The sequence below is a fragment of the Falsiphaeobacter marinintestinus genome, assembly GCF_007923355.1.
Classification (GTDB): Bacteria; Pseudomonadota; Alphaproteobacteria; order Rhodobacterales; family Rhodobacteraceae; genus Phaeobacter_A; species Phaeobacter_A marinintestinus.
Genome location: NZ_VOGO01000005.1, coordinates 220998 through 335781, shown reverse-complemented (window position 1 = coordinate 335781; position 114784 = coordinate 220998). Strand labels below are relative to the sequence as shown.

Sequence of the window (114784 nt, the reverse complement as noted above, 5' to 3'; positions counted from 1 at the left end):
AAATCGAGGTCGAGCTGGTGGAAGAACGATATTGGGAGCAGGATCCCGATTTCCTGCGTCGCAACCCTGCCGCCAAGGTTCCTGTGATCAAACTGGACGGCCGGATGATGGCCGAAAGCGCGGCGATTTGTGAATACATCGAAGAAACCCGGCCCAACCCGCCGCTGATCCCGTCCGATCCGGATGGGCGGTACGAGGTGCGGCGGCTGGTGTGCTGGTTCGATGACAAGTTCCACAACGAAGTCACATCCAAGCTGCTGTATGAGCGGGTGAACAAGAAGATCACTGGTGCCGGGTATCCCGACAGCCGCAACGTCAAGGCCGGGGCGAAAGCGATCAAGTATCATCTGGATTACATGCACTGGCTGCTGGATCACCGCCGGTGGCTGGCAGGCGACGCGATGACACTGGCCGATTTCGCCGCTGCCGCGCATCTGTCGTCGCTGGATTATATCTCGGACGTGGATTGGAACCGGTCGCAGATCGTCAAGGACTGGTATGCCAAGATCAAATCGCGCCCGGCCTTCCGGTCGATTCTGGCGGATCAGGTGTCGGGGTTTCGCCCGCCCGAGCATTACGCCGATCTGGATTTCTGATACGGATGGGGTCTGGGGGCGCTGCCCAAGTGCATGCGCAGCATGTGCGTAGGCGATAGAGTGAAAGCTAAGCTTTCGCGGATTCGCCCGCTCCCCCGGGGTATTGGGAAACAAGAAAGAAGCATGAGTGTCGAATTGAAACAGCGTGTCGTGGCGCGGGCCCTTGAAGAGGGGTTCGTGGCGGCGCGGGTGTGTCGGCCCTGGGATGTGCCCGAGGCGGCGGCGCGATTGCAGGCATTTGTCGATGCCGGGTATCACGGGCAGATGGGGTGGATGGCCGACCGGATGCACTGGCGCGGCGATCCGGCGGCTTTGTGGCCCGAGGCGCGGTCGGTGATCATGCTGGCCGAAAGCTATACGCCCCGGCACGATCCGATGGCTGTGGTTGGCAAGCCGGACCGGGGCGCGATTTCGGTCTATGCGCAGAACAAGGATTACCACGATCTGGTCAAGAAACGGCTGAAAAGGCTGGGGCGCTGGCTGATCGAGGCGGCGGGGGGCGATATCAAGGTGTTCGTCGACACCGCCCCGGTGCCCGAAAAGGCGCTGGCGCAGGCCGCCGGGCTGGGCTGGCAGGGCAAACATACCAATCTGGTCAGTCGTGACTTTGGCAACTGGGCGTTTCTGGGCAGTGTGTTCACCACGCTGGATTTGCCGGTTGATCCGGCCGAGGGCGATCATTGCGGGTCATGCACGTCCTGTCTGGACGTTTGCCCCACGGATGCGTTTCCCGTGCCCTATCAGCTGGATGCGCGGCGCTGCATTTCCTATCTGACGATCGAGCATAAGGGACCGGTGGACGTGGATCTGCGGCCCGGTCTTGGCAATCACATCTATGGCTGTGACGATTGTCTGGCGGCCTGTCCGTGGAACAAGTTCGCCGTGGCGGCCAGCGATATGCGCTACGCGGCGCGGGATGATCTGATCGCGCCCCTGTTGGCGGATCTGGCGGGCTTGGATGATGCCGGGTTCAGGGCAAAGTTCTCGGGCTCGCCCATAAAGCGGATCGGGCGGGATCGGTTTGTGCGCAATGTGCTCTATGCGATTGGAAATTCCGGCGACTTGGCCTTGCGCCCGACCGCGCAGGCGCTGGCAGATGATCCCGATCCGGCCGTGGCAGATGCGGCGCGTTGGGCTCTGGACCGGCTGCCAGCCTAGACGTGTTGGCTGTGCACCGCCAAGCGTGGAGCGGTGGGCGCGGCATTTGCCGCGCGGCGTTTTCCCGCCTCCTTGTGGGGCGGGGAAACGCCCCCCTTACTCGGCGGCGCTGCGTTTGGGCAGGACCCAGTCGGGGCGCAGGAAATGGCAGGTGTACCCGTTGGGGATCCGTTGCAGATAGTCTTGATGTTCGGGCTCGGCGGTCCAGAAATCGCCAACCGGCTCAACTTCGGTCACCACTTTGCCGGGCCACAGGCCGCTTGCGTCGACGTCGGCAATCGTTTCCAGCGCGACCTGCTTTTGCGCGTCGTTCACGTAATAGATCGCCGACCGATAGCTGAGTCCGACATCATTGCCCTGACGGTTCAGCGTGGTCGGGTCGTGGATCTGAAAGAACACTTCCAAAATCTGGCGATAGGAAATCCGGTCAGGTTCGAACAGGATCTCGATCCCTTCGGCATGGGTGCCATGATTGCGGTAGGTGGCGTTGGGCACGTCGCCTCCGGTATATCCGACGCGGGTGTTTTCGACGCCGGGCAGCTTGCGGATCAGATCCTGCATGCCCCAGAAACAGCCTCCGGCCAGTACTGCGCGTTCGGTCATGCGATGTCCTCCACCTGGTCAAGATAATCGGCGTAGCCTTCGGCCTCCATATCGTCGCGGTGGACAAAACGGAGCGAGGCCGAGTTGATGCAATACCGCATGCCGCCGCGATCCCGCGGGCCGTCGGGAAAGACATGGCCAAGGTGGCTGTCGCCATGGGCCGAGCGGACTTCGACGCGGATCATACCCAGCGTGCGGTCTTCGATTTCGGTGACGTTGGCCGGTACGATCGCTTTGGTGAAGCTCGGCCAGCCGCAGCCGGATTCGTATTTGTCAGCCGAGGCAAACAGCGGTTCACCCGAGACGATATCGACATAAATCCCCGGGTCCTTGTTGTTCAGAAGCTTGCCGGTTCCGGGGCGTTCCGTGCCACTTTCCTGCGTGACATAGAACTCTTCCGGCGACAGGCGGGCAATGGCGTCGGGGTCTTTGGTATAGCGCGTCATGCAATCCTCATAAGCCTTGTTCTGCGGCAGTAGATGGGGTGTCGTGGGTAAAAGCAAAGGAATATTTCAGGTGCCTCGCAGGGATGTGGGAGTGATCCATACGCGGGGCTGTGTCGTAATCTGCACATCATCGGGAGGGAAGACAATGGTTCGCATTTTGCTTTTGATCGCCTTGATCGTGGCCGGGCACATGGCCCGGGCCGGGGGATTGACGGGCACGTTCGCATCGATTGACGGTGGCACGCTGTCGGTTGAAGATTGGCGCGGGCAACCGGTTCTGATCGTCAACACGGCGTCGCAATGCGGGTTCACACCGCAATATGAAGGGCTGCAAGAGGTCTGGGACACCTACCGCGATCAGGGGCTGGTCGTGCTGGCCGTGCCGTCTGATGATTTCAACCAGGAGCTTTCGAGTGCTGCCAAGGTCAAGGAATTCTGCGAATTGACCTATGGCCTGGACTTTCCAATGACGGATATCACGCATGTGAAAGGCCGTAAGGCGCATCCGTTCTTTCAACAGGTGAAGGCCGAGACCGGATTTGAACCTGCCTGGAACTTCAACAAGATTCTGGTCGGACGGGATGGCGCGGTCGTGGCGACATTCGGGTCGGTGGCCCGGCCCAATTCGCAAAAGGTGCTGAGTGCGATTGAAACCGCTTTGAACTAGTCCGCCTTTGCTCGCTTGGGCTGGCGCGACAGTTGCACGGCCAGAATGCCAGCCGTCACGATCAGCACACCGACCACATCCAGCGGACCCAACCGTTCGCCCAGCAAAACGGCAGCAACCGCGACGCCGAAAACCGGGTTCAGAAAGTGGAAGGTCGCGGCGCGGATCGGGCCGATACGATCCAGCAGCAGGAACCAGATGTAGGTGGCCATGAGACCGGGCACGAGGGTGGTGTACAGGAAGGCGGCCAAAAGCTGCCAGCTGGGCTCAACCCGCAGGGTTTCGGTGAAGGGCGCGACGATGAACAGCACGGCCGAGCCGACCAGCATCTGCAAACCCACGATCATCATGAAGTTGCCGCCCGATGTGGCGCCGCGCACGGCCATCGTGGCAAAGGCAAGCGCAAGCACGCCGATCAAGCACAGCGTGATGCCATAAAGATCAACGCCGTCGCTGATGCGCGAACCCATGATCAGGGCAACGCCAGCAAACCCGGCGAACAGGCCCAGAATGCCCAACGGTTTCAGCTTTTCCTTGAAGATCAGCCAACTGGCCAGCGCCACCAGCAGCGGCATGACCGAGGCGATGATGGCGGCCAAACCAGCCTCGACCGTTTGCATGGCGACGAAATTCAGGCCCAGATACAGCGCGTTCTGGCAGACCCCGAACAGGATCGTGGCGTACCATTGCTTGGGTGTCAGCCGCCAGCTTTGCCCCATGGCGCGGGCGATGGCGACGCCGATCAGACCCGACAGCAGAAACCGTGCGGCGAGCGAATAAAGCGGCGAGGCGTCGGCGACGATGATCCGGGCCGAGGTAAAGGCCGAAGACCACATGAAGGCAAAGGCCAGCCCCATGAGGATTGCGCGGATATCCATGCTGTGCCCTTTGATCTGCCGCCCGTGACAGGCGGACCATCTGCAATCGGCGGGCAGAGTGCAAGGCCTGCCGGGCCACCTTCTGCCCCTGAGGGCCTTCACAGATTTGGGTGGGGGCATTCAGGGTTGGCGATCTGGTCAGCGCGAAGGTTTCTGTGCAGGGGTCGTTGGTCACGACCGTCCGATGACAACTCTGAGTTCATCGAAGCCCGGTGAAACTGCGCGAGGAGCCATGAGGATTATTCTTTGGGGAAGCCAAGTGCGATCACTGTTTCCAGCGGACCTTCGCTGGCTTTGAAAAACCTTTCAATCCATGGCGATGATTCCAGCGGTTCATGATCACCGGAGCTGACAAATATGGCGGGTCATCCCCACCTTTTATAGTGGTGTCCAGCCGTAGAACTCAGGCGGCTGTTTTCAGTTTCATTGTGGGTGTGATGCCGCCGATGCCCCTGTTGGGGTGCGCGTTGTTGCAAGTCCAGAGCCATTCAGTTGCCTGGTCTTGTTCCTCTTGGATGGTTGCAAATATGGATTGGCCCAGCCATTCGCCACGAACCGTGCGATTGTATGGCTAGACATAGGCGCTCTTGTTGGGGCTTGCCGGGCTGGATGTATTCAAGCCCATTATCGGCACGTATCGCTTGCGGCCGTCCACGCCATTCAATGATCTGGTTCAGACTGCGCACCCCTCGGCTCTGCAGGCAGCGAGACGTCTGCTTCGATGCACAGACCCTCACGATTGAAGATTGAAGGCATCCAGCACGTTCAACGTCCTGATCGACCGACCATCGGCAAGTTGAACCGCCACGAAATCCATCGACCACGTCTCATTCGGCCTGTTGGACACCGCCAACGGCTCAGGCATATCTCGCTTCTTGGGTTTGATCCGCAGGTTCAGCTCAAGTTCACAAACAATCCGGTAGATCTGTTTGTGGTTCCAAGCATAGCCCTGCACATTGCGCAGATACAAAACGCGTATACCAAAGCCTTAGTTCTGCATGCTCATCTCAGCATACATGCGTTTCAGGCGAGGGTTCTCATCTGACATCGACTTCATCTTGGAAATCAGGGACGCATCCATCACGGCGATCAAAGTGACGATATGATCTTACCCGGCGTTGGAAATGATGTTGGTCAGTCGCCCCCATCGTCTGCCATGCTTTTTTGAGAAAACGCTACTCCAGCGTTTGCTCAGAGGTGACGAGCGCTGCTCAGGTGCCAAAAAGACGGAACACTCAAGACTCACGGGGGCTTTTGTCACAGCCTGCGGGTTCTCGTATTGCTTTGTCAGGGAATTTGACATGCCAGACGTCTACGCCGGTGGCTCCGTTCGCTCGTCTTATTCAGTGGCCTCGATCCGCGCGGCGGCTTCGGCGATTTTCGATCTCAGCCATGTATGTGGCGCCGAGACATGGGTCCGGGCCGTCCAATACAGGTCGATCGGGAATTTGGCGGGAAACGGGCAGGGCATCGATGTCACCGACCCTTCGAACAGCCGTCCGATCCGGGATGGCACCGTGGCAATCATGTCGGTGCCCAGAACCATTTCGGGTAGGTTGGCGGGGCTTGGCACCTCCATCACGGTGTTGGGATAATGTCCTTCGGCCTCCATCACGACCAGAAATCGAGACCGGAAACTGCCGCCGTAATTGACCATGATCTGGGGCGCTTTGACATAGCTGTCCAGATCCATCGGACCCTTCGCCAGCGGATTTCCCGGGTCCATGATGCAGACATACTGATCCTGCAACAGGGCGCGCCGATAATACCCGGCATCCTCGATCCGGATCGGCCCGATCAGCATATCGCTTTCCGACCGGGTCAGCTGTTCACGTCCCCGCACGGCCGATGAAATGATGTTCAGCTTGATCCCCGGCGCGTCCCGCCGCAGCACCCGCGCCACTTCGGGGATAATCGTGACGCGTTCATAATAATTGCAGCTGATGGTAATCGCGACCGAGGCTACGGCCGGATCGAAACTGCGCGGCGCGGCCATGGCTTCGAACCGTTCGATCAGTTCGCCGGCCTTTTCCACAATGTCATCGCAGCGTTCGGTCGGAACGATGCCAGCCCCCTGACGCACGAACAGCGGGTCGCTGAACGCCGCGCGCAGGCGCGCCATCGTATAGCTGACCGTCGATTGCGTGACCTGCAGGCTTTCCGCCGCTTTGGAGAAACTGCCATGGGCATGCACCGTGCGAAGCGTCCGCAAAGCTGCAAAATCAACACTGAAAGGATCAAAGGTCACCGTAAGACTCCATCGAGTTTGTCGATGACATATATCAAATCCATCGGATTGCCCAATGGTCATGCGCTGACTACGATCTTCAGACACTTGCCTGGGGGGAACGCAACATGACCACGACTGCCGTGACCGACATACCCGTCGATGACAGCATCAGCATCGCTGAGCTGACTGCAAACCCTTACAATATATACAAAAGGTTGCGCGCCGAAGCCCCCGTGATACGGGTGCCCAGCATCAACCGGATCCTGCTGACCAAGGCCGCAGACACCAAGCGCGTTAAGGAAGACTGGGAACTGTTCAGTTCAGACGATCCGCGCACGCCGATGCAGCGTGCGTTTCAGGCCCAGACGCTGATGCGCAAGGATGGCGAGGCGCACAAACGCGAACGCAACGCGATGGCCCCGGCCTTTGCACCGCGCAACATCAAGGGCTGCTGGCACGAGATCTATACCAAGGTCGCCGAAGAATATGTCGGTCGCCTGCCACGTGGCGAAACGGTTGATCTGTTTTCCGACCTTGCCGCGCCTTATGCCGCGCGCTGCCTGACCTATCTGCTGGGTATTCCCGAAGCGTCGGATGCCGATATGATCCGCTGGTCGCAAACCCTGATCGATGGCGCCGGGAACTTTGGCAACGTGCCCGAATTGTTCGAACGCTCTGACGCGGCCAACATCGAAATGGATGCGCTGTTTGACCAATGCGTCGAACGCGTCCGCGCCGACCCCGATCAGTCAGCCCTGTCTGCCATGGTCAATGTCGATGACCCGATCGAAACCAAACAGATCTATTCCAACGTCAAGATCGCCATCGGCGGCGGCATCAACGAACCGCGCGATGCGCTGGTGACCATCCTTTACGGCCTCTACACGAACCCCGATCAGCTTGAGGCCTGCAGGGCCGACGCATTGTGGGACGCGGCGTTTGAGGAAGGCGTGCGGTGGGTTGCGCCCATTCAGGTCAGCTCGCGTCTGGTCAAGCAAGACACCGAGATCGGCGGGTATGTCATCCCGAAGGGCGAGGTCGTGATGACCTCGCAAGCCTCGGCCTGCCATGACGAAGCCCTGTATGACGCGCCCGAGGCGTACAACATGTTCCGGCCAAGAACCCCGCATCAGGCGTTTGGGAACGGTCCGCATTTCTGTCAGGGCACACATATTGCCCGCCGGATGCTGGCGCAGATCGTCCTGCCGATGCTGTTTGACCGGTTCCCCAACATGACCCTGCCCGACCCGGACGCGGTCAAATTCTGGGGTTTCGGATTCCGCGGGCCGCTGAGCCTGCCAATGACACTGAACTAAACCAAGACTGCATGACGACATGGGAGGACCATCAATGATCCGTCGCACCACCCTCAAGACACTGGCTGCCCTTGTGCTGGCCTCGGCCATCACGCCCGGCATTGCGGCGGCGCAGGACGTCACGTTACGCCTGCATCAGTTCCTGCCACCCCCTGCAACAGTTCCGAAACACATTCTCAAGCCCTGGGCACAGCGCGTCGAAGAGGCTGCTGGTGGCAAGCTCAAGATCGAACATTACGATGCGATGGCGCTGGGCGGGCGGCCTCCGGCGCTGATGGATCAGGCCATTGATGGTGTGGCGGACATTATCATGACCGTGGTCGGCTATACGCCCGGTCGCTTCCTGAAAACCGAAGTGTTTGAACTGCCCTTCATGATGACCAGCCCCGTTGCCACGTCGATGGCGTTTCAGGACATGGTTGAAACCGATCTGCAGGACGGCGAATACAAAGACGTCAAGGTTCTGGGCGCATGGGTGCATGGGCCCGGCCTGATCCACACCAACCGCCCTGTGGACTCTGTCGATGACATGGCGGGCCTCAAACTGCGCGGACCGACCCGCGTGATCAACGACATGCTGAAAGAACTGGGTGCAACCCCGGTCGGCATGCCACTGCCGGCCATCCCCGAGGCCCTGTCCAAAGGCGTGGTCGATGGCACCGTCATCCCGTGGGAAGTCACCCCCGCGATCAAACTGTCCGAACTGGTCGACAACCACACCGAATTCACCGGTGACGAGGCCCTGTACACCGCCACAATCGTGCTGGTGATGAACAAGGCCAAGTATGACAGCCTGCCCGACGATGTGCGCGCTGCCATCGATGCGGAATCCGGTCTGAAACTGTCACAATTCGCATCGCAGGTGATGTGGGACAATGACGCGCCGGGCCGTCTTATTGCCGAAGATGCAGGCAACAACATCATCCAGCTGACGCCCGAGCAGGTCGCGGGCTTCAAGGACAAGGCACAGCCGGTCATTGATCGCTGGGTTGCCGAGATGGACGCCAACGGCGTCGATGGCCGCGCCCTGATTGAACAGGCGAAGGCCTTGATCAAGAAGCACGGCGGATAAAAACGGCAGGGCCGGGGGCAGAACATCCCCCGGCCCTTCGCGCTAAACTCTGATACAGTCGTCAGCCGACCTTGTAATAAGCGATTTCCACCGCTGACGCCCGTCGCACACCGGCACAGACAAACAGCATGTGATTGACCCACCCGTACCTCTCATCCCCGGTTTCAAGCCGGGCAGCGGTGCGCATGTAATAGCTGGCCGGATCAACATCTTCGCCAGCCGCCAGCCGGGCGATCACATCGGGCGGGCCATGACGCGACCCGACATTCACGATCTCGATCAAAGCGCCATCGTCGGTCTGCACGGCATATCGCGTGTCCAAATGCGCAGCGCCATCGGCATAAATCGTCTGCCAGTCCGCCCCAAGGTTCAGCACATCCCCGGTGATCTCAGGCCCCAGCGCCTTGCCGCCGATGATCGGGATGATTCGCCGTGTCCCGGCGCGCCCCATCCCCATTTCCATCGGCTGTCCCAGATCGACCCTCAGGGTGAAACTGTGGCTCAGCGCCGGGACCGGGATCATTCCATCAGCCCCAGCAAACGCGCGGCGTTGTTCTTGATGATGTCTTCGCGCAGGTGATCCTTGATCGCGATCTTTTCAAAATCGCTCAACCAACGTTCCGGCGTGATCATTGGCCAGTCTGACCCAAACAGAACCTTTTTCTTCAGCATCGTATTGCAGTACCGCACAAGGATGTCGGGGAAGTACTTTGGCGACCATCCGGACAGGTCGATGTAAACGTTCGGTTTGTGCTGCGCGACCGACAGCGCCTCTTCCTGCCAGGGGAAAGACGGGTGGGCCAGCACGATTTTCAGATCGGGAAAGTCGACTGCAACATCGTCCATATACATCGGGTTTGAATACTTCAGCCGCATCCCGTTGCCGCCGGGCATGCCCGATCCGACACCGGTCTGACCGGTGTGGAACAGCGCCACACAGCCCTCTTCCTGCAGCACCTCATAGAACGGATACGCCATGCGATCATTGGCATAAAAGCCCTGCATGGTGGGGTGAAACTTGAACCCTTTGACCTTGTACTCCTGAATCAGTCGCCGCGCTTCGCGCACCGCCATCTTGCCTTTCCACGGGTCAATCGATGCGAACTGGATCAGCACATCCGAATTCTCGGCCACCTGCTCGGCGACCTCATCGTTGGAATAGCGCCGATAGCCCGTTTCACGCTCGGCATCGACCGGGAAGATCACGGCGGCAATGTTCTGTTCGCGGTAATGCGCGGCAGTTTCGGCGATGGTGGGCGGATGCTGCCACGGCGCGCCGAAATAGTTGGCCATCGTGGATTGCAGATCGTCATACCCGTCGTCCGAATGACACCCGCAGGGTTCTTCGGCATGTGTATGAATATCGAGCGCACGTATTTTCGTAATGTCGACCATGGGTCTGCTCCTTACGATCAGCTGTTTTGTGAATTTCGAACCGACGACAGCACCTTCAGCAGCGTGTCCCGGGTTGATGTGTCCAGCCCGGCAAAAATCCGGGCCTCGTGGTCTGTACAGGCGGCGACCGCCTTTTCGCAAAGTCGCCGACCCGTCAGGGTCGCCTTCAGCGCATAAGCCCGCCGGTCATTGGGCACGCGGTCGCGTATGATCAACTCGCGCCCTTCCAGTTCATCGATGATAACCACCAGATTGGACCGTTCGATATCCATCGCCGCCGCCAGTTGCGACTGGCTGAGGCCCGGATTATCCACGATCAGGATCAGCGCGGTATGAGTCAGCATCCGCAGCCCGAACGGTTTCAGCGTCGCCGTCAGGTCATCCTGAATAACGTTGAAAGCCCGCTTGATGTGATAGCCGACAAAGCCGCGCAACGTGTCATCATTGATCTCGACCGGGGCAGGGGGCGTTCGTTCCGGGTGGGTCATGACATCACCGGAACTTCGGCGCGCGCTTTTCAAGGAACGCCCGCAGACCTTCCTCGGCATCCGGCGTCGTTTGCGACAAGGCAGCGGCCAGCGATTCCGTGAACAGCCCGTCGGCCTGCGACATGTCACTGATCCGGGCAATCGACTGGATCATCAGGTAATTCGACATCGGGGCGTTCCGGGCGATCTTTCCGGCCAGTTGCTGCGCCAGCGCCATCGCCTCGCCTTCGCCGACCGAATAATGCGTCAACCCAAGGGCCAGACCTTCGTCGGCGTTGTACTTGCGCCCGGTCAGCATCATCTCGGTCATCCGGTCCGCGCCCAGCAGGCGGCTGACCCGCGCTGTTGCACCACCGCCAACAAAGATCCCGCGCCGGCCTTCGGGCAGCTGAAAGATCGTTGACGGTTCCGCAATCCGCACATGGGTCGACGCGGCCAGTTCAAGCCCCCCGCCGATCACGGCCCCGAACATCGCCGACACCACGGCCAGCCCGCCGAACTGGATCTTTTCCATCACCGCGTGCCATTTGCGCGAATGATACAGGTTTTCTTCTGCCGATCGGTGCACATGCTCTGACAGGTCCAGACCCGAACAGAAATGGCCTGCAGTCCCGGTTAAAATCACCACCCGCACGCCCTCGGGCGGGGCCGAGAAAAACGCATCCAACGCCAGAAGCAGCTCTTCGCACATGGCGTTGCGTTTGCCGGGCCGGGTCATGGTGATGGTGGCGATACTGTCGGTCACCTCGATGTTGATGGTGTCTGACTGCATGTGGAGGCTCCTCGGGGTGCTAAAAGCGGGGTTTCCATTATTGTTATATATCATAACGAAATGATCAACCCCGTTTATCCCGTGCGATGTTAGGGCGGACCGCGCGGATCTTGATGACGACCCGCCAAAACCCTTTCCGCCCCAAATCGCAGAATCTGATTGACTGTAATTAGTAAGTACAGTTACTAATAATCAGCAAGCCCCGCGCCACAGAGTCAAGGACACACCATGCAATATCACCTGAACGGTTTTGTGCCCGGCAATCCAGATGAGTTTGAACCGGCACAGACCCCGGCGCGGGTCAACGGCCCGCATGGACTCCCTGAACAGGTCGACGTGCTGATCGCCGGATGTGGGCCTGCTGGGCTGTGCCTTGCGGCGCAACTGGCCGCCTATCCTGACATTTCTACGATGATCGTCGAACCCAAAGACGGACCGATGGAAAAGGGGCAGGCCGACGGCATCAACGTCCGCTCGATGGAGATGTTTCAGGCCTTCGGGTTTGCCGACAAGATGATGCGCGAGGCGAACTGGATTAACGAAACCACGTTCTGGACATCCGACCCCCAAAACCCCGATCACATCAAACGCGTCGGTCGGGTGCAGGACGTCGAAGACGGGCTGTCCGAGATGCCGCACGTCCTGAACAATCAGGCGCGGGTGCATGACATGTTCCTCGACATCATGCGCAATTCCCCGTCCCGGCTTGAACCCGATTACACTCTGAAGGTCACGGACCTCAGCATCGACCCTGATGCCACAGACCACCCTGTTACCGTCACGCTGGAACACACCGCCCCCGACCGTGCAGGCCAGACCGAAACCCTGGGCGCCAATTACGTCGTTGGTTGTGACGGCGCCCGCAGCAACGTCCGCCGGGCCATTGGCGGTAAACTGCACGGTGACGCCGCTCATCAGGCCTGGGGCGTGATCGACGTTCTGGCCGTGACCGATTTTCCCGATTTCCGGATGAAATCCATCATTCAGTCCGCCAGTGACGGCACCATTCTGGTTCTCCCGCGCGAAGGCGGGTACATCGTTCGCCTGTATGTCGAGCTCGACAAACTGGACGAAACCGAACGGGTTGGTGACCGGGGTCTGTCGGCTGACGACATCATCGCCAAGGCCAAACGTATCCTGAACCCGCACAGCTTTGATGTGAAACAGGTCGTCTGGTCGTCGATCTATGAAATCGGCCACCGGCTCAGCGACACGTTCGATGATGTTCCGGTCGGTCAATCCACCACCCGGGCCCCCCGCGTGTTCACCGCTGGCGATGCCTGTCACACCCACAGCCCCAAGGCGGGGCAGGGCATGAACGTGTCGATGGGTGACACGTTCAACCTGGGCTGGAAACTGATATCGGTGCTGACCGGTCGCGCCGCCCCTGACCTGCTGCACAGCTATTCCACCGAACGCCGCGCCGCTGCGCAAGGGTTGGTTGAATACGATCACCAATGGTCGCGCGTGGTCAGTGACACGGCGGGTGAGTCTTCGGATCAGGACATGCCAGTCGTGCAGCGCAAGTTCATTGAGGGTGGTCGCTTTACCGCTGGCCTGACCGTGCAGTATGACGCCTCGGCGCTGACCGGCCATGATCGCCACAGCGATCTGGCCAAGGGCTTCGAAATCGGCGCGCGCTTTCATTCGGCTCCGGTGATCCGGCTGGCAGATGCCAAGCCGATGCATCTGGGCCACGTGATCGAAACCGGCGTCCGTTGGACGGTGTTCGCCTTTTCACCCAAAGACGACGCACCGATCCGCGCCTTATGTGACTATCTGCAAAACGACGCGGCCTCTCCGCTGCGGGTTCACACGCGCGCCGGTGATGACATCGACGCCATCATCGATCTGCGCGCCATCTTCCAGCAAGGCTTCCGCGATCTTGAAATCGCCGCCATGCCGCCTCTCCTGCAACCCGTCAAAGGCCGTTTTGGGTTGACCGATTACGAAAAAGCCTTTTGCGCCGATCTGAAGGGCGGACAGGACATCTTCGACATGCGCGGCATCGACCGGGACGCAGGCTGTATGGTCATCGTGCGCCCGGATCAGCACGTCGCCAACATCCTGCCGCTTGACGCGCATGACGATCTGGCGGCCTTTTTCCGGGGGATCCTGCTGCCCGCAGCCTGACGACAAAAGGCGCAAACCCTCATCGGATTGGACCCAACGCCACCGAAAACTGACATACCAATAGCTTTTGGGTCTCATTTGTGCGAGCAAAAGCCAGATCGACGCCGATCCTCAGTGTCCGGGGGGAACCAAAAGGTGGCTTTGGTGACGACGACGCATACCACACCGAACACAAAGGGCGGCGCGCAGGATGCGCCGTTCGAACCCTTGTCTGACGTCGGCGCACAGCTGGGCGAAAGTCCGGTCTGGTCATCCCATGATCAGGCGATCTGGTGGGTCGATATTCTGGGCTGCAAACTGCTGCGCACCCGGCTTTCGGGACGCACCGATTGCTGGGGCACGCCCGAAATGCCCGGCTTTGTCGAGTGTCTGGGCCCGCAGATAATCGTCGGGATGCAAACCGGGATATTCCAGTTCGATCCGGACACAGCGACATTCGACAGGATCGTCGCGCTCGACACGCCGGGCCAACGGTTCAACGATGCCTGTCAGGATGCCCGGGGCCGGATCTGGGCCGGAACCATGGACATCGAAAATCGGCGCGATACCGGCGTTCTGTATCTCTTTGACCCCGTGCGCCGCACGTTGTCCGCGAAACTCAGCGGGTTTCACACCGTGAACGGCCTTGCCTGGGATGACACACGGACCCGGCTGTTCGTGTCCGATTCCCACCCGTCGGTTCAGATGGTCTGGACCTTTCAGGTCGATCCTGACGATACCCTGCAAGACAAAGCGGTCTTTGCCCCCTTCTTCGATCTCAAGGGCCGCCCCGACGGGGCGATGCTGGATGGGGAGGGCAACTATTGGATCGCGGGTGTCTCGGGCGGCACGCTGTACCGCTTCTCACCGGAAGGCGACTGGCTGACCCGCTATCCGGTGCCGGTGAAATCGCCGACCAAACCCGCCCTGATCGGCGCGCGCAACCCGGTCATGGTGCTGACGTCGTTCGAAGATGATCACAACAAGGGGCGCCTGTCGATCTGGCGCGCGCCTCTGCCTGACCGGCACGCCGACCCCTGAAGAAACCGACCGCGACCTCTGCTTAACCTTGACGCCCGCCGCCAAGGCATGCTGGTTGAGGGCGCAGAATTCGACCGCACAGCCAACGTTCCCGACACCAATCAGAGATTATCAGACATGGCCGATTACGTCCTTTCCGATCAGACCCGCGACCGGCTGAAACGCGTCTCGACCGCGTCTATTGCCACGCAGCTTTACAAACGCGGGCTGCGCAATCAGTTCGTTCAGGGCGTGACCCCGGTGTCGCCCAAGGCCGACAACATGGTCGGGCAGGCGTTCACCCTGCGCTATATCCCGGCCCGCGAAGATCGCAATACGCTGGATGTGTTCCGTGACCCCAACCACCCGCAGCGCGTGGCGGTTGAAACCTGCCCACCCGGTCACATCCTGATCATGGATGCCCGCAAAGACGCGCGCGCGGCCACCGCAGGGTCGATCCTTGTCACCCGGCTGGCGGTACGCGGCTGCGCGGGCGTGGTGTCAGATGGCGGCCTGCGGGACGCGCATGGCATTGGCGAACTCGACATGCCCGCCTATTGCGCCAACGCTTCGGCACCCACCAATCTGACCCTGCACGAAGCGCTGGATATCAACGTCCCGATTTCCTGCGGCGACGCACCGGTGTTTCCCGGCGACGTGCTGGTCGGAGACCGCGACGGCGTCATGGTGATCCCCGCGCATCTGGCAGATGAGATTGCCGAAGCCTGCGCCGGAATGGAAAGCTTTGAAGATTTCGTTCTGGAAGAGGTCCTGAACGGCGCCGCCATCATCGGGCTCTATCCCTGCACCAAAGACGAAAACCAGAAGAAATTCGACGCGTGGCGGGCCAAAAACGGGCGCGACTGATCCCGCTTACCCTTCGAACAACCGCATCAAGGCAGCGGTATCCAGCGCCCTGCACATCCCCTGCGCAGGGCGCGCCAGCGGTACATCCGTCGCGGCGCACAAGGCATTCAGAACCGCCTCGTCCACCGCCTCAACCGCCGCCATGTACACCGGATCCAGCAGGTCATCATTCAGCATCGTCATCTGCCGCCACGGTCCGGACAGTTGCGGCAACGGCATCTCATTCGCCGTCGAAAACGCCAGAAAGATATCGCCTGAACTGTTGCCGCCCGGCGTCCCCGACCGCCCGATCCCGATCGAGGCCCGCCGCGCCAAACGCTCCAGCTGACTTGGGGACAGCGGCAAATCGGTGGCCAGCACAACAATGATCGATCCGCGCTCCACATCCATGTCCGGCAACTGATCTTCGGTCATAAGCGGACCCACCGGTTTGCCCGCAACCGTGAACCACGGACGGCGCCCAAAGTTGGCTTGCACCAATGCACCAACGCGAAAGGCTTGACCGTCAACTTCAAGCACCCGCGACGCCGTGCCGGTCCCGCCCTTGAATTCGTAACAGATCATCCCGGCCCCACCGCCGGTATTGCCCTCGGCCACGGGTCCCGGGGCCGCCGCATCAATCGCCGCCCGCCCGTGCGCTTCGGTAATATGTAACCCATTGATATCGTTCAGCACGCCATCATACGTCTCGGCCACGACCGGCATCGCCCAAAGGTGATTATTCTCCCACACGTCGCCATAGGTCTCGATCATCCAGCGTACCGCCGCCGAATGCACCGGCCCCACCGAGTGCGTGTTGGTGATCATGATCGGCCCGCACAGCCACCCGCCATCGCGAATCCAGTGACTGCCGGTCATCTCGCCATTGCCATTCAGGCTGAACTGCCCGGCCCAGACCGGTTTCGGCTCGGCGGCCCGCCCCCGTGGCAAGATCGCCGTGACCCCGGTCTGCACCTGAATGCCCCGTGTCGCCAACGCAGGATCACGCGACGACAGCAGTTCAGTGGTCCCAACCTCGACCCCTGGCACATCCGTGATGGCATTCAGCGGGCCGGGATCACCCGGCAAAGGCAGGCCCAGATCACGGGCGCGGGGTTTTGTCATGGCGTCGCTCTCATCCGCTGTGGCCGATCTTCCTGACCCGACCTTTGATCACAAGCATGGCATGGGACGTAGCGAATGTCTTGACCTGTCAAACGTCCCGGGTACCGTCGCCCGGCAAAACAAAGGACAGCCCATGATTGGATACGTCACCCTAGGTGTGAATGACCTGGAAAAAGCCAAAGCCTTCTACTGCGACCTGTTCGCCGACCGGGGCGCACAGGTTCTGATCGATGCCGGACGCATCGCCTTTATCGGCGCCACGCCGAAAGAGCCGATGATCGCCGTCTGCGAACCCTACGACAAAAACGACCCTGCCCCCGGCAACGGCGTGATGGTCTCAATCGCGGCCACATCGAAAGAAGAGGCCGAGGCGCTCTATCACAAGGCCATCGAACTGGGCGGCTCTTGCGAAGGCGAACCCGGCCAACGCATCCCCGACCGCTTCTACGGCGCCTACGCCCGCGACCCCGACGGCAACAAACTGTGCTTTTACGTGTTTGGGTAAAGACCCCCAACACGCTCAAGGCCCCTGCAACCCGCAGGGGCCTGTCAACAGACCGTTGGCGCGGCAGCCTGACCATGCACTGTGCATCGACGCGAAAACCGCTGAGGATGGCGCAGCATTGAAGCCTCATGAGTTGGAGATACCCCATTGCCTTTCACCAAAAACGCACTTCTTTCACTTTTTCTGATCTGTTCGGCGTTCCTTTTTTCGGCTGAGCCTGCCAAGGCTCAAAGCCCGGCCTCGAACCAGCCCATCTTCGTGATGGTGCACGGCACTTTTCAATGGGCAGGCCAATGGGAGCCGCTGAGCACAATTCTGGAGGATGCCGGGTACGAGGTGATCGAAGCATCGCTGACGGGCCTTGGCGAAAAAGAGCATCTGCTGTCGAAAGAGACGGGGTTGCTAACCCACATTCAGGACGTGTCAAACATGCTCAGCTGGCGTGATCTGAACAACGTCATTCTTGTTTCACACAGCTATGGCGGACCGGTCATTTCCGGCGTGGCCGCCCACCAGCCTGATCGCGTCAAGCATCTGGTGTTTATCGACACAGTGCCGCTGGACCACGGGGAAAACCTGATAGATGGCTTTGGGCCTGACGTCTACGAAACGGCCAAGACCGCCGTCGACGAAGCCGGAGATGGTTGGCTTATTCCTTCGGATGCGCTGCGCGAAGCCCAGCCAACCATGCGCCCCCATCCATGGAAATCCTACGTCGAACGTATCGATATTGCCGAAGGCACACCTGCCTTTGACGGAACGATCATCGTGGCGACCGAAGGGGATGTTTTTGACCATATGCGCAAAGTGCAGGCCCCGGCGCGTGCTGAAAAACGTGGCTGGTCTCTGGTGACTGTCGAGGGTCCGCATCAGTTGATGGAAGTAAGCCCATCCAAGGAAGTCGTCGCCGAAATCTTGTTGAGTATAGCTGGAAACTGAACGCGCGGCGTCTGGCTGACCCCAGAGTTTTGCAAAGGTCCAAGGCGAAGAACCGTGGATCGACGCGACTTATGGCGATGGGACGGGTCGCCGCTCACTAAAAAAGCCCCGGCATGTGCCGGGGCTTTGAATTGTTCAATGTGAAAAATCACTCAGACCTTAGTCGTCTGATGTTTCTTTCTTTTCTTCAACGGCTTCTTCGCCGGTTTCCTGATCGACAACTTTCATCGACAGTCGCACCTTGCCGCGGTCGTCAAAGCCCAGCAGTTTGACCCAGACTTCCTGACCTTCCTTCAACACATCCGACGGATGGTTCAGGCGGCGGTTTTCGATCTGGGACACGTGCACCAGACCATCGCGCTTGCCAAAGAAATTCACGAAGGCGCCGAAATCGACGATCTTCACGACCTTGCCTTTATAGACTTTGCCTTCTTCCGGCTCGGCCACGATCGAATAGATCATGTCGTATGCCTTCTTGATGGCCTCGCCGTTGGGCGATGCGATCTTGATGATGCCATCGTCGTTGATGTCGACCTTGGCACCCGACACTTCGACGATCTCGCGGATCACCTTGCCACCCGATCCGATGACTTCACGGATCTTGTCGGTGGGAACCTGCATGGTTTCGATGCGCGGTGCGTGGACCGAGAAATCAGCAGCGCCGGACAGAGATTTGTTCATCTCTTCCAGGATGTGCATGCGACCGTCCTTGGCTTGCGCCAGGGCTTTTTCCATGATTTCCGGCGTGATGCCTGCAACCTTGATGTCCATCTGCAGCGACGTGATACCGTTTTCGGTACCGGCCACTTTGAAGTCCATGTCGCCCAGGTGGTCTTCGTCACCCAGAATGTCGGTCAGGATCGCGTATGATCCGTCATCTTCCAGGATCAGGCCCATGGCCACACCGGCAACAGCGGACTTCAGCGGAACGCCGGCATCCATCATCGACAGCGACCCACCGCAGACCGACGCCATCGACGACGAGCCGTTGGATTCGGTGATCTCCGACACGATACGGATCGTGTAGGGGAAGTCGGTCGGGGCCGGAAGAACCGCCTGCAGGGCGCGCCATGCCAGCTTGCCGTGACCGATTTCGCGACGGCCGGGGCCACCCACGCGGCCAACTTCGCCAACCGAATAGGGTGGGAAGTTATAGTGCAGCAGGAAGTTCGATTTGAAGTTGCCGTGCAGCGCGTCGATGAACTGTTCATCGTCACCGGTGCCCAGCGTGGCAACCGCCAGCGCCTGCGTTTCACCACGGGTGAACAGGGCCGACCCATGGGTCCGCGGCAGCATGCCGGTTTCGGCCACGATCGGGCGCACGGTGGTGGTATCACGACCATCGATCCGCTTGCCGGTCTTGACGACGTCGCCGCGCAGAATGCCGGCTTCCAGCTTTTTCAATGCCGAACCAAGGTTCGCATCGTCCAGCTGCTCTTCGCTCAGCGCGGCCTTGATCACATCACGGGCCGCCGAAACAGCAGCGGTACGCTCTTGCTTGTCGGTGATCGCGAATGCGGCGCGCATCTGCTCTTCGCCAGCGGCCTTCACGGCCTCATAGAGCTCAGAGTAATCCGCAGGCTGGAAATCGAACGGCTCTTTGGCGGCGTCTTCGGCCAGAGCGATGATCAGGTCCAGAACCGGCTGCATCTGCTCGTGGGCGAAGTTCACCGCACCCAGCATTTCAGCTTCGTTCAGCTCGTAAGCTTCCGATTCCACCATCATCACGGCGTTCTTGGTGCCGGCAACGATCAGGTCCAGACGCTGTTCGGGGTTCAGGCGCAGGTCCTGCATGTCGTCCACGGTCGGGTTCAGAACGTAATCGCCATCGACATACCCAACGCGGGCACAGGCAATCGGACCCCGGAACGGCGCGCCGGAAATGGTCAGCGCGGCCGAGGCTGCGATCATTGCAACGACGTCAGGGTCATTAACCAGATCGTGGCTCAGCACGGTGCACATCACCAGAACTTCGTTTTTGAAGCCGGGCACGAACAGCGGGCGGATCGGACGGTCGATCAGGCGCGCGGTCAGCGTTTCTTTTTCAGTCGGGCGCGCTTCGCGCTTGAAAAAGCCACCGGGAACTTTACCGGCCGCATAATATTTCTCTTGATAATGCACGGTCAGAGGAAAGAAATCCTGACCAGGCTTTTGCTGGCGGGCAAAGGTCACGTTGGCCATGACCGAAGTTTCACCCAAAGTGGCGATGACCGAGCCATCTGCCTGGCGGGCAACCTTGCCCGTTTCCAGTGTAAGCGTTTCTTCGCCCCACTGCATGCTTTTCGTCGTAACGTTGAACATCTAGCGTATCCTGTGTGAGAGCACTCCCGGGCGTTCCCGGGTCTCCCGATTGATTGGCGGCCCCATTGCCGCCGACCCCATATATCCTTGCGTTCATGGCACCAGGGTCCGGGTGCCATGTCTCAGATTCTGCGGCCATACAGCAAATCTCTGGATTTTTAAACCTCCAAAGCGCATCGGCCCCTGATCAACCGGATCACAAGCAGGTCAGATCCGTGCGCAGCCCCTTGGCTTCCTTATTCCTGCCACATTTCGTTCCCGCTCCAGCCTTTATTTTTGGGTAACGATCGGGCAACACCGAAAGGGCAATATCCAAGGGATCAGGGTCAGGGTTTTGAGTTACTCCATTCTACTGCGGCTAGCATTGGTTTTAGGCTTGGCTGGCTGCCTCCAGACCGTCAGTCGGGACAATCCATCGCGCATCCTTGCCATGGGTGATTCCCTGATGTCGTGGCATCTGGGGTCCACGAACTCGATCACTGACGCGGTTGCCAATGAATTGGGCGAACCGGTCGTCAACCGCTCGGTTGGCGGCGCCCGCGTCCTCTATGGCCTTCCGGTGACCGGCGCGCTGGGGATGAAGATCGAAAACCAGTATGCCAAGGGCGACTGGGACTGGGTCGTGCTGAACGGCGGCGGCAATGATCTGTGGCTTGGCTGCGGCTGCTTCGCCTGCGATGGCAAGCTGGACAAGCTGATCGCGCCCGATGGACGCCGTGGCGAAATCGCCCGCATGGTCTGGGAGCTTCGCGAAACCGGGGCCCGCGTCATCTATGTCGGCTATCTGCGCAGCCCGGGCCGCGGCTCGGTCATCGAACACTGCCGCGACGAAGGCGAAGAACTGGAAGCCCGCATTGACCGTCTGGCCGCTTTGCTGCCGGGCGTCTATTTCCTGTCGCTTGCCGATCTGGTCCCACACGGCGACCGGTCCTATCATTCCGCCGACATGATCCACCCTTCGATCAAGGCCAGCACCGAGATTGGCAAACGGGTGGCGGCCCTGATCGAAGCCGAAGAAGCGGTGCAATAGACCAGTCACCCAACTCTCAAAAAAAAGTCGGGTTCGGCAGTAGCGTATGCATAAAGCACTCATCCTCTTTCTCGTCGCGGTGTGTTTGTCGTCCTTCGCAGCGTTGGTGTGGTTTGGCGAAATTGCTGACGATGCCCCGCTGGCCCATCAGGGTCTCAGCCTTTTGATTTTTGCCGCGACATCCCTTGCTCTTTGGAAGATACCCAAGTCCCGGCGACCGCAAACGCAGCAGATGCCGCAAACGAAGCCGGTTCCGCAGTCTCGTCCTGTAAGGCCAAGCAGCGATGACACGTTCGATATCGACAAATTCGACGATGCAATCGAGGCTATGTCAGGCACGGCAGACCGGGCAAAGCAATTGCCCGGCTGGGCGCTGGTGCTTCGGTCGCCTTACGATGATGATGACCGGCCCGCGACGTCGTGGCTGGGCGGGCAACCAATGGCACCCGCAACCTTCGATTGGCCCCGAGACTCACAGAACCGCCCCTTGCATTTTCTGGCCCAGATCGATCTTGCCGCGCTAAAGCCCGAGCCGGAAACTGGCGCGCGCGCACCGGGATTGCCGTCGCAAGGCGCGCTCCTTGTCTTTTTTTCGCAGACCCATGCGGTTCGGGTCCTGACCGGCGATTCCAAACTCTGGGTTCCCATCTCACCGCCATCAGATTTGCCTGACGTCAGCGACCTCGGGTTTTGGGGCACAGGAACGGGCTTTCAGCACTGGCCGGTGGATCCCGTGGCTTTTCTTGATCACGATGGCGGGCGACCTCCGACCATCCAGGACCCCTTCGCCCGCCCCAAAGACTGGATCACGACTTGGGGCTTTGCCGCCTATGAAGCGGATTTTGTGGTTCAGGAAATTATGCTGGCACAATTCCATGAGACGCAATTCGCCAAATGGTTGGATGGGGTCAAGGACGTTGACGCTTTGCCCGAGCACAAGAGACAAGAGATTTTGCATCATCAATTGATTTTTGCCGAATCCAAACCGCTGGTCGAAGACATCACGGCGTTTCGCGACATCGCGCGCAAACATGATCCGGTAACCCCGGTCGCCCCGGATGCTTTGGAAGCGATCTTTGCGGCACGGCATGCATTGACGGCGAAAATGGCGGAAAACCGCCCCCCCCCGCAATGTGCTGAATGGCGCGCCCCGATCTGTTCTTGATCAGTTGCGCCGCGATTATCCCGAGCTGCCCGCGTCAGACGCGTTCCAGGCCGTCCCGCCCGAGTTCCGGCCGTTTCTGGACCTATGCATTTCCGCATGGCGCGGTCACCGGCTGTTCGGTCTGGAAGAACCGCCGATGTACAACTATGTGGATTTGCGCGGAATGGATTGTCTGATCTCGATCGGGGCTGATGAGTTTCTTGGCACTCAGTCAGAGCACGAACACGGGCTGTCGATCTGGCAGCCGCGCGACGACATGGCCAGCGGTCAATTCGAGGGCGGTCTGTTCATTCGTCATTCCAACGGGTGATGACCGGTGCCGTATCGGCATGGACACACAGATCACACACAAAACGCTTCGAAGGGTCTCCAAAACGCAAATACGCCCGCCAGAAGGCGGGCGTACAAAACGGACAAGTGGCCGTTCAGACCTTGTACAAAACGGTTGAAACCGCTTAGCGACGCAGGCCCAGGCGATGGATCAGGTCCTGATAACGCGCTTCTTCTTTGCCCTTCAGATAGTCCAGCAGCTTGCGGCGCTGGGCAACCATCTTCAACAGACCACGGCGACCGTGGTTGTCTTTCTTGTGGGTTTTGAAGTGCTCGGTCAGGGTCGCAATACGCGAGCTGAGGACGGCAACCTGAACTTCGGGCGAACCAGTGTCGCCTTCTTTGGTGCCGAATTCTTTCATGACGCGTGCTTTTTCTTCAGCAGTAATCGACATCGGGGTCTCCTTTGCAGGGTTAAGGTGAATGGCGCAGGCCGGGATGTCGTCCAGCACAGGCCCATGGAGATGGTCCGCAACGGCCCCGAAAACATCGATTCCACAGCGGATGGGCGCGTATAATCGGAAAGCCGTCTGATGGCAAAGGTTTATTCGTCGATGATCGGGTCAAAGCCTATTCGGCAGCCACGTTCAATGCTGGCAAAGCAGTCAGGCTGATCAGGGTGATATCTTCCAGAGACAAGCCAATCCCGCCATGAATTAGGGCGATTTCTGCTCCGTTGACATGCACGGTCACTGCGCCACTGTGGCCTTGCGCAGGCTTGATTTCCACCAGCGGGTCGGGATCAGCCTCAAGGTCAAGCGACAGTATCAGCCTGTCTTCGGCAAGATCGAAATCCATCACCTCGGCCCGATCATCACCGCTGATCCAGTCACCCAGTATAATGTTATCGGCATCGTCCCCCGCCGTAACGATATCAGCAGCACCTGCAATGATCGTATCCGATCCGCCGCCGCCATTCAGAAAGTCACTGCTTTGCGCGTCTTGCGATGCTTCGCGCCCGTTCAGCAAATCGTCGCCCCAGCCGCCAAACAACGTATCCGCGCCGCTGCCGCCGTCCAGCTGATCGTCGCCATAGCCGCCTAGTAAGCCGTCAGATCCCGCGCCGCCCAGAAGGGTATCATCGTCTTGCCCACCCTCAAGTGTGTCGTCCCCGGCCCCGCCCATCAACAGGTCATCGCCGAAATGGCCGAACACGGCGTCCTGACCGGACCCGCCATTCAGAATGTCGCGGTCATCGTCCCCATGCAGAACATCGTTTCCGGCCCCACCACGCAGGTTGTCCAGCCCGTCTGCCCCATGAAGAATGTCGTTCCCGGCCCCGCCTTCGACGATGTCATCGCCGCTATATCCGTTGATCTGATCATCGCCTGACCCACCTGACAAAACCTCGTCGGCCTGTGTGCCGGTAATGATCTGGTCTTTTGCGGAGGGGCTTGTGGCGCTGTCGACAGTCGGTTCCGACGATACCCCTGGCGTATCAGCCAACAAGTCGGGCATCGACGCCGCGACCTCTAATTCATCGTCTTCTTCGCCCGTGTCGGCGAACATCTCAGACTCGTCATCAGAGGAATCGCCCACCACAAAGCTTCCAACGGCCATCAGGCCCAGAATTCCGGCCAACCAGAACATGATTTACTCCACGCCAATTTAGCGCCCACCAAGAATGACGAAGCCATAACTGCAGGGCAAAAAGCAAAGCTATTCGAGTCGTCTGGTTAATGGCTGATCTATTCCGGCCAGCACTCGGGTTGTTGGGAATAGGCTATATACAGCGGGTGTTTTGGATGCCCGGCTTTGGTCAATCCAAGGTGAAATAGCGGCTGCCGGGTATTTCGCAGCAACGTTTCCACATCTGCCCCGCGATTCAAATGAGACCCATGCGCGCCCCAGGCAGCGATAACCTGATCGGCCCAGTTCACCCCATCCCTTATGGCAGTGTCATTTTCCGGCCCGACCGGATCCGAAGCGGCCCGCATCTTGCGTGGATCGGTGTCACGCCACGCGAAGATATTGGTCACCTGGAACGCTCCGAACCCCAGGGCACGGGCGCGACGTTCGCAGCGTTCAACCGTCGGATCGTTCTGAACCTCGGTCGCAGTTGAGGGGTTTAGCATCACGAACAAGGCTTTACGCCCGGCAGGGTCCCAAACGCGGGTCAGGCTATAGCGGTAGCGTTCGCAATCAGAGTAAACGGCGGTCGAGGGCGCATCGCCCTTGATATGTGTGCGAGTAATCATGGCCAGCCTTGTGCCCGGATTTTGGCGGGCAGTTCAAGGGCGCGGCCCAATTGCAGTGTCCCCACCAACAGCTCAGAGATTAAAAACGCGGCTGGGGTGCAGTTCGCCCGATTTGTAGATGCCGACGGCGACGGGTTTGCCGTCATGAATGGCCCAGCATTCGTCGCCGTATTCGACGTCATTCACAAACACCATTCCGGGGTTTCCGTTCTTCAGACGCACGGCCCCATCGGCACTGGCAGTGACGCAAGGCAGGTCGGTCAAACCTTCGGTCATCGGGCGAATGTATTCGTCCAGCGCGGGGGTTTTGGCCATTTCGTTAATCTGATCGATGGTCACCCCATCTTCGGCGTCGAACGGGCCGGACCAGACGCGGCGCAGCTTTAGGACGTGGCCGTGGCATCCCAGTGCCGCCCCCAGATCGCGGGCGATGGACCGGACATAGCCACCTTTGCCGCAGGTCATTTCAAGCTCGACATGGTCGGCATCTATCCGGTCAGTCATCACCAGTTCTTCGACCCAAAGCGGGCGCGCGGCGAGTTCGACATCCTCACCGTCGCGGGCCAGTTTGTACGCGCGCTGCCCGTCTATTTTGACGGCGGAAAACTTGGGTGGAACCTGCTGGATATCGCCGATGAAGGTCGACAACGCGTCCTTGATCTGCTCATCGCTGGGGCGGGCATCGCTTTCAGCAATGACTTCGCCCTCGGCATCGTCGGTGTTTGTCGCCTGTCCCAGACGCACGACAAAGCGATAAGCTTTCAAGGCGTCGGTCACATATGGCACGGTCTTGGTCGCCTCGCCCAAAGCTATGGCGAGCACGCCCGTTGCTTCCGGGTCCAGCGTGCCGGCATGGCCTGCCTTCTTGGCGTCAAGCGCCCAGCGAACCTTGTTCACGACAGCGGTCGAGGTCATGCCCGCAGGCTTGTCAACGACCAGCCACCCGGAAATATCGCGTCCTTTGCGTTTGCGTGCCATGCCTGTCCCTAATCGTCAGTGAAGGCGGGCGGGGTACTCTATGGTTGGGGGCCTGTCAATCGCGGCCTCAGTTGCCGGTATCGACAACGACGCCGACAATTGGCCCCAAAGAGAACCCTGAATCGTTGCGCCCGATCTGCGGTGCATAGATGCGCGAGATGTTGCCATCAAAATACAGCGCATTGGGCAGGCCCAGACCATTGCGAAACAGGCGGGCGAATTCATGGAATGTGACGGGCTGACGCGACAGAACAAACGCGACCCGTTTGCCATCTGCGCTGGTGCCGACGCCATTGCGGATATAGCGCGACGTGCTGTCGGGCAGGAACCGGGGGTGCAATTTGCCATCGATCACCAGCATCGGGCCGGATTGCGTGGCGAACTGGCAGTCTGGTGTCTGCTCCAGGTAAGCCAGCGTTTCGATCACGTCCGCGCGGTTTGGGCGAATGCAGAACACGCCGTTGGGCAGCAAGCCGAAGTTTCCGGGGCCTGCGTTCGGGATCACCTGTTTTTGCGACTCGCCGTTTTCAACATAATGGCCCACAGGCGATCGGTCGCTGTGATACATCCCGGCGTTCATCGCGAAGGCCAGCTTTTTACCTCGGTCCGTCAGCATCTGATCGACCGCGCCGAACTGGCCCAGTACCTTGCCGTCAGTGCCATTCAGAAACAGCCGCAGATCTTCGGACGCGTCAGCCTCGCACAGGACATAGCGCAGGCTGTCGTGGCTGATGTTGCGACACTCCACGGCTGCAGCCGGCACAGCGCAACACAGCACCAACACGGCCAGCAGGGCGCGGATCACTCGTCCAGATCCCTTTGCACCGACTCCTGCGACAGCATCCGCCGGGTGTCGTCCATCCGGTCGAATGTCTCGTCCAGCTGGAACCGCAGATCGGGCGCGTATTTCAGCCCGGTCTTCTTGCCGATCGCGCGCCGCAGTTCACCCTTGTTGCGGGCCAGCAGCTTTAGCACGTCTTCTTGCCCCTTGCCGCCGAGAGGCAGCACATAGGCGGTCGCGATTTTGAGGTCGGGCGAGGTGCGGACCTCGCCGACTGTGATCGACATACGGTTCAGATCCGGGTCGTGAATGTCGCCACGGGCCAGCACTTCGGACAATGTCCGCCGGATCAGTTCTCCGACGCGCAACTGTCGCTGCGATGGGCCGGGTCCATCATGAAACTTGTTCTTTGCCATATCCCCGATCTACGCCTTCGTCGGGGCTTTGCCAAGCGTGCGGGATCGGATAGGACGCAAGGATTGCAAATCGGAGGCCGCCACATGACACATAAGCCGGGTATCGTCGTTACCGGAGCATCGGGCCGGATGGGTCAGATGTTGATCCAGACCATTACCGACAGTGACAAGGCCACTCTGGTGGGCGCGGTCGAGCGTGCGGGTCACGACTGGATCGGACAGGATGTGGGCACTGCGATGGGGGGGCAGGCCCTTGGTGTTACTGTGACCGACCAGCCGCTGGACGCCTTTGCCAAGGCGCAGGCCGTGATCGACTTCACCGCCCCCGCAGCAACGCTGGAATTTGCCAAGCTTGCGGCTCAGGCCCGCGCCGTGCATGTGATCGGTACCACCGGCATGACGGACGAACAGATCGCAAAACTGGCCCCTGCAGCCCGCCACGCCGTGATCGTGCGGGCCGGGAACATGAGCCTTGGTGTGAACCTTTTGGTACAACTGACCAAAAAGGTGGCTGCCGCGCTGGACGAAGATTTCGACATCGAAGTGATCGAAGCCCATCACCGCCACAAGGTCGACGCTCCGTCCGGCACAGCGCTGATGCTGGGCGAAGCCGCCGCCGAAGGGCGCGGAGTGACCCTGTCGGAGGTTGCGGATCGGGGCCGTGACGGCATCACTGGCGCCCGCGAAACCGGGCACATCGGGTTCTCAGCGATTCGCGGCGGTGACATCGTTGGCGAACATGACGTTTTGTTCGCCGCACCGGGTGAACGCATCGTGTTGCGTCATCTGGCATCAGATCGCGCAATCTTTGCCCGTGGCGCGCTGAAGGCGGCCCTGTGGGGGCAGGACAAATCCCCCGGTGAATATGACATGATGGACGTTCTTGGAATCTGATCGTCGATTTGAGTGATCCGACTCGCAACAAGGCGCGTATCCCCTTTGATAACTGAGGGGGGTAATGATGAGAATTCTGTTCAGTCTTGCGCTGGTTCTTGGCACCGCAGGGGCCGCGAGTGCCGAGTTCACCACGGTGGTCGATGCCGAACGGTTCCGCGATCTGATCACGGACAAGGTTCTGACGCGCCCGTTGATCCGTCTCAAAGTATCGCCATCGGGTCAGATCGAAGGTACCGGAGCTGCCATCGCGGTGCAGGGCAACTGGAACTGGCGCAACGGCTTTTTCTGCCGCGACCTCAGCTGGGGCGAGCGCGATCTGGGTTATAACTGTCAGGAAGTGCGCGTAAACGGCAGCCGGATCCGGTTTACATCTGACAAAGGAAACGGGGATTATGCCGATTTCTCGCTGAAGCCGAATTAAGACTTACGCTTTACCCGGTCGCTGATCACCTGAACGATCCCACCGATCACCAACCCCCAGACGGCCGCGCTGAGACCCAGCAAGGCGACCCCGGATGCTGTGACCAGAAACGTGATTGCTGCCGATTGGCGATAATCAGCTTCTTCCAACGCGGCCACGGTCGAATTTGCGAATACGCCAAGCAGTGCGACGCCCGCAACGGTTCCTAGAACCAGCGGCGGTGTCAGCCCGGCGAACCCGGTGATCACGGCGGAAAACAACCCGATTGAGCAATAAAACACGCCTGAACTTGCCGCAGACCAGTATCGCTGCGCCGGATCCGGGTGTGATTCTTCATTCGCACACATTGCAGCGGTAATCGCTGCAAGGCAGGTGGCCAAAGCCCCGAAGGGCGCGCTCAGGATGCTCGCCAAACCGACCGAGGCAACAGACGGACCCGAACGAGGTTGATAGCCATAGCTGCGCAGCACCGCCAACCCGGGGATGTTCTGCGTTGCCATCGTGACGATGAACAGCGGCAGGCCGATGCTTAACAAATCGGCAATGTTGAACTCAGGCGCGGTCAGAACGGGTCGTCCGATCAGCTGGTCAGGCGCGGGCAGGTCGAACCCGGCATTCGCTGCGACGACAAAGGCGGATACCAGGACCGCCGCCGGAACCGCGAAAACGCGACTGAACAGGCTGACGATGAACCATGTCAGGATGATCGGCAGTGCCATCATCGGGATTTCGGCCAAGGCTTGAAACGGTTTGATACAAAGCGACAGCAACACGCCCGCCAGCATCGCCTGCGCCAAAGGCACGGGGATCATGTTGGTCAGCCGGTTCAGTGGTTTCCACAGCCCCGCAATCACGGTTAGTGCACCGGCCAGCAGAAACGCGCCAACGGCTCCGGCGAACCCAGCCTCGGGTATTTGTGAGGCCGCCAAAAGGGCGGCACCGGGCGTTGACCAGGCCACGCTGACCGGTTGCTTTGACCACAGGCTAAGCGCAATCGCAGACAAGCCCATCGCAAAAGACGCCGCCATCAGACCAGAGGCTTGCTGAGCAGGGGTCGCGCCCATCGCATCCAGCCCCTGAAGCACCACGGGAAACGAGCTGAAAAACCCGACAATCGCGACGACGAATCCGGTCGAAACAGTTTGCAGTGGGGGAAGGGTTCGGCTCATACGGCGGCCTCGTCAGGGGATCTGGGCGCAACCTGACGGGATGGGGCAGCGGATGCAAGCCGCCCTTTGATCGCCAATCAATCAGAAATCGATTGCGATACCTTTCTTTTCCCAATCGCCAAAGCGCACCGGTTCAGGGCCATCGCGACCGCCCAGTTCCTTGGGCATGTCCTTGGCGGCTTTTTCGGCAGCGCGGCGGCGATCTTCGGCCTCGGCCAATGCGCGCCGGGCGGCGGGGGGCAGATCGGATTGCAGAGTTTCGTCGGTCATGACGGGTTCCTTTGTTCCTGACCTGTGATATACGCTCTCGTCCCGCAAGGGCAAGGGAAGCAAAGGACGCAGGATCATGGCCGACACCGGTATCGCAGCACGACGCAGCGCGATCAATCTGCTCGATCAGGTGCTTGGCGAGGGACGGTTGCTGTCCGAATGCCTTGGCGCGGGCATGCTGGACAAGTTGGCATCCGAAGACCGGGCACGGGCGCAACGTCTTGCTGTCGAAACCCTGCGCGGGATGGAACGTGCTGATCGCCTGCTGGCGCGGCATCTGCGTAAAACCACACCGCTGCCGGTTCACAACGCGTTGCGGGTCGGGACCATTGAACTGGTTCAAGGCGCCGCGCCGCATGGCGTGGTGAACGCCATGGTCGCGATTGTCAGCAAATCCCGCCGCCACAGCCATCTCAAGGGGCTGGTCAACGCCGTGTTGCGCAAGATTGCGGATGAAGTGCCTGAGGCCTGGAACAAGCTGCGGGTTCCGCGTCTGCCGAAATGGCTGCGCAGCCCATTGGTCAATGCCTGGGGGGCAGAAGCCGTCGCAGGGATGGAGCGCGCGCATTTCGAAGGCGCGCCATTGGATCTGACCTTGAAGCCGGGTGCAAACCCGCACCTGCAAGACGCCGAAATCCTGCCCACTGGGTCGCTGCGTTTGCGCGCGCCGGGGCAGGTCAGCACCTTGCCTGGGTTTGAGGCTGGTGACTGGTGGGTGCAGGACGCCGCCGCTGCCCTGCCCGTGAAAGTTCTTAATCCACAGCCCGGCGAAACCGTTTTGGATCTGTGCGCCGCGCCGGGGGGCAAGACGTTGCAACTGGCGGCTGCCGGGGCGGACGTGACCGCGCTCGACATTTCTGAGACACGCATGGGTCGGGTCCGAGAGAACCTTGAACGGACAGGTCTGACCGCCCAGATCGTGACTGGCGATGCGTTGGAGCATGATGGGCAATACGATGCCGTCCTGCTGGACGCGCCTTGCTCGGCAACTGGCACCATTCGGCGCCATCCTGATCTTCCGCAGGCCAAAGACGGGTCAGAATTTGGCGAGCTGATCGAATTGCAGGCCCGGATGCTGGCGCATGCCTGGGCGCTGGTCAAACCCGGCGGGCGGTTGGTCTATTGCACCTGTTCACTGCTGCCGGACGAAGGCGAAGTGCAGATTGAAGAGGCGCTGGGCATTCTTGAAGGTGCCAGTGTCGACCGGTCGGTTCTGAGCCTGCCCGGCGTTGACGCTGACTGGCAAACCGAAGAAGGCGGGTTGCGATTGCGGCCAGATTACTGGCCTGAGGCGGGCGGAATGGACGGATTTTACATCGCTTGTGTACGCAAGGCTGCCTGACCGCGTTTCTCCGGTGACTTGAAACCGATCTCGGGGTATGCTGCTGCCAAAACGCCAAAGCGCGTATGAGGCAGAGCATATGTCCACAGGTGACACCTTCACCAGCCGGAAGAACCGGTTCCTGAATCGTTTTTATGCCCGGCTCAGCCGGCGCAAACGCGGTGTCACGGCCTTTGTGTCCCAACCCGAACCCCGCACAATCGGCAGCTTTGCCCGCGGGCGGCAACTGGCGGCCGGCAATCTGTTATTCGCCGGGTATCTCGTCGAATCGACAGGCGAAAGCCTGTGGTCGGTTGAGGCTCCGAACGCCGCGTTTGACGAAGAACGCCATGGGTTTGCGTGGCTGGACGATCTGGCGGCCCTTGGCAATCTGGCTGCACGGGAAAAAGCGCAGGCATGGGTGTGGGACTGGATCGATGAATTCGGCAACGGGCGCGGGCCGGGCTGGACACCTGAACTGACCGGACGGCGTGTCATTCGTTGGATCTGCCATGCGCCGTTTTTGTTGCGGGGGCGGGAAAAGGAAGACAGTGAAGCATTTTTTTGCGCCCTGTCGCAACAAACATGGTTCTTGTCGAAGCGCTGGCCGGGGGCTGCACCGGGCCTGCCACGGTTCGAGGCGCTGACCGGTCTGATCTATGCGGGATTGTCGCTGGAAGGCCGCGAAGAACTGGCCGATCCCGGGGTCCGCGCTCTGGCACATGAATGCAATGAACAGATTGATGATCAAGGTGGCTTGCCGACCCGCAACCCCGAAGAGCTGCTTGAGGTCTTTACACTTCTCAGCTGGGCGGCCCAGGCTTTGCACGAAGCCGGACGTGGTACTGCACATGCCCATACCGAAGCGATTGAGCGTATCGCGCCAACCTTGCGAACCTTGCGCCACGCCGATGGCGGGCTGGCCCGGTTCCATGGCGGCGGGCGCGGGTTAGAGGGGCGTCTGGATCAGGCACTGGCCAACAGCCACACGCGTGACCGTCATGCTGACGGGCTGTCGATGGGGTATGCGCGTTTGTCGGCGCACCGGACCAGTGTCATCATCGATGCAGCGCCCCCACCGAAGGGCAGCGCATCTTACAACGCGCATGCCTCGACTCTGGCGTTCGAGCTCACGTCTGGGCGTCGACCGCTTATCGTCAATTGCGGTTCCGGTGCGACATTCGGGCTGGAGTGGCGGCGGGCCGGGCGCGCCTCGCCCTCGCATTCGACCCTGTGTCTTGACGGATACTCGTGCGCGCGGCTGGCTGATCCTGAACGTGGCAGTGGGCGCGAGGCGTTGGTCGATGGCCCCAAAGAGGTTCCAATTGAGATCTCGGAAGTCAGCGATGGCCTGCGGTTTCAGGGCGGTCACGATGGGTATGCGCAAACCTTTGGGCTGACACACGCCCGGTCACTGGAGCTGACTTTTGACGGGCGCGGTCTGGCGGGCGAAGACATGTTGCTGGCCATTGACGAGCCCTCGAAGAAACGCTTCGACAAGGCGATGGATGCTTCTGTGCTGACCGGTATTGGGTTCGATATTCGTTTTCATCTGCACCCGGACGTCGACTCGGCCTTGGATCTGGGCGGCGCTGCGGTTTCGATGGCGCTGAAAAGCGGCGAGATCTGGGTGTTCCGGCATGACGGCGGGTTCAACCTTGCGATTGAACCAAGCGTCTATCTGGAAAAAGGCCGCCTGAAACCGCGCGCCAGCCGACAGATCGTACTATCTGGCCGCGCGATGGATTTCGCCACCCGGGTGCGCTGGTCGCTCAGCAAGGCGCAGGACACAGCCGTCGCCATCCGCGATCTGAATCGGGATGACGACGTGACCGAGGTGGATTTGTCGACCTGAGGCAGAGCCGATGTGGCCAGCAAAGCATGTGATTTTGGCCCTTGCGGCAATAGGATCACAAACAAGAGGTTCTATCCCGCCGGGATATGGATTATGCCGCAGCGCAGATAACCGGCTTTCTCCCGAGGACCCTTATGACCGATCTCTACCCTGTCCGCCGCGCCCTTCTTTCCGTATCCGACAAAACCGGCCTTGCCGAGCTGGGCAAGGCCCTCGCCGCGCGCGGGGTCGAGTTGCTCAGCACCGGGGGGACTGCGGCAGCGCTACGGCAGGCGGGGCTTGAGGTTATAGATGTGGCCGAGGTGACCGGCTTTCCCGAGATGATGGATGGTCGTGTAAAGACCCTGCACCCGATGGTGCATGGCGGTCTTCTGGCGCTGCGTGATGACCAGTCGCATGTGGCCGCGATGGAGCAGCACCTGATCAATCCAATCGACCTTCTGGTCGTCAACCTCTACCCGTTTGAACAGACTGTGGCCGCTGGTGCGGATTATGCCACCTGCATCGAAAATATCGACATTGGTGGGCCAGCCATGATCCGCGCGGCGTCGAAGAACCACGCTTTTGTCAACGTCGTTGTGGATGTCGAAGATTACGCCCCGCTGCTGGCCGAGCTTGAGGCAAACGACGGTCAGACAACCTATGCATTCCGCCAGAAACTGGCGCTAACCGCCTATGCCCGCACTGGCGCCTATGACGCTGCCGTATCGACCTGGATGGCCGATGCGATTGGCGAAACAACCCCGCGCCGCCGGGTGTTTGCGGGCACCTTGGCCCAGCCGCTGCGGTATGGCGAAAACCCACATCAGTCGGCAGCGTTCTATCTGGATGGATCCGACCGGCAGGGCGTCGCGACGGCCCAACAGCATCAGGGCAAGGAACTGTCTTACAACAATATCAACGATACGGACGCTGCGTTTGAGCTGGTGGCCGAGTTTGATCCCGCCGCCACCGCTGCCTGCGCGATCATCAAGCACGCCAATCCCTGCGGTGTTGCGACCGGCGCGACCCTGCTCGACTCTTACAAGGCCGCATTCGACTGTGACCGCACCTCGGCGTTCGGGGGTATTGTCGCGCTGAACCAGCCGTTGGATGCTGAAACGGCCAGCGCCATTGTCGAGATCTTTACAGAAGTCGTCATCGCGCCCGGCGCGTCCGACGACGCCCGCGAGGTCTTTGCGGCCAAGAAAAACCTGCGTCTTCTGACCACCGATGGTCTGCCCAACGTGCTGGATACAGCACACACCGTACGTCAGGTGGCAGGCGGTCTGCTGGTACAGGACAAGGACGCCGGGTTCGTCGGCATGGATGATCTGAAGGTCGTCACCAAGCTGGCCCCGACGCCAGAGCAGATGCAGGATCTGTTGTTCGCCTGGAAGGTTGCCAAACACGTCAAGTCAAACGCCATCGTCTATGTCAAAGATCAGGCCACCGTTGGCGTCGGCGCCGGTCAGATGAGCCGGGTCGACAGTGCCCTGATCGCCGCCAAAAAGGCGGAACGCATGGCTGACGTGATGGGCTTGCCCGAACCGCTGACCAAAGGCTCGGCCGTGGCATCTGATGCATTCTTCCCCTTCCCTGACGGGTTGTTGGAAGCTGCGGCGGCTGGTGCGTCCTGTGTTATCCAGCCGGGCGGATCGATGCGCGACAACGACGTGATCGCCGCTGCGGACGACGCCGGGCTGGCGATGGTGTTCACCGGCATGCGCCATTTCCGACATTGATCAGGTAGGTGGGTATGTCGATTTTGTTTTGGGCCGGGTTTTGGGCTTTTCTGGCGGACCAGATCACCAAGTATCTGGTTGTTCACGTCATGGGCTTGTCCCAGAAATACGTGATCGATGTATTTCCACCGCTTCTGAACCTGCGCTACGGCGAAAACACCGGGATCAATTTCGGCCTTCTTGAAAGCGGCAGCGATGCCGCGCGCTGGGTCCTGATTGCGTTTTCGCTGATCGTTTGCTTCGCCGTGTTCTGGTGGGTGCGAAAGCCTGAACATGGACGTTGGATGCAGATCAGCGCCGGCTTCCTGATCGGCGGCGCGCTGGGCAATGTGGTCGACCGGCTTCTGTATGGCTATGTGCTGGATTTCCTGAACACCAGTTGCTGTGGCATCAACAATCCCTTTGTCTTTAATGTGGCAGATATCTTTATTTTCATTGGCGCTGCCGGGCTGATACTGTTCGAGGGAAAATCCAAAGGCAAAAAGGCATCGTGACCTTTTCAGCCGAATGCGGTAAAACGCGGGAAAACAGGCAGGAGTAACTGACATGCGTGTGCCGTTCGGAGCGGTCATGGCAATTGCCGCGTTAGCGGTGACAGCGTGTGGCAACAAACCATTGCACAACATTCGCCAGACCGGAGACGGTCCGGACGAATTCAGCATCCTGCCGTCCAAACCCCTGACCGCGCCAAAGGACTATGCGTTTCTGCCGCCACCGACGCCCGGTGGTGGAAATCTGACCGACCGCGATCCAAGTTCGGAAGCGATCATTGCGCTTGGAGGGCGGGCCTCGACCCAGTCGACAACACAGATCCCGTCCTCTGATGCCGCTCTGGTCACCGCCAGCAGCCGTCATGGTGTTGAGCCGGACGTGCGTGACTCTCTGACCCAACAGGATGAAGAGTTTCGAAAGCGTCAGGGCCGCCTGACCGCGATCAAGCTGTTCCCGGTTGATCGCTACGAACAAGTGTATCGCAAACAAAAGCTTGAGCCGTTTTCGCAGGCGGACGCGTTCCGCCGCGCTGGCGTTGCAACACCCTCTTCGCCACCAGAAGAAGACTAAGCTGCTCACAAAAGCGCTAGGGCTTCTTGAACCGGGGGTAAGAGCGCGTACCTTGTCCCACGAATGAACGGAGGAAGCCGAATGTTCCGAACCACTCGGGCTGTTGCCCTTGTCGTGGCAGGCTTGGCCGCGCCAGTTGTCGCCGAAGGCGTCGACGATCAGGTCACAACATACACGCTGGATAATGGGATGGAGGTCGTGGTTGTCGAAGACCACCGGGCTCCGGTTGTTCAGCACATGGTCTGGTATCGCGCCGGATCGGCGGATGAACCGCGCGGCGCATCAGGCGTTGCGCATTTTCTGGAACACCTGCTGTTCAAAGCGACCGAGAACCTCGAATCAGGCGAGTTTTCTCAGGTGGTTTCTGCCAATGGCGGCAATGACAACGCGTTCACCAGTTATGACTATACTGCCTATTATCAGCGGGTTGCCGCCGACCGGCTAGAGCTGATGATGAGCATGGAAGCCGACCGCATGGTGAACCTGCGGTTGACCGAATCCGACATCGCCACCGAGCGCGACGTGATTTTGGAAGAGCGCAACCAGCGCACCGAAAACAACCCCCGCGCCCTGTTCAGAGAACAGATGGGGGCCACCCAGTATTTCAACCATCGCTATGGCGTGCCGGTTATCGGCTGGAAGCACGAGATGGAAACGCTGGATTTGGATGATGCGCTGTCGTTCTATGACATCTACTATTCCCCGAACAACGCGATCCTTGTGGTGTCGGGCGATGTGGACCCGGACGAGGTGCACGAACTGGCGAAAACCTATTACGGCGCGATCCCGGCCAACCCCGAATTGCCCGAACGGTTCCGAACAAAAGAACCACCGCAGACTGCTGCACGGCGTCTGAGTTTCGAAGACCCGCGCGTTGCGCAGCCTTACGTCAGCCGGTCCTACCTTGCCCCGGAACGTAATTCCGGCGACCAGGAAAAGGCAGCCGCGCTGTATCTTCTGTCTGAATTGCTGGGGGGTGGAACCACATCGTATCTTGCCGAAAAGTTGCAGTTTGATACCCAGGTCGCCGTATATACCGGGGCGTTCTACAATGGGGGCACGCTGGACAATACGACCTTTGATGTCGTCGTTGTTCCCTCTGACGGTGTGTCACTGGAAGAGGCCGAAGCGGCAATGGATCAGACCTTGGTCGATTTCATTGCGGATGGCGTTGATAAAGAACAGCTGGATCGCATCAAGATGCAACTCCGCGCTTCTCAGATCTATGCCCGTGACAATGTTGACGGCATCGGCAACCGCTATGGTCGGGCCATGGCCATAGGTCTGACCGTCGAAGATGTGCAGGCCTGGCCCGAAGTGCTGCAAAACGTGACCGGGGATGAAATCATCGCCGCCGCGCGCGAAGTTTTGCAACGCGAGACGTCAGTGACCGGCTGGCTGATGCGTGACGAGGAGATGACCCAATGAGATCGCTGTTTGTCGCTCTGTTTACCATGTTCATGACCATCCCCGCCTGGGCCGAGGTCAAAATTCAGGAAGTCACCAGCCCCGGCGGGATCACCGCCTGGCTGGTCGAAGATCACTCGATCCCCTTCACCGCGCTTGAACTGCGGTTTCGCGGCGGAACAGCGCTGGATGCACCGGGCAAACGCGGTGCGATCAACCTGATGACGGGACTGCTGGAAGAAGGCGCGGCCGATCTGGATGCGCGCGCCTATACGCGTGCACTGGAAACGCTGGCGGCAACCTTCGGGTTCAGTTCCGGGACGGATCAGCTATCGATATCGACCCGGTTCCTGACTGAAAACCGCGACGATGTTATCGCATTGCTTTATGACACCATCCACGCGCCCCGCTTTGATCAGGATGCGATTGACCGGGTTCGTGCACAGGTGATCTCGGGGTTGAAATCAGACGCCAAAGACCCGAACGCCATCGCCGGGAAAACCTTCCGCGAGATGGCATATGGCGACCACCCCTATGCAACAGACGGCAATGGAACCATTGAAACGGTGTCCGGCCTCACCCGCGATGACCTGCTGGCCGCGCATCAGGCCGTGTTTGCCCGTGACCGGCTGTATGTCGGCGCGGTGGGCGACATCACCGCCGAAGAACTGGGCGTGTATCTGGACCAGCTGTTTGGCGACCTTCCCGAAACCGGCGCACCGATGCCGGGTATGGCCGAGGTCAATATCGACGGCGGGATCACCGTCGTGCCTTACCAAACCCCGCAGTCCGTGGCGATCTTTGGCCAGCCTGGCATTGACCGTGACGACGACGATTTCTTTGCGGCCTATATCATGAACAACATCCTTGGTGGTGGAACGTTCGAAAGCCGCCTGATGGACGAAGTGCGTCGCAAGCGTGGCCTGACCTATGGCGTCTATTCCTATCTTGTGCCCAAGGACCGCGCTGCGGTTTACATGGGCAGCGTTGCATCGGCCAATGACAAGGTCGCCGAGGCGATTGATGTTATTCGCGCCGAATGGGTGCGCATGCAAACCGAAGGTGTCACTGCGAAGGAACTGCAGGACAGCAAGACCTATCTGACAGGTGCCTATCCTTTGCGGTTTGACGGTAACGCGCAGATTGCCGGGATCATGGTCGGGATGCAGATGCAGGGCCTGCCGATCGACTATATCGCGACACGCAATGACAAGGTGAACGCTGTCACCCTGGACGAGATCAACCGGGTCGCCGCAGAACTGCTTGACCCTGACAAGTTGCGTTTCATTGTGGTTGGCATGCCCGAAGGGATCGAGACCGGCACCAACTGACGTGCCGGCCTGTTAAGACGGTGCTACTGGCCCGGAACTTGCAACTGTTCCCAATACTCAGTGCCACGTCCCCTGTCCCATCGGCTTTGGCTGGGGAACGCGGGCGTGCGCACAGCCAGCGCAACGCTGCTGTAGATGGCAAACCCGACCGGATCCTGCGCCATAAGGCCAATCAACTGCGCCAGATCTGGTGAGGTTTTGTCTGATTTTGCGGTCAGTTCGGGGATCAGATCCGACAGTTCCGACAATCCCCGGTCTTGACGCCTGCGTACCCGGACAAGATTGTCGAACCCTTCGGTGATCGGCCAGGAATAACTGTGCGGAACTTCGTGCATTTCCGAAGTTGCAAAGTGGCTGCGTACAAAGAAGTCGTCTGAGATCACATCCGGTATCCGCGTCCACCGCGCGCGCCCTGCGGCGTTCACCCCAAAGACCCCGCACCCCGGTACGCCCTGACACATGAACGGCAGTTTCGCCCAGAACCGGGCATAGCGTTCTGACACCATTGTTCTGGCTGGCCGTATGCTGGGTCGTCCGCCGGCATAGGCCGGTTCGGGCCGATCCAGCGCTTCGGCGATCCCCCCGATCAGCCCCGGCGAAACGTGCACATCGGCGTCAATGAAGACAATGCTGCCATTCTGCGCGGCGCGACTGCCCGCGTTCATCGCTCGTGGTTTGCTGCCGGTTGGCTGGTCGATCACCTGAAAGGACCAGCCCTTTCGTTTGAAAAGCGGGGCAAGGCTTTGTGCTTCTTCGACCGTCGCGTCCTGACACCCGTTTGCGACGACAATGACGTCAACGGTGCCGTCGAAATATGTCCCATATGTCGGGTCATGCGACGCCAGAACATGGCCCAGGCAGGCGCCGATGTACCCTTCTTCGTTATATGCAGGGATAATGACGGAAATCATGGAATCCTCCGAACCGGCCAAAGCCGTTTGCGCACGATCCCCACCAGGCGCCTGGGTTTGCGGAAAGGGGCCACCTTGCCGGTTAAAACTCTGGTCATCTCTTCAGGCGATAGCCCGGCCTCGATGCAATTGCGCGGGCGGATGAAATTGCCCTGTCGAACCCGTCCATAATCACTGGTGTAAAGCGCGCTGAATCCTTCACTGATCAGGTGCGAAATCACCGCGCGATCATAATATCCGAAGGGGGCTGCTGCCTTGGTGATTTCGGATCCCGACAGCGCTTCCAGGGTTTGCCGAGCGGTCCGGAATTCAGCAATGCGCCCGGCCTGATTCAACCGCCGCCAGTCGAGGTGGCTGTGGCCGTGCAGCCCGATCTGATGCCCCGCTTGTGCCATGGCGGCCACGTCCCGCTCTGCCAACGCGCCGGGTCGCCCCAGTCGGTTTGTCAGAACAAAAAACGTCGCCTTCAAGCCACGTGCATTCAGTTCAGGCAACGCGATCTCGGCATCCGAGGCATTACCATCGTCAAAGGTGATTTCGGGACGATCCGGTCCCATCGCGACGATCTGGTCCAACACGTCTCGAAAGTCAGAACGCGTCAGCCAATATACGTCTTCGCCCGGCTCCAAACGACGACCGGGTGTACCGATGCCGTGGAAAATAACTACGTTATCTGTAAAGGGCGGGGTCTGAACCAATGTCTTGCCTCAAAGTCGATTTACCTTGGGTAAACCGTTTTTGAGGCAAGAGTTTGGCGAATGCCGTGGGATTGTGCGGCAAGCCGGGTGCTAAATCAGCCCCTTGAGGACATCGATCTCAACATCGCGCCCATCTGCTGGCCAAACTGGCCCGATCCGCGCTGATACAAGGCTCCGTCGACATTGATCACCGTCCCCGAAACATAGCTGGCCGCGTCAGACCCAAGGAACAGGCACATGTTGGCCATGTCGGTTTTGGTGCCCATGCGGCCCAGCGGAACGCTGTCAACAACGGCCTGACGGGCCTGGGGTGTCGGGGCCAGCCGGTCCGCGCCTTCGGTTTCATCAATGAAACCCGGTACGACCGAATTGATGCGAATACCTTCGACACCCCATTCCAGCGACAAGGTACGCGTGATCTGGTCGACACCCGCCTTCGCCGCGCAGACATGCGCCTGACCTTCATAAGGTATGAATGCCTGAGGCGCCGAGATATTGATGATGCTTGCGCCTGGGCGTTTCAGGAACGCGTACCCGGCCTTCATGACATGGATCGTGCCCATCAGGTCAATGTCGATCACCGTCTTGAAGGCATTGACCGACATCTCTGACGCCAGCGCCGGAAAGTTGCCCGCCGCGCCCGAGATCAGCACATCGAAGTCGCCAAAGGCGTTGTGAAACCCGGCCAACCCATCGGCCACTGCCTGCGGGTCGCGCACATCGAACGCCGCGCCCATCGCCTGTGTGGCCCCAGCGGCTTGCAAGGCCGCGACCGTATCGTCGACCTTGTCCTGACTGCGGCTGGCGACGGCGACCTTCGCACCATGGCTGGCATAGGCCTCGGCCACCCCGCGGTTGATCCCGCTTGTGCCGCCAACCACCACGACTACCTTATCTGCAAAATCCAGTTCAAGTGCCATTCGTCTCTCTCCCTATTCGCCGTACGGCACCCAGACCGTTTTGACCTCGGTCGCCGCATCCAGAAACGCGCGGCTGTCGCGTGCGTACCAATCCCGCGCGTGGCCGTTGTTGACCCAGGTCCGTTTGAGGTTCCCGGCGGCTTCGCGTTCGATTACACCTGACAGATCGGTCGAAGAAAAGCTCCAAACCGCATCCAGATTCAAATGTGCTGCCATCACGGGGGCCAGTTCAGAGTGGCTGCCTGTCAAGATGTTAATCACACCGCCCGGCACGTCCGAAGTGTCGAGGATTTGATAGAAATCCGTCGCCACCAGCGGGAACGGTTCAGATGCGGCCAGCACGATCCGGTTGCCCATGGCAATCGCCGGGGCCATCACCGATACCAGTCCCAAAAGGGGGGCCTCATCCGGGCACAACGCCCCGATCAGCCCCACGGGTTCGCGCATTGCCAACGCCACACCCCGGATCGGAACATTGCGCACCTGACCGTCGAACTTATCGGCCCAGGCGGCATAAGTGAACAGGCTTTGGATGGCTGCGTCGACCTCTTTCGCGCCGTGGCGCTTGCCCGTCATCTGGTCGATGCGGTGGCCAAACTCCTCGGCGCGGGCCGACAGGTTCTCGGCGATATAATACAGGATCTGCGCCCTGAGATGCCCGGTTGTCTTGGCCCATCCCGCAGCACCCTGCGCCGCTTCGACAGCGTTGCGCACGTCCTTGCGACTGCCCAGCCCGACATGGCCCAGCAACGCGCCGGTTTTACTCCAGATCGGTTTCGAATAGCCGCTATCGGGGCGCGCCTGCTTGCCGCCCACATACATCTTGGCGGTCCGATCAATCGCGTCTGCCGGGGCGCCATCGCCCTCAAGCGGGACCAAACGGTTCAAAGGTTTGTCTGTGGCTTCAGGCCGGGTGTAGGCCATCAGCCCCTCCCATCCGCCTTCGCGACCAAACCCGCTTTCGCGCACTCCGCCAAACCCGGCGGCCGCATCGAACATATTGGTGCCATTTACCCAGACCACACCTGCGGCCAGCTTTGGCGCGATATCCAGCGCCAGGTTGACGTTTTCGGTCCAGACCGTCGCGGCCAGCCCGTAGCGGGTGTTGTTGGCCAAAGCCACGGCATCGGTAGGCGTACGGAACGTGGTCGACACCAGAACGGGGCCAAAGATTTCTTCCTGCATCAGCGGGTCGGACGTATCCAGACCGGTGATCAGGGTCGGCGGATAGTAACACCCCGAAATGGGGAGTCCGGCTGCCGATTTGTACACTTCGCCCGCACCGCTGGACTCAACCATCCGCGTGATACTGTCCAGTTGCACGGGATCGACCACGGCGCCGACATCGATACACTTGTCCAACGGGTTGCCGATGCGCAGCTTGTCCATTCGCGCCTTCAGCTTGGCATAAAACGCCTCGGCCACCGGTTCATGTACCAAAAGCCGCGATCCGGCGCAGCAGACCTGCCCCTGATTGAACCAGATCGCATCGACCAGCCCTTCGACGGCTGAATCCAGATCGGCATCGTCAAACACGATGTAGGGTGACTTCCCGCCCAGTTCCAAGGTCAGCGCTTTGCCTGTTCCGGCTGTGGCGGCACGGATCTTGCGCCCCACCTCGGTCGATCCGGTAAAGGCGATCTTGTCGACATCCGCCTCTACCAGCATCTCGCCAACGACCCCATCGCCGGTCACGATGTTCACGACCCCCTTGGGCACCCCGGCCTGACGGCAGATGTCGGCAAACAGCAACGCGGTGAGCGAGGTATATTCGGCCGGCTTCAGAACAACGGTGTTGCCCATCGCCAAAGCTGGCGCGACCTTCCACGCCAGCATCAGCAGCGGGAAGTTCCACGGGATGATCTGGCCGCACACGCCAACAGGCGCGCGGTCTGTCAGCTCTTCTTCCATAAGCTGCGCCATGCCGGCGTGATAATAGAAATGCCGCTGCACCAGCGGAATATCGATATCGCGGCTTTCGCGGATCGGCTTGCCGTTGTCCAGCGTTTCCATCACCGCAAAAAGACGCGCGTGTTTTTGCACCAACCTCGCCAGCGCATACAGATACCGCGCGCGGCCCGGCCCGCCCAGACGGGCCCATATTGGCTGTGCCTTGCGGGCGGCGGCTACTGCCCCATCCACATCCGCCTGAGTGGCCTGGGATAGCGTCGCCAAAGTCTCACCCGTTGCCGGGTTTCGGCTGTCAAAGCCGTCGGCAGGCTCAGTAAAGGCACCATCGATGAAATGCCCGAACCGGTCGCCCTGATCGACCAGCCATGCCAAGGCTTCGGCGGCACTTTCGGGGGCAGGGCCATACTCCATGGTGTTGAATATCTCTTTCACGCTCATGGCTTCTTCTCTTTCCAAATACTCACAGGCACGACGCCAGCAGCGGGCGTTTCATCCGATGGGGTGGCGATACCCAGCGGAATAAGCGCCGGTGACATGGTGTTCCAACTGCCGTTCGATATCGCCCAACAGCGATGATGCGCCAAAGCGAAACAGGTCAGGTTCCAGCCAGCGGTCGCCCAGTTCTTCTTTCATCAGGCTCAGATAGACCAAAGCGTCCTTGGCTTTCGATATCCCGCCCGCAGGTTTGTACCCAACCCGGTAACCGGTGCGCTCGTAATAGTCGCGGATCGCGCGGATCATCACCAACGACACGGGCAGGGTCGCGTTGACGCTTTCCTTGCCGGTCGACGTTTTGATGAAATCGGCCCCTGCCATCATGCAGATCAGCGACGCACGGGCGACATTGCGCAGGGTGCCCAGTTCTCCGGTTGCAAGGATCGCTTTGACGTGGGCATCGCCGCAGGCGGTCCGAAAGGCGCGCATCTCGTCATACAATGCCTGCCAGTTGCCCGACAGAACGTTACGGCGCGAGATGACGATGTCGATTTCCGCCGCCCCGGCTTTCACGCTTTCGTCTATCTCGGCAAGACGCAGGTGAAACGGCGACAAGCCGGCCGGAAACCCGGTGCTGACAGCGGCCACCGGGATGCCCGTGCCCTGCAATGCGGCCACAGCAGGCGCAATCATATCGTGATAAACGCACACCGCGCCGACTGTGATCGGGTCCATACCAAGCGCGGCCAACAGATCGGCGCGCACGGGCTGGCGCGCCTTGGCACACAGTCTGCGCACGCGGTTGGCTGTGTCATCGCCTGACAAAGTCGTCAGATCGATGCAGGTGATGGCCTTCAACAGCCACGCCGCCTGAAAATCCTTTTTGACCGACCGCCGCCCCGGCAGTGTCGCCGCCCTGCGTTCGATGGCCGAGGTGTTGGCCTGCGCCGCGCGCACCCATTGCATATCCAGTTCCATCCCCGGATTGCGCGGTTCAGTCACCTGCGGAAGCGTTGTCGTGGTTTGGCTTGGGCTGTTCGTGTCCATGGGTCTTCCCGGGATCGTTTTGACCGGCAGGCTTGCATGGGGCAGGAAGCTTGGCAAGCCAGAGCGCAGCGGAATGCCCTTAAAATAGGCGGTTCGCGCAACTCTTATTGCGAATAAGTCGCAACTGCATTGACTTAGTTGAGAATCGTTCTCATATTCATCAGGAACTTGCGTGAAGGACCGAGTCGATGGATCGCAGAACTGCTTTGAAACTGGCCGCCGGGGCCGCGATGCTGCCATGGGCAGCGCGCGCAGCTTCAGCCGCACAGCCTTTGCAAGTGGTTGCGACCACCGGCATGATTGCCGACGCCGCGCGTCAGGTCGGGGGCGATCAGGTTCAGGTCAAGGCGCTGATGGGCCCGGGTGTTGACCCACATGCTTATCGCCAGACCCGTACGGATATCGTGGCAATGACCCGCGCCGATCTGGTGTTGTGGCACGGGCTGTATCTTGAGGCCCAGATGCAGGACTTTATGCACGGGCTGGCGCGCAAGCGTACGGTTGTTGCTGTGGCCGAAGCGATCCCGAAGGATTTGCTGCGCGGTCACGATGATTACGCAGACAAGTTTGACCCCCATGTCTGGATGACCCCAATCCTGTGGGCGCGCGTCGTCACCGAAGTTCAGCGCGCCCTGACCGAAGCGCGCCCCGAGGCCGCAGACCTGTTTGCCGCCAACGCCGCCGCGCATCTGGCCGATCTCGAACAACTGTCAATCTATGCCAGCAACAGTCTGGCTAAAGTGCCCGAACACGCCCGCGTTCTTTTGACCGCGCATGACGCGTTTGGCTATTTCGGCGATGCCTATGGATTCGAGGTTCTGGGTATTCAGGGCATTTCAACCGAAAGCGAGGCCGGGTTGAACCGGATCAGCGCCTTGGTCGACACGCTGGTTGATCGCAAGATTGCAGCTGTATTTGTCGAAACCTCGGTGTCAGACCGCAACATTCGCGCCATCGTCGAAGGGGCGGCCTCGAAGGGGCACAAAGTTCGCATCGGGGGCGAGCTGTTCAGCGACGCCATGGGGCCGGACGGCACATACGAAGGAACTTATGTCGGCATGATCGACCACAACGTGACCGTGATTGCCGGGGCCTTGGGCGCCGACGTGCCGCTTGGCGGTATGAACGGTAAACTCGCAGCGGGGAGTTGATTGATGCTGGAACTTGCGACAGAACAGGGCAAACCCCTTACCGAGATGGATCTGGCCGATAGCCCGCTGGCGATCCGGGGTCTGACTGTCTCCTACGGCGAAAAGCCAGCCGTGTTTTCGGTCGACATGACCGTTCAGCCGGGATCAATGACAGCCATCATCGGGCCGAATGGCGCTGGTAAATCAACCCTGCTGAAAGCCGCGCTAGGTGTCATCAAACCGCTGTCGGGACAGGTGCAGGTGTTTGGTCGACCCTTGGATGAGCAACGCGCACAGATTGCCTATGTTCCGCAGCGTGCAAGTGTGGACTGGGAGTTCCCGACCCGTGTGATCGACGTTGTCGTGATGGGCTTGTACCGCGATGTCGGCCTGATGGGCCGCCTGCGCAAACAGCATATCAGTCGCGCGCAGGCCTGTCTGGCCCGTGTCGGAATGGAGGATTTCGCAGATCGTCAGATCGGTCAGCTGTCTGGTGGCCAGCAACAGCGTGTTTTCCTTGCGCGCGCGTTGGCCCAGAATGCCGCGATCTATTTGCTGGATGAACCCTTTGCCGGCGTCGATGCCGCAACCGAAAAGGCGATCATCAGCGTTCTGCAATCGCTGCGTGCCGAGGGTAAAACCGTCGTCGCCGTCCACCATGACCTTGCAACCGTGGCCGAGTATTTCGACAATGTGTTCCTGATCAACACCCGCAAGATCGCCGAAGGCACAGTGGCAGACGCGTTTACCGCCGAGACCCTGCAAGCCACGTATGGCGGACGTCTGGCCACCGCGCAGGTCGATCAACTGGCGCTTGCGTTAGGATAACGGCCATGTTGTGGGACGCGCTGCTGTTGCAGCTTGGATATAACGCGACGCTGGTCGCCGTGGGCGCGACCCTGTTGGGTATCGCGGCGGGCGTAACCGGCACTTTCCTGTTCCTGCGCAAACGTGCGCTGGTCAGCGATGCGATTTCCCATGCGACTTTGCCGGGCGTTGGCCTGGCCTTTATCGTGATGGTTCTGCTGGGCGGCGAAGGGCGCAACCTGTTGGGGCTGCTCATAGGGTCGGCCATATCTGCCGGGATCGGACTTTTGTGTCTGAACTGGCTGACCCGCAATACGCGATTGGCCGAAGACGCCGCCATCGGGGCCGTTCTGTCGGTATTCTTCGGCTTTGGCATTGTCTTGCTGACAGTGATCCAGTCGATGAGCATTGGGCGACAGGCCGGGCTGGAAGGGTTTCTTTTGGGCTCGACCGCCGGGATGCTGTGGTCGGACGCCGTGGTTATCGCCATCGGGGGGGCCGTTGTGCTGGCGCTGATCACCCTGCTGCGTCGACCCATGACAATGGTGGCGTTTGATCCTGAATACGCAATGGCGCAAGGCCTGCCGGTGAACCGCATCGACCTTGCGATGATGGGGTTGGTGATGGCCGTCACGGTTGTTGGCCTCAAGATCGTCGGCCTTATCCTGATCGTTGCTTTGCTGATCATTCCGCCTGTGACCGCCCGGTTCTGGACCGAGCGTGCCGAACGCGTGGTTCTGATCTCGGGCGCCGTGGGCGGCCTTGCGGGCTATGTCGGTGTTGCCATATCGGCTTCGGCCCCGAACCTTCCGACCGGACCGATCATCGTGCTGGTGTCTTTCGTGCTGTTCGCCATTTCGCTGCTTCTGGCCCCGGGCAGGGGCGCATTGGCGGTGCTGATCCGTCATCTCAGGTTTCAACGGCAGGTACATATGCGGCAGGGCCTGCTGGCGCTGGCACAGGGCCAGCCAATTTATGAATCCCTGACGCTGCGCATCCTGCGGCGCGCCGGACTGGTCCGTGCCGATGGCGTCGCGACCGATGCAGGCAAAGGCCGCGCCGCCAAGGCGCTGCGCGACGAAAAACGGTGGGAGGTCGCCCGCGCCGATCAGGCGCACGAGGCTGCAGCCCAGTTGTATGACGGGCTGCGCGACATCGAAACCGTGCTGACGCAGGACCAGATCGCAGATATCGACCGCCATATCGGCGGCCCACAGGGGATACCGGCATGAGCGGTGAAGAATTTGTTCCTCTGTCGCTGACCCCGTTGTTGATCGGGATATTCGCCGCCGTCGCCTGTGCACTGCCCGGCAACTTTCTGGTGCTGCGCCGACAAGCTCTGATTGGTGACGCGATCAGCCATGTCGTTTTGCCGGGCATTGTTGTGGCCTTTCTTATCACCGGGGCGATCTCGGCCTGGCCGATGATGCTGGGCGCCGCCGGAGCCGCTGTGCTGGCGGTGGTGCTGATCGAACTGATCCGCCGCATGGGCAAGATCGAACCGGGGGCCGCGATGGGCGTGGTCTTTACCTCGATGTTCGCCTTCGGTGTGCTGATCCTTGAGGTGTCGGATACATCCACCGTTCATCTGGATGTCGAACACGCGCTTTATGGCAACCTTGAAAGCCTGATCTGGCTGGATGCCACCGGTTGGGCATCGCTTTTTGATATTGATGCGCTGCGCTATTTGCCGCCTGAACTGCCCCGTATGGCGGTGACATTGGTGGTTGTTCTGGCCTTTACCCTTGTCCTGTGGCGTCCGCTAAAGATCGCAACATTCGATGAAGGGTTTGCGCAGACCATGGGCATCCGCACCGAAGCCTTGGGTATGGGGCTGGTGATCATCGCCGCCATCGCTGCCGTCGCTGCTTTTGACGCGGTCGGATCGATTATCGTGATCGCCATGTTCATTTGCCCGCCGGCAGCGGCCCGTTTGATGACAGACAGTCTGGAAGCCCAGGTCATGTGGAGCGTCATTTTCGCCATCACGGCAGCGATTACCGGATACGTGTTGGCAGGCTATGGCCCGCTATGGCTGGGGGGCAATGACGCGGTCAGCGCCGCCGGGATGATCGCCACGATGTCCGGCGTGATCCTGGCCCTGGCCGCGCTGTTCGGGCCACGCCGCAGCCGGACCGGTGCCCCAAGCGAGGCGTGAGCCGCCCCAGATCTAGGCAACCCGCCGCCACACCGGATGAGATTTGCGCAATTTCGCCACTTTGCCTGCGCCCTGCTGTCGCATCGGCTTGGCAACCGATTGGCGCGATACCACCTGCTCTTCAATTCTCCTGTTAACGCGAACAGACAGAGCCAATCATGGATACCCTTCTGCTGTCCCGGGTCCAACTCGGGGCATTAACCGCCTTTCACCTGCTGTTCCCAGCCGTCACTTTGGCGCTGGGCTGGCTTTTGGTGACGTTCCGGTTGCGGCCCGGGGTGGATTGGGCGCGCGCATTTGGGCTTTGGATGCCGGTCTATGCGGTGTCGGTGGCGTTTCAGGTCGTTTCGGGCTGGGCGCTGTGGACCCAGTTCGTTCTGACATTGCCGGTGTTCATGGATCAGGCGGGCGCGGTCGCACATCCGATGCAGGTCTTGTACCTGACCGGCAATGCCCTGCAGGTCGTCCCGCTTGCCATCGCCGCGACAGGCCTTCGTGTGCTGCCGACCCGCACCGTGACCCTTCTGATTGCGGCGTCGGCGGTTGGTGGGGTGATAACCTTGGTGCCACCGGTGATCCTGATGTCTTGGATGGTCGATCCGGTTGGTGTTTTCACATCGCGGTGGAGCCTGACTGCGGCCAACTGGATCACCGTACTCACCAATCCTCGGGTCTGGAGCCTCGCGCTGTTCCTGATCTTGGCATCGGGCCTCACTGTCGGCCTGTTAATGGCCTGCCTGTCGGCTGTGCGTCAGGTCGGCAGGGCGCGGGACGCGGCCTTGGATGGCATCGCAAAAACCGGATTGTTGCTGGCCTCAGGGTCGGCCCTGCTCGGGTTGGGGCTGGTCGCCTTGTCCGATCCCTTCCCGGCCAATGCCACGCTGCTTGTCACTCTGACGGCGATATCGTTAAGCACCTCGGGGCTTCTCGTGGCCCTGCGCAAGCCGGACACAGGGATAACGACCCTGCCCGACGGTCTGCAGACGCTGATGCTGGTACTGCCCATTGCTGGCTGGGCGGTGTTGCTGCTGGGCTGGCCGTTCGACCGGATGGTGCATTCGGTCTGGCTGATCCGGGGCCAGATGCGCATCGACGATGCCGCTGCTGTGCTTGCCCCCGGCGCGGTAAACGCAACATTGCCCGTGTATCTGGCCACGATTGCGGTGCTGGTTTTGACCTATTTTGCGGTTCTTGTCGCCATGGCGCGCAAGTCTGGCGTGACCGAACACGCCCGTCGGCCCGTGCTGTTCAACGCTTTGCAACGTAGCATCTGCCCCCCGGTTTGAGGTGGCAGAATCGCCTGCGGCCATGCTAGGTATTGCGGTATGGCTTTCCCTAACCGCAACATCCGCGATAATCCGCCCGTCATTCGTCAACTGGACGAAACCGCGATCAACAGAATCGCGGCCGGTGAAGTCGTGGAACGCCCCGCATCTGCCGTCAAAGAACTGGTCGAAAACGCCGTTGATGCGGGTGCGACCAGAATTGTGATCGATGTCGCCGATGGCGGCAAGACGCTGATCCGGGTGACAGATGACGGCTGCGGCATCGCGGCGGGTGACTTGCCGCTGGCCTTGTCGCGCCATGCAACGTCGAAAATCGACGGGTCCGATCTGCTAAACATCCACACCTTCGGGTTCCGCGGCGAGGCTTTGCCGTCATTGGGTTCGGTTGGCCGTCTGTCGATCACCAGCCGCGTCAATGATGCAGATGCTGCGACCATCCGCGTGTCCGGTGGTCGGACCGATCCCGTGAAACCTGCCGCGCTGAGCCGTGGCACCGTGGTCGAACTGCGCGACCTGTTTTATGCCACCCCTGCGCGGCTGAAGTTCATGCGCACCGATCGCGCCGAAAGCCAGGCAATCTCGGATGTGGTCAAGCGCCTCGCGATGGCCGAACCCGCGATCGGGTTTACCCTGCGCGACGTGTCGGGCGGCGGCAACGGGCGCGTGACCTTTCGCGCGGACGCAGAATCGGGTGATCTGTTCGACGCATTGCACGACCGTCTGGCCCGCATTCTGGGTCGTGAATTTGCCGAAAACGCGCTGCGCATCGATGCCACCCGCGAAGGTATCCGCCTGTATGGCTATGCCGCTTTGCCGACCTATTCGCGCGGCGCGGCGGTGGCGCAATACCTGTTCGTCAATGGCCGCCCGGTCCGCGACAAGATGCTGACCGGTGCCCTGCGCGCCGCCTATTTCGATTTTCTCAGCCGTGACAGGCACCCGGCGGCGGCCCTGTTCCTTGATTGTGACCCGACCTTGGTCGACGTCAACGTGCACCCCGCCAAATCCGAGGTCCGGTTCCGTGACTCCGGGGTCCCGCGCGGTTTGATCGTATCCGGCCTGCGCCACGCATTGGCCGAAGCCGGGCATCGCGCCTCGACCACTGTCGCCGATGCCACGCTGGGCGCGATGCGGCCCGAACCTTCTGGCGCGCCGGTGTATCAGATGGATCGCCCGTCTATGAACGCCCGCGCGACGGCGTATCGCGGACAAGCGCCCGAGCCGTTCGACACTGGTTTTTCCGGGTTTTCGGAAAGCTATTCGGGCCAGATCATCACCTCGCCTGATCACAGTGAAGACGTTGAAACCACTCAGCCCGACCAACTGCCGCTGGGTGCGGCGCGGGCTCAGGTGCATGAAAACTATATCATTGCGCAGACCGAAACAGGGATCGTTATCGTCGACCAGCACGCCGCGCACGAACGGCTGGTCTATGAAAAGCTGAAGCACCAGATGGCCGAAAACGGCGTCGCTGCACAGGCCCTACTGATCCCCGAAATCGTTGAGTTGTCCGACAACGACTGTGCCACCCTTTTGGACGTTGCAGAGGATTTGACCCGGCTGGGGCTTGGCATTGAGCCGTTCGGAGGCGGCGCAATTGCTGTGCGCGAAACCCCTGCCATTCTGGGGGAAGTCAACGCGCAAGCGATGATCCGTGACATTCTGGACGAGCTTGCGGATCAGGGCGACAACCAGACCGTCCAGGCCCGCATCGAAGCGATCCTCAGCCGCGTGGCCTGCCATGGCTCGATCCGGTCGGGCCGGCGGATGCATGGCGAAGAGATGAACGCCCTGCTGCGCGAGATGGAGGCAACGCCCCATTCCGGCCAGTGCAACCATGGGCGACCTACATATGTTGAACTCAAGCTGGCCGATATCGAACGGCTGTTCGGACGCACATGATCCAGATCGGTGATCAGACCTATTCGTTGGAAGACCCGACCGTCATGGCCGCACTGGCGGGAATGGGCATCATTCTGCTTGTCCTGTTGCTGCTGTTCCTCGCCCTGCGCGCCTCCAACCGCTCGGCCCGGATGGTCGAACCCATCGCGCAGCAGATGGCGATGCTGGGCCAAAGCGTGCAGCAACTGGGACAGGGGCAGGAGCAGATGCGCGGGGGGCTGCAAAATGTGTCCGACACGCAGGCGAACGCTCAGGTGCAGGTGATCCAGACCGTCGAAACCCGCCTTGCAGCTGTTCAGCAGCACATGAACGACCGGCTGGCCGACAACGCGATGCGTCAGAACCGGGCGCTGACAGAAATGCAGCAACGGATGAGCGAAACGCTGCACGGGCAATCCAAGAAAACCACGACCTCGCTGACGCAGCTTCAGGAGCGGCTGGCGGTGATCGACAAGGCGCAGGATAACATCACCAAGCTGTCCGGAGATGTGCTGAGCCTTCAGGACATCCTGTCCAACAAGCAGACCCGCGGCGCGTTTGGTGAAATCCAGTTGAACGACATCGTGTCCAAGGCCTTGCCAAAAGACAGCTATGAACTGCAGGCGACCCTGTCGAACGGGCGCCGCGCCGATTGCCTGATCCATCTGCCGAACCCGCCCGGACCCATCGTGATCGACTCGAAATTTCCGCTTGAGGCATATGAGGCGCTGCGCAAGGCCAACACCCAAGGCGAATTGACCGAGGCCGCGCGGATGATGCGCACCGCCGTGCGCACCCATATAAAGGCAATTTCCGAACGCTATATCATCGACGGTGAAACCGCCGATGGCGCGCTGATGTTTCTGCCGTCCGAAGCGGTCTATGCCGAATTGCACGCGAATTTTCCGGAACTGGTGCGCGAAGGTTTTTCCGCGCGGGTCTGGATCGTGTCACCGACCACCTGCATGGCAACCCTGAACACGATGCGCGCGATCCTGAAGGATGCGCGGATGCGTGAACAGGCGGGCGCCATCCGCAAGGAACTGGGCCTGCTGCACAAGGATGTCGAACGGCTGGGCGACCGGGTGTCTAATCTGGACCGTCATTTCGGACAGGCGGCCAAGGATATCTCGGACATCAAGATCAGCGCCGACAAGGCGGGGCGGCGGGCGCAGCGTCTGGACAATTTCGATTTCGAAGAATTGGCACCGGATGCACCAGAGCCAAGGGGAAATGTCGTGCCCATTGGCGACGGGTAAACCGACGGAACCCGAATGGGCGCGCGTGGAACAGTCATGACAGATACCCCAGGCCAATCCGATCTTTCCCACCTGCTGACCCGCGCCGAGCTTGACGCAGAACGGCTGGTGTCGCTGTTGCGGATGGGCGTTTCCATCGGTCTGGTCATGTTCCTGTGGATCGCCGTATCACCGCCCGAAGCCACGACGACTGGTGTACTTCATGTCTTGAAATTCCAGTGGATTTACGCGGCAGGCACCGTTGGATGCTATTTCCTGCTGGGGCTGCTGACATGGATCCTGTCCCGGCGCGGGCTGGTGCGGGTCTGGATGATCTGGCTGACGGCCACGGCGGACGTTGTGTTCATTGTGATCAGTGTCTGGCTGAGCATGCAGAACACCCAATTGACCGGGGACGCGGTGTTCACTTTGCCGTCGATCTGGCTGGTGCCAATTGTGCTGAGTTTCAGCGTTTTGCGGGTCAACCCAAAGGTCATGGCTTATACGGTCGTGCTGCTGGTGATCGGTGTTGGCTTTCTGATCTCGGTCGAGGCCGGACAGATGCGGGGTCTGTTCGACGGACCGGTCTGGATATTCCTGTCGCCGCCGCCAAACCTGATGCGTCTGGTGATGATCGGACTGGCGGGTGTGGTGCTGTATGTGGCCGTGCGGCGGACGCAACAGCTGTTGCATCGGTCCATCGACACGGCGCTGCGCAACGCCAACCTGACACGCTATCTGCCTGAACAACTGGTGACCCGGCTGGCCGGGGGCGGGTTGGACCAGCTGCAGCAGGGCCAAAGGCATGATGTTGGCGTCCTGTTCATCGATATGCGGGATTTTACCGGCTGGTCGGAAAACCGCGCGCCGCAAGAGGTCACGGGGCTGATGACCGAATACCGCGACCGGATTGCGTCGGTGTCTGACAAGAACGGCGGTATCATTGACAAATTCATGGGCGATGCGGCGATGATCGTGTTCGAGCGTGACAACGACCCGCAATCTGCCGCGCGGGCGTGTGTGGCGTGCGCCATGTCATTGGCGCAAAGCATGGCAGACTGGTCTGAAGGACGCAAAGCGTCGGGCGAAACGCCTGTGAACGTCGGGATCGGCGCGCATTGGGGCGAGGTGTTCAGCGGTGTCGTCGGCAGTCAGCAACGGCTGGAATACTCGGTATTTGGCGACACGGTGAATGCCGCGGCGCGGCTGGAACAGATGACCAAGGCCGAAGGCATGGAGATTATCCTGTCAGGGGACCTTCTGAGTGCGGCAGGTCTTGCAGATGATGGATGGGACAATCTGGGCGATGTCGCGTTGCGGGGGCGTAGCCATGAATTGCGTCTGTTCGGGCGCAGGACCGGTTCTGGATGATAGGCTGGCCGATTTGTTCAAGATCAAAGACGTGCACCCGGGTCTGCCGTCTGATGATGCAACGACAGCGAACAGAAGGGATATGAGCATGCTGGAAATTTCCGCACGCAAAGTGGGCCAGGTGGCCATGATGGCACGCGAACTGGGTCGGGCCGAGGGCGAATTGCGCGCCTTCATTGACCGGATGAGCGAAGATGAACAAGCCGAGTTGGTGGCGATCATGTGGATCGGGCGTGAAAGCTTTGAGGCCGAGGATCTGGCCGAGGCGATAAGGACAGCCAAGGCCGAAGCAACGATTCCGTGCGCGGATTACCTGCTTGGCTCGCCACACCTGTCGGACCATCTTGAGAACGGGCTGGATGCTTTGGGGATCTCGGCAGAAGATGTCGAGAACGATCTGTTGTGATCCAGGGCGTCGGATCGCATTCGCGATCCGACAGGGGAGGGGGAGCTGCCCCCTCTTGGCCATACGGCCAATTCACCCCCGGGGTATTTTTCAACAAGAAAGAAGCAGAGGCGCGCGGGGACGTGCGCCTTTGATCGTTTGTGTCAGCCCAGCTGGTCGACGATCTGCAGATGCTGGGCTTGTGTGTCGATCACCGACATCCAGTTTTCGACCAGTTTCGGATCGCCAGGCGCGGCGTGAACCCCAGCCGGGATTTCACGGTTCAGAACCGAGGTAATCGCCAGTGACACCGGGATCGAGACCAGACGCGCCATTGCCGAGCCGCGCTCATCCCCCCAGGCATCCATCACATAAGTCTTGTGCCAGACGGCTTGCCCGTCTTGTTCCGCCTTCAGGCTGACGCATAGCACAACCCGGTCGGGTTCGCCGTCGTCATAGGCGTTGTCAGCCCAGAACTGATCGGACATTTCTTTCAGGCGTGCGTCGCCTTCGGGACCGGTCAGGGTTTCGACCTCTTTGAACACACCGTCCCAGGCGTCGGCCCAGCCGTTCAGGCGCAGGGTGCCGCGCACGAATTCCTTAACCGGCCAGCCCGAGTCAAACTGGTACTGATCCATGAAGGGGAGGGAATCGCGGTTGGGATAAACCTCGAAGCTTTCGGGGGTGGGCAGCGGAGCGGTATAGCTGCTGATCGCGTCCCAGGGGCGGTTGACGCGCAATTCGGAATAGTCGCGGATCGAGCGGGATGGGGAGCGCAGTGCCTTGAGCACACCCAATGGCGACCAGCTGAATTTGTAACGGAACGGGTTGGGGTTTTTCGGAATGCCACCGCAATAGGAAATAAAGCTCAAGTGGTTCGCCGGGTCAAAAGCGTCAGAGGCGCGGTAGTCTTCGATCAGCGCATGAGCCATCAGGTGGTCGATGCCCGGATCCAGTCCGACTTCGTTGACCAGCGCCACGCCGGCGGCGCGCGCCTTGTCGTCAAGCGCCTGCATCTCGGGCGCGATATAGGAAGACGACACGAAATGCGCGCCCTTCGAGATCGCCAGTTCGGCAAGTGGTACGTGCCAGTCGCCGGGCAGCATGGAGACAACGACGTCGCCCTTGGCAAGGGTATCCCCCAGCGCGTCGATGTCGAAGGCGCGGATCTTGTCGGTCAGATCGCCCACGGCGTCCTGTGCCTTGTCCAGCGTCCGGTTCCAGACGGTCACGTCCTGACCGGCTTGGATCAGCCGCCGCAGGCCGGGGATGGCCGACAGGCCGGTGCCGCACCAGTGAATGGTCATGATGGGTCTCCTTCAGATCTTTGTGTTGTCATCGAATACCGCCTTTGCGCGCGCCCAGACGCCTGCGCCAAGGTCAGTCAGGGTCAAAAGCGAGGGCAAAAGCTGCGCCGCATAGTCATCCGAGCTTTCGGCTGGCAGCATGGAGGGCAGGTTGTCGATGGCCATCACGTCCAGAACAGGGTCCGTGGCCACGCGCACCACCGGTGCATCCCACGACGTGGCGCGATTATAGACTGGTAGGGGATTGTAATCGCTGTCCGGATCGCAGGCGACATCGCCGATGGCGGTCAGTTTGCGCGAGGCCGTCAGGGCCGAGACCGGTACAAAAACCGGGGTGCCGGGGCGGGCGAAGATGCAGTTCAGGAACAGGTCGTGGTCAAGGATTTCGGGGAACGGGCCGCCATTGGCGGTTTCGGCCATGTCCCACTTGGTGACGGCAACGCCCATCGCCTCGCACAGGTCGGCTGCGCCAGACCCGACACGACCCAGCGCACCAATGACGATGGCAGCGGGGCGCGGGGCACCGGTGGCGTCAAGGTCTGCGAGCAATTCGGCCAGCAAGGCGTCTTTGTTTGGATAGGCCCCGACGGGCCCGCAGATTCCGCCTTGCTGTTGCGCAGCCCAGGCTTTCAGCGTGACAGCGGCGCCGGCATAACCGGCCCAATAGCCGAACGCGGCAACGCGGCGGCCCGCTTCATCCACAAGGTATTCCAGATCATAAAGCATACCGCCCCCGGCGGTGAACCGGTCCAGCAGGGCCTTGCCTGAATGCTGGCCTTTGAAGGCATGGCCGAACATGATGTGCTTGTGGGGCAGGGGCGTGCCGTCATCTGGCAGTTCTTTCAGGCCAAAGATGATCGCGTCGGCCGGGGCATCGGGCCAGCTGTTTTCTGCCGCGATCTCGCAACCCGCATCGCGATAGCCGTCGATTGGAATCGCACGGGTGGTGCTGTCTTCGATCGTCACGCGGATCCCGGCGGCCAGCAGGGCGCGCGCGCCGTCTGGGGCCAAACCGACCCGGTCTTCGTTTTGGCGCTGTTCGGCGCGGACCCAAAGATGTGTCATGGCGGGCGTCTTCCTTACAGATGCGTCTGGGCGTAGTGCCGGTCTGGCGTGTCCAGATGCGGCACCGCGTTGAACAGCACCGGGCTGAGGTGGTCGCCGATGGGAAACAGCCGGTGCATCGAGGTGTTCATGATCGCCAAGGCAACACGTGCCATGGCCGGGATGTCAAGCCCAAGCGTCTGGCGCATCGCCATCGCGATCAGCCCGCCTGAGGTCACGACCAGCGCCGGTCCGTCGCCCTGCGCGATTTCCATCAGGGCTGCTGAGACACGGGCATGGAACGCCTCGAACGTTTCTGGCGGGTTCTCGATCTTGCCATCCTGCCAGGCGGCGAAGACTGTCGGCAGGTGGTCGATAAAACCTTCGCGCTCGACCGGGATAACGACACCGTGCTGGGTTTCGAGAAGCTCGGCCAGCGTGAAATATTCCAACTCGTTCAGGCGGGCGTCCTGCACGATGTCTTCGCCCATATCCATTGCCTGCGCGGTTTCGATATGGCGGGTCAGCGTGCCGCAATACAGGCGCGGATGATGCGGACCATTGGTGGACAGATACTCCCCCAGCCACTGCGCCTGCTGATGCCCAAGGTCGCTGAGCTTGTCATAGCTGACTTCGTCCCTTGCACCGGTGTTGGCCTGTCCGTGGCGGATAAGAGTGATGTGCGACATGTGTCTGATGCTCCTGCTTGGCATCGTCTTAAGCGAGCCCTGCGTCCGGGGAAAGAGACGGCGTGCGCAGTGGCAAAAAATTCGCCCCACAGTTACGATCCGAGTCGTGAAATAACACCGGATCATGTGCGATGGTTTTGAACGAGAAGGGGGGATAACAACATGAAGGTAAATGAAGACCGTTTTTTGAAGGATCTGCACGATTTACGCGAGTTCGGCGCTGCCGGCGTCGGCAAAGGCGTTGTGCGCCCAGCCTTTTCAAAGGATGACGTCGCCGCCCGCAAATGGCTGGCGACGCGGATGTCTGAGGCCGGGCTGACCCCGCATGTCGATCCGGTGGGCAACCTGTTTGGGCTGGCGGATGGTCCGTCTTTGCTGCTGGGATCACACAGCGACAGTCAACCCGAAGGCGGCTGGCTGGATGGCGCGCTTGGCGTGATCGCAGCCCTTGAGGTCGCGCGGGCATCGCATGAGGCCAGTGGGCCAAAGGTGTCGGTGGTCAGCTTTGAGGATGAAGAAGGCCGGTTTGGCGTCACCACAGGCAGCGCGGTCTGGTCAGGCCAACTGCCGCTGGAAGAGGCGGATGAGCTGACCGACCACGCTGGCGTGACGTTTAGTGCGGCAAGGGCCTGTTTCGCTGAAATGGCTGGTGATTTTGTCGATCCGACTCGTTTTAGCGGGTTCATCGAAATGCATATCGAACAGGGCCCCGTTCTGGATACGGCGAACGAACAGATCGGCGTTGTGTCCGACATCGTCGGCATTCGCGACATGCGCATCACTTGTGACGGGCAGCAAAACCATGCGGGCACGACGCCGATGCACCTGCGACAGGATGCGTTTCAGGCCCTTTCGGCATTCAACACAGCGATCAACACCCGTTTCCGCAACGTGGTGACGCCAACAACTGTGTGGACCATCGGCCATGTCACGTTGCATCCCAACGCGTCGTCCATCGTGCCGGGGCGGGCGACGTTTTCCATGCAATGGCGCGATGCCGAGGTCGATCGGCTGGACCGGTTGAACACGATCATCCGCGAAACCGCATCTGAAATCGCCGAAAAAACCGGGCTGCGCGTCAGGTTTGGCCCGATGCTGGGTTTGGATCCGGTTGCAATGGATATGCGGCTGCGCACAGCGTTGGAGCAGGCAGCAAAGGCCACGGCCCCCGAAAAATGGCGTGTCATGCCGTCGGGCGCTTTGCACGACGCCACCAATGTGGCGCGGCTTATGCCGGTCGCGATGCTGTTCGTGCCTTCCATCAATGGTATCAGCCATGCGTTCGAAGAAGACACAGCCGAACCCGATCTGGTCGCGGGCCTGCATGTGCTGGCCCGCGCTGTGTCCAACCTGACCTAAGCCAGCAACATGATCTCGGTCTGACCGGCACTGCGGCGCAGATCGTGCAACTCGGCCAGTTCCGGGTCATTGATCCAGGCCCGCGCGGCATCCGCGTCAGGAAAGGACAATATGGCTGTCACGCTGGGGATCGTTGGTTTGCCATCCAGGGCTTCCGGCGTGGCCGAGGCTTGCTCGACCTTGCCGCCATGGCGGGCAAGCGCAGCCCCTGCCTGATCGCGATAGGCGGCAAGGGCTTCGGGGTTGGTCACAATGGCTTTGAACACGGCATAGGTCATCGTGGGTCTCCTTTGGTTGAACTGTGTCAGGAACGTAGGGGGCAAACGTCGATGCGAAAACGCGTGCAATTGCAGGTATGACATGCAAAAACGCACGGTATGACCGTCGATTGGGATGATCTGAAAACTGTCCTCGCGCTGGTGCGCTCGGGATCGCTTGCCGGGGCAGGTACCGCCTTGGGGATCAACTACACCACCGTCGCGCGCCGGGTGCAGCGGGCCGAAGCCGCGATGGGTGCCGTCCTGTTCGAAAAGCTGCCCTCTGGTTATGTCGCCACCGAAACCGGACGCATGGTCGCCGATCACGCCGCGCAGATGGAGGGCCAGCAAGATGCGCTGTTGCGCCTTGTTCAAGGGCGGGACCAAAGCCTGCAAGGCAATCTGGTGATCACCGCGCCGCAATTGCTGATCGGTCCCTATGTCGCGCCCGTGCTTGCCGCCTTTACCGATGCCCATCCGCAGATTGACCTGTATGTAAAGGCCAGCAACGATCTGCTGAACCTGAACCGGCGCGAGGCGGATCTGGCGATCCGCATCAGCCGGACACCCGGCGACACGCTGAAAGGTCTGCGGCTGGCCGAACAATACACCGGTTGCTTTGCCAGCCCCGAAATTGTCGCGCGGATTGCCAAAGACCCAAATGATCCGATCGATTGGCTGATTTACGAGTCCTACACGGACATTCCCGCATTCGCCCGTGCCATCTATCCGTCTTCGCGTGTGCGGATGACCTTTGATGACATGGTGGCGCAAATCGGTGCAGCGCAAGCGGGCCTTGGTGTGGTCCGGATGCCCCTGTTTCTGGGGCGACGCACGCCGGGACTCGTGCAGGTGCCGAACCTGCCGCCACAGCCTTACGCCGATATCTGGGTGGTTGGGCACCCGGATGTCTGGCGCACGGCCAAGTTGCAGGCCTTTCGCGACATCCTGGTGCCCTACTTCCGGTCGCGTCGATCCGAATTCGTGACCGACGTGGGGTCAGATCACCCCAAGCACGCGCAGTCCCATCAGAACTGAGGCCCCGAATGCGCCGAGAAACGCGATTGTGCGCAGCAGGATGATACCCATGCAGTAAATAACGTAATGCGCAAGGATCGCGAAGAAGAACACCATGGCCAATGTGCCCGGCAGCGGGTCTTCGGGAATACGCAGCATCGCGATGATCGCCAGCGGAGCAAAGGCAACAAAGGCCTCGACCCCCACCGTATGCGCCCGTTTGGCCCGTTGCGCCCAAGGCGACTGCGGCACGGCATCCGGGCTATAATTCTGCAACGCCCCGGGGATGCCCCGTACGATGATGCGATCCAGAATGTAGGGAAGGCTGGCAATGGCCAGCCAAAGTGCGGATAGCGCGGTATAGGTTTCGAGTTGCGTCATGATTGATCCTCCCTGTGGCCGGAAAGATAGCATACTCGCATCAACAATCACGCCTTGCGTGCTCAGCCCCAGTTCACATCCCCAAGAAAGATGTATCCCGCGCCATAGATCGTTTTGATCAGCCGGGGGTTCTTGGGGTCTTCACGCAGCTTGGTGCGCAGGCGCGAGATGCGTACATCCATCGCCCGATCAAAGCTTTCGCCCGCCGCACCACCCAACGCTTCTTGCATCTGCACGCGGCTGATCAGGCGTTTGGGACTGTCCAGAAACAGCCGCAGCACCTCGCCCTCGGCATGGGAAAACGCGGTTTCCTCTCCCTCGGCGTCTTCCAGCATGTAGCGGTCGAAATGCGCGGTCCACCCATTGAAACGTGCGGTATCACCGGATTGCGCCACCGGGCGATTGCCCCGAAGACGGGCGCGAATGCGGGCGACAACCTCGGCCGGGTCGAACGGCTTGGTGATATAGTCATCGGCGCCCAGTTCCAAACCTGTCACCCGGTCCTGCACCTGTGCGCGGCCTGAAATGATGATCACCGCCGCGCCCTGTTCCAGTGCCAGGCGGTGGACCAGTGTCAAGCCATCGGTATCGGGCAGCGACAGATCGACAAGGCAGACATCCGGCGTTGTCCGTTTTAGGGCCGCTTCGAACTCGCGGGCCCGGCCAAAACATTGCGTGCGAAACCCGGCATCCTCAAGCACGTCGGTCAGGATGGTCCGGATTTCGGGTTCGTCGTCCAGAATTGTGACCAGCGGAGCAGTCATGCGGCAACCTCGGTTCGGATCAGCGCCGACAACTGGGCGCGGGTAAAGGGTTTGCGCAGCACCGGCGCGCGGGCCAGCGCTGCACGATGCAGCGGGTCGGATAAAGGCAGTGACGTCATCAGGATGCAGTTGAGGCCACTGCCCTCAAGCCGGGTCACCAGATCCAGCCCGGTGGCGGCCTCTTGCAGGCGAATGTCTGATAGCACAAGCCGGATGCCTTCGATATCGGCGATCAGGGCGATGGCCTCGTCAACCGAAGTTGCCTCGATCACCGAATGACCCAGATCCACCAGCATGTCGCGGAATGTGGCCCGCAAGTCTTCGCTGTCTTCAACCAGCAAAACCAACCCGCCGGTTTCGCGCGGCGCGGCGCGGTACGGCAGGCGCAAGGTCACGCAGGCACCGGTGGGCGTGTTGGTCAGCCGCAGATCGCCGCCCGTCAGTTTCACCATGTCATAGGCCATCGGCAGGCCCAGCCCCGACCCTTCGCCGCCCTTGGTGGTGAAGAACGGGTTCAACGCCTTTTCCAAGGCCTCGGAAGAAAACCCGGGGCCGGTGTCGATCACTGCAATCTCGATCCAGATCCGCCCAACCGCATGAGCGCTGACGGTGATCTGACCGGTCGCCCCCAGTGCATCCCGCGCATTCAGGATCAGGTTCAGCAACGCATCCTGCAGCATGCCCGGGTCCAGCAACAACAGTGCGTTCGACGTATGATCCAGCACGCTCAACCCAACGCCCGGCGGCAGGCTTGCTGTGGCCAGCAGACGTAGGTCTTCCAAAAGCGCATGCAGATCGGTCGCTTCGGGTCGCAGGGTGCGGTTGCCGGTCATATCAGCGATCCGGTTCAACAGGCTCCCTCCGCGCCGGGCGGCGGACAGCGTGGCCCCGATCAGGCTGTCAGCCTCGGTCCCCAGATCCATCTTTTGCAGCTTGCTCTGGGTGCCCAGTATGATCGTCAACAGGTTCGAGAAATCATGCGCGAGACCATTGGTCATCTGCGCGGCCATGGCGCGGCGGCGGGTCTGTTGCAGGGCAACACGGGCCTGGGTTTCTTCGGTCACGTCCATCGACAGGATGAACACGCCGCCGCTGCTGTCCGGCGTAAACGCGACGCGGATACGCCGGGCGTCCTGATCTTCGGTGAACTCAAAAACCGGACTTTGCCCTTCATACGCCTTTTGCAAATGCGGCTCGACGCGCGGAAACACCTTTTTGCCCAAGGCGTCCCGGATATGCAGCCCAAGGATTTCCGACGGACGCCCCGGTATGACGCTGCTTAGTCGCCTGTTCGAATAGATATAGCGACCCTCTTCATTCACGTGCGCGATGTGGGCGGGCATCATTTCCGTGGTCAGGCGAATGCGCGCCTCGGCCTCGGTCAGTTGGCGTCTGACCTCTTCCAGTGCGGTGATGGTCGCGGCCAGTTCGCGGTTGGTGGCTGAAAGCTCTTCGGCATGTGACAACACCTGATCGGACAATTCGGCCGACCGCGTCCGCAACAATTGTTCGGACCGGCGCGTCCGGGTGATATCGGTATAGACCGCCACCCACCCGCCTTGGGGCAGCGGCGCGCCTTCGACCGAAATCGCTGTGCCGTCAGGGCGATCACGTTCAATATAATGCGGCTCGAACGCCAAAGCCTGATCGACGCGGTCCTGAACCAGTTCTTCGATATTGTCGACCGGACCATATTCACCTGCCTGCGCGATAAACCGGATCGTATCCGAAAACGCGGCACCGGGTTGAACCAGCTCATCGGGCAGGGAAAACATTTCCTGAAACCGGCGGTTCGACACCACCAGACGCAAATCCCGGTCGTAAATCGACAGGGCTTGGGCGATCAGGTTCAGGCCCGCTGTCGTAAACGTATTGATGTGATGATCGGTGTATTTCACGGCGTCCCCCGACCATATGGCTATCACTTCGTCGGGGGGCGCGAAAAGGGGGCGCGGCAGATCCCAGCGGGTAAATCACGCATGTAACAATTCGTAAGGATTGCGAAATGTTCAGGAAAAAGTTGACCTCCATTCATCAACGCGCTCCTTATTGGGGGCAGAATCGCATCTGCGATCGTGTCCGGTAAACAAGACGCCGGAAAGGGAGGGGATAAATTGGCTCAGACGCAGTCAAGCGCCGAAGGGATGAAATCTCTTCCGGCGCTGCTAGAACGCAACGCGACAGAGTTCGCTGACGCGCCCGCGTATCGCGAAAAAGAATTCGGTATCTGGCAGTCCTGGAGCTGGGCAGAGACCGCAGAACAGATCGAGGCGCTGGCTCTGGGTCTGATCAATCTGGGCGTCAACGAAGGCGACTTCATCGCCATCATCGGACGCAACCGCCCGTACATGTACTGGTCGATGGTCGCCGCTCAGTCGGTCGGCGCGATCCCGGTACCGCTGTATCAGGATTCAGGCGCGGAAGAGATGGCCTATGTTCTGGGCCATTGCGGTGCACGGTTCATCGTCGTTGCGGATCAGGAACAGGCCGATAAGGTCATTCAGGTTCAGGATCAGTTGCACCAGTTTGAGCATCTGATTTATCTCGACCCGCGCGGCATGCGCAAATACGATCACCACCAGCTGCACCAGTACAGCCATGTTCAGGATCAGGGCCGCGCCGCGCGCGACGAATGGATCACAGACCTCAAGGCCCGGCGCGAAAAGCTGACCTATGACAGCACCTGCGTGATGCTTTACACCAGCGGCACCACGGGCAAGCCTAAAGGTGTCGTGCTGTCCAACCGCAACGTGATCGAAACCGCCAGGAATTCGGCCGAGTTCGACAAGCTGACCCGCAACGAAGACATCCTGTCTTACCTGCCGATGGCGTGGGTTGGCGACTTCATCTTCTCAATTGGTCAGGCTTATTGGTGCGGCTTCTGTGTGAACTGCCCCGAAAGCGCGGACACGATGATCACCGATTTGCGTGAAATCGGGCCGTCTTATTACTTTGCACCGCCACGTGTGTTTGAAACCCAGCTGACCACCGTGATGATCCGGATGGAAGACGCCGGAAGTCTGAAGAAACGCATGTTCGACCGCGCCATGGCGCATGCCAAGAAGGTCGGCGGCAAGATCCTTGATGGTGAACCCGTCGGGTTCATGGACCGTCTGAAATACCGCATCGGCGATATGCTGGTCTATGGTCCGCTGAAAGACACCCTGGGTCTGGGCAATGTTCGCGTTGGTTATACAGCAGGTGAAGCGATTGGCCCTGAGATCTTCGATTTCTATCGCTCGCTTGGGATCAACCTGAAACAGCTTTATGGCCAGACCGAAGCGACGGTGTTCATCACCGCGCAGCCGGATGGTCAGGTCCGCGCCGATACTGTTGGCGTGCCCTCGCCCAATGTGGAAATCAAGATCGCCGACAATGGCGAAATCTTCTACCGCAGCCCGGGCACCTTCGTCGAATACTACAAGAACCCGGAATCTACGGCCTCGACCAAGGACGCCGAAGGCTGGGTCGCCACGGGTGATGCCGGGTTCTTCGAACCCGACAGTGGCCATCTGCGGATCATCGACCGCGCCAAGGATGTTGGTAAAATGGCTGATGGCAGCTTGTTCGCGCCCAAATATGTCGAGAACAAACTGAAGTTCTATCCCGACATTCTTGAGGCCGTGCTGTTTGGCAATGGCAAAGACCGCTGCGTTGCCTTCATCAACATCGATCTTTCTGCCGTCGGCAATTGGGCCGAGCGTAACAACATCGCTTACGCCTCGTATCAGGAACTGGCCGGGCATCCGAAAGTTCTGGAAAGCATCAAAAGCCATGTGACCGCCGTGAACGCGTCGGTCGCCGAGGACGAGATGCTGTCGGGCTGCCAGATCCACCGCTTTGTGGTTCTGCACAAGGAACTGGATGCGGATGACGGCGAAATGACCCGGACCCGCAAGGTCCGCCGTGTCATCGTGGCCGACAAGTTCAGTGACATTGTTGATGCGATGTACGGCGGCGACGCTCAGGTCAGCACAGTGACCGAAGTGACCTACGAGGACGGCCGCAAGGGGTCGATCAGCGCCACGCTGCAGATCGTGGATGCCGAGGTCGCGCCGATCAGGCAAAAAATTGCGGCCGAGTAATCGCTCGGCTGCCATCGAATTGGTCCGCCAAGGGGAAGGGCTGGATACGTGAAAGACATGGACGACGGGTACATCACCGAGGACGGTCGTAAGATCGGCGGCGTGGTGATGGAAATGAAAAACATCACTCTGCGCTTTGGCGGTGTGGTGGCGATCAAGGATATCTCATTCGATATTCGCGAAGGCGAAATCCGCGCGATCATCGGCCCGAACGGGGCTGGGAAATCCTCGATGCTGAATGTGATTTCGGGGTTTTATATCCCGAGCGAGGGCGAAGTCTTTTATAAAGGCTCCAAACGCCCGCAGATGCGCCCTTTTGAAGTGGCGCGTCAGGGCATCGCCCGGACGTTCCAGAACATCGCGCTGTTCGAAGGCATGAGCGTTCTGGACAACGTCATGACTGGGCGGCTGAACCACATGCAGTCGAACCTGTTTCAGCAGGCGCTGTGGTCGGGCAAGGCCGAAAGGGAAGAGACCGCAAACCGCGAAGTGGCGGAAAAGGTCATCGATTTCCTCGAAATCCAGCACATCCGCAAAACACCCGTCTCGCGTCTGCCTTACGGCCTGAAAAAACGGGTCGAACTGGCCCGCGCGCTGGCCGCCGAACCGCAGCTTTTGCTACTGGACGAGCCGATGGCAGGCATGAACGTCGAAGAGAAAGAGGACATGTGCCGCTTCATTCTCGACGTGAATGACGAATTCGGCACCACGATCTGCCTGATCGAACACGATATGGGCGTGGTCATGGATCTGTCCGACCGCGTCGTCGTGATGGATTATGGCAAGAAGATCGGTGACGGCACACCCAACGAGGTGCGCAACAACCAGGAAGTTATCGACGCCTATCTGGGGGTTAGCCATGACTGATCGGTCGACGCAGCGGAAATTTTTCGACGAAAAATTTGGGGGTGAATGAGCCATGTCCGATCAACTGATCTATGCAATGGAAGTTACGCTGAACGGTCTGATGGCCGGCGTGCTTTATGCGCTTGTCGCTCTGGGATTTGTTCTGATCTACAAAGCCTCTGGCATCTTTAATTATGCACAGGGCGTGATGGCGCTGTTTGCCGCTATGACCCTTGTGGGCATCATGAACGGGCAGGTGCCGTTCTCACATCTGATCAACGCGATGTTCGGGACGCATATCCACCACTTTGGCTGGCACGTTCCGGCGCTGATTGCGATCATTCTGACCATCGGGGTTATGATCCTGCTGGCCTGGGCGGTGCAGTACTTTGTGATGCGCCACCTTGTGAACCAGGAACCGATCATCCTGTTCATGGCCACCATTGGTCTGGCCTATTTCCTGGAAGGCCTGTCTGACCTGATGTGGGGATCCGAGATCAAGAAACTGGATGTTGGCCTGCCGCAAGGCATCAACCTCTGGCTGGATGAGGTCACATTCAACATCTTCGGATACGGCTTCTTTGTCGATAATCTCGACATCGTCGCCACCGTGATCGCCGCGTTGCTGGTGGCCGCTCTGGTCGCATTCAGCCAGTACACCAAGCAGGGCCGCGCCATGCGGGCCGTGGCGGATGACCATCAGGCCGCGCTGTCGGTCGGTATCTCGCTGAACTATATCTGGGTGATGGTCTGGTCTGTTGCGGGTTTTGTCGCGCTGGTTGCGGGCATCGTCTGGGGCACAAAGTCGGGTGTGCAGTTTTCGCTGTCGCTGATCGCGCTCAAGGCGCTTCCGGTTCTCATGCTGGGCGGTTTCACCTCGATCCCGGGTGCCATTGTTGGCGGCCTGATCATCGGTGTGGGTGAAAAACTGTTCGACTTCCTGATCGGCCCGATGATCGGCGGCGCAACCGAAAACTGGTTCGCTTACGTGCTGGCTCTGGTGTTCCTCGTCTTCCGTCCACAAGGCCTGTTCGGCGAGAAGATCATCGAGAGGGTGTGACATGAGCAAGTTTGTCGCCATCGTCAACGTCATCGCCTGGTCCGGCTTCTGGGCCTTCGGGTACCTCGCATTGTCGGCAGATGTCGACAACTCCGGGCAGATGATCACCGCAGCCATTCTTGCCGCCCTCGGAGCCGGGCTGGGCATGGTCGCGTACTTCTGGCTGGTCCGCCATTCCGAGGCGACCGGCTACGCAAAGAAATCCAATCAACTTGACGCGGCCACACGCAACCGCGCGCAATCCCAAGGGAGCGTCTGAGCATGTTTTACCGTGAAGCAGGGGACTTCAAGACCTCCTACAAGCAGGACAACCAGACCTTTCCGATCAAATTCGATCGCTACCGCTATTATGTGGTTCTGGCCTTCGCGTTTCTGGTTATCCCGTTCATCATCAACGACTATTGGGCCAACGCGATCCTGTTGCCCTTCCTGATCTATGCAATCGCGGCCATCGGGCTGAACATTCTGGTTGGCTATTGCGGGCAGGTGTCGCTGGGCACCGGTGGTTTCATGGCCGTGGGCGCCTTTGCCTGCTATAAGCTGATGACCTCGTTTCCCGAAGTCAGCATGTTCATCCACATTCTGCTGGCAGGCGGGATCACCGCGCTTGTGGGGGTGCTGTTCGGGTTGCCAAGCTTACGGATCAAGGGCTTCTATCTGGCCGTGGCCACATTGGCGGCGCAGTTCTTCCTAGTCTGGTTGTTTAACCGGGTGCCGTGGTTCTACAACTATTCAGCGTCCGGTCAGATCAATTCGCCCGAACGCGACGTGTTCGGCATCATTATCACCGGCCCCAACGCGCCGGCCTGGGCGACCTATCTGTTCTGCCTGATCTTCCTGACAATCTGCGCGATTATTGCCCGCAACCTGACCCGCGGTACGATGGGTCGGACGTGGATGGGCATCCGCGACATGGACATTGCGGCCGAGATCATCGGGGTGAACCCGCTGACCGCCAAACTCAGTGCCTTTGCCGTCAGCTCCTTCTTCGTAGGGGTTTCGGGCGCGCTGTTCTTCTCGGTCTATCTGGGCGCGGTCGAAGTTGGCGAAGTCTTTGGCATCCAGAAATCGTTCCTGGTGCTGTTCATGATCATCATCGGCGGTCTGGGTTCGATCTTTGGCTCCTTTGCAGGCGCGGCATTCCTTGTGGTGCTGCCAGTGGCCCTGAAGGTTGTCGGCGTCGACTTGCTGGGATGGCCCACGGATATCGTTGCACACTTCCAGTTCGTGATCATCGGTGGACTGATCGTCATGTTCCTGATCATGGAACCGCACGGGCTTGCGCAACTGTGGCGCGTCGCCAAGGAAAAACTGAGACTCTGGCCGTTCCCGCACTAGACGGGGGCGCCTCGGGTATGGCGGGACCCTAAAGCCCGCCGAAAATCGAACATCGGAAAATACCAAGGGAGGAATGACTCGATGAAGACCAAACTGATGACCCTCGCGCTGGGCGCGATGATGGCCGCAGGGCCGGTGATGGCGGATCTCGTGTTCCCATCGCTCAGCTACCGGACTGGCCCCTACGCTGCGGGCGGCATTCCGTTTGCGGATGGCTATGCCGACTATTTCACCCTGCTGAACGAGCGGGATGGCGGTATCGGTGGCGTGCCGACCAAGCTGCTGGAATGCGAAACCGGCTACAACACCGAAAAAGGTGTCGAATGCTATGAATCGCTCAAGGGCGAAGGCGCTCTGGTGTTCCAACCGCTGTCGACCGGCATCACCTATCAGCTGATCCCGAAAACCACCGCTGACGATATCCCGATGCACACCATGGGTTATGGCCGGACATCGGCTGCCAATGGTGACGTGTTCAGCCACACATTCAACTATCCCGGCACCTACTGGAACGGCGCTTCTGGCGCGATCAACTATCTGCTGGAAATCAACGGCGGTGATATCAAGGGCAAAAAGATTGCTCTGGTCTATCACAACTCGGCCTACGGCAAAGAACCGATCCGAACGCTGGAAGAGCTGCAGAAGAAATACGGTTACGACCTCAGCTTGCTGCCCGTTGACCACCCCGGTCAGGAGCAGAAATCACAGTGGCTGCAGATCCGCCGCGAAAAGCCTGACTATGTCCTGATGTGGGGCTGGGGCGTGATGAACCAGGTTGCCATCCAGGAAGCTGCGAACATCCGTTTCCCGATGGAAAACTTCATCGGTATCTGGTGGTCGGGCGCAGAACACGACGTTCTTCCCGCAGGTGAAAAGGCCAACGGCTACAAGGCTCTGACCTTCCACAATGTTGGTCGCGACTTCCCGATTTTTGATGATATCAAGACACATGTCGTCGATACCGGTAAAGCCGCAGGTGCAGGCGATCAGATCGGCAACGTGCTGTATAACCGCGGTATGTATGCCGCGATGCTCGCCGCCGAAGCTGTGAAAACCGCTCAGGAAATCCACGGCACAGCACAGATCAATGCGTCGCAAATGCGCGATGGCATGGAAGCCCTGTCGATCACCGAAGAAAAGATGGCCGCCAATGGCATGCCCAACTTTGGTCCGTCCTTTGACGTGTCGTGCGAAAACCACGGTGGCCCCGGTCTTGTCGGTGTGACCCAGTGGGATGCCGCCAACCAGACATGGTCGATGATCTCGGACTTCCAGCCGACCGACATGGAAGTCATCGGTGCCCTGATCGCCGAAGATTCGGCAGCCTATGCGGCCGAAAACAAGATCGACTCGCAGTGCAACTAAGCGCTGGCTGACCTGACACCAGAGGCGGCGGTCCCGCCGCCTCTGACCCACCGCACAACCGGCCCGCTCGGTGCCGTATGAGAGAAAGACATCAGATGCTGGATGCCGGACAAACCCCTGAGACCGTACTTGAGGTCAATAACGTCGAGGTGATTTATAACCACGTCATCCTTGTGCTGAAGGGCGTGTCGCTGAAAGTGCCCAAGGGCGGTATCACCGCGCTTCTGGGCGGGAACGGCGCTGGCAAGACAACGACGCTGAAGGCCGTGTCGAACCTGCTGCATTCCGAACGCGGAGAAGTCACCAAAGGCTCCATCCTGTACCGCGGCAACCGGATTCAGGATCTTGATCCGGCAGCCTTGGTGAAGTCGGGCGTCATCCAGGTGATGGAAGGCCGCCATTGCTTTGAACACCTCACGGTCGAAGAGAACCTTCTGACCGGGTATTACACCCGCACCGAAGGAAAAGGCCAACAACAGGCCGATCTTGAAAAGGTGTACCAGTATTTCCCGCGCCTTAAGGAACGCCGCAAATCGCAAGCGGGCTATACCTCGGGTGGCGAACAACAGATGATCGCGATTGGCCGCGCGCTGATGGCCCAGCCTGAAACCATCCTGCTGGACGAACCGTCAATGGGCCTTGCCCCGCAGTTGGTCGAACAGATCTTCGGCATCGTGAAAGACCTGAACGAAAAGGAAGGCTATACCTTCCTGCTGGCCGAACAGAACACCAACGTCGCCCTGCGCTATGCGCATTACGGATACATTCTAGAATCGGGCCGTGTCGTGATGGACGGCCCGGCGGCCGAACTGCGCGAAAACCCGGACGTGAAAGAATTCTATCTCGGCATGTCCGAAGAGGGTCGAAAATCCTTCCGCGACGTCCGTTCGTATCGCCGCCGCAAGCGGTGGCTCAGCTAAAAGGGGCACCGTGCCCGGCAAAATCCAATCTGCGCCGTTCGTCTGCGGGCCACATATCAAGCAATCAGGAAAGCGCCCGGATAAGGGCTGCATCCGGAGGACCAAGCCATGACTGAGTTTTACGACGCGCTGGAAACGCGCAGTGCAGATGAACGGGCCGCAGATGTCGCGATTGCCCTCCCCGAACAGATCGCCCGCGCTGCTGCGCTAGCCGGGTATTCTGGTTCGCTTGGTGGCGTCGATGCCTCGGCCATCACATCGGCTGCTGATCTGGCCGCGCTTCCGGTTCTGCGCAAATCCGAACTCAGCAAGGCCCAGGGTGCGGATGCTCCGTTTGGCGGCTTCACCACGAAATCCGCCAGCGGTTTTGCCCATATCTTCCAGTCGCCGGGCCCGATCTATGAACCGGGCGGCAGCGATCATGACTGGTGGCGCATGGGCCGCTTCCTGCATGCCGTTGGTATCGGTGCGGGAGATATCGTCCAGAACTGTTTCGGCTATCACCTGACCCCGGCAGGCATGATTTTTGAAAGTGGTGCGCGCGCTGTTGGCGCTGCCGTTCTGCCCGCAGGCACGGGCCAGACCGAATTGCAGGTCACCGCGGCCCGCGACATCGGCACCACCGCTTATGCCGGCACGCCCGATTACCTCAAGATCATCCTCGACAAGGCGGATGAGCTTGGCGTCACGCTCAACATCACCAAGGCCGCTGTTGGTGGCGGGGCGCTGTTCCCGTCCTTGCGTCAGGAATACGCTGATCGCGGCATTACCTGTCTGCAATCATACGCCACCGCCGATTTGGGCAACATCGCCTATGAAAGCGCTGCGATGGAGGGGATGATCGTCGACGAACAGGTCATCGTTGAAATCGTCACCCCCGGCACCGGTAACCCGGTCGCCCCGGGTGAGGTCGGTGAAGTCGTCGTAACCTCGCTCAACCCTGATTATCCGCTGATCCGTTTCGCGACCGGCGATCTCAGCGCCGTCATGTCTGGTGAAAGCCCCTGTGGCCGTACCAACATGCGTATCAAGGGCTGGATGGGCCGCGCCGACCAGACCACCAAGATCAAGGGCATGTTCGTGCGCCCCGAACAGGTCGCCGCGCTGGTCGCCAAACATGACGAAATCGTCAAAGCCCGCGTGATCGCAACCCGTCAGGGTGAGATGGACGCGATGACCGTTCGGATCGAAGCCGACGGCCCCGATGAAACCGCCTATGCGAAATCCGTGGTCGAGGTCCTAAAGCTGAAGGCCGCGATCGAGGTTGTCGCCCCCGGCAGTCTGCCCAAAGACGGTCTGGTCATCGAAGACCAGCGCAAATACGACTGATCCCGGTGGTCGGGGTCAATGCCCGGCCACCATGTCAAATCCGCCAACGATCATCCGTTTGCCGTCAAACGGCATGGTCGCCCGATCCGGCGCCAGCCGGGGATCAGCCATGAAATTGCCCATTCCGGCATCGCGGGTGTCCTTGTCGGGCCAGATGATCCACGACAGGCAGACCGTTTCATCCGGCTGACACTTGACGGCCATCGGAAACGACGTGACCTCCCCTTCGGGCACATCATCCCCCCAGCAATCCACAACGTCCAACGCGCCGTATTCTTTCAGAATCGGTCCCATCATCTTTGAGAACGCGATGAACTCGTCTTTGCGGGCAGTCGGCACAGCGGCCACGAAACCGTCAACATAAGGCATTTGAAATCTCCTTGCGTGTCTGTCGAAACAACCCGACCTTATCACAGATCATGCCCCTCTGGCCTTCTGCTGTCTCAGCGTGGATAAAGGCGCAATCTCGTGACCAAAGCGGAGCGCGCACCCTTGGCGGATACGGTCGACTACGCGGCCCATGGTAGCCGAAAGAAAACAGCGGTCGGAACCCGGGTACTGGGTATTCTGGCGACGCTGGTCGCGCTGACCTGCCTGCTGCCCATGGTGGCGGTCGCGCTTGCAGCGATCACCGGCGGGACTGACACGGTCAAACACCTGCTCGATACGGTGATGCTGCGCTATACGATGACCTCGCTTGCGCTGGTGGCGATGGTGTCGATCGGAACCTTCGCGATAGGCGTTGGCGCGGCCTGGCTGGTCACCATGACCCGCTTCCCCGGCGCGCGGATCTTCGAGATCGCGCTGGTGCTGCCGCTGGCGATGCCCGCCTATGTTCTCGCCTATGCCTATACCTATGTGCTGGATCATCCGGGCATCGTTCAATCCACGCTCAGGGACGTGACCGGATGGGGGCCGCGCGACTATTGGTTCCCCGAAATTCGCACCACGGGGGGCGCGGCGGTGATGCTGATCCTCGTGCTGTACCCTTACGTCTACCTGCTGGCCCGCGCTGCGTTCCTGCAACAAAGTTCGGGTGCGTTTCTGGCCGCCCGTGCCCTTGGCCACGGCGCATGGTCTGCGTTCTTCCGGGTCAGCCTGCCTATGGCCCGCCCGGCGATCGCGGGCGGTGTCCTGTTGGCCGTGATGGAGACCATCGCTGATTTCGGAACCGTCGCCTATTTCGGTGTGCAGACCTTTGCCACCGGCATCTACACCAGTTGGTTTTCGATGGCCGACAGGGCCGGGGCCGCGCAGCTTGCGCTGTGCCTGCTCAGCTTCGCGCTTGTTCTGGCCGTGGCCGAGCGCAGCACACGAGGCAAGGCGCGCTATCATCATGCGGGCAAACAGGCGATCTCGATGCCGCCTGCCAATTTGCACGGCTGGCAGGCCATTACGGCAACCATCCTGTGCGCAACGCCGGTGATCCTTGGTTTCGTGCTGCCTGCGATCATCCTGTTCAACATGGGGCTCGCGTCCGAGCAGGACCTGCTTAGCCGCCGCTACATCGGGTTCATCCGCAATTCGATCACACTGGCTGCCACGGCCGCCGTCGTGACCCTGTTCGCAGCGATCTGCGTTGGGTTCTATCAGCGCCTGAAACCCGGCAAACGGTCTGCGACGACAGCTTACATTGCCCGCCTGGGATACGCCGTTCCGGGCGGTGTCATCGCCGTCGGCCTGATGGTGCCTTTTGCCGCCTTTGACAACGCGCTGGACGCCTGGATGAAGGCGTCGTTTGGGTTTGGCACCGGGCTGTTGGTCACCGGCTCGATCTGGCTTCTGATCGCCGCCTATATGGTCCGTTTCCTGGCCGCCGCCCTGGGCGCCTATGAGGGTGGCCAAAGCACGGTCCATGCAAATATGGACGCCGCCGCCCGCTCGCTGGGGCAATCCCCCATCGGAACCCTGCGCCGTGTGCATCTGCCGATTCTGACACCCAGCCTGCTGACCGCGCTGCTGATCGTCTTTGTCGATGTGATGAAGGAACTGCCGGCAACCCTGATCATGCGGCCGTTCAATTTCGATACGCTGGCGGTGCAGGCTTATCGGCTCGCCTCGGATGAACGCTTGGAAGGGGCCGCTGTGCCCTCGCTTGTGATCGCGGCGGTTGGGCTGATCCCGGTGATCCTGATCTGTCGTCAGGTGGGACGCCGATAGCCCCAAACAGAAAAGGGCGCAGATTGCTCTGCGCCCTGATCCAAAGCATGACAGGTAAGGCTTACTTCCAGCCGACCTGATCAAAGATCTTTTGTGCGGTCGGGATGTTCTTGGCCACATCCGCCAGCACCACATCGTCTGCCTTGAATTCACCCAGCAGCGCGACGGACGGGGCCAGCGCCACACCTTCCACAACCGGGAATTCATCGTTTCCGTTCGAGAAATAGACCTGCGCCTGTTCGCTCGCCAGATACTCAAGGAACTTGACGGCGTTGTCCTTGTTCGGCGCATGCGCCGCAACACCGCCACCGCTCAGGTTCATGTGCGCGCCGGTGCTGTCCTGATTCGGGAACACCCAGCCAACTATGTCGACGCTGTCAGACAAGCCTTTGACGTTCTTGCGGTGCGCCCGCGCAAAGTAATACGAATTCGACACCGAGATCTCGCATTCGCCGGACACGATGCCACGCAGCTGATCGGTGTCACCACCCTGTGGCGTGCGGGCCATGTTGTCGACGACGCCCTGCGCCCAGTCTCGTGCCGCGTCTTCTCCGGCGTGGGTCACGATCGACGCCAGCAGGGTCTGGTTGTACGAATTGCTCGACGATCGGATGCAAACAAGGCCTTTGTATTTCGGGTCCGCCAGATCGGCATAGGTCATCGGCGGCTCGGTTACATCGTTCTTGTCGAAAAAGATGATCCGTGCGCGCTGGCTGAATCCGAACCATTCGTTGTCGGTGTCCTGCAGGTTGGCGGGCACGCGCTCTTCCAGAATGGCGCTGTCAATTGCCTGCAGCACACCCATTTCCTTGGCGCGGGCCAGACGCGATGTATCAACCGTCAGCAGGATATCGGCGGGCGAATTTGCGCCTTCGGCCTGCATCCGCGCCAAAAGCTCGTCAGCCTTGCCTTCGATCCGGTTGATGGTGATTCCGGTGGCGTCTTCGAAATCCGAATACAGGCGTTCGTCGGTGTCATAGTGGCGCGACGAATAAAGGTTCAGCTCACCATCGGCCAGCGCGGCACCAGCGATGGTGGTTGCCAGCAGGGCGGCCAGGGCAGAGGTCATATGTGTCATCAGAGTGTTCCGTTTCAGATAGAGTTTATAATCCGACTGAAACAATCAGATAAAGAAAAACGCGCAGGGTGCAACCATTTTCTGAGTGATTTGCTAGGGTAATATGCGACGGCCCGGCCAACACGGCCCCCACAAACGAAAAAAGCCGCACCCGAGGGTGCGGCCTTTTCCAAATTTTTGACGCTCGGTGTCGTCTCAGCCCTGGCGGGCTTTGAACCGGGGCTGCGTCTTGTTGATCACATAGACGCGGCCTTTACGACGCACGATCCGGCAATCACGATGCCGGTTCTTCAGCGAGCGGAGCGAGTTCTTGACCTTCATGGCCTGTCTCCTGATCCTGTGGCGCGGGCCAGCGCCGGGTTACGCGGGTGTTCCGGAAAATCCGAAACAGTGATTCATGGTGGGCACTACAAGGTTCGAACTTGTGACCCCTTCGATGTCAACGAAGTGCTCTACCGCTGAGCTAAGCGCCCATGAAACCGGTTTGGATCTTGCCCCACAATCAAATGGGGCGCGGAATTCCGCGCCGGTAGAGGGGCTATAAAAGGTTGTGCGAGAGGGATCAAGGGCTTTTGACAATCGAAATCACACGGGTATGGTCGACCGGACGAGGAGACATGATGCCAGCCGCCGCTTTCCACCTTTCGCGCCCTCTGCAGCGCAGAACAAGTGTGATTTTTGCCTCACCCCACAGCGGTAGCGACTACACGCCTGCCTTTGTCAGGCAGTCCGTCCTCGATCGCCACACGATTCGCTCGTCAGAGGACGCATTTGTCGATCTTTTGTTCGAACCGGCCTCAGATTTTGGCGCGCCGTTCCTCAAAGCAGGCGCTCCGCGCGCCTATGTCGACTTGAATCGCAACGCGGATGAACTGGATCCGGCCCTGATCGAGGGCGCACGCCGCCACGGGCACAATCCACGCGTCGCCTCGGGTCTTGGGGTGATTCCCCGTGTTGTGGCAAATGGCCGGGCGATTTACAGCGGCAAACTCAGCATGGATGAGGCCAACAAGCGAATCGACCGCTATTGGCGTCCCTATCACGAGGCGCTGCAGCAGTTGATCGACGAATCAAACGTGATCTTTGGTCAGGCGATTCTGATCGATTGTCATTCCATGCCGCACGAGGCGCTGGATGGCGTCGCCCGTGGCAGCGGACGCCGTCCGCAGATCGTTCTGGGCGACCGGTTCGGGGCTGCCGCTGATTCTGACGTCGTCGAACGAATCGAAGCTGCGTTTTCCGCTGCCGGTCTGGTGGTCTCGCGCAACTCGCCCTTTGCCGGGGCGTTCATCACGCAGGCCTATGGTCGCCCGTCCCGCAATCAGCACGCGGTTCAGATCGAAATCGACCGATCCGTCTATATGGATGAACGGCGCATTCGCCCGAATCGCAATTTTGACGATTTCCGCAAGATCCTGCGCGGCGTCATCGCTGACATCGCCGACATTGGTCAGGGTGAAATGCCACTCGCTGCCGAATAACGGTTCGGGGCCGGATCAGTCCGGCCCCCCGTTCTGTTCAGCCAAATGTTGTTTTGACGGCGCGCACCGTCGCCGCAACCACGTGATCAACTTCGTCATGGGTCAGGCAGAAGGGCGGCGCAAAGCCCAGAATGTCGCCCTGTGGCATCGCCCGCGCGATCACCTTGTTCTGGTCAAGCAATGCGGCTGCGACCTGCGGACCGATCTTGTCGGCAGGATCGAAAAAGCTGCGGTCATCCCGGTCTTTCACGAATTCAACGGCACACAGCATGCCTTCGCCCCTGATGTCACCCACGTGAGGATGATCCGCCAGCGCATCGGCCATCGTCTTGTTCAGATAGCCCCCGACGTCACCGGCTTGCGTGACCAGGTCCAGCGAATCGATCAACTTCAGGTTGGCGACCCCCGCCGCTGCCCCGATGGGATGCGCCGAATAGGTCCAGCCATGCCCGATCGGGCCGTTTTCATCCGTGCCTTGCTCCAGCACCGTCCAGACCTTGTCCGACAGAATCGACCCCGACAAAGGCGCATAGGCCGAGGTCAGACCCTTGGCGATGGTGATGATATCAGGGCGCATCCCATAGTGATCCGATCCAAACATGGTCCCCAACCGGCCAAAACCGGTCACGACCTCATCCGCGATCAGCAGGATATCGTGGGCATCCAGCACGGCCTGAATGGCGGGCCAATATCCCTCGGGCGGCGGCACAATCCCCCCGGTTCCCAGAACCGGCTCGCCGATAAACGCGGCAATCGTATCCGCGCCTTCGCGCGCAATCAGCGCCTCCAGTTCGGCCACGCAATGGGTCACGAATTGTTGCTCGGACATATCCAGGTCATCGCGCCGGAAGTAATACGGCGCCTCGGTATGGATCACCTGGGTCAGCGGCAGGTCGAATTTCTTGTGGAACAGCTCCAACCCGGTTAGCGACCCGGTCATCAGGCCCGAGCCATGATATCCGCGCCAACGCGAGATGATCTTTTTCTTTTCCGGCCGGTCCAGAATGTTGTTCATGTACCAGACAAGTTTGATGTTCGTCTCATTCGCGTCCGACCCCGAAAGACCGAAATAGACCTTCGACATGTTGTTCGGCGCGCGGTCCAGAACCATCTTGGCCAGCGTGATCGATGCCTCGGTGCCGTGGCCCACATACGAATGATAATAGGCAAGTTCCTTGGCCTGATCGGCAATGGCATCGGCAATCTCAGGACGTCCATAGCCGACGTTTACGCAATACAGACCCGCGAAGGCATCCAGCAGGCGATTGCCATCGCGGTCTTCGATATGGCTTCCGGACCCGCCCGTTACGATACGCTGCGGGACGTTCCCGCGGGCAAATTCGGCCAGATGGGTCGAGGGGTGGAAAAAGTTTTCGCGATCCCATTGGTCAAGTTGATCATTTCTAAGCATGGCTCACCTCTTGGTCATGGCGGCGCGCCGCCTGATTACATGATTGGAGCCTGAAACGCGCTGTCCGAGCTTTTCAAAGCAACAGACCAAACGGGAAAGCTCCGCTCACCTCAGCAGCAGCGCGCAATGCCTTTATTGCCAAGTTGGAGTATCGTTAGCGGATTGACCGGGAAAATGAAAGCTTGGCCACCAGACGTGCACAGCCCCGCATCGACGGCCAGCCGCCAAACCCGTCCCTAACGCAGCGCACGGCCCTTGATGATGGCGTCATCCCCGAACTTCTGACGTATCTTGTCCGTCGCGCGTTCGGCTTCCGACCGCTTCCCGGCACCCGGGTCCAGCAGATCACCCGATTTATCCGCCTCGCTCTCGGGGCACAGATGCGACAGCCCGCAGCCCAGCAATCGGTAAGGCCCCTGATCTCCGACCTGGTCGAACAATTCGCGCGCGGTGCGATACACGGTATCGGCCATTTGCGTGGCGTCCCGCAGGGTGATCCGGCGTGTGATGGCCGAATGATCCGCCCGCTTCAGCTTCAATGTCACCACCCGGCCCGCCAGTTCCCGCGCCTTGGCTCGGTCGGCGACTTTTTCGGCCATCCGCCACAGGTGCCCGTCCAGAATGTCGATGCTGCTGGTGTCTTCAAAGAACGTGGTCTCGTTCGAGATCGACTTGATCGGCTCATGCGCCGACACCCGCCGCCGGTCCTGCCCGCGCGCCAGATGCCACAACCGTTCGCCCATCGACCCGAACCGGGCCGTCAGATCCGCCTTTTCCCACCGCAGCAGATCGCTGAACAGCCTGATCCCCACCTTGTCAAGCGACGCCTGCGCTGCTGGGCCAATCCCCCAGATCAGGCGTACGGGCTTATCATAAAGGAAATCGCCGGTTTCAGCCTTGCCGATCACCGAAAATCCGCGTGGTTTGTCCAGATCCGAGGCAACCTTTGCCAGAAACTTGTTATGCGACAGCCCAATTGATCCGGTCAGCCCCAGTTCATCCTTCATCCGTTTCACCAGTCCGGCCAGCATCACCGCAGGCGGCTGGCCATGCAGACGCTCGGTCCCGGTCAGATCCAGAAACGCTTCGTCCAGCGACAGCGGTTCAATCGCCGGGGTCAGTTCGTCCATCATCGCCCGGATCGCGCGCGACGCGTCGACATAAACGCTCATCCTTGGCTTGATCACCACCGCATCCGGGCACAGCTTCAGCGCCTGAAACATCGGCATCGCCGACTTTACCCCCCGGATCCGCGCCACATAGCAGGCGGTCGACACCACGCCACGCCGCCCACCACCGATAATCACCGGCTTATCCGCCAGGTCCGGATTGTCGCGCTTTTCGACCGAAGCATAGAACGCATCGCAATCCATATGCGCGATGGTCAGGTCAAACAGCTCGGGATGCGACAAAATTCGCGGGCTGCCGCAGTGCGGGCAGCGACGCCCGTTTTCAAGGCGGACAAGGCAATCTCGGCATAAGCTGGGCATGTTGCGCCGCAAAGTCGCGTTAGGGGCTTGGTTTACAACACCGACATTTACATATGAGAAGGGTGGGCCGCCAGTGCAGGAAAAGGAACAGGGTCAGATCGTATGGATTTTTCCGGCGCCAAACTTGCCCTGTTCTTGGGCTCGGATCTTCTGGTCATCCGACGTGATGACAAGCCGGATATCCCCTATCCGGGCCACTGGGATCTGCCGGGTGGCGGGCGCGAAGGCAATGAGACTCCTGAAACCTGCGCTTTGCGCGAAACCCGCGAAGAGGTCGGCCTGATCCTGACGCCATCCGATATCGTCTGGTCCAACAGCTATCTGCGCCCACGCGGAATTGTGTGGTTTTTCGCGGCGCATCTGCCCCTGGATCGGCAAAATGACGTGCAATTCGGATCAGAAGGGCAGGGGTGGCGGTTGATGGCGCCCGAAACCTATGTTGCCCACCCGCTGGCCGTCCCTCATTTTACGGATCAGCTGCGACATTATATGGATCAGGACGAATTCAGGCGCTCCACATAAAGACCCCCCGCGACTTTAGCGGGGGGGAGGTAACGAACCTCAGGAAGATAAAGGCCCGTTGGGGGGAGTGTTTCGGGTTCAACTGTCACGCAAATTTCATGATTATGAAAGACAGGAGTCTGCTTGTTGGGTAGCGCAACCTAAAGATGTGCTTTTTGCGGCACAGGTCAGTCAGACCGATGCCAGCTCATCCAGAATGGCCTGCACAGCCGCACGCGGGTCTTCGGCCTGCCAGACCGGACGCCCAACCACGATGTGGTCGGCTCCGTCGCGGATCGCATTGCCCGGTGTCGCGACGCGCTTCTGATCACCCAGAGCCGCACCGGCTGGGCGCACCCCGGGGGTAACAATTAAACGACCTTCGGCTTCGGGCATGGCACGGATCAGGCTGGCCTCCTGTGGTGACGCGATGACGCCATCGGCCCCAGCCGCAAAGGCGTGCCTGGCACGTTCCAGCACCAGATCGGGCAAATCGCCCGCCTTGATCAGGCTGGCGTCCAGATCGGCGCGATCCAAAGATGTCAGAATGGTCACGGCCAAGATCTTCAGATCCTTGCCAGCGGCGCCCTCTTTCGCTGCCCGCACAACATGCGGGTCGCCATGTACGGTCAGGAAATCCAGGTCAAACTGCGCCAACCCGCGTACGGCGGCTTCAACCGTGGCGCCAATGTCGAACAGCTTCATGTCAAGAAAGATGCGTTTGCCGAGTTCCTGCTTCAGCTCGTTGGCCAGCGCCAGTCCGCCGCCGGTCAGCATCCCCAGCCCGATTTTGTAAAACCCGACCGCATCGCCAAGTTTTTCGGCGATGGCCAGACCTTCCAGCGCATTGGGCACATCAAGGGCAACGATCAGGCGGTCGTCAGTCATAGCGCGTCTCCGGATTGGGGTCGCGGGCTTATAACTGGGGGTCGGGCGCGGAACAAGCCCGCCCGCTTCACGCCGCGAGTCGGTTGTCCGTTACCCGGTACATTTCCAGGCTGATCGGATGGTCACACATGGCTTTGTATTCATGTGTGTCGCGCCATTCCGGGATGGCGGCCAGTTTTCGGTTCAGGTTCGGGCACAGCATCAGCTCGTCCCGGCCCGACCGGTATTCGGGCATACGGCCCATCTGGCGCAAGGCATCTTTGATAAAGGCAAGTACACTGCGTGTTTCGTTCAGGTCATCCTGAGCATGCACGTTACAGAACAGACGCACGATGCGATCCGAAAAGGTAAGGCTGACACTTGCGGTATGGATGCCCCGCGCGGGGCAATACGACTGTCTTGATACAGCGATATCTGTCACCAACATGATGAACTCCCGTTACTCAAACAAACCGGAACACAGATCCGGATACTGATACATATCAATGCCAATCAAGCAGATTCGTGGCTTTGATGAGTCAGAAATAGGTACCCGGCGCGTCAATTTCCAGTGTTAATTGTAAACCTCCCTTATTTAATTGCAGCGACACTTGAAGATGCCCGGATACTCACCAAATTAACCCCGAGGCCCGATGTGGGACGTGCTGCTTTGCAGGCGTTTGCCGGAAAATTGGGCGCTTTACGAAGGAGAGACAGATGGACTTGAACAAGTTCACAGACCGCGCACGAGGATTCGTGCAGGCCGCGCAGACCATTGCATTGCGCGAAGGGCACCAGAGACTGGCGCCTGAACACATTCTTAAAGCACTGATGGATGACGACCAGGGGTTGGCAAGCAACCTGATTTCCCGTGCTGGCGGCGCGCCCGTCCGCGTGGTCGAATCCCTGGACGGTGCGTTGGCCAAGATCCCGCAGGTCAGCGGCGATTCTGGTCAGATCTATATGGACAGCGCCACCGCCAAGGTGATGGACGAAGCCGAAAAGATCGCCAAGAAGGCCGGCGACAGCTTTGTGCCCGTCGAACGCATTCTGATGGCTTTGGCGATGGTGAAGTCACCCGCCAAGACCGCGATGGAAGCAGGCGCGGTGACCGCGCAGAAGCTGAACGAAGCGATCAATGATATCCGCAAGGGCCGCACCGCTGACAGCGCCAGTGCCGAAGAAGGGTATGACGCGCTCAAGAAATACGCGCGCGACCTGACCGAGGCGGCTGCCGAGGGCAAGATCGACCCGATCATTGGCCGCGACGATGAAATTCGCCGCGCCATGCAGGTTCTGTCGCGCCGCACTAAGAACAACCCGGTTCTGATTGGTGAACCCGGTGTCGGTAAAACCGCGATCGCCGAGGGCATGGCCCTGCGCATCATCGACGGCGACGTGCCCGAATCCCTGCGCGACAAGAAACTGCTCGCGCTCGACATGGGTGCCCTGATCGCCGGTGCAAAATACCGCGGTGAGTTCGAAGAACGCCTGAAGGCGGTCCTGACCGAGGTCACCGAGGCTGCTGGCGAAATCATCCTGTTCATCGACGAAATGCACACGCTGGTTGGCGCGGGCAAATCCGATGGCGCGATGGATGCGGCGAACCTGATCAAACCGGCCCTCGCCCGGGGTGAGTTGCACTGTATCGGTGCCACCACGCTGGATGAATACCGCAAGTATGTCGAAAAAGACGCGGCCCTTGCCCGCCGGTTCCAGCCGGTCGTGGTCTCGGAACCGACCGTCGAAGACACCATTTCGATCCTGCGGGGCATCAAGGAAAAGTACGAACTGCACCACGGCGTGCGGATTTCGGACTCGGCCCTGGTGGCGGCGGCAACCCTGTCGAACCGCTATATCACGGACCGGTTCCTGCCGGACAAGGCCATCGATCTGATGGACGAAGCCGCGTCGCGGCTGCGGATGGAGGTCGACTCCAAGCCAGAAGAACTCGATGCGCTTGACCGTCAGATCCTGCAATTGCAGATCGAAGAACAGGCGCTGAAGCTGGAAGACGATGCAGCCTCCAAGGACCGTCTGGAAACCCTCCAGAAGGATCTCGCGAATCTGCAGGAAAAATCGTCCGAGATGACGGCGCAATGGCAGGCTGGTCGTGACAAGATGGCATCGGCTCGTGATCTTAAAGAACAGCTTGATCACGCACGCGCCGAACTCGACATCGCCAAGCGCGAAGGCAATCTCGCCCGCGCGGGGGAACTCAGCTATGGCTTGATCCCCGAGCTTGAGAAAAAGCTGGCCGAAGCCGAAGCTCAGGAAGGCGACGTCGCCGTGGAAGAGGCCGTGCGCCCCGAACAGATCGCGGCCGTTGTCGAACGCTGGACCGGTATTCCGACCTCGAAAATGCTGGAAGGCGACCGTGAAAAGCTGCTGCGCATGGAAGACGAACTGCATCGCCGTGTGATTGGCCAGTCGTCTGCCGTCAAGGCTGTGGCCAACGCTGTTCGCCGGGCCCGCGCCGGGTTGAACGACGAAGGCCGCCCGCTGGGATCGTTCCTGTTCCTTGGGCCGACCGGTGTTGGTAAGACCGAGCTGACCAAGGCGGTCGCGAACTTCCTGTTCGACGACGACAACGCGATGGTGCGGATCGACATGTCGGAATACATGGAGAAACACGCTGTCGCCCGTCTGATCGGTGCCCCTCCGGGCTATGTCGGCTATGACGAAGGCGGTGTGCTGACCGAAGCCGTGCGACGCAGACCCTATCAGGTCGTGCTGTTTGACGAGGTCGAAAAGGCGCATCCGGACGTGTTCAACGTGCTGTTGCAGGTGCTCGATGACGGTGTGCTGACCGATGGTCAGGGCCGCACCGTGGACTTCAAGCAGACGCTGATCATCCTCACGTCCAACCTAGGGGCGCAGGCGCTCAGCCAATTGCCCGAAGGCGCAGATGCGTCGGACGCCAAGCGCGATGTGATGGAGGCCGTCCGGGCGCACTTCCGGCCCGAATTCCTGAACCGTCTGGACGAGACGATCATCTTCGACCGCCTCAAGCGGAGCGATATGGATGGTATTGTCGATATCCAGCTGGCGTTGCTGAAAAAACGTCTGGCCGATCGCAAGATCGATCTGCAACTGGACGAAGGCGCGCGGGAATGGCTGGCGAACGAAGGCTATGACCCTGTCTTTGGGGCCCGTCCTCTGAAGCGCGTGATCCAGCGTAGCTTGCAGAACGAACTGGCCGAAATGCTTCTGGCTGGTGACATCAAGGATGGCGATGTGGTTCCGGTCAGCGCCGGGATCGATGGTCTGATCATCGGGGATCGCATCGGCACGTCGGAGCGTCCCAAACCGGACGACGCCGTGATCCACTAAACGTCTGTTGCAAGACAAAAGACAAACGCCCGCCTGATCGTTCAGGCGGGCGTTTTTTGGTCTTAGGTCATCACGCGACACACCCAATTAGGGTCCTGGCGGGTGCGACGCTGACGAAACAGACCGCGCGGCACCGATGATCAGGCTATTGAACGTAATCCAGTCTGATCTGTTCCAGACCCGCAGCGACATTCAAACCGTTTTGACCCTGAACACTGAACGGCTGCAGGGCAAAGCTGTTTCCGACACTGAACAACGCATTTGCACCCACGCCACCAACGACAGTGGCTTCGGCTCCAACCCCGTCATATTTTCCAGCCAAGGCACCAGCCGCGTTTCCACCCGATGGTGCAAAGACGGCCCACATGATGTGGCTGTCGTGCGTGATGCCGATATCGATGCCAATCTTGGTGACACGTCCGGTATAGTTTTCCTCGACCCCGTCGTTCTTTTTCAGGATGCAGGTCATGGCTTTCTTTGATCCCAGAAGCAGACCGATACCGCCTTCTACGTCGCATTCAAGCATGCCGACCTGAATGTAATTCTTGTCCGATGCCCAGGCTGCGGACGCGAGTGCCAATGTGGTGGCCAGCGCACAAGCTGTGCCAAGAGCGGATACTTTCAGAGACGTGAGGGGCATGTAATGTTCCTACTTAAAGGGGGCGGATTTTCAATTGAACTGAGGCGCAAGTCTTTTGCATGCTGCCAGCGAAAGCCAGCCTCGGCGACAAACAGACGATACTTCCCCAAACGAGTCCAGTTCGAACGATCCAAACCCAGAGAATGCGGCTCAAATCCGCCGTCAGATGGGAAAGGTGCAGGCAAACGGGCACAAAAACGCCCGCCACGTAAAACAGGCGGGCATTTTCATGTCGCCATTCAGGGGCTGGATCCACGCTCAGTGAAACGGCGATTTAGCAGATATTGACGCGCTTCCGAGGCCATGTCTAAAGCCAGTACGATATACATAACGCTGTTGCCCGCCTCACCCAGTTCGGCATCCAGCATATGCCGACGCCTGATCAGCCCTCACCAAACGTGGCGATGGGACATCGTGCACGATAACATCAGGCTTTACCGCACCTGCGAAAAGGACACCAAATGCCCGATGCCTCTGCCCACCCGGGAGAACCCCATTATATCACGCGCAGCGGCTGGTTGCGTGCCGCCGTCCTTGGCGCGAATGACGGGGTGGTCTCTGTCTCATCCCTGATTGTCGGGGTCGCGGCGGCAAATCCTGACCCAAGCGCCGTCATCATCGCCGGGGTTGCCGGGCTGTCCGCCGGGGCAATGTCGATGGCTGCAGGCGAATACGTCTCTGTGTCGTCGCAATCTGATACCGAACGGGCCGACATCGCACGCGAAACCCAAGCGTTGCAGGACTTTCCCGACGAAGAACTTGCCGAACTTGCCGCCATCTATCAGGACAAGGGCCTCAGCGAAGAAACCGCACTTGTGGTTGCCAAAGAACTGACCGCGCATGACGCGCTGGGTGCTCATGTCCGGGATGAGCTCGGGCTTTCAGACGTACACACCGCAAACCCGCTTCAGGCCGCATTCACATCGGGCGTGACCTTCAGCGTCGCTGCGGCGATCCCATTGCTGGCCGCGTTTCTTGCACCTGCCGGATCGATTATACCGGTCGTTCTGGTTGTCACAGTCTTCACGTTGGCGGCCTTGGGGGCGATGGGCGCAAAGGCAGGCGCGGCCCCGATTTTGCGCGCAACCATTCGCGTCGTCGTATGGGGCGTGTTTGCGATGGCCGTCACGGCGGGCGTGGGTTGGCTGTTCGGTGTGAGCGTATAATCGGCACTCGCTGCGACCAAAGGCAGGGCCGGGCTGTGGTCGGCGCATTTTGTGACCCAAGGTAACAATGTCATCGTCGGGCCAGTTCGATATTCGTTGCGCCAAATGTCAAACGACCTGCACAGGCAGTGCAACTGACAAACTGCAAAGGAATGCGCGATGAGCGATGTCGACACCCTGTTCCGCCCCGTTGATCTGGGCAAGCTCAGCCTGAAAAACCGGATCGCCATGGCGCCGATGACGCGCACCTATTCGCCCGGTAACGTGCCCAATGAAAAGGTGGTCGACTATTATCGTCGCCGGGCCGAAGGTGGCGTTGGCCTGATCATCACCGAAGGTACCTTTGTCGACCACGTTGCCGCCAGCGGCTATCCCAACGTGCCCGCGTTTTATGGCGAAGAGGCGCTGGCCGGATGGAAAAAGGTTGTCGATGCCGTGCACGCTGCCGGGGGCAAGATCGCCCCGCAGCTTTGGCATGTCGGCGCCATCCGCCGCCCCGGCGTCCAGCCCGGTGGTGATACCCCGGGCCACAGCCCCAGCGGCATGGCCTTCCCTGGCAAAGTCACCGGACACGCGATGACCCAGCAGGATATCGACGATGTGGTCGCCGCCTTTGCCAAGGCTGCCGCAGACGCCAAGGCCATCGGTTTTGATGCCATCGAACTGCACGGCGCGCATGGGTACCTGATCGACCAGTTTTTCTGGGAAGGCACCAACCAGCGCGACGATTCATACGGCGGCGACCTTGCTGCCCGCTCGCGCTTTGCGCTCGAAATCGTCCAAGCGGTGCGCGCCGCCGTCGGCGAAGACTTCCCGATCATCTTCCGGTTTTCGCAGTGGAAGCAGCAGAACTATGCTGCCCGCCTGTGCGAAACACCCGAAGAACTGGGCGATTTCCTGAACGCTTTGGCCGATGCTGGTGTCGACATCTTCCACTGCTCGACCCGCCGCTTTTGGGAGCCCGAGTTTGAAGGCAGCGATTTGAACCTTGCCGGATGGGCCCGGAAACTGACCGGAAAGCCCGCGATCACCGTGGGCAGCGTCGGCCTGAACGCCGATTTCCTGCCCGAAGACGGCACCGCCGACTTCAAGGCCGCTGAACCCGCCAGCCTCGACAACCTGCTTGAGCGGTTTGAGCGTGACGAATTCGACGTCGTCGCCGTCGGCCGCGCCCTGATCGCCAACCCGGACTGGGCCAACAAACTGGCCAATGGCAAAGCGACCGATCTTGCAGCCTATGAAAAGGACATGCTGAAAGAACTGATCTGATCACCCCACAGGGATGAGGCGCAGTGGCTTAAGAAAAAGCTATTCGCCTATCCCGGTGCCTACCGCCCAGACGGGCTTTCTGCGGGTGACAGTTTGCGCCTTGCGCCCAGTTTGAATCGGCCGGGCGTGCCAAAGTCGCGCATCGCGACTCCGGCGGCGAATTCGCCGAACACGGGTCCGTGCTTGAACAGGTGTCCCGAACAGCCGCCCGCCAACAGGACATTGTCGTGCTGGGGGTGGAAATCGATGATGAAATGCGTGTCGGGCGTCAGGATGATCTGGTTGAACTTGCTGTCCACCACCCGCTCTCCGGTCAAGCCGGGCAGGCGTTTGTCGATATACTGACGGGTGCGCGACAGCATCTTTTGCTTGATCAGCCGTTCGTCATTGTCCAGATCAATCTTGTCCGGGATCACCACGGCGGCCTTCACACCTGATCCTTCGACCGAAGGCAACCCGAACGATCCCTGCCCATGGTCAATCCAGCACGGCATCCGTTCCTGATCAAACAGGTCCGAGCCATCCGGCGTTGAATGATACAGCACGTTGACCCCGACAATGGTCGACAACGGTTTGACCGTGCGCGGGAACATATCTGCCATCCACGGGCCAGTGGCGATCACGATCAGATCGGCCTCTAACCGCTTTCCGTCCAGCATCGGATGCTCATCCGCATCCGTTGTCACCCGCCCGCGCCGCAACGTGCCGCCCAGCCGTTTGAACAGCGCTACGCCCGCAATCAGCGCACGATGCGCCATGATCATCCCGGCTTCGGGTTCGTAAATCCCATAGCTGATGTCAGAGGCATCGAATTGCGGAAAGAACGTCGTGATATCCTGCGGCTGGTACAGCTGATGTGGCACGCCAAGTTCGGTGAACGTCTCGCAGGTGTTGTCTTCCCAGTCGCAATGGCCTTCGGTCGCAAGGATCAGCGCGCCGCATTCATAATACAGCTTTGCCCCGGTTTCTTCTTCCAGCTCAAGCCAGCGCAGGCGGGCGTCGCGCGCCCATTTGGTATAGAAATGGTCGCGGCCATGAATCGCCCGGATCACCCGGTTGTAATCAGACGAAGACGCGCGGGCGTGCCCGGGCTCCCACCGATCGATCAGTTCGACCTTTGCGCCGCGACGGGCAAGCGAAATGGCGGTCATCAGGCCAGCGATTCCACCGCCAACCACCTTGATCTCTGGATTCCTCATCGCGCCCCGCTTTTTATCTTGCATGGTACTGAGTTCTGTATACAGTATACAGTTAAAGAGCGCAAAGAAAATGCGGCTGCCAGGGAGAAATAATGTGACGAAGCAAGATTTTAGCCTGCCGCCAGGCACCCATACCGTTGCGTTCGGAATGGGCGATTTGAACGGTATTATGCGCGGAAAACGTATACCCGCGACCCATTGGGACACGATCTGCGAAAGCGGAAATGCCCTGTCCATCGCGCTTCTCGCGCTCGATATGACGTCCGATGTCTGGGACACGCCCTATGTCAATTTCGACAACGGCTATCCCGACATGCACATGTTCCCGCTGACCAAACCCGTGGCCAGCCCGTGGGAAGAGGGCGTTGCCTTTTGCCTTGCCCGTGCCGAGGGCATGGATCACAAACCGGTCCCGATTGACCCGCGTGGCGCGCTGGCTGAGCAGGTCAAACGCGCCGCCGACATGGGCTATGAGGTCAAGACCGGGACCGAGCTTGAATTCTATCTGCTTGACCCCGAAACCCTGCAGCCCAGGGATCAGGGTATTCAGGTTTACTCCCTCGCGCGCGCTGCCGAGATGGAGCATGTTCTGGGCCCCATCCGTCAGCAGATCAACGAACTTGGTATTCCCATCGAACAGTCCAACCCGGAATATGCTCCGGGTCAGGTCGAGGTGAACATTCGCTATGACGAAGCGCTGAAAAGCGCCGATCAGGTTATCATGTTCCGCAGTCTTGTCAAAAAGCTGGCCCATGTGCACGGCTATCTGGCCAGCTTCATGGCCAAGCCGTTCATTGATCAGTCCGGCAGCGGCTTTCACGTGCACTATTCGCTGTGGAAAGACGGCAAGAACGCCTTTGCCGATGGTGGCAAGCTGAACCAGACCGGCAAATCCTTCCTTGCAGGTATCAAGAACCACATGGCCGAGATCGCTTTGGCCGGATCCACGACTCCAAACGCTTATCGCCGCCGCCAGCCTTATACGTTTTGCCCGATCAACAATTCCTGGGGCTATGACAATCGCACCGTCGGTCTGCGTGTCATCGAAGGCGCAGACAACGCCGTGCGTGTTGAAAAGCGCGACGCGTCCGCCGACTGCAATCCCTATTACCTGCTCGCATGCGATATCGCCGCCGGTCTGGATGGCATCGAACAGGGCATGGACCCGGGCGAACCTTGCCTTGGCAACGGGTACGAACTGGAAGACGCTGAGCCACTGCCCGCCGATCTGGCAGCCGCCGTCGCGCTGGCCAAAGACAGCGAGCTGATGACGCGTGTGATGGGCGAAGATCGCAAGACGATCCTGATCCAGCAGGCCGAGCGCGAGCTTGAATTCATCGCCCAGCAGGTCACCCCGGTCGAAATCGAACGCTATCTGAGGAACCTCTGAGATGAAGATCGTGCGGGTCATTGGCACGGCGACGGCAACAGCCAAGCTGACCGGTCTGACCGGGCAAAAGCTGATGATCGTAGACGTCCAGGACGCCAAGGGCAAAGTGCTGATCCCGGCATGCGTCGCCGTCGACAGCGTCGGCGCAGGGCGGGGCGATCTGTGCCTGATGGTCGAAGGATCAGCGGCGCGGATGGCTTCCGACGGTCTGCCCATCGATGCCGCCCTGATCGCGATCCTCGACCAGGTCTCAGTCTAAGTCCCGATTTGAACAACACCGATATACGAAAACATAAGGAGAAGTGAGCATGGCTCAGAAACCAGCAGCCGGGCAAACCGCCCTTGGAATGATCGAAACCCGTGGCCTTGTCGCGTCAATCGAAGCCGCAGATGCCATGGTCAAGGCCGCCAGCGTCTCCATCGTCAGCCAGTCGAAATCCGGCGGCGGTCTGATCACCACGCTGATCCGCGGTGAAGTGGGCGCAGTCAAGGCGGCAACCGACGCTGGCGCAACCGCTGCCAACAAGGTCGGCGAAGTGGTGGCCGTGCATGTCATCGCCCGCCCCCATGACGAACTTGAAGATCTGCTCGCGACCCTGTCCGGCGCCGCCGACTAAACGCGTCAAAGCAGATCATGACGGGCGGCCCATGACGGGGGCAGCCCAGCACACTCACATTCAGCAGGTGACACGATGAGCGTCGCAGGGTTTGAAGAATTTGCCAACACGGTCTCGGCGTCGTCCGGGTCGAAAGAGCTGCCGCAAACCCCGGCGCTTTCCCGGATCTCGGTGCTGGGCGGTGGTGACGATGCACGCATGTACGCGGCGCTGGCCTTGGCGGATGGCAAGGACGTGACGCTGTTTTCGGCCTATGGGGCCGAGCTGTCGGATATTCGTGCGGCCGGGTCAGTGACCCTGCGGGGCGAAGGCCCGATTGGGTCCTTCCACGTCGATCAGCCGCGCGGCCCGTCCATCACCACGACCTCAGCGCTGGATGATGCGGTGGGCAACGCAGACGCGATCATTCTGACCGGCCCGCTTCATAAGCAGCGCACCTATGCGATGGTTCTGGCCGATCATCTGGGCGATGATCAGGTTCTGGTCCTGCCCAATGCCCGCTCCCTTGGCGCGGTCGAGGTCGCGTGGCTGCTGCAATCCGGTGGATGCAGTGCGGATGTGACTATCGTCGAAATCGGCGGCGCGCCGTTCTGGGTGTCGCGTGATAAATCCACTCTTGTCTTGTCGGCCTGTGCTCCGGTCCCCGCCGCCGTGCTGCCGCAGGGACGCGAGGCGACTATTGACGGCCTAAAAGGCTGGTTTCCCAACGCTGCGACGGCCCTGTCCTGTGTCCATTCCGGTTTCTCTGACGCCACCGGCGCGGTCGAAATTCCCGCCCTTGCGATGGGCGGCCCGGCTGTGCCCGATGGCACGCCCCATGTTCAGGATGGCGGCGTCCCGCTGGCTGAAAACCACACCTTCCGGACCCTGATCGGCCCGGCGCACGAATCCATGATTGCAAAGCTGTGGGCCGAACGCTGCGCCGTGGCCAGCGACTTTGGCGTGCGCGGAATGCCCGACGCAAGCAACGTGATCGCCCAGGTCGCCGGAACCCCAAAGGGCGCAGGTGCCCGACCCGTCCCAACCGAAGCAGAGGCCCGCGAAGCCCTTCGCGCCGGTGTCATCGGATCATTGATCCCATTGGTCTCAGCGGCCGAACTGACCGGACGCGACGTGCCCGCCACCCGCGCGATGATCGAAATGGCCATGACCGTGTTAGAGCGTGACCTCTGCGGCGCCGGGCGCCGCCTTGGCACCATTGGCGTAACCGCCACAGACGTCAGCGCCGCGCGCCGACAATTTGACCAGATACTGAACGGGGGCGTCCATGGATAAGGATCTCAGGTCCATTGCAAGCGCGCGCCGCACCGTCGAACGCGCGTGGGAGGCGTACAATCGTTTCCTCGGCACAGATCCCGCCCACATCGACGCCATTGTCGACGCCATGGCCCGCGCGATCGAACCCGAGGCCAAGCAACTTGCCGAACTCGCTGTCGAAGAAACCGGATACGGCAATGTTGAAGACAAGCGGGTCAAGAACCTGTTTAACGCCTTGTCCGTCGCTGATTACCTGCGCGAAATCACGACACTGGGCGTGCTTTGGCGCGATGACGCGGCCAAGATTGCGGCCATCGGCGTGCCGATGGGCGTCGTGGCTGCGCTGATCCCGGTCACCAACCCGAACTCCACGATCATCTTCAAGGTGCTCAGCGCGGTGAAGGCAGGCAACGCGATTGTCTGCGCCCCGCATCCCCGTGGCCTGAAAAGTGGCATCGAAACTGTACGCATTCTGGCCGAGGTCGCCGAAAGCATGGGCGCGCCCAAGGGGCTGATCCAATGTCTGGACGAGGTCACAATCGAAGGCACCGCCGAGCTTATGCGTCACAAGCGCACCTCGGTCGTGATGGCCACGGGTGGGCCCGCGATGGTCAAGGCGGCCTATTCCTCGGGCAAACCGACGCTGGCCGTCGGTGCCGGAAACGTGCCGGTCTATGTGCACAAATCCAAATCGCGCGACATCGGCGAAGTCGCCGAACAGATCATCACCTCGAAATCCTTCGACTATGGCACCGCCTGCGTCAGCGAACAGGCGGTGATCGCCGACCGCGAAATCGCCCGCGAATTGCGGCAGGAAATGAAAATGCGCGGCGCGTATTTCTGCACCCCGGCCGAAGCCGACAGGCTGGCGGGCGTTATCTTTACCGGCAAACGGGCGATGAACCCGGCCAATGTCGGCCAGTCGCCCGAAAGTCTGGCCCAGCAAGCGGGGATTTCCCTGCCCCCCAAAACCCGCTGCCTTGTCAGCGAAGAAACCGAAATCGGCTGGCAGCGTCCGCTCAGCGCTGAAAAGCTGAACCCGGTTCTTGCGTTTTATGAGGCGAAGACCAGCGAAGACGGCGTTAACCTCGCCGAGCGTATCGCCAAGTTCGAAGGCTGGGGGCACACCTCGATCATCCATTCCGACGACCCTCAGGTCGTGGCCGAATTCAGCCGCATCCCGACGGGACGCATTCTTGTAAACACACCGGGAATCCTGGGCGGCATGGGCTTCAGCACCGATCTGGAACCCAGCTTTATGCTGGGCACCGGCACCTGGTCGGGCTCGATCACGTCCGACAACGTGACCGCGCTGCACCTGATCAATATCAAGCGCGTGGCGTATGAAAACCGCCCCTGGCGCGACATTTACGAAGTTTATGGAGGCTAAAACATGGCCATTACCATTCGCGCTCTGGTGCAGATCGACAATCTCCAGCCCAAGTTCGCCGCCTTCAACGGGGCCACGGTGCAAGGCTCGGTTCCGATGTCGGGCGACACGATTCTGATCGGTGAATTCGCGCCGGGCAACGGCGTCTTCACCTTGATCGACCGCGCGCTGAAAGCGTCCTCGGTCGAGACCACCACCCAGATGGTTGAACGCGAGTTCGGGTTTTTTATCCTGCGCTCCCCCTCGAACGCCGAGGTCAGCGCCGCCCGCGACGCTATTCTGGCCGAACTCGGCCAGACGATGAGCGACCGGATCAAACCACATGTCGCCTCGACCCAGATCATCACCAGTGTTGAGCCGTTTCAGGCGCAGCTCCTGAACAAATGGCGCAAAGGTGCCTTGCTGGTGCCGGGCCAGACGCTGGGCATTCTTGAATGCGCGCCTGCTGCCTATATTGCCCACGCCACGAATGAGGCCGAGAAATCAGCGAATATCGACATCGTCGAAGTCCGCGCTGTGGGCCGTTATGGCCGGATGTTCATCTCGGGTGGCGAAGATGACGTGAAAACCGCGATCCAGGCCGCCTCAGCCGCCATCGAAGCCGTCGACGGCACCGAACAGAAATGAGCACCGGGCGGCGGGTCATAGGCGCAAGCGAGGTCAGCGATGCAAGGGCGCGTCAGCGCAATGTAATCGAAGTGCTGCCCGGCGATATCGTCACCGCCGAAGCCCGCGATCAGGCCGAACGGCTGGGCATCAAGCTGGTCGATGGCCCGTTGGAACGCCCCGAACCCGTCCGTACCGATGGCGCAACAGCCGCGCGCCGGGGCCTGTGGCGGCGCTCGCCGCGTTGGGTCGCGCCCAGTAACCGCATCTCGCATAGCCCCAGACGCTTTACCAAGATCGCCTTCATCGGGGCCGGGGGTGTTGGCATGAACGCCGCGCATCTGTGCGCCAATGCCGAAATGGCGCACGAGATCGTTCTGATCGACATCGCGCCCGGTGTCGCTGCGGCGAATGCTCTGGATCTGAACCACGCCAGCGGCGTCTCCCGCGCCCGCACCCGCGCCAGCGGTGGGCAATCGCTGGCCTTGGTCGAAGGCGCTGATGTTGTGTTGGTGACGGCCGGGCGCGCCCGTCAGCCGGGCATGACCCGCGCGGATCTGATCGACGTGAACCGCCGCGTGATCCACGCCGCAGGGGCCGCGATTGCAACCCACGCGCCCAACGCCATCGTCGTCGTGGTGACCAACCCGCTGGACGAAATGACCGTCGAAATGCTGCGCGCCACCGGCTTTCCCCGTAATCAGGTGCTGGGCATGGCCGGAACACTCGATTCCAGCCGGTTTCGCAATGCTCTGGCCATGGCCGCCAAGGTCGATACCCGCGATGTCGAAGCGATCACGCTGGGCAGCCACGGCGACGAAATGGCCCCCATCGTGTCGGCCAGCCGCATCAAGGGCCGCCCGCTGGACGTGTTCCTCAGCGCAGAGCAAATCGCCGATTGCGTCAAGGACGCGATCACCGGCGGTGGTCAGGTCGTTGCACTTAAGAAAACCGGATCGGCTGTGATCGCACCGGCCCATGCCTCGGTCGAAGTGATGGACCATCTGCGTGGCGCCCGTGCCGGAACCGTACCGGTTTCGGTGATGCTGGAAGGTGAATACGGCATCGACGGTGTTGTGCTGGGCGTGCCCTGCCACCTTGGCGAAACCGGGCTGATCAAGGTGCAGGAACTGGCGCTGCCCGATGATGAACTTGCCCAACTCAGAACCGCCGCAGACGCGATCCGCGCAAGGCTCGCGGAATGACCAAGGAAACCTATTTTTCCGGCGGGCGGTTTGAACAGGTCGGGTCTTATGCGCGGGCCAAGCGGGTCGGGCCGTTTGTCTGGGTCGCGGGCACCACGGCCATCGAACCTTCGGGCAAACTGCACGCGCCAGACGATGCCTATGCCCAATCTTTATACATCTTCGCCCGCATCCGCGAAGCCTTGGAAAGCGTCGGGGCCGAGATGCGCCATGTCGTGCGCACTACCGGATTTCTGACCGACATGAAGGCAGGGGCCGCCGGTCTGGTCCGCGCCCATGGCGAAGTTTTTAACGGCATTGACCCGGTCATGGCCGCGGTTGAGGCCGGGTTGACCACACCGGGCATGGTTGTCGAGATCATGGTGGATGCCGTGATACACGATGAAAACGGTGAAATTCAGTTGAAATAAACGCCGCACGGGCCTGGGCTTGGCAATTGACCGAATCCACGTACCGTGTACTGTATACAGAATACAATCTCACGGGGAGACATAGAATGACCAGGATTTTGACCAAGGGACTATGTTCGGCAGCGATGGCCGGGCTTCTCAGCGCGGGCGCAGCAACGGCCGAAGTAAAGGTAGGCTTTATCGGCTCGCTGTCCTCGGATACCGGGCGCAGCACCCTGCGCGGCGCACAGATCGCGATTGATGAACTGAACGCAAATGGCGGCGTCATGGGCGGTCAGCAGATCACCCTGATCGAAGCGGACACCGGCGAAGACGTGACCGAAGGCATCAAGGCTTATGAATATCTGGCCGAAACCGCCGAAGTCGATTTCATCATTTCAGGCAGCATCGACGATGTGTCGCTGGGTTGGCTGCCCCGGATGCAGGAATACCAGATTCCCACGCTCGACACCTGGACCAGCTATATCGGCATCATCGACATGGTGGTCGAAGACCCCGAAGGCATGGCGCCCTATTTCATGAACATCGCCTCGGACGAGGCTTTGGCGACGCTCTATATCAACTTCGGGGCGGACGTGCTGAAGGCCAAGATGGGCTGGGACTCGGTCGTGATTTTGGCAGAAGACACCGCATTCGGTCAGGCCATCACCGGTCTGGTGACCGAGGCGCTGGCACCGGTTGCCGGGATCGAGGTCAAGGATACGATCATTTATGACATCGGCACAGTCGACTTTGCGCCGATCTTCTCAAAGGCACAGGCCACCGGTGCGGACTTTATCTATCAGGTGTCGTCGGTGAACTCTCAGGTGATCTCGTCGCAATACGTGAAACTGCAGGTGCCGATGGCCATGACCGGTGTGAACGTGTCCGCGCTAGGCATGGAATACTGGGAAGACACCGGTGGCGCAGGTGGCGGAATTTCGACCCTGTCGCCGATCCCGTCGGTCGGGTTCAAGCTTGATCCGGCAAGCCAGGCGTTTGTCGATACGTATCAGGCCAAGTATGACACCCGCCCAGTTATCCCCCATTTCAACGGGTTCAACGCCTATCATGGCCTAAAGCAGGCGATGGCCGCCGCTGACGAAGCCGGTGGGTTCAAGGACGCGATGGCGTGGTCCAAAGCCATGGAAAAGCAGGACCTGATCCTTGAGATGGACGGCAAGATGTGGCTCCGCTACGGGTTCTGGGGTGCTGACGAAGTCGAAGAAGTCACTCAGCGGACCTATCCGCACAATGCCCGGTTTGACCTGACATCGCCCTATGAAGACGCGCAGCCGTCGATGGTTGTTATCCAGTGGACCGAAGATGGCGACGTCGGCGTGGTCTATCCGCCCGAATACGCGACGATGGAGTTCTCGGTTCCAAGCTGGGTCAAGTGATCCGCCGCTGACACCTCTCATCAGGGGCCGCGCGGCCCCTGATTATCCCCACCCCAAAAGGACGACTTCATGAGCCAGATCCTGATTCAGGGCCTGCTGTTGAGTGGCCTATACGCGCTTATCGCGATCGGTTTTACCTTGATTTTCAGTGTCGGGCGGGTGCTGAACCTGGCCTATGGCGCGTATCTGATGCTGGGGGGGTATGCCTATTTCTGGGTGGTCCAGACCATGCATATGCCCAAACTGCTCGGGATTCTGGTCGCCATCGGCGTCGGCGTTCTGGCTGGGCTTCTGAAGCATCGCCTGATTGTTAAGCCGCTGAAAAGCGATCCGGTTGCGGTCGAAATCGCCACCCTGATCCTTGCGGTGGTCATTCAGGCCGGCGTGGTTCTGGTGTTCAACGACAGCGCCAAGATCATGCACCCCATCGTCAACGGCGTCTGGCGCGTTGGCGGGGCGACCGTGACCTATAACATTCTGACGGCCACCATCGCCAGTTGGGTGATCCTGATCGGGCTCTATTACTTTGTGCGCAAAACCCATGTCGGCCGCGCGATTTCAGCCGTCAGCATGGATGTCAAAGGCGCCGCCATCTCGGGCATCAACCCGGATCGCATCAACATGATCACCTGGGGCCTGTCGGGCGCACTGGGCGCCATCGCAGGCGTCTTCTTTGCCAGCTACACACAACTTTCGCCCAGCATGTGGGTCGCCCCGCTGATCATCGCCGTGGCGGTGGTCATCGTCGGCGGTATCGGGTCGATCATCGGCACGCTGATCGTCGCCCATATCATCGGGTTCATGGAGATCATCAGCACCACATTGGTCGCCGCCGAACTGCGCGGCGTCTTCACCATGCTGCTGATCATCGTGGTTCTGGTGATGATGCCCAAAGGCCTGTTTGGCCGGGGGGAACTCTGATGAGCACCCAGATCACATGGAAACACCTCGCGCTTTGGGCGTTGTTCCTTGGCGGCATGGCCCTGTTGCCCATGCTTGTCGGCAAGGGCACCCTGCGCACCATCATCTTCGCCAACTACCTCGCCATCTTCGCGATGAGCTGGGACGTGTTGTCCGGCCGCACCGGATACATCAGCTTTGGCCACCCGTTCCTGATCGGGATCGGGGCCTATACCACCGCGATCCTCAGCTATCGGTTTGACGTGCCGGTTGGCATTTCGATCCCCGTCGCGGTCATCGTGACCATGGCCGCAGGCACGCTGTTCTTCCTCCCCGCACTGCGGATCAAGGGCACATACTTCGCCCTCGTCACGCTGGCTTTCATGGAGCTCATGTATCAACTGGTGCAGGTCATCCGCCCCGACCTGACCGGCGGCACTCGCGGCATCAGTGGCGTGCAAACCCTGACCCGCGGTGCAGTGAACGGCTATTACCTGTCGCTGGCTTTGATGGGGGTCATTGCGATCAGCCTGTGGGCCATGATGAAAACCCGCTTGGGCACCGCCCTGTCGGCCATCGGCATGAACGAAGAAGCGGTCGAAGGGTCTGGCCTCAACACCACCAAGCTCAAGCTGTTTGCCTTCATGGTGGGCGCAGGTGTGGCCGGGATCGGAGGCGCATTTTATGTCCACTACCTTGGTTCAATCGCGCCCCGCGCGCTGTTTGACATCAACTTCCTGTTCACCATCATCGTTGCCGCTCTGATCGGCGGGGCCAGCACCATCATCGGGCCAATGGCGGGCGCGTTCTTCCTGACCTTCCTGCTCGAATACCTGCGCCCGTTCCTGCCGGGGGCCGAGCGGTACTTCATCTACGGAAGCATCGCCCTGATCCTTTATATGTATGAACCCAAGGGCCTGTATGAAATCCTGCGCAAAGCGCGGGAACGTCTGACGGGGGCCAACGCATGACGGTGATCCTTGAACTTGAACACGTGGTGAAACGCTTTGGCGGGCTGGTCGCAACCAATGACATGAGCTTTGAGGTCGCCAAAGGCGAAAGCGTCGGGCTGATCGGGCCGAACGGTGCAGGCAAAACCACGATCTTCAGCCTGATCATGGGCGAACACAAAGCCGACTCCGGCTCGATCCGCCTGCATGGCGAAGAGCTGACCAAACTGGCCACCCACAAACGCATACGGCGCGGCGTGGCGCGCACCTATCAGGTGCCACGCCCCTTCGCCGACATGGACGTTCTGGCCAATATCGAAGTCGGGCTGATGCCGGACTCCATTATGGCGATGATCTTCACAGCGCCCGCCGATGAAGAAGCCCGTGCCATTGCGCGCTCTGTCGGCCTGAACGACGCCGATCTGCACCGTGATCCGGCTGAACTCAGCATGGGTGACCTGCGCAAGCTGGAACTGGCCCGTACCCTTGCCACCAAGCCCGAAGTCATGCTGCTGGACGAGGTTTTCGCAGGTCTGACCGCGGGCGAGATCGAACAGATCTCGGGCCTGCTGAATGAAAAACGCCAGGAGGGCATGACTTATGTGATCGTCAGCCACGACCTGCGCTCGCTTGAACCGCTGATCGACCGCGCCATCGCCATGACACAAGGCACCTTCGTCTGTCAGGGCGACTATGCCACGGTGATGAGCGACGAGGCCGTGCGCATGGCCTATCTGGGGCACTGAGGGGAATACCGATGGCACTTCTGGAAATCGACAATCTCTCGGCGTTCTATGGCCGCGCCCAGTCACTGCACAACGTCTCTTTCAACGTCGGCAAGGGCGAGATCGTCGCAGTGATCGGCACCAACGGTGCCGGGAAATCGACGCTGATGGATTCGATCATGGGCATGGTCAAGAACACCGGCGCGATCCGACTAGAAGGGCAGGACCTGATCGGCTTTGACTCAAGCGAGATCGTCAAACGCGGAGTCGGCTATGCCCCCGAACGCGCGCATTTGTTCCCGTTCATGACGGTGGAAGACAACCTGCTGGTTGGCGGCTATACCGCGCGTGATGACATCGGGCGCAACCTTGCCCATGTGCACGAACTTTTCCCGGTGCTGAAGCAACGCGCGACTCAGGAAACTGCAACCCAGTCGGGCGGCGAACGTCAGATGGTGTCGGTGGGCCGCGCCCTGATGACCTCGCCCCGCCTGTTGCTGGTCGATGAACCCACCATTGGTCTGTCGCCCAAGGTCTGCAGCGAAATCGCCGCGACCCTGAAACGGCTGAACGAAGAAGACGGCTTGACCATTCTGATCACCGAACAGAACATCAATTTTGCAATGTCGCTTGCGACCCGCGTGCATGTTCTGGAAACCGGTCACCTCAGGATCAGCGGCACACCACAGGAACTGGCCGCCGATGATGCACTGAACAAGGCCTATTTCGGGGGCTAGACGGGCCAGACCACGCAGGAGACCCCTATGCCGCTTGATGATCCCTTCGCCACCGCGACCGACATGGCGGCTGCCATCCGGCGGGGCGATACCTCGGCCACCGCTCTGCTTCAGGCCCATTTCGACCGGGTCGATCAGATCAATCCGGCCATCAACGCGATCATCTGGCAGGATCGTGACGGTGCCCTGACCCACGCCCACACCCTTGATCAGGAAGCCAGGCAAGGCAACTTTCGCGGCCCGTTCCACGGTGTTCCGGTCACCCTGAAAGAAGCCTTCGACTGGCCGGGATCACCCAGCACCTGGGGCGTACCGGCATGGGCCGACAACATCCCGGAAACACCGTCACCGGTTGCCCAACGCTACCTTGACGCGGGCGGAAACGTGTTTGGCAAGACCAACGTCCCGCTCAATCTGGCCGAATGGCAAAGCTTCAATGACATCTACGGCACCACCAACAACCCGTGGGATCAAACCCGCACGCCGGGCGGCTCGTCCGGTGGATCCGCCGCTGCACTGGCGACGGGCATGACCCCGCTTGAGGCCGGCAGCGATATCGGATCATCCATTCGAAACCCGGCACATTATTGCGGTGTATTCGGGCTGAAACCCACATGGGGCGTGGTGCCCATGATCGGCCATCTGCCACCCAACTGGCACACGGAAATCGACATCGCCGTCACCGGCCCGATGGCCCGCAGCGCCGTTGATCTGACCACCGCCTTCGATGTCCTGTCGCAATCGACCGGCCCGCGCGATGACCGAACCGACCTGTCACAATTCCGTGTCGCGGTCATGCTGGGCGATCCGGTCTGCCCGGTCGACCAACCCTATCTTGACCAGCTTGCCAACTTCACCGACCGGCTGGCACAGGCCGGCACGACTGTCGCCCTAAACACCAGGCCCGATATCGACAGCGATGCGCACTTCGACCTTTACCTGACACTGCTCGGCGCGGCCCTGTCCTTTGGGTACACGCAGGCCGACGTCGAGGCTGAAATCGCCCGCATCGAAGCCTCGGGCAGCGTGCAGGCCAAACGCATCATGCGCCCCCGCTCGGCTGGCAAATCCATGCGCCATGCCGAATGGCTGGTCGCCAACGATGCCCGCGCCATCGCGCGATCCCGGTTCGATGATTTCTTTGCTGATTGGGACATCCTGCTGGCCCCGGTCAGCGCCAGTGCGGCCTTCCCGCACGATCACAACGGCCCCCGCGACACACGGGTCATCCCGATCAACGGACACCCCCAAACCGAAATGCTGCAGCTGTTCTGGTCAGGCTACTCCGGAGTCGTCGGCCTGCCATCCGCCGTCGGCCCTGCCGGTTTCGTCAATCATCTGCCCGTCGGCTACCAAGCCATCGCAGGCCACGGACGCGATCACACCGCTCTGGCCTTCGCGCGCGCCGTCGAAACGCAACTCGGCGGATTTGTTCCGCCCCCGGATTTCGCCTGACGATCAAATCACCCCAATGTCGGCTCGGAGCCCAGGCCTCCTTTTGACAGATCTGCGGTCTCTCCTAGGAGTGATGTGTTGCGATCCACCAGATGTTGCCACATGGGTCTTTGATACCGGCCATTCTGTCCCCATGCGCCCGGTCGTTGGGCTTCATCAAATTAGTAGCACCTAATCGCAGCGCCCTTTGATGGGCTTTGTCTGCATCTTCGACATAAATATGCATCTGAGAAACATTGGCTGGATATTCGTCAGTGCATTCATTCAACATGATCAAGGAGTCGCCGATCAGTAAGCGTGCGTGCTGAACACTGTTATCATCGTATCGGCTTTCCTTGACCACCGTTGCGCCGAACGCACCAACAAGAAAGTTCATCAGCCGATCCGCGTCTTGAACCGTAAAGTAAGGCGTAATCGAATGTTGCCCCGCATCTGAGAAGTCTTCGCCGCTCACAGGATAATCCTTTGCTCCAATTCCAGTAAAGTGGCAGACGCCTTCAAAGTCCGCAATGCCCCGCAAACCGGACCTCCGGCAATCTTTCAGGCGTGTCGCCAAGAATGCGATTGTGGGTATGGAGATCGCGGCTTGTCCACAGGGTCCGGGTCCAAGCGCGATGCCCGCTAAATAGCCCCCTTTGGGTTTTGTACAAAACGGAACATCGCTCATTGTGGGCCTGTACAAAAAAGACGGTTCACCCTCTGACGGGCAAGAGGTAGAAGGCGCACAAGAGCAGTTTGCCGGAGCCGCATGATGACCGCACCCAAGCCCGTAGTCCTGTGCATCCTCGACGGATGGGGCCTTAGCGACGACACCAAAGCCAACGCACCCTATCTTGCGAACACGCCAACCTTTGACGCGATCATGTCCAATGGTCCGCACGCACGATTGATCACGCACGGTCCTGATGTTGGCCTGCCCAGCGGGCAGATGGGCAACTCGGAAGTGGGGCATACAAACATTGGTGCCGGTCGGGTCGTGGCGATGGATCTGGGTCAGATCGATCTGGCAATTGAAGACGGAAGTTTCTTTTCGAACAACAGCTTGCAGGATTTCATCGGTAGGGTAAAAGATGGTGGTGGCACTGCGCATCTGATGGGCCTTGTGTCCGATGGCGGCGTGCACGGGCACCTCACCCACATCAGCGCCGCAATCCGCGCGATAACGGATGCGGGGGTTCCTGTGGTGCTGCATGCGATCACGGATGGACGGGATGTGGCCCCGAAATCGGCCTTCACCTATTTCGAAGAACTGGAAGACGCCCTGCCCAAAGGCGCAGTGATCGGCACGGTAACAGGCCGTTACTACGCCATGGATCGTGACAACCGTTGGGAACGCGTCAAAGAAGCCTATGACGCGATGGTCCACGCCAAAGGAGGTCGCTCTCCGAACGCACATACAGCCGTCGACACCGCCTATCAGCGAGAAGAAAGTGATGAGTTCATCACAGCCACAGTTCTCAATGATTACAATGGCATGAAGGACGGTGACGGGGTCTTTTGCCTGAATTTTCGGGCCGACCGCGCCCGCGAAATCCTGCGCGCCATAGGAGAACCCGGCTTTGACGCGTTTGATATCGGCGCCCGCCCAAAGCTGTCGACCATGCTGGGCATGGTGGAATATTCCGACGATCATAACGCCTATATGACCACGGTGTTTCCGTCGCGTGATATCGTCAATACACTTGGCGAGTGGGTTTCAAAACAGGGGCTTACACAGTTTCATCTGGCCGAAACCGAAAAATACCCACATGTCACCTTCTTCCTGAACGGTGGCAAAGAGCAGCCCGAGATGGGCGAAGATCGGTATATGGCGCAATCGCCCAAGGTCGCGACCTATGACTTGCAGCCCGAAATGTCGTCTGCCGAAGTCACCGACCATTTCGTCAAGGCGATCGAAGACGGCTATGATCTGATCGTCACCAACTACGCCAACCCCGATATGGTCGGCCACACCGGCGATCTGAAAGCCGCGATCAAAGCCTGCGAAGCTGTCGATCAGGGATTAGGTCAAGTTGTTGCTGCCATTGAAAAAGCCGGTGGGGCCATGATCGTGACAGCGGACCACGGCAATTGCGAAACCATGATCGATCCGGTGACGGGCGGCCCGCACACGGCACACACCCTGAACCTGGTGCCTGTGATCTTGGTTGGCGGACCCGAGGGCGCTCAACTGCGCGACGGGCGGTTGGCTGATCTGGCCCCCACGCTCCTTGAGTTGATGGGACTGCCCAAACCACCCGAGATGACCGGAGAAAGCCTGATCGTATGATGTTTCGCGCGTTTTTGCTGATGCTCTGCCTGAGCGCCGGTGCTGCCGGTGCCCAGAGCGATCCGGCAACCGCAGCGCGCGACGCGGCTTTGTTGCTTGAGGACGCCACGCTATCCCTGCAGGGCGCAACCAGCGCACGTGATCGGGTCAAGGCGCTGACGGAAACCATTCAGGCCTTCGAGGCCGGGCTTGAGGCGATGCGCGATGGCTTGCGCCGCGCGGCCCGCCGGGAAACCCAGCTCACTCAACAGCTTGAGGCGCGTCAGGACGAGATTGCCCAGTTGCTGGGCGTGCTTCAGACCATCGAAACTTCGCCCCCTCCGGTGTTGTTGTTGCACCCGTCAGGGCCAATGGGCGCGGCCCGGTCGGGCATGATGTTGGCCGAAGTGACACCAGCCGTGCAGGCCCGCGCGGAACAGTTGAAGTCAGATCTGGAAGAGGTTCAAACCCTGCGATTGCTTCAGCAATCCGCAGTTGGGACACTGGAGAAAGGGCTCAGCGGCGCGCAAGAGGCCCGCGCGTCGCTTAGCAAAGCCATTGCCGACCGCACCAGCCTGCCGCGTCGCTTCACCGAAGACCCGGTGCGCACGGCGATTCTGATTTCTTCGACTGAAACGCTCGAAGGGTTTGCCAGCGGCCTGGCCGAAATCACCGAAGACGAAATCGAACCGCTTCCGGCCGATATCAACTATCGCAAAGGTACGCTGGCGTTACCTGTGCAGGGCGTGGTCTTGCATAAGGCCGGTCAGGCGGATGCCGCAGGTGTCAAACGCGAAGGCATCATCGTGGCAGCCCGGCCCCGGTCCCTTGTCACGTCACCCACCGCAGCGACGATCCGTTATCGCGGTCCGCTTCTGAACCTTGGCAATGTCATGATTCTTGAGCCGCAGCCCGACATGTTGATCATCCTGTCCGGACTGGCTGAGGTCTATGGCGAGGCCGGTGAAGTGATCCCGGCGGGCTCTCCGGTCGGGTTGATGGGGGGCGCAGTGCCTGAAATCGGAGCAATTCTGTCACTAAGCGGTGATGGGGCTGGAACTGACCGGTCAGAAACGCTCTATATAGAGATCAGACAGGGCGGCAGCCCGGTGAACCCGGAAACGTGGTTCCAAACCGACAAGGATGGATGAGACGAGCATGAAGAAATTCTTGATGGCCGCATTGGGCGGTACGGTGGCAGGCGTCATCGCAACAACACAGATCGCCGGGCCACTGGTCGCGCAGGAAAGCGCGCGGACCTCTAATGTGTACGAACAGCTGGATCTGTTCGGTGACATATTCGAACGGATTCGCGCCCAGTATGTCGAAGACGTTGAACCGGCCGAACTGATTGAAGCCGCCATTGACGGTATGCTGACCTCGCTTGATCCGCATTCCAGCTATCTTTCGCCCGATGACGCCGCGCAGATGCGCGTGCAGACAAGGGGTGAGTTCGGCGGTCTGGGTATCGAGGTCACGCAGGAAGAGGGCTTTGTCAAAGTTGTGTCGCCGATCGACGGCACTCCGGCGGAAGAGGCCGGGATCGAATCCGGCGATTTCGTGACACATGTGGATGGCGAAAGCCTGTTGGGCCTGACGCTGGATGACGCGGTCGATCTGATGCGTGGTCCTGTCGGGTCGGAAATCATCATCACCGTCGTGCGCGAAGGCGAAGATGAGCCGTTCGACGTGTCGATCATTCGCGACACGATCAAGCTGACAGCCGTGCGCGCCCGCACAGAAGGCAGCACAGTGGTGTTGCGGGTTACGACCTTCAACGATCAGACAACGCCCAACCTTGAGGCGACCCTTGCCGAACAGATCGAAGAAGCTGGCGGGATGGACAAGATCAACGGCATCGTTCTGGACTTGCGCAACAACCCCGGTGGCCTGCTGACACAGGCGATTAAGGTGTCGGATTCCTTCCTTGAAAAGGGCGAGATCGTATCGACCCGGGGCCGCAACCCCGAGGATGGGGAACGCTTCAATGCAACCCCGGGCGATCTGGCAGAAGGCAAACCGGTGGTCGTTCTGATCAACGGCGGTTCCGCCTCGGCCTCTGAGATCGTGGCAGGTGCGCTGCAGGATCACCGCCGTGCCATCGTGGTGGGTACCAAATCTTTCGGCAAAGGCTCGGTCCAGACCGTGATGCCGTTGCGCGGCGATGGCGCGATGCGCCTGACCACGGCACGCTATTACACACCGTCAGGTCGCTCGATCCAGGCGTTGGGTGTCAGCCCGGACATCGTGGTTGAACAGCCCCGTCGCAAGCCTGCATCCGAGGACGAGGAAGAAACCAATGCCCGCAGCACCCGGTCCGAAGCCGATCTGCGTGGGAGTCTGAACAACGACAGCCTGTCCGAAGACGAAATTCGCCAGATCGAAGAAGACCGCGCCAAGGCCGAAGCTGCTGCAGAACTGCGTGAGCAGGATTATCAGCTGGCCTATGCCATCGACATCCTGAAAGGCCTGTCAGCGCTGGGTCCGAACAAGTAAGAGTAAGACGGTCAGAAAACAGATCGAAGCCGCGCCTTTCAGGGCGCGGCTTTTTCATTGGGGCGGTTCAACGTCAATTCACGGTCGGGGCGGGAGCACACCGTTACTTTGCAGCACTTGCAGAACGTCCAGAATTGCGGCTGTACTGACCTCGACCGAGCCAAGAAAATAGACCCCGACACCGCCTTGCCCCAATTCACGCGTGCCACCGTCATCATAGCTGGGTCGCAGAGATGCCAATTGGGGCGGTAGGTCGATACAGATCGGGTGCTTGTCCAGACCAGCATGGACGGCAGCCAGAAACACGTTCCGTGCCTGATCCAGATACTCTTGCTGGTCCGCAGTGGGTTCCAGTGCTCCGGTCAACTTAACCCGCGCATCGTCGAGTTCGAACTGCACGCATTGTTCTTCGATCCGTGCAGACGCCGTTGCGCTGATACTGACATCCTGAGCAAATAGTTGCTCGCCGCGATCAGCGACACGCAATCCTTCGCGTGCGCAGTCAAAAAACTCGGCACTCATCCCGGCCTCGACAGAAACATCTTCATCTTGCGCCTTTATCGTTACGCCTGTCAGTCGGATCTTGCTGTTGCAGACATCAATCAGAGTGTCTCCGTCGTATGCCTGTACGATGGCGGTCTGCAACGCTTGCAGATCCAGAAGGGCTTCGACCCCAATACGCGTCAAAGCGACTTCAGTAAGGCGAAAGCGCAGGTCATAAGGAACGTCTGCGCCCTTGATATCCACACTGCGTTGAAACCTCAGATCGACAACTTCCGCCGCGATTGTGGCGCTGCAGGTCAGGGTGGCCAACGCAAGACCATGTACCAGTCGACGCAGTCTCTTCATTGCTCGGCGCTCCCCAACAAGCCTTTTTGATCAAGGCCACGGATCAGGTCCAAAAGTGTCGCGGCGCTGGTGTCAACCGACCCCTGCAAGGCAACGCCCAACCCGCCATCGTCGATTTCGCGAACGCCGCCAGCGTAAAACCTCGGGTCGAGGCTCGCAATTGATGGGGGCAACTCCGGGCAGACTGGATGATCGGCCAGAACTTCGCCGCCCTTTTCAAGGATCAGGTCGGTCGCTTTTTCGGTCAGACCAAAGAGATCAGCGAGCCCGCCCAGAAAACCAAGTGGATCAAGCGCGACGTCAACCAATTGAAAGCGAATGCACTTTCCCCTGGCCATCGCCTTGGCTGTTGCCGTGAAGTTCACGTTCTGGCCCAGCAGAAGCACACCGCGATAGTGAGTTTTGGGGTCTTTTGTGTTACAGGCGAACAGCTTGGCCTGAACCTGGCCGCGCACAGTGACTGCATTCCCGGTGGCATTTGCGTCTGACATCGCCAAGGCAATCTGAAGCCTGCATGTCTCTTCGAGCACGCCAGACAAAAGCCCGGCCACGTTGCGTTGAACAGATCTGAGGTCGACAAATGCATCGACGCCAAGCCGGTTCTGGCTTTCATCTGTCAGGCGCAGATACAGGATCAGCGGGAGTTGCGCGCCGCGCGCGGAAAAGGGTTGCTGTTTCTTGAAGGCCACATCGTCAGCAGCGGCCAAGCTCGCACATGCAGCGATCAAAAGTGCCAGTAAGAGCCGTGCGCCTGCCAAGGTTGAAATGTCCTGAAATAAGAATTCCCGCAGTGAAGCTTGCTTTGAATGACCTGAAAATCAAGCCTTTACCGAAAACGCTGTTTGGTTTGTCGCGATGCCAGACGCCGGTCAATCGGCAGGGCTGGAGGCCGTCTGGCAGGCGCGTCTGGCCTCAAAGATAATCAGAGACCTATGTCAGAAATTGAATCAGAGTCAGACAGCCACAGGCAAGAAAATTACATCGTTTCAAGGCAATGCCGACGAAACGCGCGTTTCAGCATGTCCAGCTCAGCCCGCAGCAACTCCATCTCGGCGCGCAGGTCGTCCGAAATAGCCTCGCCTGCGATCAGGGTAAAATCGCCCAGCTTAGTTTCGCCAATCGTATCGTAAATGACAAAGGTCTGCACCCCGTCCGCGACTGAGTGGGTCGGGATCGGAATGGATACGTCCCAGCTTCCGGGTTCGTCGCTTTCGATCACCGACACGCTTTCGACCGGAAGATCCAGGTACTTTACCTGTATTTCCGGGCGTTGAAGGCCAGAGCCGCCAGACAGCCGCCCCTCCCATACGCCATTGCGCAGACGAATTTTTTTCAGCGTCAGATTGCTCATCGTCACGGCTCCTAGATGGCGGCCCGTCTGTATCGGGAAAAGTTGAGATCGCGCAGGATCACCTGGTTCATGTCGGGCGCTTCAAAGATCAGATCCAGCCAGACCTTTTCGATCCGCTTTTCGTTCAGCCGGGAATAAGCAAGGTCGAATTCGACCATGATATCTTCTTCGTTCAGGGGCAGTTCCCGCACGATCTGTTCGGTATTGGGCCCGTATTTGATGTTGAGGCGCGCAAAGATTTCGAGTGGTTTTTCCATTTCTACAATGGTGCCGACCCTTAGAAGATGCGACTTGGTCAGCCCTTCGGAGGCCTCCAGCGGCAGGTCGATCACCAGCGACAGGAACGAGCCGTCGAATTTGAAAACGTCCATGCGCAGGCCATAGGGGGCCAGATCTTCCTGACGCAGATTGCGAAGCTGGCGCAGGGTCAGTTCTGAAAACTCGCAGTCGTGAAACAGGGTGACTTCATCGCCCAGTCTGGACTTTGGCGGGGCCGAGGACAGGCCGGGAATTGGCAAAGGGCCGCGCCACAGTTCGGGTCGCCACGACCAGTCCGTGCCATGCGGTTTGGGAAAGAAGGACGATCCGACCTTGGGCAGAGCCAGCCGCCCGTCCGCTGTATGGATCAGCATATCAAGATGCGCGCGCAACTGTCGCGCGTCGTTGCGCTGGGTCCGCAGGTCGGTCAGCTTTGCCTGATCCGCACCACGCGCAGCGCGGCGCCATTTGCGCAGAGCATTGGTTTGAAACAGCAGGTCGAATGGTCTGCTCATTTTTGTTTTCCCATCGCTTGGCGCGTGGTTACGTCTGTTGCTTTGCCCAATATCTAACGGAATGCGATCACTCAAATAAACCGGTAATCACTTTGAAAGGCGATTTATTTGCTTCGGCGGGCTTCCCGGTCTCGGGTGTTTCAGCGGTTTTCGCGGGCTGGGTGGGGCGCGCGGTGGCGCTGGCGCGGCGTGTCAGGTTGGCCAGTTCCGCCAAAATCCGGGCCCCGTCACTGCCAAGCGCCGGGCTGGTTTCGGGGGCATACAAGGCAAGTCCGACCAGTTGACCGTTCAGCGCAAAGGCACTGCGCCAATGTTCAGGGCTAAGCCCGTCAGTCACGCTTTGCTCTGTGGCAAGCCGGATCAGCGGAAGGCCATCGGCATGCTTTGATTCTATGATTTTTGACGGTGATGCGGATGCGATCAGATCGTCCAGTGTCGGCGCGGTTGCGCCCGTATCCTGAGGGGCCGTCGTGACCGTGATCAACGCCAGTTCTTGTGCAGCAAAGAAGCCTTTGACACCCAAAGCATCGCAGCGGGCCAGCAAGGCAAAACCAGCGTTTGTAGACCGGCGCACGGAGCTTGGATCGATGCAATACCCTCTGGGTGCTGACAAAAGAACGTCCCCGCCAGCCAGATCCACAAGTGTCATCTGTTGGGGGGAATCCTGAGCCTTTAACAAGGCTGGCGCGTCGTCGCACCCGGTCAGTAACAACAGCCCGAGTGCGACCAACAGCGGTTTAGAGTTCCATGTACTCATGTTTCTCGGCCGCGCCGCCGGGATGAGTGACCGCCCCTTTGTAGGTGGCGCCAACCAACTGGGCGAATTTCCATAAAGCACCGGACGCATAAATGGTCTCGCGCGGGCCGGCCCAGGCCTCTTTGCGGGCCGCCAGTTCTTCGTCTGTCAGATCCACGTTGATATCGCCGGTCAGGGCGTTGATGGTGATCGCGTCGCCGTTTTTCAGCAATGCGATCGGGCCGCCTTGTGCTGCTTCGGGGCCGACATGTCCCACGCAGAACCCACGGGTCGCGCCCGAGAACCGGCCATCGGTGATCAGGGCGACTTTCTTGCCCATACCCTGGCCGGAAAGCGCCGCTGTGGTGGCCAGCATTTCGCGCATGCCCGGGCCGCCTGCGGGGCCTTCGTTGCGGATCACGATGACTTCGCCTTCTTTGTAGGCGCGCTCTTTGACCGCTTCAAATGCGTCTTCTTCGCATTCGAAGACCCGTGCAGGGCCGGTAAAGACCTGGTTTTGTGACGGGATGCCCGCAACTTTCACGATGGCACCTTCGGGGGCGATGTTGCCCTTCAGTCCAACCACGCCGCCGGTTTTGGTCAATGGGGCGTCGATGGGATAGATGACTTTGCCGTCGGCCTCGCGGTCGATCATGTCCAGTTCTTCGCCGATGGAACGGCCTGTCGCGGTCATGCAGTCTTCGTGGATCAGCCCTGCTTTGCGCAGTTCTTTCATGACCACCGGAATACCACCGGCGTCATAGAGATCCTTGGCGACGTATTGGCCGCCCGGTTTCAGGTCGACGAAATACGGGGTGTCGCGGAAGATTTCGCAGACATCGTCGAGGTAAAACTCGATCCCGGCCTCGTGCGCGATGGCCGGCAGGTGCAGACCGGCGTTGGTCGACCCACCTGTGCAGGCGACGACGCGGGCTGCGTTTTCCAGCGACTGGCGGGTGACGATGTCACGGGCACGGATGTCGCGTTCCAGCAGGTCCATCACGGCCTGACCCGACGCTTCGGCGTATTGGTCGCGGCTTTCATACGGTGCGGGCATACCTGACGAATTCATCAGGGCCAGTCCGATGGCTTCGGACACACAGGCCATGGTGTTCGCGGTGAACTGACCGCCACAGGCGCCTGCGCTTGGGCAAGCGACGCGTTCCAGCATTTCAAGGGCCGCGTCTGACAAGGTGCCATTCTGATTGCGCCCGACGGCTTCGAACATGTCCTGCACGGTCAAATCGCGCGACCGGAAGTCTTCCGGGATCTCATCGACTTGCGGCGCCTTGCCCGGCAGGATCGACCCGCCATAGATGAACACGGACGGAACGTTCAGGCGCACCATCGCCATCATCATGCCCGGCAGGGATTTGTCGCAGCCCGCAAGGCCGACAATGGCGTCATAGCAGTGGCCGCGCATGGTCAACTCGACGGTATCGGCAATCGCCTCGCGCGATGCCAGCGATGACCGCATGCCTTCGTGCCCCATCGCGATGCCGTCCGTGACGGTGATGGTGGTGAATTCACGCGGGGTGCCATCAGCGGCTTTCACGCCCAGCTTCACAGCCTGAGCCTGACGGTTCAGCGAGATGTTGCAGGGCGCGGCTTCGTTCCAGCAGGTGGCGACGCCGACCAGCGGTTGATGGATTTCGTGCTCGGTCATGCCCATGGCATAGTAATACGACCGATGCGGCGCGCGGGCCGGTCCCTCGGTCACGTGGCGACTGGGCAGTTTTGACTTGTCAAAGACGCGCTTGTTCATGGCTGGCCTCCCGAAAAAATAGCTTGTTCTGCAATAGCTCCGCCCCTTGCAAGGTACAAGGGCGATTGCACTTTTCAGGGTTGTGCAACTTGTATTCGACCCTGCCAGTGCTTACCGTCTGGCAGCCGCAAACGCGGCCCGCAAAGGTCGCGAAGGAGCCTGTCCAGAGGTATGGAACCGACACTGTTCTCCTTTATCTGGAAGCACTCCAAGCGCGAGCAACTGTGGTTGCTTGTGCTGACGCTGGTGTCGTTCCCGTTTCTATACGCGTCCCTGGAACTGCCCAAACGCATCATCAACGACGCCATCGGGTCGTCAACGGCGCAAGTTGATGTTTATGGAGTCGAACTGAGCCAGGTGCAGTACCTGATGGTCTTGTGTTTCGCGTTTCTGGGCACCGTTCTGATCAGCGGTTTGATGAAGATGCACATCAACACCAAGAAAGGCGTGCTGTCTGAACGGATGCTGCGTCGGCTGCGTTATCAGTTGATCGGTCGGATGATGCGGTTCCCCGCGCCCTATTTCCGCACAACCAGTCAGGGCGAACTGGTGTCGATGATCACGTCCGAGGCCGAACCAATGGGCGGGCTGATGGGCGATGCGGTCGCGCAGCCGGTGTTCCAACTTGGCCAGATGCTGACGATCGTCATCTTTCTGTTCATGCAAAGCGTCTGGTTTGGCCTGGCCTCGGTCGCGCTGATCCCGTTGCAGGCCTGGCTGATCCCGATGCTGCAACGCCAGATCAACCTGCTGAACAAGGACCGCATCAAAGAGGTGCGCCATCTGGCCACCGAAATCGGGGAAAGCGCGGCAGGCATCAGCGATCTGCGGGCCAATGGTGGCTGGCGGTACCGGATGGCCTTGTTCACTGATCGTCTGGGCCGGTTGTTCGAGATCCGGTTCCGGATCTATCAGAAGAAGTTCTTTATGAAGTTCCTCAACAACCTGATCACCCAGATGACGCCGTTTCTGTTCTACTCGGTGGGCGGTGTTCTGGCCATTCAGGGGCAGATCACGGTGGGGGCTTTGGTTGCTGCGCTGGGCGCATACAAGGACCTGAGTTCGCCGTGGAAAGAACTGCTGTTCTATTACAACCAGGTGCAGGACATGTCGTTGCGCTGGGATGTTGTCACCGAACGTTTTGCGCCACGCAACATGATTCCTGCTGAGTTGTTTGAAGGTGAGCCGACAAGCACGCCGCGCCTGCTGGGTGATCTGGAGCTGCAAAACATCACCGTGCGCGATCAGGATGGCAACGCAATCCTTGAGGACATCAACCTGACCATCCCAGCGGGCGCGCGTGTGGCGATCCAAAGCGCCCGAGCCTCCGAGCGCAAGGCATTGGGAGAATTGCTGACTCGCGAAATCACGCCTGCACGCGGCCAGGTGATTGTCGCGGGCCACTCACTGAGCGAGTTGCATCAGGCAGTTATCGCCGCCCGGATCGGATATGCCCATTCGCGCCCGTACCTGTTTGACGGGACGTTGGGGGACAATCTGCTGATGCCGCTGAAAGTCAGGCCACAGGAAGTCCCGTGGGACCCTGTCCGCAGAAAGCGTGTCGTGACCGAGGCTGAGCGGTCTGGCAACAGCCTTGATCTTATCAACGCCAATTGGATCGACCCGGCCATCGCGGGTCTGACTGACGGCGATGATATCCGGGACTGGTGGTTCCGTCTGGTCCAAGCCATGGGGATCGACGAGTTCATGTTCCGCCGCACACTCAGATCCCGGTTCGATCCCGATGTTCATCCGGCGCTGGCAAGGCAAATTGTCGATTTGCGGCCTGAAATCCACGACAGCCTGATACAGGCAAAGCTGGATCATTTCGTTCATCACTTTGACCCCGAACAGTTCAACCCTGCTATTCCACTGGCTGGCAACCTGTTGTTCGCCACCCCCAAAAACGACTTCGAGACACTCAACCTTGAGCAAGAACAAGTGTTTGTGGACCTCCTGCGCGAAGAAGATCTGGTCGAAGACACGATGGCAATTTCGCTGGGTGTCATCGACACCCTGAACCGGACCTTTGGGCGCGACGGAACCGAACACCCGCTGTTTTTGAAGCTGGGGCTGGACCCCGATTTGTATCTGAGGCTTTCGGCCTTGGCTGAGCGGGTTCAGCACAGCCGGGCGGCAAAGCTGAGCGACGCAGACCGTATACTGCTTTTGACGGTCCCGTTCACG

The 114784-nt window shown here is 60.0% G+C and carries 111 protein-coding genes, 1 tRNA gene and 1 pseudogene (2 of these 113 only partly in view); 65 read left to right on the top strand and 48 right to left on the bottom strand.

What is annotated here, in order from left to right:
• Nucleotides 1-596, top strand: the 3' portion of a protein-coding gene (fzlA, locus tag FOY56_RS13510) for an FtsZ-binding protein FzlA (protein WP_146346368.1). It extends 70 nt beyond the left edge of the window; only the last 596 of its 666 coding nucleotides appear in the window; its start codon lies off the left edge, out of view; its stop codon occupies nt 594-596.
• 123 nt (nt 597-719) lie between these two features.
• A complete protein-coding gene (gene queG / locus FOY56_RS13505) occupies nt 720-1754 on the top strand; it encodes a tRNA epoxyqueuosine(34) reductase QueG (protein WP_146346367.1) in 1035 nt (344 codons plus the stop codon).
• A gap of 96 nt (nt 1755-1850) precedes the next feature.
• Here queG and msrA read toward each other — a convergent pair whose 3' ends face one another.
• On the bottom strand, nt 1851-2357 hold the full coding sequence (gene msrA, locus FOY56_RS13500; RefSeq protein ID WP_146346366.1) for a peptide-methionine (S)-S-oxide reductase MsrA: 507 nt from the start codon (nt 2355-2357) through the stop codon (nt 1851-1853).
• On the bottom strand, nt 2354-2803 hold the full coding sequence (gene msrB / locus FOY56_RS13495; protein ID WP_146346365.1) for a peptide-methionine (R)-S-oxide reductase MsrB: 450 nt from the start codon (nt 2801-2803) through the stop codon (nt 2354-2356). The genes msrA and msrB overlap by 4 nt, the downstream gene beginning before the upstream one ends.
• A gap of 145 nt (nt 2804-2948) precedes the next feature.
• Here msrB and FOY56_RS13490 point away from each other — a divergent pair, with 145 nt between their 5' ends.
• Nucleotides 2949-3470 carry a glutathione peroxidase gene (locus FOY56_RS13490; protein WP_146346364.1) on the top strand — a complete coding sequence of 174 codons (522 nt, stop codon included), beginning with the start codon at nt 2949-2951 and terminating at the stop codon, nt 3468-3470.
• On the opposite strand, the gene FOY56_RS13485 is transcribed toward FOY56_RS13490, so the two are convergent.
• The 3 genes and pseudogenes from FOY56_RS13485 to FOY56_RS13475 all read right to left on the bottom strand — a co-directional run bounded on the left by FOY56_RS13485 (nt 3467) and on the right by FOY56_RS13475 (nt 6596).
• Nucleotides 3467-4348 (bottom strand): DMT family transporter, encoded by an 882-nt coding sequence (locus tag FOY56_RS13485; protein ID WP_146346363.1) that lies wholly within the window; start codon nt 4346-4348, stop codon nt 3467-3469. The two genes, FOY56_RS13490 and FOY56_RS13485, sit on opposite strands and share 4 nt — an antisense overlap.
• Before the next feature lie 403 nt (nt 4349-4751).
• A pseudogene (locus tag FOY56_RS13480) lies at nt 4752-5336 on the bottom strand (integrase core domain-containing protein); the annotation flags it as partial.
• Nucleotides 5337-5687: 351 nt separating this feature from the next.
• Nucleotides 5688-6596 carry a LysR family transcriptional regulator gene (locus FOY56_RS13475; protein WP_186766331.1) on the bottom strand — a complete coding sequence of 303 codons (909 nt, stop codon included), beginning with the start codon at nt 6594-6596 and terminating at the stop codon, nt 5688-5690.
• Nucleotides 6597-6703: 107 nt separating this feature from the next.
• On the opposite strand from FOY56_RS13475, the gene FOY56_RS13470 reads away from it, so the two are divergent.
• Nucleotides 6704-7894: a cytochrome P450 gene (locus FOY56_RS13470; protein WP_146346361.1), complete on the top strand. Its 1191-nt coding sequence runs from the start codon at nt 6704-6706 to the stop codon at nt 7892-7894.
• A 34-nt stretch (nt 7895-7928) separates the two neighbouring features.
• Nucleotides 7929-8966: a TRAP transporter substrate-binding protein DctP gene (locus tag FOY56_RS13465; RefSeq protein WP_146346360.1), complete on the top strand. Its 1038-nt coding sequence runs from the start codon at nt 7929-7931 to the stop codon at nt 8964-8966.
• A 61-nt stretch (nt 8967-9027) separates the two neighbouring features.
• On the opposite strand, the gene FOY56_RS13460 is transcribed toward FOY56_RS13465, so the two are convergent.
• Genes FOY56_RS13460 through FOY56_RS13445 form a run of 4 tightly spaced genes read right to left on the bottom strand, consistent with a single transcriptional unit; the run spans nt 9028 to nt 11621 of the window.
• On the bottom strand, nt 9028-9489 hold the full coding sequence (locus FOY56_RS13460) for a DUF3237 domain-containing protein (RefSeq protein ID WP_146346359.1): 462 nt from the start codon (nt 9487-9489) through the stop codon (nt 9028-9030).
• A complete protein-coding gene (locus FOY56_RS13455; RefSeq protein WP_146346358.1) occupies nt 9486-10361 on the bottom strand; it encodes an amidohydrolase family protein in 876 nt (291 codons plus the stop codon). The genes FOY56_RS13460 and FOY56_RS13455 overlap by 4 nt, the downstream gene beginning before the upstream one ends.
• 17 nt (nt 10362-10378) lie before the next feature.
• Nucleotides 10379-10849, bottom strand: coding sequence for a MarR family winged helix-turn-helix transcriptional regulator (locus FOY56_RS13450; RefSeq protein WP_146346357.1), 471 nt, complete (start codon nt 10847-10849; stop codon nt 10379-10381).
• A gap of 4 nt (nt 10850-10853) precedes the next feature.
• Complete coding sequence (locus FOY56_RS13445; protein WP_146346356.1) at nt 10854-11621, bottom strand: crotonase/enoyl-CoA hydratase family protein; 768 nt, start codon at nt 11619-11621, stop codon at nt 10854-10856.
• A gap of 228 nt (nt 11622-11849) precedes the next feature.
• Between FOY56_RS13445 and FOY56_RS13440 the strand changes: the two genes are divergently transcribed.
• From FOY56_RS13440 to FOY56_RS13430, 3 genes are all read left to right on the top strand, one after another.
• Nucleotides 11850-13754, top strand: a complete 1905-nt coding sequence (locus tag FOY56_RS13440) for an FAD-dependent monooxygenase (protein WP_146346355.1) — start codon at nt 11850-11852, stop codon at nt 13752-13754.
• A 144-nt stretch (nt 13755-13898) separates the two neighbouring features.
• Nucleotides 13899-14774, top strand: coding sequence for an SMP-30/gluconolactonase/LRE family protein (locus tag FOY56_RS13435; protein WP_186766330.1), 876 nt, complete (start codon nt 13899-13901; stop codon nt 14772-14774).
• Between the two features lie 117 nt (nt 14775-14891).
• Nucleotides 14892-15620 carry a ribonuclease activity regulator RraA gene (locus tag FOY56_RS13430; protein ID WP_146346353.1) on the top strand — a complete coding sequence of 243 codons (729 nt, stop codon included), beginning with the start codon at nt 14892-14894 and terminating at the stop codon, nt 15618-15620.
• A 6-nt stretch (nt 15621-15626) separates the two neighbouring features.
• On the opposite strand, the gene FOY56_RS13425 is transcribed toward FOY56_RS13430, so the two are convergent.
• Entirely contained in the window at nt 15627-16724 is a 1098-nt protein-coding gene (locus tag FOY56_RS13425) for a DmpA family aminopeptidase (RefSeq protein WP_146346352.1), read from the bottom strand.
• A 133-nt stretch (nt 16725-16857) separates the two neighbouring features.
• On the opposite strand from FOY56_RS13425, the gene FOY56_RS13420 reads away from it, so the two are divergent.
• Complete coding sequence (locus FOY56_RS13420) at nt 16858-17229, top strand: VOC family protein (protein ID WP_146346351.1); 372 nt, start codon at nt 16858-16860, stop codon at nt 17227-17229.
• Nucleotides 17230-17376: 147 nt separating this feature from the next.
• Nucleotides 17377-18168, top strand: coding sequence for an alpha/beta fold hydrolase (locus tag FOY56_RS13415; RefSeq protein WP_146346350.1), 792 nt, complete (start codon nt 17377-17379; stop codon nt 18166-18168).
• Between the two features lie 159 nt (nt 18169-18327).
• Here FOY56_RS13415 and pnp read toward each other — a convergent pair whose 3' ends face one another.
• Complete coding sequence (gene pnp / locus FOY56_RS13410; RefSeq protein ID WP_146346349.1) at nt 18328-20469, bottom strand: polyribonucleotide nucleotidyltransferase; 2142 nt, start codon at nt 20467-20469, stop codon at nt 18328-18330.
• A gap of 430 nt (nt 20470-20899) precedes the next feature.
• Here pnp and FOY56_RS13405 point away from each other — a divergent pair, with 430 nt between their 5' ends.
• From FOY56_RS13405 to FOY56_RS13395, 3 genes are read left to right on the top strand one after another with little or no spacing between them, the layout of a single operon-like run.
• Nucleotides 20900-21499 carry a GDSL-type esterase/lipase family protein gene (locus tag FOY56_RS13405; RefSeq protein ID WP_146346348.1) on the top strand — a complete coding sequence of 200 codons (600 nt, stop codon included), beginning with the start codon at nt 20900-20902 and terminating at the stop codon, nt 21497-21499.
• 46 nt (nt 21500-21545) lie between these two features.
• Nucleotides 21546-22664 carry a DUF1963 domain-containing protein gene (locus FOY56_RS13400; RefSeq protein ID WP_146346347.1) on the top strand — a complete coding sequence of 373 codons (1119 nt, stop codon included), beginning with the start codon at nt 21546-21548 and terminating at the stop codon, nt 22662-22664.
• 4 nt (nt 22665-22668) lie between these two features.
• Complete coding sequence (locus FOY56_RS13395; protein ID WP_146346346.1) at nt 22669-22974, top strand: hypothetical protein; 306 nt, start codon at nt 22669-22671, stop codon at nt 22972-22974.
• A 145-nt stretch (nt 22975-23119) separates the two neighbouring features.
• On the opposite strand, the gene rpsO is transcribed toward FOY56_RS13395, so the two are convergent.
• The 6 genes from rpsO to rbfA all read right to left on the bottom strand — a co-directional run bounded on the left by rpsO (nt 23120) and on the right by rbfA (nt 27367).
• A complete protein-coding gene (gene rpsO, locus FOY56_RS13390) occupies nt 23120-23389 on the bottom strand; it encodes a 30S ribosomal protein S15 (RefSeq protein WP_146346345.1) in 270 nt (89 codons plus the stop codon).
• A 175-nt stretch (nt 23390-23564) separates the two neighbouring features.
• Nucleotides 23565-24584, bottom strand: a complete 1020-nt coding sequence (locus FOY56_RS13385) for a calcium-binding protein (RefSeq protein WP_146346344.1) — start codon at nt 24582-24584, stop codon at nt 23565-23567.
• 98 nt (nt 24585-24682) lie between these two features.
• Nucleotides 24683-25192, bottom strand: coding sequence for a DUF1643 domain-containing protein (locus FOY56_RS13380; protein ID WP_146346343.1), 510 nt, complete (start codon nt 25190-25192; stop codon nt 24683-24685).
• Between the two features lie 72 nt (nt 25193-25264).
• Nucleotides 25265-26170 carry a tRNA pseudouridine(55) synthase TruB gene (gene truB, locus FOY56_RS13375; protein WP_146346342.1) on the bottom strand — a complete coding sequence of 302 codons (906 nt, stop codon included), beginning with the start codon at nt 26168-26170 and terminating at the stop codon, nt 25265-25267.
• A 67-nt stretch (nt 26171-26237) separates the two neighbouring features.
• Nucleotides 26238-26975 (bottom strand): phosphodiester glycosidase family protein, encoded by a 738-nt coding sequence (locus tag FOY56_RS13370; RefSeq protein ID WP_146346341.1) that lies wholly within the window; start codon nt 26973-26975, stop codon nt 26238-26240.
• Entirely contained in the window at nt 26972-27367 is a 396-nt protein-coding gene (gene rbfA / locus FOY56_RS13365; RefSeq protein WP_146346340.1) for a 30S ribosome-binding factor RbfA, read from the bottom strand. The genes FOY56_RS13370 and rbfA overlap by 4 nt, the downstream gene beginning before the upstream one ends.
• A gap of 84 nt (nt 27368-27451) precedes the next feature.
• Here rbfA and dapB point away from each other — a divergent pair, with 84 nt between their 5' ends.
• Nucleotides 27452-28261 carry a 4-hydroxy-tetrahydrodipicolinate reductase gene (gene dapB, locus FOY56_RS13360; RefSeq protein ID WP_146346339.1) on the top strand — a complete coding sequence of 270 codons (810 nt, stop codon included), beginning with the start codon at nt 27452-27454 and terminating at the stop codon, nt 28259-28261.
• 67 nt (nt 28262-28328) lie between these two features.
• Nucleotides 28329-28685: a dihydrodipicolinate reductase gene (locus tag FOY56_RS13355; protein ID WP_246139482.1), complete on the top strand. Its 357-nt coding sequence runs from the start codon at nt 28329-28331 to the stop codon at nt 28683-28685.
• On the opposite strand, the gene FOY56_RS13350 is transcribed toward FOY56_RS13355, so the two are convergent.
• Nucleotides 28682-29854, bottom strand: a complete 1173-nt coding sequence (locus tag FOY56_RS13350; protein WP_146346337.1) for a benzoate/H(+) symporter BenE family transporter — start codon at nt 29852-29854, stop codon at nt 28682-28684. The genes FOY56_RS13355 and FOY56_RS13350 overlap by 4 nt on opposite strands.
• Nucleotides 29855-29935: 81 nt before the next feature.
• Nucleotides 29936-30124, bottom strand: coding sequence for a DUF1674 domain-containing protein (locus FOY56_RS13345; protein WP_146346336.1), 189 nt, complete (start codon nt 30122-30124; stop codon nt 29936-29938).
• Between the two features lie 76 nt (nt 30125-30200).
• Here FOY56_RS13345 and FOY56_RS13340 point away from each other — a divergent pair, with 76 nt between their 5' ends.
• From FOY56_RS13340 to FOY56_RS13310, 7 genes are all read left to right on the top strand, one after another.
• Nucleotides 30201-31466 (top strand): RsmB/NOP family class I SAM-dependent RNA methyltransferase, encoded by a 1266-nt coding sequence (locus FOY56_RS13340; protein ID WP_146346335.1) that lies wholly within the window; start codon nt 30201-30203, stop codon nt 31464-31466.
• A 79-nt stretch (nt 31467-31545) separates the two neighbouring features.
• Nucleotides 31546-33300, top strand: coding sequence for a heparinase II/III family protein (locus tag FOY56_RS13335; RefSeq protein WP_146346334.1), 1755 nt, complete (start codon nt 31546-31548; stop codon nt 33298-33300).
• Nucleotides 33301-33434: 134 nt separating this feature from the next.
• Nucleotides 33435-35024 (top strand): bifunctional phosphoribosylaminoimidazolecarboxamide formyltransferase/IMP cyclohydrolase, encoded by a 1590-nt coding sequence (gene purH / locus FOY56_RS13330; protein ID WP_146346333.1) that lies wholly within the window; start codon nt 33435-33437, stop codon nt 35022-35024.
• Nucleotides 35025-35038: 14 nt separating this feature from the next.
• Entirely contained in the window at nt 35039-35518 is a 480-nt protein-coding gene (lspA, locus tag FOY56_RS13325) for a signal peptidase II (protein WP_146346332.1), read from the top strand.
• 52 nt (nt 35519-35570) lie between these two features.
• Entirely contained in the window at nt 35571-36086 is a 516-nt protein-coding gene (locus tag FOY56_RS13320) for a DUF3035 domain-containing protein (protein WP_146346331.1), read from the top strand.
• Between the two features lie 81 nt (nt 36087-36167).
• On the top strand, nt 36168-37514 hold the full coding sequence (locus tag FOY56_RS13315; protein ID WP_246139481.1) for a M16 family metallopeptidase: 1347 nt from the start codon (nt 36168-36170) through the stop codon (nt 37512-37514).
• Entirely contained in the window at nt 37511-38824 is a 1314-nt protein-coding gene (locus tag FOY56_RS13310; RefSeq protein WP_146346329.1) for a M16 family metallopeptidase, read from the top strand. Before FOY56_RS13315 ends, FOY56_RS13310 begins: the two co-directional genes overlap by 4 nt.
• Before the next feature lie 23 nt (nt 38825-38847).
• Here the strand turns inward: FOY56_RS13310 and FOY56_RS13305 are convergent, their stop codons facing one another.
• The 5 genes from FOY56_RS13305 to deoC all read right to left on the bottom strand — a co-directional run bounded on the left by FOY56_RS13305 (nt 38848) and on the right by deoC (nt 44746).
• Nucleotides 38848-39735 carry a glycosyltransferase family 2 protein gene (locus FOY56_RS13305; RefSeq protein WP_146346328.1) on the bottom strand — a complete coding sequence of 296 codons (888 nt, stop codon included), beginning with the start codon at nt 39733-39735 and terminating at the stop codon, nt 38848-38850.
• The gene (locus FOY56_RS13300; protein ID WP_146346327.1) at nt 39732-40433 is read right to left on the bottom strand and encodes a polysaccharide deacetylase family protein; all 702 of its coding nucleotides are present in this window, start codon (nt 40431-40433) and stop codon (nt 39732-39734) included. Before FOY56_RS13300 ends, FOY56_RS13305 begins: the two co-directional genes overlap by 4 nt.
• Before the next feature lie 95 nt (nt 40434-40528).
• On the bottom strand, nt 40529-41353 hold the full coding sequence (locus FOY56_RS13295) for an SDR family oxidoreductase (protein WP_146346326.1): 825 nt from the start codon (nt 41351-41353) through the stop codon (nt 40529-40531).
• A 12-nt stretch (nt 41354-41365) separates the two neighbouring features.
• Nucleotides 41366-43702, bottom strand: a complete 2337-nt coding sequence (locus FOY56_RS13290; RefSeq protein ID WP_146346325.1) for an aldehyde dehydrogenase family protein — start codon at nt 43700-43702, stop codon at nt 41366-41368.
• 51 nt (nt 43703-43753) lie between these two features.
• The gene (gene deoC, locus FOY56_RS13285) at nt 43754-44746 is read right to left on the bottom strand and encodes a deoxyribose-phosphate aldolase (RefSeq protein WP_146346324.1); all 993 of its coding nucleotides are present in this window, start codon (nt 44744-44746) and stop codon (nt 43754-43756) included.
• A 188-nt stretch (nt 44747-44934) separates the two neighbouring features.
• Between deoC and FOY56_RS13280 the strand changes: the two genes are divergently transcribed.
• From FOY56_RS13280 to FOY56_RS13240, 9 genes are all read left to right on the top strand, one after another.
• Nucleotides 44935-45897 (top strand): metal ABC transporter solute-binding protein, Zn/Mn family, encoded by a 963-nt coding sequence (locus FOY56_RS13280; protein WP_146346323.1) that lies wholly within the window; start codon nt 44935-44937, stop codon nt 45895-45897.
• Between the two features lie 3 nt (nt 45898-45900).
• Entirely contained in the window at nt 45901-46704 is an 804-nt protein-coding gene (locus tag FOY56_RS13275; RefSeq protein ID WP_146346322.1) for a metal ABC transporter ATP-binding protein, read from the top strand.
• Between the two features lie 5 nt (nt 46705-46709).
• Complete coding sequence (locus FOY56_RS13270; protein WP_146346321.1) at nt 46710-47915, top strand: metal ABC transporter permease; 1206 nt, start codon at nt 46710-46712, stop codon at nt 47913-47915.
• A complete protein-coding gene (locus FOY56_RS13265) occupies nt 47912-48841 on the top strand; it encodes a metal ABC transporter permease (RefSeq protein WP_146346320.1) in 930 nt (309 codons plus the stop codon). Before FOY56_RS13270 ends, FOY56_RS13265 begins: the two co-directional genes overlap by 4 nt.
• A gap of 158 nt (nt 48842-48999) precedes the next feature.
• Complete coding sequence (locus FOY56_RS13260; protein ID WP_146346319.1) at nt 49000-50127, top strand: cytochrome ubiquinol oxidase subunit I; 1128 nt, start codon at nt 49000-49002, stop codon at nt 50125-50127.
• Nucleotides 50128-50166: 39 nt separating this feature from the next.
• On the top strand, nt 50167-52029 hold the full coding sequence (gene mutL / locus FOY56_RS13255; protein ID WP_146346318.1) for a DNA mismatch repair endonuclease MutL: 1863 nt from the start codon (nt 50167-50169) through the stop codon (nt 52027-52029).
• Nucleotides 52026-53267 (top strand): DNA recombination protein RmuC, encoded by a 1242-nt coding sequence (locus FOY56_RS13250; RefSeq protein WP_146346317.1) that lies wholly within the window; start codon nt 52026-52028, stop codon nt 53265-53267. Before mutL ends, FOY56_RS13250 begins: the two co-directional genes overlap by 4 nt.
• 36 nt (nt 53268-53303) lie before the next feature.
• Nucleotides 53304-54617 carry an adenylate/guanylate cyclase domain-containing protein gene (locus tag FOY56_RS13245; RefSeq protein WP_186766329.1) on the top strand — a complete coding sequence of 438 codons (1314 nt, stop codon included), beginning with the start codon at nt 53304-53306 and terminating at the stop codon, nt 54615-54617.
• Nucleotides 54618-54705: 88 nt separating this feature from the next.
• Nucleotides 54706-55023 (top strand): DUF3775 domain-containing protein, encoded by a 318-nt coding sequence (locus FOY56_RS13240; RefSeq protein WP_146346315.1) that lies wholly within the window; start codon nt 54706-54708, stop codon nt 55021-55023.
• Between the two features lie 143 nt (nt 55024-55166).
• Here FOY56_RS13240 and FOY56_RS13235 read toward each other — a convergent pair whose 3' ends face one another.
• Genes FOY56_RS13235 through FOY56_RS13225 form a run of 3 tightly spaced genes read right to left on the bottom strand, consistent with a single transcriptional unit; the run spans nt 55167 to nt 58042 of the window.
• Nucleotides 55167-56309 carry a saccharopine dehydrogenase family protein gene (locus FOY56_RS13235; RefSeq protein WP_146346314.1) on the bottom strand — a complete coding sequence of 381 codons (1143 nt, stop codon included), beginning with the start codon at nt 56307-56309 and terminating at the stop codon, nt 55167-55169.
• 12 nt (nt 56310-56321) lie between these two features.
• Complete coding sequence (locus FOY56_RS13230; protein ID WP_146346313.1) at nt 56322-57374, bottom strand: saccharopine dehydrogenase; 1053 nt, start codon at nt 57372-57374, stop codon at nt 56322-56324.
• A gap of 14 nt (nt 57375-57388) precedes the next feature.
• Nucleotides 57389-58042 (bottom strand): histidine phosphatase family protein, encoded by a 654-nt coding sequence (locus FOY56_RS13225; RefSeq protein WP_146346312.1) that lies wholly within the window; start codon nt 58040-58042, stop codon nt 57389-57391.
• Nucleotides 58043-58204: 162 nt separating this feature from the next.
• On the opposite strand from FOY56_RS13225, the gene FOY56_RS13220 reads away from it, so the two are divergent.
• A complete protein-coding gene (locus tag FOY56_RS13220; RefSeq protein ID WP_146346311.1) occupies nt 58205-59401 on the top strand; it encodes a Zn-dependent hydrolase in 1197 nt (398 codons plus the stop codon).
• On the opposite strand, the gene FOY56_RS13215 is transcribed toward FOY56_RS13220, so the two are convergent.
• A complete protein-coding gene (locus FOY56_RS13215) occupies nt 59398-59679 on the bottom strand; it encodes a DUF1330 domain-containing protein (protein ID WP_246139480.1) in 282 nt (93 codons plus the stop codon). The two genes, FOY56_RS13220 and FOY56_RS13215, sit on opposite strands and share 4 nt — an antisense overlap.
• A gap of 99 nt (nt 59680-59778) precedes the next feature.
• Between FOY56_RS13215 and FOY56_RS13210 the strand changes: the two genes are divergently transcribed.
• Complete coding sequence (locus tag FOY56_RS13210; RefSeq protein WP_146346309.1) at nt 59779-60696, top strand: LysR family transcriptional regulator; 918 nt, start codon at nt 59779-59781, stop codon at nt 60694-60696.
• Here the strand turns inward: FOY56_RS13210 and FOY56_RS13205 are convergent.
• The 3 genes from FOY56_RS13205 to FOY56_RS13195 form a co-directional block, all read right to left on the bottom strand.
• Nucleotides 60658-61056, bottom strand: coding sequence for an MAPEG family protein (locus FOY56_RS13205; RefSeq protein ID WP_146346308.1), 399 nt, complete (start codon nt 61054-61056; stop codon nt 60658-60660). The two genes, FOY56_RS13210 and FOY56_RS13205, sit on opposite strands and share 39 nt — an antisense overlap.
• 62 nt (nt 61057-61118) lie before the next feature.
• A complete protein-coding gene (locus FOY56_RS13200; RefSeq protein ID WP_146346307.1) occupies nt 61119-61820 on the bottom strand; it encodes a response regulator transcription factor in 702 nt (233 codons plus the stop codon).
• Nucleotides 61817-63718 carry a hybrid sensor histidine kinase/response regulator gene (locus FOY56_RS13195; RefSeq protein ID WP_146346306.1) on the bottom strand — a complete coding sequence of 634 codons (1902 nt, stop codon included), beginning with the start codon at nt 63716-63718 and terminating at the stop codon, nt 61817-61819. Before FOY56_RS13195 ends, FOY56_RS13200 begins: the two co-directional genes overlap by 4 nt.
• Before the next feature lie 246 nt (nt 63719-63964).
• On the opposite strand from FOY56_RS13195, the gene FOY56_RS13190 reads away from it, so the two are divergent.
• The 8 genes from FOY56_RS13190 (at nt 63965) to FOY56_RS13155 (ending at nt 72763) form a co-directional block, all read left to right on the top strand.
• Entirely contained in the window at nt 63965-65905 is a 1941-nt protein-coding gene (locus tag FOY56_RS13190) for an AMP-binding protein (RefSeq protein ID WP_146346401.1), read from the top strand.
• Nucleotides 65906-65962: 57 nt separating this feature from the next.
• On the top strand, nt 65963-66772 hold the full coding sequence (locus tag FOY56_RS13185; RefSeq protein WP_146346400.1) for an ABC transporter ATP-binding protein: 810 nt from the start codon (nt 65963-65965) through the stop codon (nt 66770-66772).
• Between the two features lie 52 nt (nt 66773-66824).
• Nucleotides 66825-67811, top strand: a complete 987-nt coding sequence (locus FOY56_RS13180) for a branched-chain amino acid ABC transporter permease (RefSeq protein WP_146346305.1) — start codon at nt 66825-66827, stop codon at nt 67809-67811.
• Between the two features lies 1 nt (nt 67812).
• Nucleotides 67813-68070 carry a hypothetical protein gene (locus FOY56_RS13175; protein ID WP_146346304.1) on the top strand — a complete coding sequence of 86 codons (258 nt, stop codon included), beginning with the start codon at nt 67813-67815 and terminating at the stop codon, nt 68068-68070.
• A gap of 2 nt (nt 68071-68072) precedes the next feature.
• Complete coding sequence (locus FOY56_RS13170; protein WP_146346303.1) at nt 68073-69149, top strand: branched-chain amino acid ABC transporter permease; 1077 nt, start codon at nt 68073-68075, stop codon at nt 69147-69149.
• Between the two features lie 81 nt (nt 69150-69230).
• The gene (locus FOY56_RS13165; RefSeq protein ID WP_146346302.1) at nt 69231-70514 is read left to right on the top strand and encodes an ABC transporter substrate-binding protein; all 1284 of its coding nucleotides are present in this window, start codon (nt 69231-69233) and stop codon (nt 70512-70514) included.
• Between the two features lie 95 nt (nt 70515-70609).
• Nucleotides 70610-71434: an ABC transporter ATP-binding protein gene (locus FOY56_RS13160; protein WP_146346301.1), complete on the top strand. Its 825-nt coding sequence runs from the start codon at nt 70610-70612 to the stop codon at nt 71432-71434.
• A 108-nt stretch (nt 71435-71542) separates the two neighbouring features.
• Nucleotides 71543-72763, top strand: coding sequence for a phenylacetate--CoA ligase family protein (locus FOY56_RS13155; protein WP_146346300.1), 1221 nt, complete (start codon nt 71543-71545; stop codon nt 72761-72763).
• 15 nt (nt 72764-72778) lie between these two features.
• Here the strand turns inward: FOY56_RS13155 and FOY56_RS13150 are convergent, their stop codons facing one another.
• Nucleotides 72779-73132, bottom strand: a complete 354-nt coding sequence (locus FOY56_RS13150) for a DUF1428 domain-containing protein (protein ID WP_146346299.1) — start codon at nt 73130-73132, stop codon at nt 72779-72781.
• Nucleotides 73133-73366: 234 nt separating this feature from the next.
• On the opposite strand from FOY56_RS13150, the gene FOY56_RS13145 reads away from it, so the two are divergent.
• Nucleotides 73367-74923: an ABC transporter permease gene (locus tag FOY56_RS13145; protein ID WP_246139484.1), complete on the top strand. Its 1557-nt coding sequence runs from the start codon at nt 73367-73369 to the stop codon at nt 74921-74923.
• 61 nt (nt 74924-74984) lie between these two features.
• Here the strand turns inward: FOY56_RS13145 and FOY56_RS13140 are convergent, their stop codons facing one another.
• The 3 genes from FOY56_RS13140 to FOY56_RS13130 form a co-directional block, all read right to left on the bottom strand.
• Complete coding sequence (locus tag FOY56_RS13140; protein ID WP_146346298.1) at nt 74985-76001, bottom strand: Fe(3+) ABC transporter substrate-binding protein; 1017 nt, start codon at nt 75999-76001, stop codon at nt 74985-74987.
• 195 nt (nt 76002-76196) lie between these two features.
• Nucleotides 76197-76322, bottom strand: coding sequence for a type B 50S ribosomal protein L36 (gene ykgO / locus FOY56_RS13135; RefSeq protein ID WP_008205324.1), 126 nt, complete (start codon nt 76320-76322; stop codon nt 76197-76199).
• Between the two features lie 77 nt (nt 76323-76399).
• Nucleotides 76400-76474 (bottom strand) — tRNA-Val (locus tag FOY56_RS13130).
• 147 nt (nt 76475-76621) lie between these two features.
• On the opposite strand from FOY56_RS13130, the gene FOY56_RS13125 reads away from it, so the two are divergent.
• Nucleotides 76622-77482, top strand: a complete 861-nt coding sequence (locus FOY56_RS13125; protein WP_146346398.1) for an N-formylglutamate amidohydrolase — start codon at nt 76622-76624, stop codon at nt 77480-77482.
• A 37-nt stretch (nt 77483-77519) separates the two neighbouring features.
• Here the strand turns inward: FOY56_RS13125 and FOY56_RS13120 are convergent, their stop codons facing one another.
• Together FOY56_RS13120 and FOY56_RS13115 are read right to left on the bottom strand one after the other, a co-directional pair.
• Entirely contained in the window at nt 77520-78893 is a 1374-nt protein-coding gene (locus FOY56_RS13120) for an aspartate aminotransferase family protein (RefSeq protein WP_146346297.1), read from the bottom strand.
• A gap of 236 nt (nt 78894-79129) precedes the next feature.
• Nucleotides 79130-80383: a DNA polymerase IV gene (locus tag FOY56_RS13115; RefSeq protein WP_146346296.1), complete on the bottom strand. Its 1254-nt coding sequence runs from the start codon at nt 80381-80383 to the stop codon at nt 79130-79132.
• Nucleotides 80384-80485: 102 nt separating this feature from the next.
• Between FOY56_RS13115 and FOY56_RS13110 the strand changes: the two genes are divergently transcribed.
• Nucleotides 80486-80905, top strand: a complete 420-nt coding sequence (locus FOY56_RS13110) for an NUDIX hydrolase (protein ID WP_146346295.1) — start codon at nt 80486-80488, stop codon at nt 80903-80905.
• A gap of 171 nt (nt 80906-81076) precedes the next feature.
• Here FOY56_RS13110 and pyrF read toward each other — a convergent pair whose 3' ends face one another.
• Both pyrF and FOY56_RS13100 read right to left on the bottom strand, forming a co-directional pair.
• Nucleotides 81077-81772: an orotidine-5'-phosphate decarboxylase gene (gene pyrF, locus FOY56_RS13105; RefSeq protein ID WP_146346294.1), complete on the bottom strand. Its 696-nt coding sequence runs from the start codon at nt 81770-81772 to the stop codon at nt 81077-81079.
• Between the two features lie 67 nt (nt 81773-81839).
• Nucleotides 81840-82199: a hypothetical protein gene (locus tag FOY56_RS13100; RefSeq protein WP_146346293.1), complete on the bottom strand. Its 360-nt coding sequence runs from the start codon at nt 82197-82199 to the stop codon at nt 81840-81842.
• A gap of 269 nt (nt 82200-82468) precedes the next feature.
• On the opposite strand from FOY56_RS13100, the gene clpB reads away from it, so the two are divergent.
• Nucleotides 82469-85084, top strand: coding sequence for an ATP-dependent chaperone ClpB (clpB, locus tag FOY56_RS13095; RefSeq protein WP_146346292.1), 2616 nt, complete (start codon nt 82469-82471; stop codon nt 85082-85084).
• Between the two features lie 145 nt (nt 85085-85229).
• Here clpB and FOY56_RS13090 read toward each other — a convergent pair whose 3' ends face one another.
• On the bottom strand, nt 85230-85724 hold the full coding sequence (locus FOY56_RS13090) for a DUF992 domain-containing protein (protein ID WP_146346291.1): 495 nt from the start codon (nt 85722-85724) through the stop codon (nt 85230-85232).
• Between the two features lie 461 nt (nt 85725-86185).
• Here FOY56_RS13090 and FOY56_RS13085 point away from each other — a divergent pair, with 461 nt between their 5' ends.
• Both FOY56_RS13085 and FOY56_RS13080 read left to right on the top strand, forming a co-directional pair.
• Nucleotides 86186-86890 carry a VIT1/CCC1 transporter family protein gene (locus FOY56_RS13085; protein ID WP_146346290.1) on the top strand — a complete coding sequence of 235 codons (705 nt, stop codon included), beginning with the start codon at nt 86186-86188 and terminating at the stop codon, nt 86888-86890.
• 159 nt (nt 86891-87049) lie between these two features.
• Nucleotides 87050-88159, top strand: coding sequence for an NADH:flavin oxidoreductase (locus FOY56_RS13080; protein ID WP_146346289.1), 1110 nt, complete (start codon nt 87050-87052; stop codon nt 88157-88159).
• 59 nt (nt 88160-88218) lie between these two features.
• Here the strand turns inward: FOY56_RS13080 and FOY56_RS13075 are convergent, their stop codons facing one another.
• Nucleotides 88219-89358 carry an FAD-dependent oxidoreductase gene (locus FOY56_RS13075; RefSeq protein ID WP_222434987.1) on the bottom strand — a complete coding sequence of 380 codons (1140 nt, stop codon included), beginning with the start codon at nt 89356-89358 and terminating at the stop codon, nt 88219-88221.
• A 94-nt stretch (nt 89359-89452) separates the two neighbouring features.
• Here FOY56_RS13075 and FOY56_RS13070 point away from each other — a divergent pair, with 94 nt between their 5' ends.
• From FOY56_RS13070 to FOY56_RS13005, 14 genes are all read left to right on the top strand, one after another.
• A complete protein-coding gene (locus tag FOY56_RS13070) occupies nt 89453-90748 on the top strand; it encodes a glutamine synthetase family protein (RefSeq protein ID WP_222434986.1) in 1296 nt (431 codons plus the stop codon).
• Nucleotide 90749: 1 nt separating this feature from the next.
• Nucleotides 90750-91007, top strand: a complete 258-nt coding sequence (locus tag FOY56_RS13065; protein ID WP_146346286.1) for a EutN/CcmL family microcompartment protein — start codon at nt 90750-90752, stop codon at nt 91005-91007.
• A gap of 49 nt (nt 91008-91056) precedes the next feature.
• Complete coding sequence (locus tag FOY56_RS13060) at nt 91057-91365, top strand: BMC domain-containing protein (RefSeq protein ID WP_146346285.1); 309 nt, start codon at nt 91057-91059, stop codon at nt 91363-91365.
• Nucleotides 91366-91440: 75 nt separating this feature from the next.
• Nucleotides 91441-92640 (top strand): hypothetical protein, encoded by a 1200-nt coding sequence (locus FOY56_RS13055; protein WP_146346284.1) that lies wholly within the window; start codon nt 91441-91443, stop codon nt 92638-92640.
• A complete protein-coding gene (locus FOY56_RS13050; RefSeq protein ID WP_146346283.1) occupies nt 92633-94012 on the top strand; it encodes an aldehyde dehydrogenase family protein in 1380 nt (459 codons plus the stop codon). Before FOY56_RS13055 ends, FOY56_RS13050 begins: the two co-directional genes overlap by 8 nt.
• A 3-nt stretch (nt 94013-94015) precedes the next feature.
• Entirely contained in the window at nt 94016-94639 is a 624-nt protein-coding gene (locus FOY56_RS13045) for a BMC domain-containing protein (RefSeq protein ID WP_146346282.1), read from the top strand.
• Complete coding sequence (locus FOY56_RS13040; protein WP_146346281.1) at nt 94636-95823, top strand: malate dehydrogenase; 1188 nt, start codon at nt 94636-94638, stop codon at nt 95821-95823. The genes FOY56_RS13045 and FOY56_RS13040 overlap by 4 nt, the downstream gene beginning before the upstream one ends.
• A complete protein-coding gene (locus FOY56_RS13035) occupies nt 95820-96233 on the top strand; it encodes a Rid family hydrolase (RefSeq protein WP_146346280.1) in 414 nt (137 codons plus the stop codon). The genes FOY56_RS13040 and FOY56_RS13035 overlap by 4 nt, the downstream gene beginning before the upstream one ends.
• An 86-nt stretch (nt 96234-96319) precedes the next feature.
• The gene (locus FOY56_RS13030; protein ID WP_146346279.1) at nt 96320-97612 is read left to right on the top strand and encodes an ABC transporter substrate-binding protein; all 1293 of its coding nucleotides are present in this window, start codon (nt 96320-96322) and stop codon (nt 97610-97612) included.
• Between the two features lie 69 nt (nt 97613-97681).
• Nucleotides 97682-98533, top strand: coding sequence for a branched-chain amino acid ABC transporter permease (locus FOY56_RS13025; protein ID WP_146346278.1), 852 nt, complete (start codon nt 97682-97684; stop codon nt 98531-98533).
• Nucleotides 98533-99483, top strand: coding sequence for a branched-chain amino acid ABC transporter permease (locus tag FOY56_RS13020; protein ID WP_146346277.1), 951 nt, complete (start codon nt 98533-98535; stop codon nt 99481-99483). Before FOY56_RS13025 ends, FOY56_RS13020 begins: the two co-directional genes overlap by 1 nt.
• The gene (locus FOY56_RS13015) at nt 99480-100208 is read left to right on the top strand and encodes an ABC transporter ATP-binding protein (RefSeq protein ID WP_146346276.1); all 729 of its coding nucleotides are present in this window, start codon (nt 99480-99482) and stop codon (nt 100206-100208) included. Before FOY56_RS13020 ends, FOY56_RS13015 begins: the two co-directional genes overlap by 4 nt.
• Before the next feature lie 11 nt (nt 100209-100219).
• Entirely contained in the window at nt 100220-100924 is a 705-nt protein-coding gene (locus FOY56_RS13010; protein ID WP_146346275.1) for an ABC transporter ATP-binding protein, read from the top strand.
• Between the two features lie 27 nt (nt 100925-100951).
• Nucleotides 100952-102379: an amidase family protein gene (locus tag FOY56_RS13005; RefSeq protein ID WP_146346274.1), complete on the top strand. Its 1428-nt coding sequence runs from the start codon at nt 100952-100954 to the stop codon at nt 102377-102379.
• Between the two features lie 64 nt (nt 102380-102443).
• On the opposite strand, the gene FOY56_RS13000 is transcribed toward FOY56_RS13005, so the two are convergent.
• Nucleotides 102444-103046: a VOC family protein gene (locus FOY56_RS13000; RefSeq protein ID WP_146346273.1), complete on the bottom strand. Its 603-nt coding sequence runs from the start codon at nt 103044-103046 to the stop codon at nt 102444-102446.
• Nucleotides 103047-103130: 84 nt separating this feature from the next.
• Here FOY56_RS13000 and gpmI point away from each other — a divergent pair, with 84 nt between their 5' ends.
• The 3 genes from gpmI to FOY56_RS12985 are packed head-to-tail and all read left to right on the top strand — an operon-like array spanning nt 103131 to nt 107123.
• The gene (gene gpmI, locus FOY56_RS12995; protein ID WP_146346272.1) at nt 103131-104648 is read left to right on the top strand and encodes a 2,3-bisphosphoglycerate-independent phosphoglycerate mutase; all 1518 of its coding nucleotides are present in this window, start codon (nt 103131-103133) and stop codon (nt 104646-104648) included.
• Complete coding sequence (locus FOY56_RS12990) at nt 104645-105778, top strand: murein hydrolase activator EnvC family protein (protein ID WP_146346271.1); 1134 nt, start codon at nt 104645-104647, stop codon at nt 105776-105778. The genes gpmI and FOY56_RS12990 overlap by 4 nt, the downstream gene beginning before the upstream one ends.
• A 7-nt stretch (nt 105779-105785) precedes the next feature.
• On the top strand, nt 105786-107123 hold the full coding sequence (locus FOY56_RS12985) for a S41 family peptidase (protein WP_146346270.1): 1338 nt from the start codon (nt 105786-105788) through the stop codon (nt 107121-107123).
• Nucleotides 107124-107201: 78 nt separating this feature from the next.
• Here FOY56_RS12985 and FOY56_RS12980 read toward each other — a convergent pair whose 3' ends face one another.
• The 6 genes from FOY56_RS12980 to ilvD form a co-directional block, all read right to left on the bottom strand.
• A complete protein-coding gene (locus tag FOY56_RS12980) occupies nt 107202-107972 on the bottom strand; it encodes a hypothetical protein (RefSeq protein WP_146346269.1) in 771 nt (256 codons plus the stop codon).
• The gene (locus tag FOY56_RS12975; RefSeq protein ID WP_146346268.1) at nt 107969-108679 is read right to left on the bottom strand and encodes a hypothetical protein; all 711 of its coding nucleotides are present in this window, start codon (nt 108677-108679) and stop codon (nt 107969-107971) included. Before FOY56_RS12975 ends, FOY56_RS12980 begins: the two co-directional genes overlap by 4 nt.
• Nucleotides 108680-108948: 269 nt before the next feature.
• Complete coding sequence (locus tag FOY56_RS12970) at nt 108949-109323, bottom strand: hypothetical protein (protein ID WP_146346267.1); 375 nt, start codon at nt 109321-109323, stop codon at nt 108949-108951.
• Between the two features lie 11 nt (nt 109324-109334).
• Complete coding sequence (locus FOY56_RS12965; RefSeq protein WP_146346266.1) at nt 109335-110096, bottom strand: DUF6478 family protein; 762 nt, start codon at nt 110094-110096, stop codon at nt 109335-109337.
• Nucleotides 110097-110163: 67 nt separating this feature from the next.
• Nucleotides 110164-110853 carry a hypothetical protein gene (locus tag FOY56_RS12960; protein WP_146346265.1) on the bottom strand — a complete coding sequence of 230 codons (690 nt, stop codon included), beginning with the start codon at nt 110851-110853 and terminating at the stop codon, nt 110164-110166.
• Complete coding sequence (gene ilvD, locus FOY56_RS12955; RefSeq protein ID WP_146346264.1) at nt 110834-112597, bottom strand: dihydroxy-acid dehydratase; 1764 nt, start codon at nt 112595-112597, stop codon at nt 110834-110836. The genes FOY56_RS12960 and ilvD overlap by 20 nt, the downstream gene beginning before the upstream one ends.
• A 171-nt stretch (nt 112598-112768) precedes the next feature.
• On the opposite strand from ilvD, the gene FOY56_RS12950 reads away from it, so the two are divergent.
• On the top strand, nt 112769-114784 hold the 5' portion of the coding sequence (locus FOY56_RS12950; protein WP_146346263.1) for an ABC transporter transmembrane domain-containing protein. It continues 1098 nt past the right edge of the window; only the first 2016 of its 3114 coding nucleotides appear in the window; the start codon lies at nt 112769-112771; its stop codon lies beyond the right edge, outside the window.

Coding starts and splice junctions, on each gene's coding strand:
- queG (WP_146346367.1), top strand. CDS start 720: ATGAGTGTCGAATTGAAACAGCGTGTCGTGGCGCGGGCCCTTGAAGAG.
- msrA (WP_146346366.1), bottom strand. CDS start 2,357: ATGACCGAACGCGCAGTACTGGCCGGAGGCTGTTTCTGGGGCATGCAG.
- msrB (WP_146346365.1), bottom strand. CDS start 2,803: ATGACGCGCTATACCAAAGACCCCGACGCCATTGCCCGCCTGTCGCCG.
- FOY56_RS13490 (WP_146346364.1), top strand. CDS start 2,949: ATGGTTCGCATTTTGCTTTTGATCGCCTTGATCGTGGCCGGGCACATG.
- FOY56_RS13485 (WP_146346363.1), bottom strand. CDS start 4,348: ATGGATATCCGCGCAATCCTCATGGGGCTGGCCTTTGCCTTCATGTGG.
- FOY56_RS13470 (WP_146346361.1), top strand. CDS start 6,704: ATGACCACGACTGCCGTGACCGACATACCCGTCGATGACAGCATCAGC.
- FOY56_RS13465 (WP_146346360.1), top strand. CDS start 7,929: ATGATCCGTCGCACCACCCTCAAGACACTGGCTGCCCTTGTGCTGGCC.
- FOY56_RS13460 (WP_146346359.1), bottom strand. CDS start 9,489: ATGATCCCGGTCCCGGCGCTGAGCCACAGTTTCACCCTGAGGGTCGAT.
- FOY56_RS13455 (WP_146346358.1), bottom strand. CDS start 10,361: ATGGTCGACATTACGAAAATACGTGCGCTCGATATTCATACACATGCC.
- FOY56_RS13450 (WP_146346357.1), bottom strand. CDS start 10,849: ATGACCCACCCGGAACGAACGCCCCCTGCCCCGGTCGAGATCAATGAT.
- FOY56_RS13445 (WP_146346356.1), bottom strand. CDS start 11,621: ATGCAGTCAGACACCATCAACATCGAGGTGACCGACAGTATCGCCACC.
- FOY56_RS13440 (WP_146346355.1), top strand. CDS start 11,850: ATGCAATATCACCTGAACGGTTTTGTGCCCGGCAATCCAGATGAGTTT.
- FOY56_RS13430 (WP_146346353.1), top strand. CDS start 14,892: ATGGCCGATTACGTCCTTTCCGATCAGACCCGCGACCGGCTGAAACGC.
- FOY56_RS13425 (WP_146346352.1), bottom strand. CDS start 16,724: ATGACAAAACCCCGCGCCCGTGATCTGGGCCTGCCTTTGCCGGGTGAT.
- FOY56_RS13420 (WP_146346351.1), top strand. CDS start 16,858: ATGATTGGATACGTCACCCTAGGTGTGAATGACCTGGAAAAAGCCAAA.
- pnp (WP_146346349.1), bottom strand. CDS start 20,469: ATGTTCAACGTTACGACGAAAAGCATGCAGTGGGGCGAAGAAACGCTT.
- FOY56_RS13405 (WP_146346348.1), top strand. CDS start 20,900: ATGGGTGATTCCCTGATGTCGTGGCATCTGGGGTCCACGAACTCGATC.
- FOY56_RS13400 (WP_146346347.1), top strand. CDS start 21,546: ATGCATAAAGCACTCATCCTCTTTCTCGTCGCGGTGTGTTTGTCGTCC.
- rpsO (WP_146346345.1), bottom strand. CDS start 23,389: ATGTCGATTACTGCTGAAGAAAAAGCACGCGTCATGAAAGAATTCGGC.
- FOY56_RS13385 (WP_146346344.1), bottom strand. CDS start 24,584: ATGTTCTGGTTGGCCGGAATTCTGGGCCTGATGGCCGTTGGAAGCTTT.
- FOY56_RS13380 (WP_146346343.1), bottom strand. CDS start 25,192: ATGATTACTCGCACACATATCAAGGGCGATGCGCCCTCGACCGCCGTT.
- truB (WP_146346342.1), bottom strand. CDS start 26,170: ATGGCACGCAAACGCAAAGGACGCGATATTTCCGGGTGGCTGGTCGTT.
- rbfA (WP_146346340.1), bottom strand. CDS start 27,367: ATGGCAAAGAACAAGTTTCATGATGGACCCGGCCCATCGCAGCGACAG.
- dapB (WP_146346339.1), top strand. CDS start 27,452: ATGACACATAAGCCGGGTATCGTCGTTACCGGAGCATCGGGCCGGATG.
- FOY56_RS13355 (WP_246139482.1), top strand. CDS start 28,329: ATGAGAATTCTGTTCAGTCTTGCGCTGGTTCTTGGCACCGCAGGGGCC.
- FOY56_RS13350 (WP_146346337.1), bottom strand. CDS start 29,854: ATGAGCCGAACCCTTCCCCCACTGCAAACTGTTTCGACCGGATTCGTC.
- FOY56_RS13345 (WP_146346336.1), bottom strand. CDS start 30,124: ATGACCGACGAAACTCTGCAATCCGATCTGCCCCCCGCCGCCCGGCGC.
- FOY56_RS13340 (WP_146346335.1), top strand. CDS start 30,201: ATGGCCGACACCGGTATCGCAGCACGACGCAGCGCGATCAATCTGCTC.
- FOY56_RS13335 (WP_146346334.1), top strand. CDS start 31,546: ATGTCCACAGGTGACACCTTCACCAGCCGGAAGAACCGGTTCCTGAAT.
- purH (WP_146346333.1), top strand. CDS start 33,435: ATGACCGATCTCTACCCTGTCCGCCGCGCCCTTCTTTCCGTATCCGAC.
- lspA (WP_146346332.1), top strand. CDS start 35,039: ATGTCGATTTTGTTTTGGGCCGGGTTTTGGGCTTTTCTGGCGGACCAG.
- FOY56_RS13320 (WP_146346331.1), top strand. CDS start 35,571: ATGCGTGTGCCGTTCGGAGCGGTCATGGCAATTGCCGCGTTAGCGGTG.
- FOY56_RS13315 (WP_246139481.1), top strand. CDS start 36,168: ATGTTCCGAACCACTCGGGCTGTTGCCCTTGTCGTGGCAGGCTTGGCC.
- FOY56_RS13310 (WP_146346329.1), top strand. CDS start 37,511: ATGAGATCGCTGTTTGTCGCTCTGTTTACCATGTTCATGACCATCCCC.
- FOY56_RS13305 (WP_146346328.1), bottom strand. CDS start 39,735: ATGATTTCCGTCATTATCCCTGCATATAACGAAGAAGGGTACATCGGC.
- FOY56_RS13295 (WP_146346326.1), bottom strand. CDS start 41,353: ATGGCACTTGAACTGGATTTTGCAGATAAGGTAGTCGTGGTGGTTGGC.
- FOY56_RS13290 (WP_146346325.1), bottom strand. CDS start 43,702: ATGAGCGTGAAAGAGATATTCAACACCATGGAGTATGGCCCTGCCCCC.
- deoC (WP_146346324.1), bottom strand. CDS start 44,746: ATGGACACGAACAGCCCAAGCCAAACCACGACAACGCTTCCGCAGGTG.
- FOY56_RS13280 (WP_146346323.1), top strand. CDS start 44,935: ATGGATCGCAGAACTGCTTTGAAACTGGCCGCCGGGGCCGCGATGCTG.
- FOY56_RS13275 (WP_146346322.1), top strand. CDS start 45,901: ATGCTGGAACTTGCGACAGAACAGGGCAAACCCCTTACCGAGATGGAT.
- FOY56_RS13270 (WP_146346321.1), top strand. CDS start 46,710: ATGTTGTGGGACGCGCTGCTGTTGCAGCTTGGATATAACGCGACGCTG.
- FOY56_RS13265 (WP_146346320.1), top strand. CDS start 47,912: ATGAGCGGTGAAGAATTTGTTCCTCTGTCGCTGACCCCGTTGTTGATC.
- FOY56_RS13260 (WP_146346319.1), top strand. CDS start 49,000: ATGGATACCCTTCTGCTGTCCCGGGTCCAACTCGGGGCATTAACCGCC.
- mutL (WP_146346318.1), top strand. CDS start 50,167: ATGGCTTTCCCTAACCGCAACATCCGCGATAATCCGCCCGTCATTCGT.
- FOY56_RS13250 (WP_146346317.1), top strand. CDS start 52,026: ATGATCCAGATCGGTGATCAGACCTATTCGTTGGAAGACCCGACCGTC.
- FOY56_RS13245 (WP_186766329.1), top strand. CDS start 53,304: ATGACAGATACCCCAGGCCAATCCGATCTTTCCCACCTGCTGACCCGC.
- FOY56_RS13240 (WP_146346315.1), top strand. CDS start 54,706: ATGCTGGAAATTTCCGCACGCAAAGTGGGCCAGGTGGCCATGATGGCA.
- FOY56_RS13235 (WP_146346314.1), bottom strand. CDS start 56,309: ATGACCATTCACTGGTGCGGCACCGGCCTGTCGGCCATCCCCGGCCTG.
- FOY56_RS13230 (WP_146346313.1), bottom strand. CDS start 57,374: ATGACACATCTTTGGGTCCGCGCCGAACAGCGCCAAAACGAAGACCGG.
- FOY56_RS13225 (WP_146346312.1), bottom strand. CDS start 58,042: ATGTCGCACATCACTCTTATCCGCCACGGACAGGCCAACACCGGTGCA.
- FOY56_RS13220 (WP_146346311.1), top strand. CDS start 58,205: ATGAAGGTAAATGAAGACCGTTTTTTGAAGGATCTGCACGATTTACGC.
- FOY56_RS13215 (WP_246139480.1), bottom strand. CDS start 59,679: ATGACCTATGCCGTGTTCAAAGCCATTGTGACCAACCCCGAAGCCCTT.
- FOY56_RS13210 (WP_146346309.1), top strand. CDS start 59,779: ATGACCGTCGATTGGGATGATCTGAAAACTGTCCTCGCGCTGGTGCGC.
- FOY56_RS13205 (WP_146346308.1), bottom strand. CDS start 61,056: ATGACGCAACTCGAAACCTATACCGCGCTATCCGCACTTTGGCTGGCC.
- FOY56_RS13200 (WP_146346307.1), bottom strand. CDS start 61,820: ATGACTGCTCCGCTGGTCACAATTCTGGACGACGAACCCGAAATCCGG.
- FOY56_RS13190 (WP_146346401.1), top strand. CDS start 63,965: ATGAAATCTCTTCCGGCGCTGCTAGAACGCAACGCGACAGAGTTCGCT.
- FOY56_RS13185 (WP_146346400.1), top strand. CDS start 65,963: ATGGACGACGGGTACATCACCGAGGACGGTCGTAAGATCGGCGGCGTG.
- FOY56_RS13180 (WP_146346305.1), top strand. CDS start 66,825: ATGTCCGATCAACTGATCTATGCAATGGAAGTTACGCTGAACGGTCTG.
- FOY56_RS13175 (WP_146346304.1), top strand. CDS start 67,813: ATGAGCAAGTTTGTCGCCATCGTCAACGTCATCGCCTGGTCCGGCTTC.
- FOY56_RS13170 (WP_146346303.1), top strand. CDS start 68,073: ATGTTTTACCGTGAAGCAGGGGACTTCAAGACCTCCTACAAGCAGGAC.
- FOY56_RS13165 (WP_146346302.1), top strand. CDS start 69,231: ATGAAGACCAAACTGATGACCCTCGCGCTGGGCGCGATGATGGCCGCA.
- FOY56_RS13160 (WP_146346301.1), top strand. CDS start 70,610: ATGCTGGATGCCGGACAAACCCCTGAGACCGTACTTGAGGTCAATAAC.
- FOY56_RS13155 (WP_146346300.1), top strand. CDS start 71,543: ATGACTGAGTTTTACGACGCGCTGGAAACGCGCAGTGCAGATGAACGG.
- FOY56_RS13150 (WP_146346299.1), bottom strand. CDS start 73,132: ATGCCTTATGTTGACGGTTTCGTGGCCGCTGTGCCGACTGCCCGCAAA.
- FOY56_RS13145 (WP_246139484.1), top strand. CDS start 73,367: ATGGTGGCGGTCGCGCTTGCAGCGATCACCGGCGGGACTGACACGGTC.
- FOY56_RS13140 (WP_146346298.1), bottom strand. CDS start 76,001: ATGACACATATGACCTCTGCCCTGGCCGCCCTGCTGGCAACCACCATC.
- ykgO (WP_008205324.1), bottom strand. CDS start 76,322: ATGAAGGTCAAGAACTCGCTCCGCTCGCTGAAGAACCGGCATCGTGAT.
- FOY56_RS13125 (WP_146346398.1), top strand. CDS start 76,622: ATGCCAGCCGCCGCTTTCCACCTTTCGCGCCCTCTGCAGCGCAGAACA.
- FOY56_RS13120 (WP_146346297.1), bottom strand. CDS start 78,893: ATGCTTAGAAATGATCAACTTGACCAATGGGATCGCGAAAACTTTTTC.
- FOY56_RS13115 (WP_146346296.1), bottom strand. CDS start 80,383: ATGCCCAGCTTATGCCGAGATTGCCTTGTCCGCCTTGAAAACGGGCGT.
- FOY56_RS13110 (WP_146346295.1), top strand. CDS start 80,486: ATGGATTTTTCCGGCGCCAAACTTGCCCTGTTCTTGGGCTCGGATCTT.
- pyrF (WP_146346294.1), bottom strand. CDS start 81,772: ATGACTGACGACCGCCTGATCGTTGCCCTTGATGTGCCCAATGCGCTG.
- FOY56_RS13100 (WP_146346293.1), bottom strand. CDS start 82,199: ATGTTGGTGACAGATATCGCTGTATCAAGACAGTCGTATTGCCCCGCG.
- clpB (WP_146346292.1), top strand. CDS start 82,469: ATGGACTTGAACAAGTTCACAGACCGCGCACGAGGATTCGTGCAGGCC.
- FOY56_RS13090 (WP_146346291.1), bottom strand. CDS start 85,724: ATGCCCCTCACGTCTCTGAAAGTATCCGCTCTTGGCACAGCTTGTGCG.
- FOY56_RS13085 (WP_146346290.1), top strand. CDS start 86,186: ATGCCCGATGCCTCTGCCCACCCGGGAGAACCCCATTATATCACGCGC.
- FOY56_RS13080 (WP_146346289.1), top strand. CDS start 87,050: ATGAGCGATGTCGACACCCTGTTCCGCCCCGTTGATCTGGGCAAGCTC.
- FOY56_RS13075 (WP_222434987.1), bottom strand. CDS start 89,358: ATGAGGAATCCAGAGATCAAGGTGGTTGGCGGTGGAATCGCTGGCCTG.
- FOY56_RS13065 (WP_146346286.1), top strand. CDS start 90,750: ATGAAGATCGTGCGGGTCATTGGCACGGCGACGGCAACAGCCAAGCTG.
- FOY56_RS13060 (WP_146346285.1), top strand. CDS start 91,057: ATGGCTCAGAAACCAGCAGCCGGGCAAACCGCCCTTGGAATGATCGAA.
- FOY56_RS13055 (WP_146346284.1), top strand. CDS start 91,441: ATGAGCGTCGCAGGGTTTGAAGAATTTGCCAACACGGTCTCGGCGTCG.
- FOY56_RS13050 (WP_146346283.1), top strand. CDS start 92,633: ATGGATAAGGATCTCAGGTCCATTGCAAGCGCGCGCCGCACCGTCGAA.
- FOY56_RS13045 (WP_146346282.1), top strand. CDS start 94,016: ATGGCCATTACCATTCGCGCTCTGGTGCAGATCGACAATCTCCAGCCC.
- FOY56_RS13040 (WP_146346281.1), top strand. CDS start 94,636: ATGAGCACCGGGCGGCGGGTCATAGGCGCAAGCGAGGTCAGCGATGCA.
- FOY56_RS13035 (WP_146346280.1), top strand. CDS start 95,820: ATGACCAAGGAAACCTATTTTTCCGGCGGGCGGTTTGAACAGGTCGGG.
- FOY56_RS13030 (WP_146346279.1), top strand. CDS start 96,320: ATGACCAGGATTTTGACCAAGGGACTATGTTCGGCAGCGATGGCCGGG.
- FOY56_RS13025 (WP_146346278.1), top strand. CDS start 97,682: ATGAGCCAGATCCTGATTCAGGGCCTGCTGTTGAGTGGCCTATACGCG.
- FOY56_RS13020 (WP_146346277.1), top strand. CDS start 98,533: ATGAGCACCCAGATCACATGGAAACACCTCGCGCTTTGGGCGTTGTTC.
- FOY56_RS13015 (WP_146346276.1), top strand. CDS start 99,480: ATGACGGTGATCCTTGAACTTGAACACGTGGTGAAACGCTTTGGCGGG.
- FOY56_RS13010 (WP_146346275.1), top strand. CDS start 100,220: ATGGCACTTCTGGAAATCGACAATCTCTCGGCGTTCTATGGCCGCGCC.
- FOY56_RS13005 (WP_146346274.1), top strand. CDS start 100,952: ATGCCGCTTGATGATCCCTTCGCCACCGCGACCGACATGGCGGCTGCC.
- FOY56_RS13000 (WP_146346273.1), bottom strand. CDS start 103,046: ATGAGCGATGTTCCGTTTTGTACAAAACCCAAAGGGGGCTATTTAGCG.
- gpmI (WP_146346272.1), top strand. CDS start 103,131: ATGACCGCACCCAAGCCCGTAGTCCTGTGCATCCTCGACGGATGGGGC.
- FOY56_RS12990 (WP_146346271.1), top strand. CDS start 104,645: ATGATGTTTCGCGCGTTTTTGCTGATGCTCTGCCTGAGCGCCGGTGCT.
- FOY56_RS12985 (WP_146346270.1), top strand. CDS start 105,786: ATGAAGAAATTCTTGATGGCCGCATTGGGCGGTACGGTGGCAGGCGTC.
- FOY56_RS12980 (WP_146346269.1), bottom strand. CDS start 107,972: ATGAAGAGACTGCGTCGACTGGTACATGGTCTTGCGTTGGCCACCCTG.
- FOY56_RS12970 (WP_146346267.1), bottom strand. CDS start 109,323: ATGAGCAATCTGACGCTGAAAAAAATTCGTCTGCGCAATGGCGTATGG.
- FOY56_RS12965 (WP_146346266.1), bottom strand. CDS start 110,096: ATGAGCAGACCATTCGACCTGCTGTTTCAAACCAATGCTCTGCGCAAA.
- FOY56_RS12960 (WP_146346265.1), bottom strand. CDS start 110,853: ATGAGTACATGGAACTCTAAACCGCTGTTGGTCGCACTCGGGCTGTTG.
- ilvD (WP_146346264.1), bottom strand. CDS start 112,597: ATGAACAAGCGCGTCTTTGACAAGTCAAAACTGCCCAGTCGCCACGTG.